The organism is Arthrobacter sp. P1_B4, assembly GCF_056406555.1.
Window position 1 is genome coordinate 1 of record NZ_JBFTZW010000011.1, and the last position, 88,190, is coordinate 88,190.

82 protein-coding genes, 1 tRNA gene, 1 other RNA gene and 1 riboswitch are annotated in these 88,190 nt (G+C 67.4%); of the genes, 39 read left to right on the forward strand and 45 right to left on the reverse strand.

Features of this window, described 5'->3' with window-relative positions; genetic code table 11:
* Positions 1-120: 120 nt before the first annotated feature.
* The 3 genes from AC1D1W_RS07020 to AC1D1W_RS07030 all read right to left on the reverse strand — a co-directional run bounded on the left by AC1D1W_RS07020 (position 121) and on the right by AC1D1W_RS07030 (position 2,214).
* Positions 121-483 (reverse strand): hypothetical protein, encoded by a 363-nt coding sequence (locus tag AC1D1W_RS07020; protein ID WP_243181258.1) that lies wholly within the window; start codon positions 481-483, stop codon positions 121-123.
* The gene (locus tag AC1D1W_RS07025; RefSeq protein ID WP_243181257.1) at positions 476-961 is read right to left on the reverse strand and encodes a Cg1360 family ATP-synthase-associated protein; all 486 of its coding nucleotides are present in this window, start codon (positions 959-961) and stop codon (positions 476-478) included. The genes AC1D1W_RS07020 and AC1D1W_RS07025 overlap by 8 nt, the downstream gene beginning before the upstream one ends.
* Before the next feature lie 128 nt (positions 962-1,089).
* A complete protein-coding gene (locus AC1D1W_RS07030; protein ID WP_243181323.1) occupies positions 1,090-2,214 on the reverse strand; it encodes an MraY family glycosyltransferase in 1,125 nt (374 codons plus the stop codon).
* Positions 2,215-2,519: 305 nt separating this feature from the next.
* Between AC1D1W_RS07030 and AC1D1W_RS07035 the strand changes: the two genes are divergently transcribed.
* Complete coding sequence (locus AC1D1W_RS07035) at positions 2,520-3,416, forward strand: glycosyltransferase (RefSeq protein WP_243181256.1); 897 nt, start codon at positions 2,520-2,522, stop codon at positions 3,414-3,416.
* A gap of 32 nt (positions 3,417-3,448) precedes the next feature.
* Here AC1D1W_RS07035 and AC1D1W_RS07040 read toward each other — a convergent pair whose 3' ends face one another.
* The 10 genes from AC1D1W_RS07040 to argS form a co-directional block, all read right to left on the reverse strand.
* A complete protein-coding gene (locus tag AC1D1W_RS07040) occupies positions 3,449-4,216 on the reverse strand; it encodes a WecB/TagA/CpsF family glycosyltransferase (protein WP_243181255.1) in 768 nt (255 codons plus the stop codon).
* Entirely contained in the window at positions 4,213-4,959 is a 747-nt protein-coding gene (locus tag AC1D1W_RS07045) for an L-threonylcarbamoyladenylate synthase (protein ID WP_476943317.1), read from the reverse strand. The genes AC1D1W_RS07040 and AC1D1W_RS07045 overlap by 4 nt, the downstream gene beginning before the upstream one ends.
* Positions 4,956-5,885: a peptide chain release factor N(5)-glutamine methyltransferase gene (gene prmC / locus AC1D1W_RS07050; protein WP_243181253.1), complete on the reverse strand. Its 930-nt coding sequence runs from the start codon at positions 5,883-5,885 to the stop codon at positions 4,956-4,958. Before prmC ends, AC1D1W_RS07045 begins: the two co-directional genes overlap by 4 nt.
* Before the next feature lie 16 nt (positions 5,886-5,901).
* On the reverse strand, positions 5,902-6,975 hold the full coding sequence (prfA, locus tag AC1D1W_RS07055; RefSeq protein ID WP_079554478.1) for a peptide chain release factor 1: 1,074 nt from the start codon (positions 6,973-6,975) through the stop codon (positions 5,902-5,904).
* A gap of 234 nt (positions 6,976-7,209) precedes the next feature.
* The gene (gene rho, locus AC1D1W_RS07060) at positions 7,210-9,366 is read right to left on the reverse strand and encodes a transcription termination factor Rho (RefSeq protein WP_476943318.1); all 2,157 of its coding nucleotides are present in this window, start codon (positions 9,364-9,366) and stop codon (positions 7,210-7,212) included.
* Positions 9,367-9,685: 319 nt separating this feature from the next.
* Entirely contained in the window at positions 9,686-10,672 is a 987-nt protein-coding gene (gene thrB, locus AC1D1W_RS07065; RefSeq protein WP_243181251.1) for a homoserine kinase, read from the reverse strand.
* 2 nt (positions 10,673-10,674) lie between these two features.
* Entirely contained in the window at positions 10,675-11,781 is a 1,107-nt protein-coding gene (gene thrC, locus AC1D1W_RS07070) for a threonine synthase (RefSeq protein ID WP_243181250.1), read from the reverse strand.
* Positions 11,782-13,098, reverse strand: coding sequence for a homoserine dehydrogenase (locus tag AC1D1W_RS07075; protein WP_243181249.1), 1,317 nt, complete (start codon positions 13,096-13,098; stop codon positions 11,782-11,784).
* Positions 13,099-14,577 (reverse strand): diaminopimelate decarboxylase, encoded by a 1,479-nt coding sequence (gene lysA / locus AC1D1W_RS07080; RefSeq protein ID WP_243181248.1) that lies wholly within the window; start codon positions 14,575-14,577, stop codon positions 13,099-13,101.
* A gap of 5 nt (positions 14,578-14,582) precedes the next feature.
* Positions 14,583-16,247 (reverse strand): arginine--tRNA ligase, encoded by a 1,665-nt coding sequence (gene argS, locus AC1D1W_RS07085; protein WP_476943319.1) that lies wholly within the window; start codon positions 16,245-16,247, stop codon positions 14,583-14,585.
* A gap of 196 nt (positions 16,248-16,443) precedes the next feature.
* On the opposite strand from argS, the gene AC1D1W_RS07090 reads away from it, so the two are divergent.
* The 6 genes from AC1D1W_RS07090 to AC1D1W_RS07115 all read left to right on the forward strand — a co-directional run bounded on the left by AC1D1W_RS07090 (position 16,444) and on the right by AC1D1W_RS07115 (position 21,257).
* Positions 16,444-16,881, forward strand: coding sequence for an FMN-binding protein (locus AC1D1W_RS07090; RefSeq protein WP_243181246.1), 438 nt, complete (start codon positions 16,444-16,446; stop codon positions 16,879-16,881).
* A gap of 22 nt (positions 16,882-16,903) precedes the next feature.
* Positions 16,904-17,776 carry an FAD:protein FMN transferase gene (locus tag AC1D1W_RS07095; RefSeq protein WP_243181245.1) on the forward strand — a complete coding sequence of 291 codons (873 nt, stop codon included), beginning with the start codon at positions 16,904-16,906 and terminating at the stop codon, positions 17,774-17,776.
* Positions 17,773-19,422, forward strand: coding sequence for an FAD-dependent oxidoreductase (locus AC1D1W_RS07100; RefSeq protein WP_243181244.1), 1,650 nt, complete (start codon positions 17,773-17,775; stop codon positions 19,420-19,422). Before AC1D1W_RS07095 ends, AC1D1W_RS07100 begins: the two co-directional genes overlap by 4 nt.
* Positions 19,423-19,601: 179 nt before the next feature.
* Positions 19,602-19,674: transfer RNA gene (locus AC1D1W_RS07105), tRNA-Arg, on the forward strand.
* A gap of 171 nt (positions 19,675-19,845) precedes the next feature.
* Positions 19,846-20,919, forward strand: a complete 1,074-nt coding sequence (locus tag AC1D1W_RS07110; RefSeq protein ID WP_243181243.1) for a M4 family metallopeptidase — start codon at positions 19,846-19,848, stop codon at positions 20,917-20,919.
* Positions 20,920-20,960: 41 nt separating this feature from the next.
* Positions 20,961-21,257 (forward strand): protealysin inhibitor emfourin, encoded by a 297-nt coding sequence (locus AC1D1W_RS07115; protein ID WP_476943320.1) that lies wholly within the window; start codon positions 20,961-20,963, stop codon positions 21,255-21,257.
* Positions 21,258-21,281: 24 nt separating this feature from the next.
* Here AC1D1W_RS07115 and AC1D1W_RS07120 read toward each other — a convergent pair whose 3' ends face one another.
* Positions 21,282-22,247 (reverse strand): GlxA family transcriptional regulator, encoded by a 966-nt coding sequence (locus tag AC1D1W_RS07120; protein WP_028276082.1) that lies wholly within the window; start codon positions 22,245-22,247, stop codon positions 21,282-21,284.
* Between the two features lie 92 nt (positions 22,248-22,339).
* Here AC1D1W_RS07120 and AC1D1W_RS07125 point away from each other — a divergent pair, with 92 nt between their 5' ends.
* Both AC1D1W_RS07125 and hrpA read left to right on the forward strand, forming a co-directional pair.
* Positions 22,340-22,507 (forward strand): hypothetical protein, encoded by a 168-nt coding sequence (locus AC1D1W_RS07125; protein WP_164468553.1) that lies wholly within the window; start codon positions 22,340-22,342, stop codon positions 22,505-22,507.
* Between the two features lie 177 nt (positions 22,508-22,684).
* Positions 22,685-26,725, forward strand: coding sequence for an ATP-dependent RNA helicase HrpA (hrpA, locus tag AC1D1W_RS07130; RefSeq protein ID WP_476943321.1), 4,041 nt, complete (start codon positions 22,685-22,687; stop codon positions 26,723-26,725).
* A gap of 58 nt (positions 26,726-26,783) precedes the next feature.
* Here hrpA and AC1D1W_RS07135 read toward each other — a convergent pair whose 3' ends face one another.
* Together AC1D1W_RS07135 and AC1D1W_RS07140 are read right to left on the reverse strand one after the other, a co-directional pair.
* Positions 26,784-27,212 carry an HIT family protein gene (locus AC1D1W_RS07135; RefSeq protein WP_028276083.1) on the reverse strand — a complete coding sequence of 143 codons (429 nt, stop codon included), beginning with the start codon at positions 27,210-27,212 and terminating at the stop codon, positions 26,784-26,786.
* Complete coding sequence (locus AC1D1W_RS07140; RefSeq protein WP_476943322.1) at positions 27,209-28,393, reverse strand: NAD(P)-dependent alcohol dehydrogenase; 1,185 nt, start codon at positions 28,391-28,393, stop codon at positions 27,209-27,211. The genes AC1D1W_RS07135 and AC1D1W_RS07140 overlap by 4 nt, the downstream gene beginning before the upstream one ends.
* A 294-nt stretch (positions 28,394-28,687) precedes the next feature.
* Between AC1D1W_RS07140 and AC1D1W_RS07145 the strand changes: the two genes are divergently transcribed.
* On the forward strand, positions 28,688-30,274 hold the full coding sequence (locus AC1D1W_RS07145) for an HNH endonuclease (RefSeq protein WP_476943323.1): 1,587 nt from the start codon (positions 28,688-28,690) through the stop codon (positions 30,272-30,274).
* 77 nt (positions 30,275-30,351) lie between these two features.
* Here AC1D1W_RS07145 and AC1D1W_RS07150 read toward each other — a convergent pair whose 3' ends face one another.
* Positions 30,352-31,224 carry a sulfurtransferase gene (locus AC1D1W_RS07150; protein WP_243181237.1) on the reverse strand — a complete coding sequence of 291 codons (873 nt, stop codon included), beginning with the start codon at positions 31,222-31,224 and terminating at the stop codon, positions 30,352-30,354.
* Positions 31,225-31,272: 48 nt separating this feature from the next.
* Here AC1D1W_RS07150 and cds1 point away from each other — a divergent pair, with 48 nt between their 5' ends.
* On the forward strand, positions 31,273-32,373 hold the full coding sequence (gene cds1 / locus AC1D1W_RS07155; protein WP_243181236.1) for an L-cysteine desulfhydrase Cds1: 1,101 nt from the start codon (positions 31,273-31,275) through the stop codon (positions 32,371-32,373).
* A 61-nt stretch (positions 32,374-32,434) separates the two neighbouring features.
* Here the strand turns inward: cds1 and AC1D1W_RS07160 are convergent, their stop codons facing one another.
* A complete protein-coding gene (locus AC1D1W_RS07160; RefSeq protein WP_243181235.1) occupies positions 32,435-33,091 on the reverse strand; it encodes an MBL fold metallo-hydrolase in 657 nt (218 codons plus the stop codon).
* 132 nt (positions 33,092-33,223) lie between these two features.
* On the opposite strand from AC1D1W_RS07160, the gene AC1D1W_RS07165 reads away from it, so the two are divergent.
* Positions 33,224-33,685: a Fur family transcriptional regulator gene (locus AC1D1W_RS07165; protein ID WP_223916071.1), complete on the forward strand. Its 462-nt coding sequence runs from the start codon at positions 33,224-33,226 to the stop codon at positions 33,683-33,685.
* Between the two features lie 123 nt (positions 33,686-33,808).
* Here AC1D1W_RS07165 and AC1D1W_RS07170 read toward each other — a convergent pair whose 3' ends face one another.
* The 6 genes from AC1D1W_RS07170 to AC1D1W_RS07195 all read right to left on the reverse strand — a co-directional run bounded on the left by AC1D1W_RS07170 (position 33,809) and on the right by AC1D1W_RS07195 (position 40,909).
* Entirely contained in the window at positions 33,809-34,696 is an 888-nt protein-coding gene (locus tag AC1D1W_RS07170) for a metal ABC transporter permease (protein ID WP_243181234.1), read from the reverse strand.
* Complete coding sequence (locus tag AC1D1W_RS07175; protein WP_243181233.1) at positions 34,697-35,512, reverse strand: metal ABC transporter ATP-binding protein; 816 nt, start codon at positions 35,510-35,512, stop codon at positions 34,697-34,699.
* A gap of 49 nt (positions 35,513-35,561) precedes the next feature.
* Positions 35,562-36,536 carry a metal ABC transporter solute-binding protein, Zn/Mn family gene (locus AC1D1W_RS07180; protein ID WP_243181232.1) on the reverse strand — a complete coding sequence of 325 codons (975 nt, stop codon included), beginning with the start codon at positions 36,534-36,536 and terminating at the stop codon, positions 35,562-35,564.
* 177 nt (positions 36,537-36,713) lie between these two features.
* Complete coding sequence (locus AC1D1W_RS07185; RefSeq protein ID WP_028277499.1) at positions 36,714-37,778, reverse strand: hemolysin family protein; 1,065 nt, start codon at positions 37,776-37,778, stop codon at positions 36,714-36,716.
* Positions 37,775-39,112 (reverse strand): hemolysin family protein, encoded by a 1,338-nt coding sequence (locus AC1D1W_RS07190; protein WP_028277498.1) that lies wholly within the window; start codon positions 39,110-39,112, stop codon positions 37,775-37,777. The genes AC1D1W_RS07185 and AC1D1W_RS07190 overlap by 4 nt, the downstream gene beginning before the upstream one ends.
* Positions 39,113-39,430: 318 nt before the next feature.
* Complete coding sequence (locus tag AC1D1W_RS07195; RefSeq protein WP_243181231.1) at positions 39,431-40,909, reverse strand: GuaB1 family IMP dehydrogenase-related protein; 1,479 nt, start codon at positions 40,907-40,909, stop codon at positions 39,431-39,433.
* A gap of 365 nt (positions 40,910-41,274) precedes the next feature.
* Here AC1D1W_RS07195 and AC1D1W_RS07200 point away from each other — a divergent pair, with 365 nt between their 5' ends.
* The 5 genes from AC1D1W_RS07200 to AC1D1W_RS07220 all read left to right on the forward strand — a co-directional run bounded on the left by AC1D1W_RS07200 (position 41,275) and on the right by AC1D1W_RS07220 (position 47,598).
* On the forward strand, positions 41,275-45,081 hold the full coding sequence (locus tag AC1D1W_RS07200) for a multifunctional oxoglutarate decarboxylase/oxoglutarate dehydrogenase thiamine pyrophosphate-binding subunit/dihydrolipoyllysine-residue succinyltransferase subunit (RefSeq protein WP_243181230.1): 3,807 nt from the start codon (positions 41,275-41,277) through the stop codon (positions 45,079-45,081).
* 112 nt (positions 45,082-45,193) lie between these two features.
* Positions 45,194-45,793 (forward strand): GDSL-type esterase/lipase family protein, encoded by a 600-nt coding sequence (locus tag AC1D1W_RS07205; protein WP_028277496.1) that lies wholly within the window; start codon positions 45,194-45,196, stop codon positions 45,791-45,793.
* A gap of 150 nt (positions 45,794-45,943) precedes the next feature.
* Positions 45,944-46,771, forward strand: a complete 828-nt coding sequence (locus tag AC1D1W_RS07210) for a DUF4097 family beta strand repeat-containing protein (protein ID WP_243181229.1) — start codon at positions 45,944-45,946, stop codon at positions 46,769-46,771.
* Positions 46,771-47,409 (forward strand): PadR family transcriptional regulator, encoded by a 639-nt coding sequence (locus AC1D1W_RS07215; RefSeq protein ID WP_028277494.1) that lies wholly within the window; start codon positions 46,771-46,773, stop codon positions 47,407-47,409. The genes AC1D1W_RS07210 and AC1D1W_RS07215 overlap by 1 nt, the downstream gene beginning before the upstream one ends.
* A 114-nt stretch (positions 47,410-47,523) precedes the next feature.
* Positions 47,524-47,598: a 50S ribosomal protein bL37 gene (locus AC1D1W_RS07220; RefSeq protein ID WP_104061284.1), complete on the forward strand. Its 75-nt coding sequence runs from the start codon at positions 47,524-47,526 to the stop codon at positions 47,596-47,598.
* Positions 47,599-47,695: 97 nt separating this feature from the next.
* On the opposite strand, the gene rsrA is transcribed toward AC1D1W_RS07220, so the two are convergent.
* The gene (gene rsrA / locus AC1D1W_RS07225; protein WP_018775287.1) at positions 47,696-47,956 is read right to left on the reverse strand and encodes a mycothiol system anti-sigma-R factor; all 261 of its coding nucleotides are present in this window, start codon (positions 47,954-47,956) and stop codon (positions 47,696-47,698) included.
* A complete protein-coding gene (locus AC1D1W_RS07230; RefSeq protein ID WP_156945176.1) occupies positions 47,953-48,705 on the reverse strand; it encodes a sigma-70 family RNA polymerase sigma factor in 753 nt (250 codons plus the stop codon). Before AC1D1W_RS07230 ends, rsrA begins: the two co-directional genes overlap by 4 nt.
* Before the next feature lie 248 nt (positions 48,706-48,953).
* Here AC1D1W_RS07230 and AC1D1W_RS07235 point away from each other — a divergent pair, with 248 nt between their 5' ends.
* The 14 genes from AC1D1W_RS07235 (at position 48,954) to AC1D1W_RS07300 (ending at position 60,268) form a co-directional block, all read left to right on the forward strand.
* Positions 48,954-49,502, forward strand: coding sequence for a DoxX family protein (locus AC1D1W_RS07235; RefSeq protein ID WP_476943324.1), 549 nt, complete (start codon positions 48,954-48,956; stop codon positions 49,500-49,502).
* A gap of 7 nt (positions 49,503-49,509) precedes the next feature.
* Complete coding sequence (gene aroA / locus AC1D1W_RS07240) at positions 49,510-50,928, forward strand: 3-phosphoshikimate 1-carboxyvinyltransferase (protein ID WP_243181228.1); 1,419 nt, start codon at positions 49,510-49,512, stop codon at positions 50,926-50,928.
* Positions 50,912-52,027: a ribosome small subunit-dependent GTPase A gene (gene rsgA, locus AC1D1W_RS07245; protein ID WP_079553032.1), complete on the forward strand. Its 1,116-nt coding sequence runs from the start codon at positions 50,912-50,914 to the stop codon at positions 52,025-52,027. The genes aroA and rsgA overlap by 17 nt, the downstream gene beginning before the upstream one ends.
* 76 nt (positions 52,028-52,103) lie before the next feature.
* Positions 52,104-52,934, forward strand: a complete 831-nt coding sequence (gene hisN / locus AC1D1W_RS07250) for a histidinol-phosphatase (RefSeq protein WP_028277489.1) — start codon at positions 52,104-52,106, stop codon at positions 52,932-52,934.
* Between the two features lie 77 nt (positions 52,935-53,011).
* A riboswitch (SAM riboswitch) is annotated at positions 53,012-53,125 on the forward strand.
* A gap of 34 nt (positions 53,126-53,159) precedes the next feature.
* Positions 53,160-54,599: an aminotransferase class V-fold PLP-dependent enzyme gene (locus AC1D1W_RS07255; protein ID WP_243181227.1), complete on the forward strand. Its 1,440-nt coding sequence runs from the start codon at positions 53,160-53,162 to the stop codon at positions 54,597-54,599.
* A gap of 81 nt (positions 54,600-54,680) precedes the next feature.
* Positions 54,681-55,457 carry a class I SAM-dependent methyltransferase gene (locus AC1D1W_RS07260; RefSeq protein ID WP_243181226.1) on the forward strand — a complete coding sequence of 259 codons (777 nt, stop codon included), beginning with the start codon at positions 54,681-54,683 and terminating at the stop codon, positions 55,455-55,457.
* Between the two features lie 167 nt (positions 55,458-55,624).
* On the forward strand, positions 55,625-56,911 hold the full coding sequence (locus AC1D1W_RS07265; RefSeq protein WP_476943325.1) for an Nramp family divalent metal transporter: 1,287 nt from the start codon (positions 55,625-55,627) through the stop codon (positions 56,909-56,911).
* A 16-nt stretch (positions 56,912-56,927) separates the two neighbouring features.
* A complete protein-coding gene (locus AC1D1W_RS07270) occupies positions 56,928-57,641 on the forward strand; it encodes a metal-dependent transcriptional regulator (RefSeq protein WP_243181225.1) in 714 nt (237 codons plus the stop codon).
* A complete protein-coding gene (locus AC1D1W_RS07275; protein WP_243181224.1) occupies positions 57,642-58,091 on the forward strand; it encodes a fluoride efflux transporter FluC in 450 nt (149 codons plus the stop codon).
* Positions 58,091-58,459, forward strand: coding sequence for a fluoride efflux transporter FluC (locus tag AC1D1W_RS07280; protein ID WP_476943336.1), 369 nt, complete (start codon positions 58,091-58,093; stop codon positions 58,457-58,459). The genes AC1D1W_RS07275 and AC1D1W_RS07280 overlap by 1 nt, the downstream gene beginning before the upstream one ends.
* Positions 58,460-58,546: 87 nt before the next feature.
* Positions 58,547-58,918, forward strand: a complete 372-nt coding sequence (locus AC1D1W_RS07285) for a hypothetical protein (protein WP_476943326.1) — start codon at positions 58,547-58,549, stop codon at positions 58,916-58,918.
* 47 nt (positions 58,919-58,965) lie between these two features.
* Complete coding sequence (locus AC1D1W_RS07290; protein WP_018775274.1) at positions 58,966-59,100, forward strand: hypothetical protein; 135 nt, start codon at positions 58,966-58,968, stop codon at positions 59,098-59,100.
* A gap of 301 nt (positions 59,101-59,401) precedes the next feature.
* Complete coding sequence (locus AC1D1W_RS07295) at positions 59,402-59,890, forward strand: DUF6325 family protein (protein WP_476943327.1); 489 nt, start codon at positions 59,402-59,404, stop codon at positions 59,888-59,890.
* Between the two features lie 33 nt (positions 59,891-59,923).
* The gene (locus AC1D1W_RS07300) at positions 59,924-60,268 is read left to right on the forward strand and encodes an SHOCT domain-containing protein (RefSeq protein WP_243181221.1); all 345 of its coding nucleotides are present in this window, start codon (positions 59,924-59,926) and stop codon (positions 60,266-60,268) included.
* A gap of 143 nt (positions 60,269-60,411) precedes the next feature.
* Here AC1D1W_RS07300 and ssrA read toward each other — a convergent pair.
* The 13 genes from ssrA to AC1D1W_RS07365 all read right to left on the reverse strand — a co-directional run bounded on the left by ssrA (position 60,412) and on the right by AC1D1W_RS07365 (position 70,926).
* Positions 60,412-60,780, reverse strand: a transfer-messenger RNA (tmRNA) gene (ssrA, locus tag AC1D1W_RS07305).
* A 111-nt stretch (positions 60,781-60,891) separates the two neighbouring features.
* A complete protein-coding gene (smpB, locus tag AC1D1W_RS07310; protein ID WP_026266743.1) occupies positions 60,892-61,362 on the reverse strand; it encodes an SsrA-binding protein SmpB in 471 nt (156 codons plus the stop codon).
* Positions 61,363-61,488: 126 nt separating this feature from the next.
* The gene (locus AC1D1W_RS07315) at positions 61,489-62,892 is read right to left on the reverse strand and encodes a peptidoglycan DD-metalloendopeptidase family protein (protein ID WP_476943337.1); all 1,404 of its coding nucleotides are present in this window, start codon (positions 62,890-62,892) and stop codon (positions 61,489-61,491) included.
* Positions 62,893-62,918: 26 nt separating this feature from the next.
* Positions 62,919-63,833, reverse strand: coding sequence for a permease-like cell division protein FtsX (gene ftsX / locus AC1D1W_RS07320; RefSeq protein WP_028276034.1), 915 nt, complete (start codon positions 63,831-63,833; stop codon positions 62,919-62,921).
* Entirely contained in the window at positions 63,830-64,651 is an 822-nt protein-coding gene (gene ftsE, locus AC1D1W_RS07325) for a cell division ATP-binding protein FtsE (protein ID WP_043435207.1), read from the reverse strand. Before ftsE ends, ftsX begins: the two co-directional genes overlap by 4 nt.
* 193 nt (positions 64,652-64,844) lie before the next feature.
* Positions 64,845-65,960 (reverse strand): peptide chain release factor 2, encoded by a 1,116-nt coding sequence (gene prfB, locus AC1D1W_RS07330; protein WP_028276033.1) that lies wholly within the window; start codon positions 65,958-65,960, stop codon positions 64,845-64,847.
* A gap of 141 nt (positions 65,961-66,101) precedes the next feature.
* Positions 66,102-66,515 (reverse strand): pilus assembly protein TadG-related protein, encoded by a 414-nt coding sequence (locus AC1D1W_RS07335; RefSeq protein ID WP_243181219.1) that lies wholly within the window; start codon positions 66,513-66,515, stop codon positions 66,102-66,104.
* A gap of 35 nt (positions 66,516-66,550) precedes the next feature.
* On the reverse strand, positions 66,551-67,003 hold the full coding sequence (locus AC1D1W_RS07340; protein ID WP_243181218.1) for a hypothetical protein: 453 nt from the start codon (positions 67,001-67,003) through the stop codon (positions 66,551-66,553).
* Positions 66,984-67,409 (reverse strand): TadE family protein, encoded by a 426-nt coding sequence (locus tag AC1D1W_RS07345; RefSeq protein WP_084475966.1) that lies wholly within the window; start codon positions 67,407-67,409, stop codon positions 66,984-66,986. The genes AC1D1W_RS07340 and AC1D1W_RS07345 overlap by 20 nt, the downstream gene beginning before the upstream one ends.
* Before the next feature lie 3 nt (positions 67,410-67,412).
* Complete coding sequence (locus tag AC1D1W_RS07350; protein WP_476849007.1) at positions 67,413-67,616, reverse strand: hypothetical protein; 204 nt, start codon at positions 67,614-67,616, stop codon at positions 67,413-67,415.
* A gap of 294 nt (positions 67,617-67,910) precedes the next feature.
* Positions 67,911-68,852, reverse strand: coding sequence for a type II secretion system F family protein (locus AC1D1W_RS07355; protein WP_476943328.1), 942 nt, complete (start codon positions 68,850-68,852; stop codon positions 67,911-67,913).
* The gene (locus tag AC1D1W_RS07360; protein ID WP_243181215.1) at positions 68,849-69,703 is read right to left on the reverse strand and encodes a type II secretion system F family protein; all 855 of its coding nucleotides are present in this window, start codon (positions 69,701-69,703) and stop codon (positions 68,849-68,851) included. The genes AC1D1W_RS07355 and AC1D1W_RS07360 overlap by 4 nt, the downstream gene beginning before the upstream one ends.
* Complete coding sequence (locus tag AC1D1W_RS07365; protein WP_243181214.1) at positions 69,703-70,926, reverse strand: TadA family conjugal transfer-associated ATPase; 1,224 nt, start codon at positions 70,924-70,926, stop codon at positions 69,703-69,705. Before AC1D1W_RS07365 ends, AC1D1W_RS07360 begins: the two co-directional genes overlap by 1 nt.
* Positions 70,927-71,217: 291 nt before the next feature.
* On the opposite strand from AC1D1W_RS07365, the gene AC1D1W_RS07370 reads away from it, so the two are divergent.
* Positions 71,218-73,731, forward strand: coding sequence for a lysozyme (locus tag AC1D1W_RS07370; protein WP_476943329.1), 2,514 nt, complete (start codon positions 71,218-71,220; stop codon positions 73,729-73,731).
* A gap of 105 nt (positions 73,732-73,836) precedes the next feature.
* Here AC1D1W_RS07370 and AC1D1W_RS07375 read toward each other — a convergent pair whose 3' ends face one another.
* The 3 genes from AC1D1W_RS07375 to AC1D1W_RS07385 are packed head-to-tail and all read right to left on the reverse strand — an operon-like array spanning position 73,837 to position 77,035.
* Entirely contained in the window at positions 73,837-75,246 is a 1,410-nt protein-coding gene (locus AC1D1W_RS07375) for a sugar nucleotide-binding protein (protein WP_476943330.1), read from the reverse strand.
* A gap of 3 nt (positions 75,247-75,249) precedes the next feature.
* A complete protein-coding gene (rfbB, locus tag AC1D1W_RS07380) occupies positions 75,250-76,248 on the reverse strand; it encodes a dTDP-glucose 4,6-dehydratase (RefSeq protein WP_243181211.1) in 999 nt (332 codons plus the stop codon).
* Between the two features lie 31 nt (positions 76,249-76,279).
* Positions 76,280-77,035, reverse strand: a complete 756-nt coding sequence (locus AC1D1W_RS07385) for a glycosyltransferase family 2 protein (RefSeq protein WP_243181210.1) — start codon at positions 77,033-77,035, stop codon at positions 76,280-76,282.
* 95 nt (positions 77,036-77,130) lie between these two features.
* Between AC1D1W_RS07385 and AC1D1W_RS07390 the strand changes: the two genes are divergently transcribed.
* The 7 genes from AC1D1W_RS07390 to AC1D1W_RS07420 all read left to right on the forward strand — a co-directional run bounded on the left by AC1D1W_RS07390 (position 77,131) and on the right by AC1D1W_RS07420 (position 84,400).
* Entirely contained in the window at positions 77,131-78,381 is a 1,251-nt protein-coding gene (locus AC1D1W_RS07390) for a polysaccharide biosynthesis protein (protein ID WP_243181209.1), read from the forward strand.
* Positions 78,382-78,504: 123 nt separating this feature from the next.
* Positions 78,505-79,257, forward strand: coding sequence for a glycosyltransferase family 2 protein (locus tag AC1D1W_RS07395; protein ID WP_476943331.1), 753 nt, complete (start codon positions 78,505-78,507; stop codon positions 79,255-79,257).
* Complete coding sequence (locus tag AC1D1W_RS07400; protein WP_043435190.1) at positions 79,257-79,631, forward strand: DUF2304 domain-containing protein; 375 nt, start codon at positions 79,257-79,259, stop codon at positions 79,629-79,631. The genes AC1D1W_RS07395 and AC1D1W_RS07400 overlap by 1 nt, the downstream gene beginning before the upstream one ends.
* 9 nt (positions 79,632-79,640) lie before the next feature.
* Positions 79,641-80,528 carry a glycosyltransferase gene (locus tag AC1D1W_RS07405; RefSeq protein ID WP_223916130.1) on the forward strand — a complete coding sequence of 296 codons (888 nt, stop codon included), beginning with the start codon at positions 79,641-79,643 and terminating at the stop codon, positions 80,526-80,528.
* A complete protein-coding gene (locus AC1D1W_RS07410; protein ID WP_476943332.1) occupies positions 80,525-81,460 on the forward strand; it encodes a glycosyltransferase in 936 nt (311 codons plus the stop codon). Before AC1D1W_RS07405 ends, AC1D1W_RS07410 begins: the two co-directional genes overlap by 4 nt.
* A gap of 75 nt (positions 81,461-81,535) precedes the next feature.
* Entirely contained in the window at positions 81,536-82,399 is an 864-nt protein-coding gene (gene rfbA, locus AC1D1W_RS07415) for a glucose-1-phosphate thymidylyltransferase RfbA (protein ID WP_243181206.1), read from the forward strand.
* Positions 82,400-82,411: 12 nt separating this feature from the next.
* Positions 82,412-84,400: a DUF6541 family protein gene (locus AC1D1W_RS07420; RefSeq protein ID WP_476943333.1), complete on the forward strand. Its 1,989-nt coding sequence runs from the start codon at positions 82,412-82,414 to the stop codon at positions 84,398-84,400.
* 124 nt (positions 84,401-84,524) lie between these two features.
* Here AC1D1W_RS07420 and AC1D1W_RS07425 read toward each other — a convergent pair whose 3' ends face one another.
* The 3 genes from AC1D1W_RS07425 to AC1D1W_RS07435 all read right to left on the reverse strand — a co-directional run.
* Positions 84,525-86,687, reverse strand: a complete 2,163-nt coding sequence (locus AC1D1W_RS07425; protein ID WP_476943334.1) for an acyltransferase family protein — start codon at positions 86,685-86,687, stop codon at positions 84,525-84,527.
* 130 nt (positions 86,688-86,817) lie between these two features.
* Positions 86,818-87,543, reverse strand: a complete 726-nt coding sequence (locus AC1D1W_RS07430; RefSeq protein WP_243181203.1) for an ABC transporter ATP-binding protein — start codon at positions 87,541-87,543, stop codon at positions 86,818-86,820.
* A partial coding sequence (locus tag AC1D1W_RS07435; protein ID WP_476943335.1) for an ABC transporter permease occupies positions 87,544-88,190 on the reverse strand: 647 nt, incomplete at its 5' end.

The window sequence follows — 88,190 nt, forward strand, 5'->3', positions numbered from 1 at the left end:
TCTTGGGCCGGGAGCGCAAGCGCGATCAACGCGTTTCCTCTCTGCAGTGTCCATCATTGGGCGTTGGGCGGGGACCGGCGACATTGGTGCCCGCCTCTCCCCCTGTAAAATTATTTGGCATTACTGTTCCTCGTCCTGGGACGGGCCACGTGCAGCATTGCCGTCACCAGCAGAAATTCTGTTACTGGTGAGGCCGTGCATATGAGAAAGATAGAACCCTCCCGCAGCTCCAAGCAGAGCGCCTGCGAGCACAATCCAGCGGGTTCCCCACAGATTATCCAGTCCCCACCCTATCAAACTCCAGACGATGATTCCGCCAACAATGTAGCTGAAGACGGCGATTCCGGCGTTGTATCCGCCGTCGCTTCCGTCGGTCGATACACCGGGGGCACCGGGCGTAGTTTTGGGTGATTTGGCTGGCTGGTTTTCTGGTCCGGTACGTGGTCCGCCAACTGGCCTGCGGCCGGATTTGCGGCTAAACATCGGTGCCGCCTTTTCGCGTTTCGGGATCGTTGTAAATCTGAAGCCTGGCCTTGCTGAAACCGTAAATTTCGGCTGCCTGCCACAACACGACGGTGACGACGGCGCCGATCAGGAACCAGCGGTCGTGCAGCCAGGCCGGGGCGCCGATGACGAAGAGGACCACGGCGAAGCCGACAACCTTGACGAAGTACGTCGCGACGAACACTCCGATCGCTCCGGAGGGGTTGTTGCGGCCGACGAAGTGGCCCACCGCGAGGCTGATGGCAAAGAAGGCCATCACCAGCGCGCCCCCGAACAGTGCGGACCAGAACCCCACGGCGCCGTTAAAGATGTAGGCGGCTGTGCCGGTCAACACCAGTGCTGCGGCGGAGGCCGCGGAACTGATTGCCAGCAGCCTGAGCCACAGGGATTTTGTGGGGCCGGAGACGCCAACGGGTCCGTTGCCGGAAGCGGGTTCCGGTTCGGCGTTGGAGGTCATCAGATCCCAATCGTCGCTGGCGTATTGCTGGTCAAGGCAGGCGGCGAAGTACCGCCCCTGAATTCTACATTAGATAGAAATTATTCGGAAAAGCGCGTCGGAGCCGGTTCCCGGGCATGCCGGTCAGGCTATTCGGGAGTGCGGGCCATCTGCCGCGGCCCGCGCTGGCGCAGGTACGGCCAGGCAGTCGCCACGGCCATGATTGCCGCGGCGGCCAGATCGATGGCGAGGACTATGTGCCAGGGGAAGATCGCGAAAGCGAGGCCGCCGAAGGCAAGGATGCAGGTCCACAAGTACATCAGCACGACGGCGCCGCGGTGCGAGTATCCGATGTCCAGGAGTTTGTGGTGCAGGTGTCCGCGGTCCGCCGACCACGGCGACCGGCCCAGCGCTGTCCGCCGCACCACGGCCAGGCACAGGTCCAGCAGCGGCAGGAACAGCACCGCGAACGGCAACAGGATCGGGATGATCGTGGGGATGCCGTTGGCCCGGTCGTAGAGGCCCGAGCTGATCTGGCCGGTCGAGACGACGCCGGCCGAGGCCATCAGCAGGCCAATCAGCATGGCCCCGGAATCGCCCATAAAGATTTTGGAGGGGAACCAGTTATGCGGCAGGAAGCCGACGCAACTGCCGACCACGACGGCGGTCAGCAGGGTGGCGAGGTCCGAACGGTCCAGCAGGACGGCCGTGCGGTGGACCCAGTAGGCCGTGAGGAAGAACGCCGCCCCGCCGATGATCGCCACGCCCGCGGCGAGCCCGTCCAGTCCGTCGATGAAATTGAACGCATTCATGGTGGTGACGATCAGCCCGGCCGTCAGCACAATGCTCACGGCCTCGTTCTGGATCACGATCGGCTCGGGAATGAACGGGATGATCGTCATCCGGACCCCCCAGGTGGCCACGACCAGTGCCGCGGCGCTTTGGCCGATCAGCTTGACCCACCACCGCAGATCCAGCAGGTCGTCCGCCACGCCGACAACGACGATCACGGCGGCCCCGGCCAGGATTCCCCATGGCGCCGTGTTGTTCCGGAAGATGTCCTTGACGAAAAACGAATTGCTCGCCGTGACCAGGGCAACCAGCACGCCCGCGAAGATGCCGAGGCCGCCGAGCCGGGAGATCGGGGTGGAATGCATGTCGCGGCTGCGGATCGGGGAATACAGCTCCAGCTTGTTGCCCGCGAGCCGGGCACCCCATGTCGCCGCGTAGGTCACAATCGCTGCCGTCAGCATCATGAGCAGGTACATGATCACGGGACGACCACCAGCCAAACGCCGTCAGTACCGTCAGCACAGGCACCGCACGCCGGCACGTCCGGCAGCACCGGACGCGCCGGTGAGCTGCGGAAATGGGGTGGATTCGATTGCGGTGGAACTGTCTTTCGAAAAATGAAACTTCTCCGTCGCCGTGCGCAGGGCAGGCAGTGCGTAGTGCCTGACAGGGCTGTATTACAGTGGACTCTAGTCAAGATACTAATGCCAACGGCCACCTGTCTTCGCGTCACACGGCCCTCTGCCGGCGGGAAAACCACTGACGGTCGTGCTGAAAGGACCCCGCGATGACCCCCTCGGTTGCAGTCGCTGCCGTGACGTTTGACCGTCCCAGGGAGCTGGCGGTCCTGATGGACGCCATCAACAACCAGACCGCTCCAGTGCAGTCCATTTGCCTCGTCGACAGTGGCACCGTGCCGTCGACGGACGTTGCCGGCCAGCACGCCAACGTGGACTATGTCCGGTCCGAGGCAAACCTTGGCGGCGCCGGCGGATTCTCGTTGGCCATCCTCAAGGCCGTGGCCAGCGGGGCTGACTGGATCTGGATGATGGACGACGACGCCGAACCGGCAGATCCCGACTGCCTTGCCACGTTGCTTCGTGAGGCCCAGGAACGTGATCTGGACGCCGTCGTGCCCCTCGTGGTGGCCCCCGGCCACCCGGACCAGCTGTCCTTTTTCTTCCGGCTGGGCGGCAAGGTCACGCATGAGCGCGCGGAGGTGGAAAAGGTCGGATTCCTGCCCGACGACGGGCACTTCTTCAACGGCGCCCTGATCCGTTCCGATGTCTTCTTCAAAGTCGGCCTGCCGGACATGCGCCTTTTCATCCGTGGCGACGAGGTGGACTTCACGCTCAGGCTCAGGAAGGCCGGGATCCGCTTCGGCACGGTGACCACCGCCGCCATCACGCACCCGCACGCCTTCGCTGAAACCAAGCACGTCTTCGGTGCGCGGTGGCACGTGATCGTTCCGGATTCCGCCTTCAAGCGCTACTTCTACTACCGGAACCGCGGGTACATGATCCGCCGCCACTTCCGGGTCAAGTCCTTCATCGCGGATGTGGGCGGCTACCTCGGCTACTTCCTGCGCAGCGGCGATTTCCGCGGGCTCGCTGACTGGTTCCGCGCCTTTTCCGCCGGGCTCCGCGGCAAGGGCTTCGGCCCGCTGGAGGACCAGAAGTTCTGACGTGCTCCCCCGCTGGCAGCCCCGCCGGCAGCCTAGGGCTGCCGGCGCAGGCGCCGTCGGAGCAGCAGGCCCAGCAGCACCCAGGGTTCGCCGAACACCCGGTAGGCCACCCGCTGCGGGTGGAGCATGAGCCGCCAGGCCCATTCGAGTCCGAGCCGGCCGATCCAGCGCGGCGCCAGTTTCTGCACACCGGCAATCTGTTCGATGGCGCCGCCGACGGTGCAGTAGACCGCAGGCGGAAGCGCGGCAAGCCGGCGGGCCATGACCTGCTCCTGCAGCGGCATCCCGAGGCCCAGCAGCACAAGTTGGGGGCGCAGCCGGTTCAGCCATTCGACCGCGGCTTCCTCAACTTCCTTGTTCCAGCCTTCGCCAGGCATGCCGTCGACCCGCCCCCCGGGGACGATCTCCCGCAGCTTGGCCACGGCGCCGGCGTTGGCCACGGCACCTGCACCGATGACCGCAATGCGCTCCAGTCCCGCGACATTGCCGAGCGCGGGAATCCAGTCGGTCGACCCCAGCCGGTAGTCCATCACCGGTTCCCTGCCGTCGTCTTCTTCGCCGGTCTTCGCCCAGAGCCAGAGCACCGGTGCGCCGTCGATCAGGACCACGTCGCTGCGCTCGTAGAACGAACGGAAGGCAGGATCGGAGTGCAGCAGCGTCACGCTGTGCAGGTTGTGCCCCACCACGATCCTGGTCACGCCCTCGGCCATGAAGGTGCTGAGGACCGCGGTCAGCTCGGACACCGTCACGGGGGTCGCTTCGACGTCGAGGAAAGGGACGCGCTGACGCTCCAGCGTCATGCGGAACCGGGCTCCGGCGCAGCGGCGGACTCCGCAGCGGGCTCCGCAGCGGGCTCCGGAGCATCCGGAGCATCGGCGGCGTTGCCGTCGATGTCCAGGACGCCGGGCACCACGCCGCGCAGGCGGTCGAGGCTGATGGCTCCCTGCCGGACGACGCGCAAGGGCAGCGCCGTCGCGTCGACGATGGTCGAGGCGAGGGCGTCGGCGCCGTCCGCGGGCCGGGGTCCGCCCTCCAGGTAGACCTCCACGGATTCCGCCAGCTGGGCTTCGGCGTCCGCGGCGGTCTGCGCTGCGGCCTGCCCGGTGCGGTTCGCGGAGGACACCGCGAGGGGTCCGGTAAGCGTCAGCAGGTCCTGGGCGATCTCGTCGGCCGGGATCCGCAGGGCGACCGTGCCTTTGGTCTCGCCGAGATCCCAGTCCAACGACGGCTGGGCATGCAGGATCAGGGTCAGGCCGCCGGGCCAGAACGCCTCGGCCAGCCGCCGCGCCTCGGCCGGAACGTCCGTGGCCAGGCCATCGAGGGCGTTCAGCCTCGGGATCAGCACGGGCGGCGGCATCTTCCGGCTCCGGCCCTTGGAGGCGAGCAGCAGGGTCACGGCAAGGGGTGAAAAGGCGTCGGCGGCAATCCCGTAGACCGTGTCCGTGGGAAAGACCACGCACTTGTTCTCCCGGATGGCCCGCTGGGCGTGCTCAAGTCCAGCAGCGCGCTGCTCGGCCGCCGTGCAATCGTAGCTAGTCGTCACTGGCCTATTCTTTCATCACTTGTCACACGATTATTCGCAGGCGTCGGCCCTGACGGTGCCAGGACGGCGCTGGTGGCGCGGTCCTTGCCGTTGAGGTCACGGTGCGTTGTCACCTCGGCGAACACGCCGGTGCGGTTGAGCATCGCGGCGATCCATTCCGACTGGACCTCGGCGTGCTCCATCACGAAGTAGCCGCCGGGGACCAGCAGGCGGGCGGCCGAGGCGGCCGCCGCCGTCGGAAGTTCCATCCCGTCCGCTCCCCCGCCGTAGAGCGCCTCAGGCGGGTCGTGCAGCGCCACTTCGGGTTCGTTCGGGATCGCTTCGGCGGGGATGTAGGGCGGGTTGGAGACGACGACGTCGAACGTGCCGTTGTGTTCGGCCAGCGCATCGCGCAGGTCGCCACGGATGAGGTGGACGCCCAGGGGAGCCAAGTTTTTCTCCGCCCACGCGTGCGCGAATTCGCTGAACTCGACCGCGTGGACTTCCGCGCCGGGAACCTCATGGGCGATCGAGCCTGCAATGGCACCGGACCCGGTGCCCAGGTCCACGACCTTGGGGTGTGCCAGGCCGTGCAGCCGTTTCCTGTCGCTAAGCCAGTCCAGGACCAGCTGCACCACGGATTCGGTCTCCGGCCGCGGGATGAACACACCGGGACCGACGGCGAGTTCGAGGTAGCGGAAGTGCGCCACGCCCGTTATGTGCTGCAGCGGGATCCGCTGCGCCCGTTCGGCGACGAGGTCAGCGTAGCCTTCCGGCGCCGGCGAGTCCCCGAGCATCAGCGCGCGCAGCCGGCCCAGTCCGACGCCGAGCAGGTGCTCGGCCAGGAGCTCGGCGTCCACGCGCGGGCTGGGCACGCCGGCCTCCGCGAGGACCGCCGTCGCCTCGCTGACGGCCTCCGCGAGGCTCGGACCATCACCTGCAGTCATCACCAGTGACCCGCGCCTATTCGCCGATGGCGTCGAGCCGGGACTGCTCGTCCAATTCAATGGCCGACTGGATCACCGGTTCCAGGTCGCCGTTCATGACCTGGTCCAGGTTGTAGGCCTTGTAACCGGTGCGGTGGTCCGCAATCCGGTTTTCCGGGTAGTTATAGGTACGGATGCGCTCGGAGCGGTCCATGGTGCGGATCTGCGACTTGCGCTGCGCCGAGTTTTCGGCGTCGATCAGCTCCTGCTGGTGCGCCAGGATGCGGGCACGCAGCACGCGCATGCCGGCCTCACGGTTCTGCAGCTGCGACTTCTCGTTCTGCATGGCGACGACGATTCCGGTGGGAAGGTGCGTGATGCGCACCGCGGAGTCGGTGGTGTTGACCGACTGCCCGCCGGGACCGGAGGAKCGGTAGACGTCGATCTTGAGATCGTTCTGGTTGATCTCGAGCTCCTCGGGCTCGTCCACTTCGGGCAGCACCAGCACGCCGGCGGCCGAGGTGTGGATGCGGCCCTGCGATTCGGTGACGGGGACACGCTGGACCCGGTGCACGCCGCCTTCGAACTTGAGCCGGGCGTACACGCCTTCGGCCGGATCGTTCGAGCTGCCCTTGACGGCCATCTGGACGTCCTTGTACCCGCCGAGGTCCGATTCGGTGGCAGAGATGATCTCGGTCTTCCAGCCGCGGGATTCCGCGTAACGGCTGTACATCCGCAGCAGGTCCGCGGCGAACAGGGCTGCCTCGTCGCCGCCTTCGCCGCCCTTGACCTCGAGGATCACGTTGCGGGAGTCGTCCGGGTCGCGCGGGATCAGCAGCCGGCGCAGCTTGGCCGCCGCCAGCTCCAGCGCGGCCTCCAGCTCGGGCACCTCGGCCGCAAACTCGGGGTCCTCGTCCGCCATTTCCTTGGCAGCGGCCAGGTCATCGCGGATGCCTTCCCAGCGGTGGTAGGCCTCCACAATGCCGTTCAACTGGGCAGAACGCCGCCCCAGCTTCCGGGCCAGGCGCTGGTCAGCGTAGACAGCAGGATCCCCCAGCTGAGCCTGGATAGAGTCATGCTCATCCAACAGGCCCTGTACGGACTCAAACATTTTCAAACCTCTTTCGACTTGAAACCAAGTCTAGTTACGACAACAAAAACTGGACCGCGGCTGGCGACTTAACGACGAAGCCGCACGGATTTTTCCGCCCCGGGAGTGGCTTCGGGCCTGCCRACGCCGGGTGGCTTGCGATCGTAGATCGTAAGCCACCCGGCGGAGGGGCGGGGGCGGAAAATCCGTGCGGCGTTAGCGCGCGGGACCGCCAGAATCTAGCGGTTGGAGCAGCTATTTGTCGTTATCGGACTTCGCACCAAGCGTCGTCTTCTGCACCTGCATGAGGAACTCGACGTTGCTCTGGGTCTCCCGGATCTTGTTGGTCAGCAGCTCAAGGCTCTGCTGCGTTTCGAGTCCGGACAGGACGCGGCGCAGCTTCCACATGATCTTGACTTCCTCGGGGGAAAGCAGGTTTTCCTCGCGGCGGGTACCGGACGCGTTGACGTCCACGGCCGGGAAGATGCGCTTGTCCGCGAGCTGGCGGGACAGGCGCAGTTCCATGTTGCCGGTGCCCTTGAACTCTTCGAAGATGACCTCGTCCATCTTGGAGCCGGTCTCGACGAGCGCGGTGGCCAGGATGGTCAGCGAGCCGCCGTTTTCGATGTTGCGGGCTGCACCGAAGAAGCGCTTCGGCGGGTACAGCGCTGCGGAGTCCACACCACCGGACAGGATGCGGCCGGAGGCCGGTGCTGCCAGGTTGTAGGCGCGGCCCAGGCGGGTCATGGAGTCCAGGAGCACCACAACGTCCATGCCCATTTCCACGAGGCGCTTGGCACGCTCGATGGAAAGCTCGGCCACGGTGGTGTGGTCGTCGGCGGGACGGTCGAAGGTGGAGGCAATGACCTCACCCTTGACGGTGCGCTGCATGTCCGTGACTTCTTCGGGACGTTCGTCAACGAGCACCATCATGAGGTGGACCTCAGGATTGTTGGTGGTGATGGCGTTGGCGATGGACTGCAGGATGAGCGTCTTGCCGGCCTTCGGCGGCGAAACGATCAGACCGCGCTGGCCCTTGCCGATCGGGGCCACGAGGTCGATGACGCGCGGGCCGATCTTCTTCGGGTCCGTCTCGAGGCGCAGGCGCTCGGAGGGGTACAGCGGGACGAGCTTCGCGAATTCGACGCGGTCCTTGAGCTCTTCCGGCGTCTTGCCGTTCACCGAGGTGACGCGGACCAGGGCGTTGAACTTCTGGCGGGCGGACTGCTGCTGGCTCCCCTGCTGGGCTTCGCCTTCGCGCGGTGCACGGATGGCGCCGACGACGGCGTCGCCCTTGCGCAGGTTGTACTTCTTGACCTGGGCGAGCGAGACGTAGACGTCGTTCGGGCCCGGCAGGTAACCGGACGTGCGGATGAACGCATAGTTCTCGAGCACGTCGAGGATACCGGCGACCGGCAGCAGGACATCGTCCTCGGTGACCTCGACGTCGTCGACGTCGGGTCCCTGCTGACGTCCGCGGCGGCGGTCGTTGCGGTCGCGGAAGCGATCGTTGCGCGAGGAGTTGTCGCGGCTGTCCTGCTGGCCCTGGCGGTCACCGCGGTCGTTGCGGTCACGACGGTTGCGGCGGTTCCGGCGGCTTCCGCCGTCAGAATCATCGCTGTCGCGGGTGTTCTCGCGGGGGCCGGCCGAGTCGTCGCGGCCGCCACGGGTGCGGGTGTCACGGCGCTGGCCGTCTTCGCTGCCGGGCTCGCGCTGTTCGGTGCGCTGTTCACGCTGTTCGGTGCGCTGATCGCGCTGCTCGGTGCGCTGTTCAGCGACGGGCTGCTCGGCCGGGGCCTCGACGGCGTTCTGGCCGGCATCCGTGGCCTGGGCTGCGGCTTCGCCGCGGCGGCGGTTGCGGGTGCGCGGCTGCCTCGCGCGGTCGCCGGATTCCGTTCCGGAAACGGCGGCGGCGGATTCTGCAGTGGCGGATTCCCGGGCGCCGGACTCGGTGGAACCCGCGGGGGCTTCAGCCGGGGCGGCGGCGGGTGCCTCAACGGCGGGAGCCGTGACGACTCCGTCGCTGCCTGCACGGCGGCTGCGGCCACGGCGGGCGCGGGGGCTTTCCTGGGCGGTGTTTTCCCTTGCCAGGGACTCGTCCTCGGCGGCGGGCACCGTTGCGGGCGCAGCTGCCGGGGCCGCTGCGTGGGACACAGTGCCGTTGTCGCTCGCCTTTTCGGCAGCGCGGGCCGGAGCCTTGCTTACCGGAGTGCCTGCGCGGTGGGCGGAAATGGCCGTGACCAGATCACCCTTGCGCATGCGGGAACCGCCGGAAATGCCCAGCTGGCTGGCGAGGGCCTGGAGCTGGGCGAGCTTAAGGCCTGCAAGGCCGCTGCTCTTGGCGGGTGCTGCCGTTGATTCGGCAGCAGAAGATGTATCCACAGCCGGAGACAGCTCAGTGGTTTCGGTCACGAAGGATCCTTCCCCCTCGACGGCGTCCAGGCTAAGAGCTGGACGCGGTGATTTGATCTGGGCTGCAGTTCAGATCTGCAGCCGGGATTTCGGCCTTGCCGGATGGATATCGGCCAGCAGGGCCGGATATTGCTTCACCATGCACGATCCGAGAAATGAGGAACGGCGGGCTGAGTTTCAGGGGGCAGATCAATTCTGCTGATTCCTGCGTCAGACCGAAAGCAGGTGGCACCGGAAAATATTGCGCAGTGAAAGATGAGAGAGGCTACGTGGCCAACATCGCGGTCTTACAACGGTTACAAATTTACCGCCTGCGTATTTACCGCCGGTGCACTTCCACTTTAGCACCTTCAACGTCCACGGCCAGCTTCATCACGCGCCAGCCCACTTCCGGCGTGTTGCCCGCGGTGTGGGCGCCGATGAAGTCCACAACCTCACGGGCTTCCGCTTCGCCGTTGGCCAGGACCAGCACGGTGGGTCCGGCGCCGGATACGACGGCGGCGTGCCCTGCCCGGCGCAGCGCGCCGATCAGTTCCGCGCTGGGCCGCATGGCCTCGGCTCGGTAGCTCTGGTGCAGGTAGTCCTCGGTGCCGGGCAGCAGGAATTCCGGGTTCGTGGTCAGGGCATGGATCAGCAGGGCGGCGCGGCCGGAGTTCATGGCCGCGGCATGGTGGCCCACCGAAGCGGGCAAAAGGGCCCGGGCGGCCTCAGTGGAGAGCTCGTAGTCGGGCACGGCGACCACAGGGATCACCGAGGCGGCCACGGACGCGCACGTGCTGCTGTACTGGTCACTGTCCTGCCATGACAGCGCCAGTCCGCCGAAAATGGCGGGTGCAACGTTGTCCGGGTGGCCTTCCATTTCGCTGGTGAGCTGCAGGATCCAGTCGCTGCCACGCCGGGAGGCCTCCGGAACCAGGGCATTGGCGGCGCTGACGGCCGCCACCACGGCCGAGGCCGAGGAGCCCAGGCCCCGTCCGTGCGGGTTGACGTTGTCCGCCGTGATCCGCAGGCCTTCGTGCCGGAACCCCAGGCGGTGCAGGGCCTCGGTCAAGGCCTTGACCACGAGGTGCGTCGCATCGCGGGGCAGGGACTCGGCACCCTCGCCGCTGAGCTCGAATTCGAGTTCACCGCTGGCCAGGGTTTCCACGGTCAGCGTGTCATGCAGCGAGAGGGCCAGGCCGAGGCTGTCGTACCCGGGGCCCAGGTTGGCGCTCGTGGCCGGGACACGCACGGTGACCAGCTGGCCCGCCGGAACGGCCGGGGAGCCGGCAGCTGATTCGGCCGGGACGGTGAGGGTTGTTTCCAACGTTATTTTTCTTCCAGTCCCAATGCTGCGGCGACGGTGACGACGTCGTTGGAGACCTTGACCGGCTGCACGTCGCTGCCGTCCTCGGTGCGCAGGGCCCACTGCGGGTCCTTGAGGCCGTGACCGGTCACCGTGATCACGATCGTCTTGCCTGCCGGCACTTCCCCGGCCGCGTGCTTCTTGATCAGCCCGGCGACGCCGGCAGCGGAGCCGGGCTCCACGAAAACGCCTTCCCGGGCGGAGAGCCACCGGTGCGCGGACAGGATTTCCTCGTCCGTGACGGCCTCGATCACGCCGCCGGATTCATCCCGGGCCGCCACGGCGGTGTCCCAGGAGGCCGGGTTGCCGATCCGGATGGCGGTGGCAATGGTGTCGGGCTCGGTGATGGGGTGGCCGGCCACGAAGGGTGCCGCCCCTGCGGCCTGGAAGCCCCACATGACGGGTGTCCTGGTGGACACGGCGGGCAGCGACCCGGCGGTGGGCGACTCAAACGCCGCAGCGTATTCCTTGTAGCCCTTCCAGTACGCGCTGATGTTGCCGGCGTTGCCCACCGGGAGCACATGGAAGTCGGGGGCGTCGCCGAGCGAATCCACCACTTCGAAGGCACCGGTCTTCTGGCCTTCGATCCGGGCCGGGTTGACGGAGTTGACCAGGAACACCGGGTAGGACTCGCCGAGCTTGCGGGCGATGTCAAGGCAGTCGTCGAAGTTGCCGTCCACCTGCAGCAGCGTGGCTCCGTGCGCGACTGCCTGGCTGAGCTTGCCCATGGAGATCTTGCCCTCCGGGACCAGCACCGCGCACTGCAGCCCGGCAGCCGTCGCATAGGCCGCGGCGGAGGCGGAGGTGTTGCCGGTGGAGGCGCAGACCACGGCCTTGGCGCCGGCGGCCACCGCTGCCGTCATGGCCATGGTCATGCCGCGGTCCTTGAAAGAACCGGTCGGGTTCATGCCTTCGACCTTGAGGTAGACGGTGCTGCCGGTCAGCTCGGAGAGGTGGCGGGCATGCACGAGCGGGGTGCCGCCCTCGCCCAGGCTGATGACCTTGGTCGCTTCCGTGACAGGAAGACGGTCGGCGTATTCGCGGATGACACCGCGCCATTGGTGAGCCACTTAGACTCCTTCTACCCGGAGTACGGATGTGACGGAATTGATGACGTCCAGGCGCCTGACGGCCTCGACGGTTGCTGCAAGTGCGGCTTCGCGTGCACGGTGTGTCACGATCCGCAGCTCGGCCGATTCCACGTTGGAGTCGGCGTCGCGGTGAATGGTCTGCCGCATGATTTCGATGGACACGCCGTGCTCGGCGAAGAGCTGCGCGATCCTGGCCAGGACGCCGGGCTGGTCCGCGACGTCGAGTCCGATGTAGTAGCTGGTGACGGCCGCGTCGATGGGCAGCGATGGCACGTGCCCCGTGGTGGTTTCGGTGCGGCCGGGGCCGCCCAGGACAATGCGGCGGGCCGCGGAGACGAGGTCGCCCAGCACGGCGGACGCCGTCGGGGTGCCGCCGGCACCCTGGCCGTAGAACATGAGCTCGCCGGCGTTCTCGGCTTCGATGAAGACGGCGTTGAATGCACCGCGGACAGCAGCGAGGGGGTGCTCGCGGGGCAGGAGCGTGGGGTGGACACGGACTGAGACGCCGGTTTTGCCGTCCTCGTCAACAAGTTTCTCGGCAATGGCCAGCAGCTTGATGACAAAGCCGGCTTCCTTGGCGGCGGCGATGTCCGCCGCGGTGACCGACGTGATGCCCTCGCAGGAGACATCTTCCAGGGCAAACCGCGTGTGGAAGGACAGCGAAGCGAGGATTGCGGCCTTGGCGGCGGCGTCGTAGCCTTCGATGTCGGCCGTGGGGTCGGCTTCCGCGTAGCCCAGGCGCTGGGCCTCGGCCAGCGCGTCGGCGAACTGCGCGCCGGTCGAGTCCATCTGGTCGAGGATGAAGTTGGTGGTGCCGTTGACAATCCCGAGCACCCGGGTGATCCGGTCGCCGGACAAGCTGTCGCGGATGGGTCGCAGGATGGGGATGGCGCCGGCCACGGCGGCCTCGTAGGACAGCTGCACCCCGGCCTTGTCCGCTTCCTCATACAGGGTGGGGCCGTCCTGGGCCAGGAGCGCCTTGTTGCCGCTGACAACACAGGCACCGTGCCGCATGGCGGTAAGGATCAGGGTCCGGGCCGGCTCAATGCCGCCCATGAGTTCAATGACGACGTCGGCGTCCTTGACGAGGACTTCGGCGTCAGTGGTGAACAGCTCCCGCGGCAGCTCGACGTCGCGCTTGGCATCGAGGTTGCGCACCGCGATGCCCTGCAGTTCCAGCCGGGCGCCGGTGCGCGCGGCGAGGGCGTCGGCGTCGTTAATGAGAATCCGCGCAACCTGGGCCCCAACGTTGCCACAGCCCAGCAGGGCCACTTTCAGGGTTCGCAATTCAGACATTCAGACTCCCATGTCGCGGTTGAGCAAATCTTCTTCGGTTTCCCCGCGGACAATGAGCCGGGCAGATCCGTCGCTGACAGCGATAACGCCCGGCCGGGCCAGATAGTTGTAGTTGCTTGACAGGGCCCAGCAGTAGGCGCCGGTCCCCGGTACAGCAAGCAGATCACCGGCTGCCACGTCCTCGGGCAGATATACATCTCTAACAACTATGTCGCCGCTCTCGCAATGTTTGCCCACCACTCGGGACAGCTGCGGCGCCGCGTCGGAGCTCCGCGAGGCGAGAATCGCCGAATAATCCGCGTCGTACAGCACCGGCCGGGGGTTGTCGCTCATCCCGCCGTCCACCGACACATAGCGGCGGGGGTGCGTAACGTCCCCGGCTCCGTCGTGGCCGGCCGCGGCACCAGCAGAGGCCGGGGAATCCACCCGGACGGTCTTGAGCGTGCCGACCTCATACAGCGTAAAGGTGGTGCTTCCGACGATCGCGCGGCCCGGTTCGATCGAAATCCGGGGGGCGGTTATGCCGAGGGCAGCGCATTTGGAACGGACGACGGCGGCCATCGCCTGCGCGATTTCGGCGGCCGGGCGCGGGGTGTCCACGGGGGTGTAGGCGATGCCGTAGCCGCCGCCGAGGTCAAGCTCGGGCAGCACGATGGAGTACTTCGACTGCATCGCTGCCAGGAAGTCCAGCAGCCTCTCGGCGGCGAGGGCGAAGCCGTCCGGTTCGAAGATCTGCGAGCCGATGTGGCAGTGCAGGCCCAGCAGTTCGATGCTGGCGTGCCCGGTGGCCGCGGCCACGGCTTCCTCTGCGGCGGACAGGCCGGCCTGGTCCGTGGAGTCCCCGGCCATGGACAGGCCGAATTTCTGGTCCTCGTGGGCCGTGGCGATGAATTCGTGGGTGTGGGCGTGTACTCCGGGGGTCAGCCGCAGCATCACCCTGGCGGTGTCGCCCCGGTTGGCGGCGATCGCCGCGACGCGTTCGAGCTCGTCGAGGCTGTCCACCACGATCCGTCCCAGCTGCATGTCCAGCGCCCGGTGGATTTCGCCGTCGGACTTGTTGTTCCCATGCAGGGCGACGTCGGCGCCGGGGATGCCGGCGCGGAAGGCCACGGCGAGTTCGCCGCCGGACGCCGTGTCCAGGCGCAGCCCCTCTTCCTCGACCCAGCGGACCACGGAGGTGCACAGGAAGGACTTGCCGGCGTAGTAGACGTCCACTCCCCCGCAAATATCGGCGAAGGCGTCGTTGAAGGCGTCGCTGAACGCCCGGGCCCGGGCCCGGAAGTCTGTCTCGCTCAGCACGAACAGCGGCGTGCCGTACTGGCGCTGCAGCTCACTGACCGTCAGCCCCTCGATGGTGAGCTCGCCGTCGTCGTTGCGCGCAACACCGCCCGCCCACAGCGGTTCGTGGAGGGCATTGAGGTCGGCGGGGACCTCGAGCCAGTCCGGGGCGAGCGGGGACTGTCCTGAATTCGCGGTCATGGCGGTTACATCCGTTCCGGCGCCGAGACGCCCAGCAGTTCCAGTCCGTTGGCCAGCACCTGGCTGGTGGCGTCGTTGAGCCACAGCCTGGTGCGGTTGGTGTCGGTGATGGGTTCCTCGCCCTGCGGCGCCACGCGGCAGGCGTCATACCAGCGGTGGTAGGCGCCGGCGATCACTTCGAGGTGGCGGGCCACGCGGTGCGGCTCGCGCAGCTCGGCGGCCTTGGCCACGATCGAGGGATAGCTGCCCAGGTGCGAGAGCAGCTCGTTTTCGGTGGGGTGCTCCAGCAGGGCAGCGTTGAAGCTGTCTAGGCCGTCCACACGGCGCTCCACGCCGGCGGCCACGGCATTGCGGGCGGCGCCGCGGGAGCGGGCGTGGGCGTACTGGACGTAGAACACCGGGTTTTCGTTGCTGTGTTTCTTCAGCAGCTCCGGGTCCAGCGTCAGCGGCGAATCGGCGGGGAACCGGGCCAGCGAGTACCGGACGGCATCCTTGCCGAGCCAGGAGATGAGGTCCTTGAGCTCGATGATGYTGCCGGCTCGCTTGGACAGTTTGGCGCCGTTGACGGAGACCAGCTGGCCGATCAGGACCTCGATGTTGACCTCGGGGTCGTCCCCGGCGGCTGCCGCGATGGCCTTGAGCCGGTTGATGTAGCCGTGGTGGTCGGCGCCGAGGAGGTAGATCTTCTCGGTGTAGCCGCGGTCCTTCTTGGACAGGTAGTAGGCGGCGTCGGCGGCGAAGTACGTGGGCTCACCGTTTGCGCGGACCATCACGCGGTCCTTGTCATCGCCGAAGTCGGTGGTGCGCAGCCAGACCGCGCCGCCGTCGTCGAACACGTGGCCCTGTTCGCGCAGGCGGGCGACGGCGTCCTCGATCGCGCCGGCGTCGTGGAGCTCCTGCTCGGAGAAGTAGACATCGAAGTCGACGCCAAACTCGGCCAGCGTCTGCTTGATGTCATGCATCTGCGCCTTGTAGGCGGCGCCCCGGATCACCGGCAGGGCCGCCACTTCGGTGAGTTCGCGGATGTCCGGGTGTTCGGTGAGCACTTCGTGGCCGAGGTCCGCGATGTACTGGCCCGGGTAGCCGCCCTGGGGCACGTCCCGGCCGTGCAGCCTGGCGAACACGGAGTTCGCGAACACGTTCATCTGGGAACCGGCGTCGTTGATGTAGTACTCGGCAGTGACGTCGGCACCGGAGGCCCGGAGGACGCGGGCGATCGCGTCGCCGAGGGCGGCCCAGCGGGTGTGGCCGATGTGCAGCGGGCCGGTGGGGTTGGCCGAGACGAATTCCATGTTGACCGTGTGCCCGGCGAGCGCGGTGTTGGTGCCGTAGGCCGCACCGGCCTCGACGATCGCCTTAGCGAGGGCACCGGCGGCAGCGGCGTCCACGGTGATGTTCAGGAAGCCGGGGCCGGCGATGTCCACCGCGGACACGCCGTCGATCGTCTTGAGCCGGGCGCTCAGGACGGACGCGAACTCCCGCGGGTTGGTGCCCGCCGTTTTGGCCAGCTGGAGGGCGACGTTGGTGGCCCAGTCCCCGTGGTCCCTGTTCTTGGGGCGCTCCACGCGCACCTCATCCGGGATGTCGGCCGCGGAGAGGGCTATGTCACCGGCGGCGACGGCGTCCTTCAGGCAGGCGGATATGGCGAGGGAGAGTTCTTCTGGGGTCACACTTCTAGCCTACCGGTGGGCCCGGAGTGCGGCGGAATCTGCCGTCCCGGCATGACGTCGGGGCCGGTTACGGGAAGGCCCGGGGTCATCAAGGCCTCGCGCCCAGGGTGAACCGTTACCCTGAATTCAACGTCTGCAACCCTGTCATGCCTCCACCTTGTTCGCTGTCCGATCCCCGCAAAGAATCGAGTCCCGCATGAATACCGCCTTCCGCAAAAGCGTCCTCGTCGGCATTGCTGGCCTCTCCGTGGCCGGAACAGCGGCTGGCTGCGCCCCGTCGGCCCAGGCCCCGGCCGCACAGGGCGCGCCCCCGGCATCCGAGTCCGCTGCAGGTACCGGTTCTTACAAGGACGGCACGTACAGCGCCGACGGGAACTACACCTCCCCCAACGGCACTGAGACCGTGGGCGTGGAACTGACGCTGGCCGGCGGTGCCGTGTCCGCCGTGAAGATCACGCAGCACCCCTCGAATCCGAACACCCGAAAGTTCCAGGGCGAGTTCGCSGGCGGCATCCAGTCCCAGGTTGTTGGCAAGAAGCTTGACGAGATCAAGGTTTCCAAAGTGGCCGGATCCTCGCTGACCAGCGGCGGCTTCAACCAGGCCGTGGCGAAGATCAAGTCACAGGCCCAATAGCGCAGCGAGGGACAGAGGAATCGTGGCCCATCCGGGCTGGACGCACTTCAGCTTTGACGGGATCGGGACCCGCTGGGAGATTTCCACCCCGTCCCGGCTCTCCGGCGAGCTCCGCCGTGGCCTGCTCGCCACGGTGGAGGAGTACGACGCCGCGTGGTCCCGGTTCCGCCCCGATTCGCTCATTGCCGACGCAGCCCGGACGCCTGGCCGCATTGAGCTGCCCGCCGAAGGGGCCGCCCTGGGCGAGCTGTACGGCACCCTGTACCGGCTCACCGAGGGTGCGATGACCCCGCTCATCGGCGGGAGCCTGGAGCGACTGGGCTACGACGCCACCTACACCCTGCGCCCGGGCGGCGCGCCGCTTCCCGCGCCCCGGTGGGAGGATGCGCTGGACTGGCAGGGCACCGCGCTGACCACCACGGTTCCGGCGGTGATCGACGTCGGCGCGGCCGGAAAGGGCCAGCTGGCGGATCTGCTCTCCGCCCGGCTCCGGGACGGCGGCTGCGCCGGGCATTTCATCGATGCCAGCGGGGACCTGCTGAATCCGGGGCCGGATCCGGTGGTGGTTGCCCTCGAGCACCCCTACGATCCCACCCGGGCAATCGGCACCGTCCAGCTGGGGGCCGGCGCCCTGTGCGCTTCCGCCGCCAACCGGCGCGCCTGGGGCGACGGGTTCCATCATGTCCTGGACGGCACCACGGGAGCTCCGGTGCGTACCGTTGTCGCCTGCTGGGCCATGGCCGGGACCGCGATGGTGGCCGATGCGCTGGCCACTGCGTTGTTCTTTGTCGACGGTCCGCGGCTGGAGCAGGAGTTTGATTGCGCCTGGCTCACGGTGTATGCGGACGGGCACGCGGAATATTCAGCCGACTTCGAAGGGGCCCTGTTCTCATGACTGCCATCACCACCACCGCCCTTGGCTCGAGGCTGGACACCGCCTTGGGCCGGCTCACGATGTACCGGCTGGTGCTGTGGGTCCTGGCCGTCCTGGCCGGCTACAGCCTGCTGCTCAATGTGCTGGGCTGGTTGACGTTCGGGCTGCCGGAAATGCTGACCCACCTTGCCCTGTGCCTTGGCCTGACGTACGCCTCCAGCCAGGGGCTGGCCGCCCTGTTCCGTGTGCGGCCGCACACGGAATCCTCCCTCATCACCGGCCTGCTGCTGTACTTCCTTTTCTGGCCCAGCGAGCTTTTCTGGCCCAGCCAGCCGACCCAGGGCCTCCAGCTGGCAGAGATCGCCGGCGTCGCCCTGGCCTGCGTCCTGGCCTCGGCCTCGAAGTATGCGCTGGCCTGGCGCGGCCGGCACATCTTCAATCCGGCCGCGGCCGGCGCGTTCCTGGCCGGGCTGACCGGGCTCAACATTGCCACCTGGTGGGCCGCGACGCCGGCCATGCTCTGGCTGGTGCTGCCAGGGGTGCTGCTGGTGCTCTACCGGACCCGGAAGTCCGCCATGGCCGCCGTCTTCACCGTGGTTGCCGTGTCCATCGTGGCCGCGGATCTGCTCCAGGCCGGGATGGATCTCCCCGAGGCCCTGTGGCAGACGCTCGCGCAGCGGCCGGTGCTGTTCTTCGTCGGGTTCATGCTCACCGAGCCGCTCACCCTGCCCCCGCGGCGCTGGCAGCAACTGGCGCTGGCCGCCGTCGTCGGGGCCCTGTTTGCCGTCCCCTACAACCTGGGGTTTGTGGCCAACTCCCCCGAGCTGGCGCTGCTCGCGGGCAACGCGCTTGCCTTCGCCGTCGGACAGCGGGGCGGGGTCCGGCTGGCGTTCGTCGCGAGCCGTCCGCTGACGCCGACGACGACGGAATTCAGCTTCCGCCCGGAACGTCCGGTGCGCTTCGCTCCCGGACAGGCCCTGGAGCTGCACCTGCCCCCGGACACGACCGGCGGGAAGGATGACGGCAGGGGCGATGGGAAGGGTGACGGCAAGGCCCCCGGCAAACGTGACGGGAAGTCGGCCGGCAAGGGTGACGGGAAGGGAATCCGGCGCGTGTTCAGCCTGACCAGCGCGCCCGACGCCTCCCTGCTGACGATCGGGGTGGGGACGGCGGAGCCGGTGTCGTCAGCCAAGCGCTCGCTGCTGGCCCTTGAAGCGGGCGACGGGCTCACCGCAACCACGGTGAACGGCGACTTCCTCCTGCCGCGGAACCCGGCCACCCCCGTGCTGCTCATCGCGGCCGGAATCGGCATCACCCCCTACATGGCCCAACTGGCCGCGGTGTCCGCCGGAACCCCGTCCGGGAACCGCGACGTTGTCCTCCTGTACCTGGCCAAGAATGCCGCCGAGCTGGGCTACGCCGAGGAGCTGCAGCGCTCCGGGGCGCGCGTCCTGGCGCGGCTTGCGGACGGTTCGGCGCCGCCGGCGTTCATGCAGGACGCAGGTTCAAGAAGGATCGATGCGGCGGCCCTCAAGGAGCTGGTCCCCGACATCAGCGGCCGGGTGGTCTTCGTCTCCGGCTCGCCCGCCAGTGTGCGATCGCTGCGGGCCGCGGCACGTGGCGCGGGCGCCCGGCGGGTCCATGTGGATACGTTCACTGGCTACTGAGCCGGCTACGGAACCGCCGGCCAATTCGCTGGACTTGCCACGCACCCAGGACACGTTTGACTGCCGCTTGACTCCACTTGACGCTATAAATGAGCGACCGTTTTCCATGGTTTTCCGTTGGAGGCCAACTTCCTGCTAAGCTCTAGGACGTCCCGCCCGCAACGGCAGGATCCCTGGATGCCCTCGTAGCTCAGGGGATAGAGCGTCTGCCTCCGGAGCAGAAGGTCGTTGGTTCGATTCCAATCGAGGGCACGAACAAAACCCCGCCGTTTGAAACGGCGGGGTTTTTTGTGCCCTGAATCCCGCCAAAAGACCGCGGAAAACCAGCGGCATTGCCCCTGCCGATTGTCGGTGCTCCCTCGTAGGCTGTTTTCATCGGTGGCGGGCTACCCTGCCCGCTCCGAAGCGTGAAGGGGGTCTCACATGTTCTATCCAACTCCGTCCTGTTCTATCGTTCCGCCCTATTTGCTCCGCAGGCTGGCCGCACAGCAAAAGCCGGAGCTCTCCAGGGCCGCCCACGGGGCAAAGCAGGCCCTGCAACACGTCCCGAGCTTCCAGGCCTCCCGCACAGTGCCAGGGCCCGGCAGCCGTCCGGGCCTGCGGGAACTCAAGCCGTCCCCGCCGGAACGGACGGTCTATGACGCTAAGTCCACCGAGAAGCTGCCCGGCAGCGTGGTCCGCAAAGAAGGCGAACCGCCCACCGGCGACCCCGCCGCCGATGAGGCCTATGACGGGCTGGGGCACACCCACCGCCTCTACGCCGAAGCCTTCGGACGCAATTCGATCGACGGCAAAGGCCTGCACCTTGATGCCACGGTCCACTATGGCCGCCTGTACGACAACGCTTTCTGGGACGGCCAGCAAATGGTCTTCGGCGACGGTGACGGCCAGGTCTTCGAGCGGTTCACGAAATCCTTGAGCGTCATCGGGCACGAGCTCACCCACGGCGTGACCCAGTACTCCGCTGGGCTGGTCTACCGCAACCAGGCCGGCGCCCTGAACGAATCGATGTCCGACGTCTTCGGGGCCCTCGTTGAGCAGTATGTCCGGAAGCAGTCGACGGCGGAGGCCAGTTGGCTGATCGGCGAAGGCCTCTTCACCGACCAGGTGCAGGGGGCCGCCTTGCGTTCCATGAAGGCTCCGGGAACGGCATACGACGACGACGTGCTCGGCAAGGACCCGCAGCCGGACTCGATGGACGGCTACGTGCGCACCAGCGCGGACAACGGTGGCGTGCACATCAACTCCGGTATCCCCAACCGTGCGTTCTGTCTGGTGGCCACTGCCCTGGGTGGCAATGCCTGGGACGCGCCGGCACAGATCTGGTACGAGACGCTGACGGGCGGCACGCTGTCCCCCACCGCCACGTTCGGCGCCTTCGCCAAGGCCACTGCAGCCTCTGCCAAGGAGCTGTTCGGGGACGATTCCAAGGAACATGACGCCGTGCGCTCCGCGTGGGAAACTGTGAAAGTAAAGTTCCCGGGGGCCCGGCGATAAGCCAAGCCCCGCAAATCGAGTCCAATTGAGATCCGAGTCCGATGAAGATAACTGTCCAGCGCAGTGGCGGCGTGGCCGGAATGAAGAGGACGTGGACCGTCCGGCCCGAGCCGCCGGAAGACACCGAACGGTGGCAGCCGCTGATCGAGGCCTGCCCGTGGGACGACGTCGCCGGAATCAACGGGACAACCGGCCAGCCGGACCGGTTCATGTACAGCATCCGGGCCGATCAGCGCCGGGCGGTCCTGCCGGAGCGTGCGCTGACGGGTCCGTGGCGCGACCTCGTCGAATGCGCCCGGGCCGCCGCTGAGGGGCCGGCGTCGCCGGGCTTTGGCTAGCCGCTGCTGCCGGGCCGAGGTCCGCTATGCCGTGGCCAGGTGCCCGCGGAACGTGCGCCGGTAGGACTGCGGGCTGGTGTCCAGCGCCTTGGCAAAGTGGTGCCGCAACAGGACCGAATGCCCGAACCCGGACTCCCTTGCGATTTCGTCGATATTGAGCTCCGTGCTCTCCAGCAGCTCCTGGGCGCGCAGCACCCGCTGGGAATTAAGCCAGGCCGCGGGAGTGGCTCCCGTTTCCGCGCGGAAGCGCCGCGCAAACGTCCGCGGCGACATATGGACCCGGGCCGCCAGTTCGTTGACCGCGTGTTCCTCGTCCAGGTGCCGGACCATCCACTGCAGCAGCTGCTCCATGGGCTCCGAGCCGCACGTCGGAATGGGCCGGTCGATGTATTGGGCCTGGCCGCCGTCCCGGTGCGGAGGGACCACCATGTCCCGGGCGATGGCGGCGGCCACCTTGGCGCCGAACTCAACGCGGACGAGGTGCAGGCAGGCATCGATCCCTGCGGCCGTGCCGGCACTGGTAATGATCCGGCCGTCTTCGACGTAGAGGACGTTTTCATCCACCAGGACAGCGGGGTACCGGGTGGCCAGTTCCTGGGAGTAATGCCAGTGCGTGGTGCAGCGGCGGCCATCGAGCAGGCCCGCCCGAGCCAGGGCGAAGGCCCCGGAACAAATGGACATCACCCACGCACCGCGCGCGTGGGCGGCCCGCAGCGCCTCCAGGACGGAGTCGGGAACGTCCTCGTCCCGGCCGTACGGCGCCATCACCACCAGGTCGGCGTCCGCAGTTGCTTCCAGCCCGAGACCCACGTGCATGGATAGGCCGGACTTGAGCGGGACGTCGCCCGGCTCGGGCGCGCAGACGCGGAAATCGAACGCGGGCACGCCGTTTCCGCGGTCCGAGCGGTCGATGCCGAAGACCTCGAAAGCCGTCGCGAACTCGAAGATCGAGAAGTTGGGAACCACGATCATTGCCACTGATTTGATCATGATTCCATCCTGACAGAACAGTGGCAGAAATTATAGCTTTTTGGGCATTTCTGCCACTTTTTTAAGGGCCCGGACCGGAGAACCATAGAGGTATGGAACTCCTCGGAATCGCCCTCATCATCCTGGTTCTTGCCGGCGTCACCGCCACGATCTCCGCCCTCCGCAAGGATGGCCTCGGCCACACTCCGCCCGTCCGCTCGGAAGAATACTGGATGGCCCGGGACCTGCCGAGCATCAACTACACGATGCGGAACATCTAAGTCCGCGCACGCTTAGTCCACACGCCCATCGGGCCCGGTCATCCAGCCGGGCCCTCAACATGCGCCGAGGCTGAACAGCGGAACAACGCGAATTGAACAACGCGGCCGGACAGCCGGACCCGATATCCGCCTCCGCCACCCCAGCGGACAGTCCACCCCAGTAGACTGTCTCCAGCCATGACATTGCATATTTCCTACCCCGCCGAGCTGCCGGTCTCCGAGCGCCGCGAAGATCTTATGGCCGCCATCGCGGCCAACCAGGTGACCATCATCGCCGGCGAGACCGGCTCGGGTAAGACCACCCAGATCCCCAAGATGTGCCTTGAGCTCGGCCTGGGCGAGAACGGGCTGATCGGCCACACCCAGCCCCGCCGGCTCGCGGCCCGCACCGTGGCCGAGCGCATCGCGGAGGAACTCGGCGTCGAAATCGGCCAGGAAGTCGGTTTCCAGGTCCGCTTCACCGGTGAGGTCAGCCGGTCCACCAAGGTCAAGCTCATGACCGACGGCATCCTGCTGGCGGAAATCCAGCGCGACAGGCTGCTGCGCAAGTACAACGCCATCATCATTGACGAGGCGCACGAGCGCAGCCTCAACATCGACTTCATCCTCGGCTACCTCAAGCGCATCCTGCCGCAGCGCCCGGACCTGAAGATCATCATCACCTCGGCCACCATCGATCCGGAGCGCTTCGCCAAGCACTTCGGCAGMGACGAGGAGCCCTCCCCCATCATCGAGGTGTCGGGCCGGACCTTCCCGGTGGAAATCCGCTACCGGCCGCTTTCCCAGCCGGCCGGCGGCACCGGCGCCGAAGATGGTGACGGAGAAGGTGCCGCCGCGGACGACGAACTCGAGGAGGACCGCGACCCGCTCGACGCGGTGTGCGACGCCGTCGACGAGCTCGCCTTGGAAGCCCACGGCGACATCCTGATTTTCTTCTCCGGCGAGCGCGAAATCCGCGACGCGGCGGAGGCCCTCAACGCCCGCATCCAGTCCAACCGGCGCCTCGCGGGCACCGAGGTCCTTCCCCTCTTCGCCCGGTTGAGCCTGCAGGAGCAGCACAAAGTTTTCCACCCCGGCAGCAAGCGCCGGATCGTACTTGCCACCAACGTCGCCGAAACCTCGCTGACGGTCCCCGGCATCAAGTACGTGATCGACACCGGCACGGCCCGGATCTCGCGCTACTCACACCGGACCAAAGTCCAGCGCCTGCCGATTGAGCGCGTCTCCCAGGCTTCGGCCAACCAGCGCTCGGGCCGCTGCGGCCGCGTTTCCGACGGTATYGCGATCCGGCTGTACTCCGAAGAGGACTTCGAGTCGCGGCCGCTGTTCACGGATCCGGAGATCCTGCGCACCAACCTCGCGGCCGTCATCCTGCAGATGACCGCCATGGGCGTGGCCCGCGGACCGAAGGACGTGGAGAACTTCCCCTTCGTCGAGCCGCCGGATTCGCGCGCCATCAACGACGGCGTCAGCCTCCTGCGCGAGCTCGGCGCCCTGACCGCCGCGCGGCAGGAGCCAACGGACGACGGCGGGCAGCGCGACGGCGGGCAGCGCCGCGGTTCCGGCCGTCCCGGCAGCGGGCTCACCGCCGTCGGACAGCAGCTGGCCCAGCTGCCGGTGGACCCCAGGCTCGGCCGGATGATCGTGGAGTCCGGAAAGCGGGGCTGCGTCCGGGAGGTCATGATCCTCGCGGCAGCGCTCACCATCCAGGACCCGCGCGAGCGTCCAACAGACAAGCAGCAGCTCGCCACGGAGAAGCACGCCCGCTTCCGGGACGAAAACTCGGATTTCACCGGTTACCTGAACCTGTGGAACTACCTGCAGGAGAAGCAGCAGGAACTGTCCTCCACGGCGTTCCGCCGGCTCTGCCGCAACGAATTCATCAACTACCTGCGGGTCAGGGAGTGGCAGGACCTGTTCGCCCAGCTCCGCCAGCTGGCCCGGCCGCTGGGCATCAGCCTGGACAACAAGCGCCTTGCCGATCCGGTGGGCAACCACGAAGGCATCCACATCAGCTTGCTCTCGGGGCTCCTGAGCCACGTCGGCATCCTCGACGAGCGCAAGCGCGAGTACGCCGGCGCCCGCGGCAGCCGCTTCGCGATCTTCCCGGGTTCGGCACTGTTCAAGAAATCACCCACGTTCGTGATGGCCGCCGAACTCGTGGAGACGAGCCGGCTCTGGGCCCGCGTCGCGGCGAAGTTCGATCCGCTCTGGGCCGAACAGGTGGCCCCCGACCTGGTCAAGCGCAGCTACAGCGAGCCGCACTGGTCCAAGAAGATGGGCGCGGTGATGGCCCACGAAAAGGTCACGCTTTACGGCGTGCCCATCATCCCGAGCCGGCGGATCAACTACGGCAAGGTGGATCCGGAGCTCTGCCGCGAGCTCTTCATCCGCCATGCCCTGGTAGAAGGCGACTGGCAGACCCACCACAAGTTCTTCCACCGCAACCGCGCGCTGCTGCACGAAATCGAGGAGCTCGAGGCCCGGATGCGGCGCCGCGACATCCTGGTGGACGACGAGACACTGTTCGAGTTCTACGACGCCAGGATCGGCGCGGAGGTCGTCTCGGAGCGGCACTTCGACAAGTGGTGGAAGGACGCACGGCAGCAGGATCCCACGCTGCTCGACTTCGACCAGTCCCTGCTGATCAGCGAGGACGCCGCGGCCCTGGACGATTCGGCCTATCCCAAGACCTTGTTGCACAAGGGCTTCGAGCTGCCGCTGAGCTACGAGTTCCATCCAGTCGCGCCCGGTTCGCCGCCAAATCCATCCGACGGCGTCACCGCCGAGGTGCCGGTGCTGTTCCTGAACCAGCTCGATGACGCCGCGTTCCGCTGGCTGATCCCCGGGCAGCGCGTGGAACTCGTCACGGCGCTCATCAAGTCGCTGCCCAAGCAGATCCGCAAGAACTTCGTTCCTGCCCCGGACGTGGCCCGCCAGGCCGTCGCGGCGCTGGAAGCGGACTTCGATCCCGCCACGGACGAGCTCGAACCCTCGCTGGAACTGGTGCTGCGCCGGATCCGCGGACAGGTCATTCCGCCGGGCTCCTGGAACTGGGACGCCGTGCCATCGCATTTGCGGGTCAGCTTCCGCGTGGTGGATTCCCGCGGCAAGCTGCTGGATGAGGGCAAGGACCTGAACGCGCTGCAGGAGCGGCTGGCCCCGGCCACCCGGCGGGCCATCGCGGAATCCCTCGGTGCCACCCCGGGCACCACGGCACCCCAATCCAAGGGAAATGCCGCGGCAAAGGCGAAAGCCGGCGCGAACGGCAGGGATGGCGCGCGTTCATCACAGGCCGGCGCGTCCCCGTCGGCCGCCCTGGCCGCTGCCGCGGCGCCGGGCGGGTTCACCGAAATGTCCGAGCTCAAGGACTGGACCTTTGGAACCGTCCAACGCCAGGTCCAGGGAACCGTTGGCGGGCACACCGTCACCGGCTATCCGGCTCTGGTGGACGAGGGAACGTCCGTGGCGCTGCGGCTGTTCCAGACGCCGTCGGAACAGCAGGAAGCCATGCGCGGCGGGGTCATCCGGCTCCTGGCCCTGAAAGTGCCACCGCCGGACCGCTATGTCCTGGAGCACCTGAACAACACCGAGAAACTGACCTTCAGCCAGAACCCGCACGGTTCCGTGGCCGCCCTGATCGCCGACTGCGCCCTGGCCGCCATCGACAAACTCACGCCGGCCCCGCTGCCGTGGGACGAGGCCTCGTTCAAGGCGCTCTACGAGAGCGTCCGGGCGGAGCTGATCGACACCGTCTTCACCGTCACTGCCGTCGTCGAAGGCATCCTGGCCAGCACCCGCCGGATCGAAAAGCAGCTCAAGGGCACCACGAGCCTGGCCCTGATCAGCGCGCTCAACGACGTCAAGAGCCAGCTCGAGCAGCTGGTGTATCCGGGCTTCGTGGCACGCACGGGCTACGCCCAGCTCAGCCAGCTGCCCCGCTACCTCGCGGCGATCGAAAAGCGCCTCGAGAAGCTGCCGGGCAACGTCCAGCGGGACGCCCAACACATGGCCGCTGTCCAGGCCCTGGAGGACGACTACGACGACGCCGTGTCCGCGCTGCTGCCCGGGCGGCGGGCGGGCGCGGAGTTAACCCACGTGCGCTGGATGATCGAGGAACTGCGAGTGAGCCTCTTCGCCGTCGAACTCGGGACCGCCTATTCGGTGTCCGAAAAGCGTATCCGGGCCGCGCTTAACAAAGTGCTGGCGCCGGCGTAGACCCCTGAGAGTGCTGCGCCGGCGCCAGCATTGGCGGCCGGGAATGTCCGGGCGGGACCTAGGCGGCCGGGACGTGCTCCGCGTGGCCGGCCGTGCGCAGGCCCTCGCGGAGCTTCTCCGCGTTTGCGTCCAGCGTGGCCGGATCCGGGTGCTGGTCCACGGAGCCGAAATCAAAGTCCGCCATTGAGTTCGATGGCCACACATGGACGTGCATGTGGTTGATTTCGTAGCCGGCCACGATCAGCCCGGCCCTGGCGGCGTCGAACACCTCCACCTGGACGGCGCCGATCTTGCGGGCAACCTCCATGACCCGGCCGAGGACCTCGGGCGAGGCATCCGTCCAGCGGTCCACTTCCTCGGTGGGCACCACGAGCGTGTGCCCGTCGGCCAGCGGGCCCATGGTCAGGAACGCCACGACGTCGTCCTCGCGCCAGACGAAGCGGCCCGGGATCTCGCCGTTGATGATTTTGGTGAAGAGAGTGCTCATGCGTCCGCCTTTTCTGCCGGGGACCCCAGGGTACTGACGTCCAGGACAAAACGGTACTTGACGTCGCCTGCCACCATGCGGTCGTAGGCTTCGTTGAGCTGGTCCGCGCCGACCACCTCAACGTCGGACACCACGCCGTGCTCGGCGCAGAAGTCCAGCATCTCCTGCGTCTCGGCGATGCCGCCGATGAGCGAACCCGCATAGGCGATCCTGCGCCGGATCAGCACCCCGGGGTTGACTGGCGGCATCGCTTCGGCGGGCAGGCCCAGCTGGAACAGCACGCCGTCCAGGCCCAGGGTGCGGAAGTAGGGGTTGAGGTCGTGCGGTGCGGCGACGGTGTCGATGATGACGTCGATACTGCGGTTCGCGGCTTCCATCGCGGCCGGGTCGGTGGAGAGGATGACGTCGTCGGCGCCGAGCTCGCGCGCTGCGTCGAACTTGTTCTCCGACGTCGTGAAGACCTTGACCTCGGCGCCCATGGCCTTGGCGATCTTGACGGCCATATGGCCGAGGCCGCCCAGTCCGACGACGCCGACGACGTCGCCTTCCTCGACCTCGAAGTGGTTCAGGGGCGAATATGTGGTGATGCCGGCGCACAGCAGGGGCGCCGCGGCGGCGGGGTCCAGGGCTTCCGGCACCCGCAGGACATAGTGCCGGTCCACCACGATCGACGTGGCATACCCGCCCTGGGTGATGGCGCCGTCGTTGCGGGCATCCTTCGCCCCGTAGGTTCCCACGGCGGCGTTTTCGCAGTACTGCTCGAGGCCGTCCAGGCAGCTCTCGCACTCTCGGCAGGAGTCCACGATGCAGCCCACGCCCACGCGCTCACCCACCGTGAAGTCGTCGACGGCGGAACCGAGCCGGGTGACCCGGCCGACGATCTCGTGGCCCGGGATCAACGGGTAGGTGTCGCCGCCCCATTCGCCCCGGGTGGCGTGCACGTCCGAGTGGCACAGTCCGCAGAATTCGACGGCGATCTCGACGTCGTCCGCCTTCGGCGCCCGTCGGGACACGGTCAAGGGAACAAGCCCGCTGTCCGGTGAGGTGGCACCGTACGCAGCAGCGAGAGTGGGGCCGGCCTTCTGAGCGGCGCTGTCCGCGGTGGCGGATTTGGTGTCTGTGGTGTCCAAATCCGGCAGCGGCTTGGCAAGGGGCGGGGGTACGGGACGTCCAGGTGTCATACGTTGACGCTACCCCCGGTCCCGGGATGTATTCCACTTTGGGGTGGCTCGCTGGCGACGGCTCGTCGTTCAGGTCGGGCACGTTGCCCAACTGGTCGTGCGTCAACGAACCGGGGGGCACTCTAGGGACGCCGTCCGAGCAACTGGCCGGAAGGCCGGATACTCAATGCGTCCAAGACTTCCGCACCGACAGCCGCCATCATTCGCTAACGAATTGGCCGCCGCCGGGCAGTTGGCACCCGGGGGCGGACCCCTGCGGCCATTATTGTCGGGGGTCCCTGAAACACTGGATTCATGGACGGCAATCAGGGGCCCGAAGTGGTTCAAGCAGGATACGGCGACGGCGGCCTAAGTCGCGCCAGATCCTTCGCCGCCGCAGCGGGACCAGGTTCTGCCGTCCGCTCAGCGACCGGCAGTGCCGGAATCATTGACCGGATCCGGGAACTGGAGGACTGGAAGTCCGCCGCGTCCGCGGAACAGGCCCGGCACGCCGTGGCGTTCGACCTGCTCCAACGCCGCGAACAAGCCGCCGCCGGGGTTCCGGCCAAGGAACTCGGGACCGGTGTCGGCGCGCAGATCGCCCTCGCCCGCCGCGAATCACCCGCCAAGGGCGGCCGGCTCCTGGGCCTGGCCAAAGCCCTCGTGACCGAAATGCCCCACACCCTCACCGCCCTGGAAACCGGGCAGCTGAACGAATGGCGCGCCACCCTGCTCGTGCGCGAAACCGCCTCCCTGACCGCCGCCGACCGGGCCGCCGTCGACGAGGAACTCGCGCCCGACACCGGGACGTTCGCCGGTGCCGGTGACCGGTCCCTGGTCGCCGCGGCCCGGGCCGCCGCCTACCGGCTGGACCCCCGCTCCGTGACCGAACGAGCCGCGCACGCCGCCACCGAGCGGCACGTCAGCCTCCGCCCGGCCCCCGACACCATGTGCCACCTCACCGCCCTGCTCCCCGTCGCCCAGGGCGTCGCCGCCTACAAGGCCCTCACCGGGCACGCCGACACCCTCCGCGCCGCCGGGGACCCGAGGGGCCGCGGGCAGCTGATGGCCGATGCCCTGGTCGAACGCACCACCGGCATTCCCGGCGGGATCAGCGGCGTCGAAATCCAGCTCGTCATCACCGACCGCGCCCTCTTCCAGGCCGGCGCCGAACCGGCCCGGCTTCCCGGCTACGGCACCGTCCCCGCCGGCTGGGCCCGCAGCCTCATCAACGGCACGGCCGGCGCCCACAGCGGTGACGGCGGCGGTTCCCCGGGACACAGTGGTCCCCCTGGACCCGGCGCCGCGGCCCCAAACACGGACAGAAACGGTGACGGCCAGTCCGGCGGTCCCCCTCAACCGGGCGGCACCGCCGGGAGGGCCGATGACCCCGCGTTCACCCTCTGGCTCCGCCGCCTCTACACCCACCCCGGCACCGGCGAGCTCATCGCCATGGACTCCCGCGCCCGGCTCTTCCCCGCCGGGCACCGCCGATTCATCCTGGCCCGCGACGACACCTGCCGCACCCCCTACTGCGACGCGCCCATCCGCCACCTGGACCACATCGTCCCCTGGCACACCGGCGGCCCGACCACCACGGACAACGCCGCCGGCCGCTGCGAAGCCTGCAACCACACCAAAGAAACCCCCGGCTGGAAAGCACGCCCCGGCCCTGAAGCCGCACCCGGATCCGCCTCGAGCATCGGCGCGAGGCACACCATCGAACTCACCACCCCCACCGGCCACACGTACCGTTCCACCGCGCCGCCCCTGCCGGGGACACCGCTTCGGCCATCGGCCAGAGACCAGCCGGGGTCCCAGCCGGGCTCCCGCCACCGGCGCCAGCTCCGGCACCAAGCCAAAACGCTCAGGCGCGAAAGGCCCAAAGGGGCAGCCGCCTAGGAATCATTGACTGCCCCAGGAGGAACTGGAGGCGCTCTGGGCAACCTGCGCGGGCCGTCCGGTGCTCGTGCTGGCCCTCAGTGTGAAGCCGCATCCTCACCGTACGGTTCCGGCCCGGTGACAACATCGTTCGCGGCACCGTGGCACCACTCCGAAAAGGACCCCGGATAGAGGGCAGCGGAAAAGCCGGCAATCTCGAGGGCGGCGATTTCATGGGCCGCCGTCACTCCGGATCCGCAGTACACGGCAGTGGGGACGCCGTCCCGGTAACCGAGCCGTTCGAAACGCTCCCGCAGCTCCGCCGGGGCCAGGAAGCGCCCGTCAGCGCGCAGGTTCCCGGTAGTGGGGGCACTGACGGCCCCCGGAATATGGCCGGCGCGGGGATCCACGGGCTCGATTTCACCGCGGTACCGCTCCCCCGCCCGGGCGTCCAACAGCAGCCCCTGCCGGCCCCAAGTGGCGGCTTGTCCGGCGTCGATCGCGGGCATGGCGCCGTCGGACAGGGTGACGTTTCCGGGTGCGGGCTGTTCGGGTCCGGCAACCAGCTCGAACCCGGCAGCCCGCCACGCGGCCAGGCCGCCGTCGAGCAGGTACACAGAACTAAAGCCGGCGTTGCGCAGCATCCACCACAGCCGGGCCGCAGCCATGTTGCCGCTGTCGTCGTACGCTACGACCGCATCGCCGTCGTTGATGCCCCAGCGGCGCGCAGACTCCTGGAACTGCTCCGACGGCGGCAACGGATGCCTGCCGCGTGCCGGTTCCGCCGGTCCGGCAAGTTCAGTGGCGAGATCCACGAAGACGGCCCCGGGGATGTGTCCGCGCAGGTAGTGATCGTGACCGTGGGGATCTCCCAGCGCCCAGCGAACGTCGAGGAGTACTGTGCGCTGGCCGGCTGCGCCGGCGTCGTCCATCCGGTCCTTGAGGGCGGCAGCATCGAGAATTGTGTCCATTTCCCCACTCTATCTTTGGCGTCCCACCGCCCCCGGTAGGCTGTAGCGGTGAACACCGCGCACCTGCAGGACCGGGCCTGGGCCGACGAGGCCGTCCGCCGGATCAACGCCGAAAACAACCGCTCTGCCGACACCCACCTGTATTCGGTGCCGCTCCCGGAGCACTGGGGCGTGCAGCTTTACCTGAAAGACGAGTCCACCCACCGCACCGGCAGCCTCAAGCACCGTCTGGCGCGGTCCCTGTTCCTCTTCGGCCTCGTCAACGGCTGGATCCGGGAAGGCACCACAATCGTGGAGGCATCCAGCGGCAGCACCGCCGTCTCCGAAGCCTATTTTGCGCAGCTGCTGGGACTGCCCTTCATCGCCGTGATGACCCGGACCACCAGCCGCGAGAAAATCGCCCTGATCGAACAGTTCGGCGGCTCCTGCCATCTGGTGGACCACGCCTCCGAGGTCTACGAGGCCGCCGCGGATCTGGCCAGCAGCACAGGCGGACACTACATGGACCAATTCACGTATGCCGAACGGGCCACGGACTGGCGCGGGAACAACAACATCGCCGAATCGATCTTCGGCCAGCTGGCGCTGGAGGAGCACCCGGTCCCCCGCTGGGTGGTGGTCGGGGCCGGCACCGGCGGGACCAGCGCCACGATTGGCCGGTACCTGCGCTACCACCGCTACGAGACGGGCCTCGCCGTCGTCGACCCGGAAAATTCCGCGTTCTATCCGGGCTGGCGGAACAGCCGGCCCGACGGCGGGACAGCTGCCGTACCCGCGGCGGGATTGCCCTCCCGCATCGAGGGCATCGGCCGGCCGCGGATGGAGCCGAGTTTTGTGCCCGCCGTGATCGACCACATGATCCAGGTTCCCGACGCCGCCTCGGTGGCGGCCATGCGGCATCTGAGGGACCACGCCGGTCTGCACGCGGGTCCGTCCACCGGGACCAACCTCTGGGGCGCGTGGCAGCTTATCGCCGGGATGATCGCGGAGGGCCGCCGGGGCAGTGTTGTGACCCTGATGTGCGACGCCGGGGACCGCTATGCCGGGAATTACTACAACCCGGAGTGGCTGGAGGCCCACGGCCTGGATCCCGAACCCCATGAGGCCGTGCTGCGCGAGTTCTTCCGGACCGGCGCCTGGCCGGCCTAAGCCAGCCGGCCAGCACGCCCGCCAGTACGCCGGCCTAAGCCCGCCAAGGCGCCCGCGGCGGCTAAACCTCCGCTGTATCGCCGCTTGAGAGGTGCCGGTACTCGGTGCCGTACTTGGCGCCGATCCGGGTCACGTGCCCCTCCACCAGGCCGCGGCCCAGCTCGTTCAGCAGCGCGTCGTGGATCGGGAAGGCCTGCGGTGCGCGGACACCGATGACAAAATCCACCACTTCGCCCACCTTGTTCCACGGAGCGTGGATGGGTACCAGCAGCGTCTTGACGTCGACGCCGTCGGGGATCGCGAAGGAGTCCCCCGGATGGTAGACATTGCCGTCGACGAGGTAGCCGACGTTGGCCACCACGGGGATCTGCGGATGGATGAGGGCGTGCTGGCCGCCAAAGGTCCTGATGGCGAAGCCCGACGTTTCAAATTCCTCGCCCGCGCCCGCCGCATGGATGCGGCTCGCGGCGTCGGGCGCCTTGCCGCGGAGCGTCGCGGCCACGGTCTCCGGGGCGAAAAGCTCAAGGGTGGTGTTCGACTGCAACGCCGCGGCGACGGCGTCGACGTCCACATGGTCCGCGTGCTCGTGGGTAATGAGCACAGCATGTGCTCCGGCCAAGGCCTGGTCCGTCTCCGAAAAGGTGCCCGGGTCAAACACCAGCACTCGGCCGTCCTGTTCGAGGCGGACACAGGCGTGAGTAAATTTCGTCAGCTTCATCCGGCCAGCCTAGGCACCAGCCGTCACAGTGTCCACGGAGCGGTGCTGGCAATCTTGGGCGCTGGTAATCTTGGACATTGCCACCCTTAGCGAGTCCCACCCGCAAATTCTTATGACGAAGCGAGTTCCACGATGTCCCAAGGCGCTACCACCGGCAGCAGCCGGACTCCGGCCTCGGCACCCGTGCAGGGCAAGGAACAGCGCGTCACCAAGCAACGCCTCGCCGTCAGTGCCGCCTTGGACGACCTGGCGGACTTCGTCAGCACCCAGGAACTGCACCGCATCCTCCAGGAGCGCGGCACCGCGGTGTCCCTCGCGACCTCCTACCGGATCCTGCAGTCCCTCGCCGACGACGGGCTGGTGGATGTCCTGCGCAACGCCGACGGCGAGGCGGTGTACCGGCGGTGCGCCGTCACCGGGCACCACCATCACCTGCTGTGCCGGAACTGCGGCAAGGCCGTGGAAGTGGAAGCACCGGCGGTCGAGGCCTGGGCCGCGCGGATCGCGAATGAGCACGGCTTCACCGCAGTGGAGCACACCGTGGAAATCTTCGGACTGTGCCCCGAATGCACAGCCAGTCAGCCCGGCCAGTAGCCGGAGCTGCTGAAATTCCCCACCTTTGACCTCGTGACCCCGGAAATCACCGGCGGGGCGCAGGGACCCGCCGGCTGCCGGCGGCTAACCTGGGGAAATTCCGCCGCAAAGGCGTGAGAGCGTTTAAGCCACAGCTCCCGCGCTCCGCACCACCCGCCCGTTGAGCCCCCGCCTGGCCCGGGCACTGCCGATCATCCGGCAGGCCACGTAGATCAGGAACGACAGCGTGGTCACATAGGGGCTGATCGGCAGCCGGCCGCCGAGGGCCAGCAGGATGCCTCCGACGGTCGCCGTCATCGCGAAAACGATGCTCAGCGTGACCACCAGCCGGGGCGAGGACGTGACGCGCATCGCCGCCGCCGCGGGCGTGATCAGGAGGGCCAGCACCAGCAGGGCGCCGACAATCTGGATGGACAGCGCCACGCTGATGCCCAGCAGCACCATGAACCCAAGGGCCAGGGCCCGCACCGGGACGCCGCGGGCGGTGGCGACGTCGGGGTCGACACTGGCAAAGGTCAACGGCCGCCAGATGGCGGCCAACGCCAGCATCACCACGACGGCGGCGACCGCCAGGACCTGCAGCTGGACGGTCCCGACCGACACGATCTGCCCGGTGAGCAGGCCGAACTTGTTGGCCGCCCGGCCCTCGTACAGGGACAGGAAGAGGATGCCCAGGCCAAGCCCGAAGGGCATGATGACGCCGATGATCGAGTTCTTGTCCCGTGCGCGGACCCCCATCACGCCGAGCACCAGGGCTGCCAGCACGGATCCCGCCAGCGAGCCGAGGATGATGTCGGCGCCGATCAGCAGTGCGAACGCCGCGCCGGCAAAGGAGAGTTCCGAGATTCCGTGGACGGCGAAGGCGAGGTCGCGTTTCATCACGAAGGTGCCCATGATTCCGCCGAGCAGCCCGAGGACGGCGCCGGCCCAGATGGAGTTCTGCACCAGGACCAGCAGCTCGCCGTAGTTTTCGAAGTTGAAGATTGAGTGCAGCAGGTCGCCCAGATCCATTTAGCCCACCTCGCCCGCGACTGAGTGCGCGTCCAGATGGTGGTGCGTCGCGGCATCCGGCAGCCCGACGACGATCAGCCGGCCGTTGGCCTGGATGACTTCAACACGGCTGTCATACAAATCGGAGAGCACCTCGGTGGTCATGACCTCCGCGGGTGTGCCCACCCGGAACTTTCCGCCGGCCAGGTACAGGACCCGGTCCACGTAGTCCATGATCGGGTTGATCTCGTGGGTCACGAACACCACGGCGCTGTCCGCGTCGCGGCATTGCCTGTTGATCAGCGCGCTGACGCCCTGCTGGTGCTGAAGGTCAAGGGAGAGCAGCGGCTCGTCGCACAGCAGCACCTTGGGATCGGTCGCGAGGGCTTGCGCCACGCGGAGGCGCTGCTGCTCACCGCCGGAAAGCTGCCCCACCGGCACCTTGGCGTAATCGGTGGCGCCCACAAGCTCCAGGAGTTCATCGACTTTACGGTTCACCTTGGCGCTGCCGAGGCGGATGCCCCAGCGGTGGCCGTCTACGCCGAGGGCCACGAGGTCGCGGGCGCGCAGGGGCGTATCGGGGTCGAATGATTTCTGCTGGGGCACGTAGCCGATCCGGCGGCTTCCCCGCTCAACGGGGTGGCCGTCGAGCACGGCCGTTCCCGTGCTCAGTTCCTGCAGTCCCAGCAGGACCTTCAGGAAGGTGGTCTTGCCGCTGCCGTTGGGCCCGAGCACGGCAAAGAATTCACCCGGGTTGATGTCCAGGTCCAGGCCCTCCCAGAGAGTCCGTTGGCCGAACGCCAGGGAGGCGCCGCGCAGGCTCACTACCGGTGTCAAAAGGGGTTTCCTCGATTTTCCGCGGAGATGGCTGCTCCCGCTGTTGCGATCATCCTAGGGCCTTGCCGATGCTCTCCACGTTTCCGGTCATCCATTGCAGATAGGACTGGCCGTCCGGGAGGGTCTCGCTGAAGTTCACGACCGGGACGCCGGCGTTCTCGGCGGCCTTTTTCACCGCCGCCGTCTGCGGTCCCTCGGTCTGAGTATTGTAGGCCAGCAGCCTTACGCCCCGGGATGCCACGAGATCGACGGTGGTCTTGAGCACTGCGGGTGGGACGTCGGCGTCCTCCTCGATCGCCGCCGTGTACTCGGCCGGGGTCTCGTTCTCCAGTCCGGCGTCCTCGAGCAGGTAAAGCGGTACGGGCTCGGTGACGGCCACGGGCGCGTGGCCCGCCGAGGACTTGATGGCGGCGAGCTTCGCTTCCAGGCCTCCGAGCGAGTCCTTGAAGGCCGCCGCGTTGCTCCGGAACGTCTGCGCCGAGGCCGGTTCCAGCGAGCCCAGCTTCTCGGCGACGGCGTCCGCGAGGCGGGACATGGCAGGCAGGCTGTACCAGACGTGTTCGTTCAGCCCCGTGGACCCGTGGGTGTGGCCGGCGGAGTCGGGGCTCGCCGCTGCCGGGCTTTCGCTGGCAGCGCTTTCGGAGACAAGGCCTGAAACGTCCACGGCGCTGATGACGCTGCCGCGGTCCAGTCCGGTGTCGGTCGCCAGCGTGTCCATGAAGGCGTCGTATCCCCCGCCGTTCTCCACCACCAGCTCGGCCTTGGAGACGGCCAGCTTGTCCTGCGTGGTCGCCTCGTACGAGTGCGGGTCCTGGCTGGTGCGGTTGATGATCGAGCTGACCCGGACCTTGTCGCCGCCGATGCTGGAGACGATGTCGCCGTACACGCTGGTGGATGCGACGACGTTGACCATGCCGTCCCCCGCGGTCCCCCGCAGGCTGCCGGACGTCGGACTGCACGCGGTGAGCAGGAGGCCCAGGCCGGCAAGACCAGCCAGCAGGACTCGGGCAGCGGGACGACGCACGGAAAACCTCGGATCTGTTATTGAGAATCAGGAGCAATAGCAACAGCCCGAGTGTATCCCTAAATAGGAATCATTCCTATTTAGGGATACACGGCGTGCCCCGCCAATGCCCGGCCGCAGCTGCCCCATCCGCTGCTGGGCTGCCACTTACTGGGCTGCCCGTTATTGGGCTGTCCCTTACTGGTCCTGGCCCAGCCTGCGGTAGCCGGTGGCCTGCGTCGCGTCCCGGATTTCGCCGACGAGCTGCTCGATCACGTCTTCGAGGAACAACACGCCCTGGGTCAGCCCGTCGGGTCCGATCACGCGGGCCAGGTGCGAACCCGTGCGCTGCATGACGGACATGGCCTGCTCGATTTCGTCGTCCATGGCGAGGTTCGCCAGCGACCGGATGCGGCTTTCCGCAATGGGCTGGTGGTACCCGGCGTCCGGGATGGACAGCACGTCCTTGATGTGGAGGTAGCCGGCCAGCATGCCGTCGTCGTCGAGCATCGGGAAGCGCGAGAACCCGGTCCGGCTCACTGCCTTTTCGAATTCGACCGGAGTGGTGGCCGCCTTGAGCATGACGAGCTTGCCCAGCGGAACCATCACACGGGACGCGGTGTGTTCGGAGAACTCGAGCGCTCCGGTGATGAGTCCGGCGTCGTCGTCCACGAGTCCGTGGCGGGTGGATTCCTGCACGATCGACTGCACTTCTTCAAGGGTGAAGGTGGAGGTCACCTCGTCCTTCGGCTCAATCCGCATCAGCTTCAGGATGTGGTTCGCGGACCAGTTAAGCGCCGCAATGACGGGCTTGACGAGCCGCCCGATGAACATCAGCGGCGGCGCCAGCAGCAGCGCCGCCTTGTCCGCGACGGACACGGAGATGTTCTTGGGCACCATTTCCCCGAACGTGACGTGCAGGAACGTCACCAACAGCAGGGCGACGGCGAAGGCCACAATGTTCGCGACCTCCTCGGGGACGCCCACCGCTTCCAGCGGCACGGCCAGGAGGTGGTGGATCGCGGGCTCGGCCACCTGCAGGATCAGCAGCGAGCAGACGGTGATGCCGAGCTGGGCGCAGGCGAGCATGAGGGAAACGTTTTCCATCGCCCGCAGTGTGGTCTGGGCGCGCTTGGAACCTGCCTCGGCCAGCGGCTCGATCTGGCTGCGGCGGGCCGACATGACGGCGAATTCGGCGGCCACGAAGAAGGCGTTGCCCACCAGGAGGAACGCAAGCCAGAGGATTCCTGCCCAGTCGCTCATGCGGCACCTGCCTGGCTGGCGGGCTGGCCGTCGCCGGACACGCGGATGGGCCGGAAACAGATCCGGTCGATCCGGCGGCCGTCCATGCGTGTCACGCTGAGTGTCCCGCCGACGACGTCGACCGTGTCGCCGACTGCCGCGATGCGGCCGAGCTGGCTCATGACGTAGCCTCCCACCGTTTCGTAGGCAGCCTCGTCGGGCACGGTCAGGCCCGGGATCTGTTCGGAGAGTTCATCGGGCCGGAGCAGGCCCGGGAAGTACCAGTCCCCGGAGGCGCTTTGGAGCAGGCCGGGCCGGACCTTGTCATGCTCATCGGCCACTTCCCCGACGATTTCCTCCACGAGGTCCTCCAGCGTGGTGATGCCAGCGGTTCCACCGTATTCATCCAGGACTACGGCCAGTTGCAGGTTGCCCTCGCGCAGTTCGGCGAGGAGGGCGTCAAGGTGGATGGTTTCGGGGACCCGGAGCACGTCGGTCATGATGGCCCCCGCCTGCAGCTTGGCGCGGCGGTCCGCGGGCACGGCAATGGCCTTCTTGATGTGGACCACGCCGCGGATGTCATCGGAGGACTCGCCGATCACGGGGAACCGGGAATATCCGGTGCGCTTGGCGGCCTCGACGATATCCGAGACGGGCTGGTCGGCGTCGATGGTCTCCACGCGGATGCGGGGGGTCATGACGTCCGCGGCGGTCCGCCCGGAGAACTTCAGGGTTCGGGCGATGAAGTTGGCCGTTCCGGCGTCGAGGGTGCCCATGGCCGCGGAGCGGCGCACCAGCGAGGCCAGCTCGGCCGGGGTGCGGGCGCCGGAGATTTCCTCCTTGGCCTCCAGGCCGAAGACGTTGAGGACCTTGTTGGAGAAGCCGTTGAGCACCACGATGGCGGGCTTGAAGATAGCGGTGAACACCAGCTGGGGCCGGGCGACGGCCTTGCCGATCGGGAAGGACAGCGCGATGGCCATGTTCTTGGGCACCAGTTCGCCGATCACCATGGAGAGCAGGGTGGCCACCGCCATTGCCAGGACCAGGGACAGCGAGGCAGCCGCCGCCGGCGGGACACCGAGCGCGGTGAGGGGGCCTTCGAGCAGCTTGCCCACGGACGGTTCCATGACATAGCCGGTCAGCAGCGTGGTCATGGTGATGCCCAGCTGGCAGCTGGAAAGCTGGGTGGAGAGTGACTTGAGACATCTGAGCAACGGCTCGGCGGCGGTGTCGCCGGTGTCAACGGCGCGCTGCACAGTGGCCTGGTCCAGGGCGACCAGGGAAAATTCCACGGCGACAAAGAAGCCGGTGCCGAGGATGAGCAGGAGGCCTGCTGCGAGGAGTAGCCATTCCATGTCAGCGGCCTGCTTCCGCAGCAGCGCATGGCACGTGACGCGTCAGGGGACGCAAATGCGGGAAGGCCCGGTCTGGCGGAGGATGGTCGGCGGCGGCCGACCCTGTTTCCTGGAAAGCTCCGGAATGGCGTGCGGCCGGAGAATGATGGGCACGTGAACGGGGTTTGCCGGCTCTGCGGGTGGACTGGGCGGGCACGGTTTCCGTACTCCGCTGACAGCCCCCAGGCCGGCACCTAGATTTACTGTCCATAAGAAGTTCAGTCTACAGGAGCAACCGCCGCCAGCCCCCGACCGCCCGCGTCCCCGGCCGCGCCGGATTCACCAGCTCTGCGGGACGGGCCGGCCCTCCTCGTACCCGGCCGCGGACTGGATGCCTGCCACGGCGCGTTCCCGGAAAGCGGCGAGATCGGCAGCGCCGGCGTAGCTCATGGAACTGCGCAAGCCCGCGGTGATCATGTCCAGCAGGTCCTCGACGCCGGGCCGGGCCGCGTCGACGTACATGCGGGAGGTGGAGATGCCTTCCTCGAAGAGGGCCTTGCGGTCCTTTTCGAAGGCGCCCTCGCGTTGGTTGCGGTTCTGCACCGCCCGGGCGGACGCCATGCCGAAGCTCTCCTTGTACTGCCGGCCCGAGGCGTCGAGCTGCAGGTCCCCGGGGCTCTCGTGCGTACCGGCGAACCAGGAGCCGATCATGACCTGGCTGGCCCCGGCGGCCAGGGCCAGCGCGACGTCGCGCGGGTAGCGGACCCCGCCGTCGGCCCACACCCGGCCGCCCGCTTCCCGGGCCGCGGCGGAACATTCCAGGACGGCGCTGAACTGCGGGCGGCCCACGGCCGTCATCATGCGCGTGGTGCACATGGCGCCCGGACCCACGCCGACCTTGACGATGTCCGCCCCGGCCTCGATGAGCTCACGCGTTGCCTCGCCGGTGACGACGTTGCCGGCGACTACCGGCACGCCGGGGTTGAGACCCTTCACGGCGGCGAGGGCGTCGAACATTTTCTGCTGGTGCCCGTGCGCGGTGTCGAGGACCAGCACGTTGACGCCGGCCGCCAGCAATTCGGCGGCCCGCCCGGCCACGTCCCCGTTGATTCCGACGGCGGCGGCGACCTTCAGCCTGCCCTCGTCGTCCAGGGACGGCCGGTAGAGCGTGGCGCGCAGGGCGCCCTTACGGGTGAGCACGCCGGCCAGGACCCCGTCCTGCTGCACCGGTGCGTAGTCGGTTCCGGCGGCGTCCATCGCCTCAAAGGCGCCGCGGAGGGCCTGCGCAGCATCGGCCGCCGACCCGCCCCCAAACAATCCGCCGGCGAGCGGTCCGGCGTCGAGCACCAGCGGCTGGTGGCGGATGACGGAGGCCAGGGACGCGAAACGGTCCTGGCCCTCGCAGTCGGTGGCCCGGACAACACCGGTGACCGCGCCGGAGTCGTCCACCACCACAACGGCCCCGTGCGGCCGCTTGCCCATCAGGTGGAGGGCATCAATGACGGTGTCCGTGGGCGCGAGCGTGACGGGGGTTTCCAGGACCGGGTGGCGTCCCTTGATCCAGGCCGTGACGTCACGGATGACGTCGAGCGGGACGTCCTGCGGCAGGACGCCAAGGCCGCCGCGGCGGGCCATGGTCTCGGCCATCCGCTTCCCCGTGACCGCCGTCATGTTCGCCGCCACCAGCGGGATCGCGGAGCCGGTCCTGTCGTCGGCCGCGAGGTCGACGTCCAGGCGGGAGGTGACATCGGACCGGGACGGGACCAGGAAGAGGTCCGAGTAGGTCAGATCGGCGGTGGGCTCATTCAGGAAACGCACTGCTGCTCCTTTGCTGGCACCCGCAGCTGGCACCGTCGGCGACAAACGGGTTCTCACTGCATTCTAGGTGGGTTTCCGGCGGGGCCGGCACCGCCTCCGGCGCCGGGGCCAGCACCGCGTCCGGCCTCGCGCAGGGCACCGCATGAGGGCCGCATCCGGGGCCGATTCTGCAACTCTTCTTCACCGCAATTCGGCGGCTGCCGGGGCGGATCATGATTTGGGTCACGCTTATTGGCGGTTTGGCAAGAATCCTCACTAGACTGGCATGGGTCTGGGTTCACTGGACGCAGAGACTGGCTCAATCGTTGTGCCGAGGCACCGTGGAAGCCAGAGGGAATCAAACTCACGGAAGAGGCGTATTTCAAGTGCCAGAGCAGCCTAGCCACCGTCTACCAGAGGAATTTGGCGGAAACGAGTGGCTCGTTGACGAACTGTATGAGCGTTACCAGCAGGACAAGAACACGGTCGACTCCAAGTGGTGGCCCCTGTTCGAATCCTTTGAAGCTAGTGACGCCTCTCCCGCCAACGGAACGTCCGGCACCGCGACAGCTGTGCATCCTGCCACCCGTGAACTTCCCGTTGTAGCGCCCGCCGCCGCTCCGGCTGCACCTGCGCCCGCCGCCCCCGCCGCCACGGCTGCGCCCGCAGCCCCCGCCGCCCCGGCTGCGCCCGCCGCCAAGAAAGCCCCGGCCACCGTCGCCCGGGACGGCTCCAAGACTTCCGACGCCGGCCCCGGCACCGCGCCGATCCCGGCGCAGCTGCCCAAGAACCTCAAGGCCCCGACGGCTCCCGAAGAAGACGTCGTCTCGGTCCTGCGCGGCCCGGCCAAGGCGATCGCCTCGAACATGGTCACCAGCCTGGAAGTGCCGACCGCCACGAGCGTGCGCGCCATCCCGGCGAAGCTCCTGATCGACAACCGCGTGGTCATTAACTCCAACCTGGCCCGCGCCCGCGGCGGCAAGGTCTCCTTCACGCACCTGATCGGCTACGCCGTCATCCGCGCCCTGTCCCAGTTCCCGTCGATGAACGTCTACTACGACGAGATCGACGGCAAGCCGGTGGCTGTCCAGCCGGCGCACGTGAACTTCGGCATCGCGATCGACATGCCCAAGCCCGACGGCACCCGCCTGCTCATGGTCCCGAACATCAAGAAGGCGGAGACCCTCAACTTCTCCGAGTTCTGGCACACCTACGAGGACCTGATCAAGCGTGCCCGCAACGGCAAGCTGACCGCGGACGACCACTCCGGCACCACCGTGTCCCTGACCAACCCCGGCGGCATCGGCACCGTCCACTCGGTCCCGCGCCTGTCCAAGGGCCAGGCCGCCATCATCGGCGTCGGCGCACTGGACTACCCGGCCGAGTTCCAGGGTGCCAGCGAGAAGATCATCGCGCAGAACGCGATCAGCAAGGTCCTCACGCTGACGTCCACCTATGACCACCGCGTCATCCAGGGTGCCGGCAGCGGCGAGTTCCTCAAGCTCGTGCACCAGCTGCTGCTGGGCGCACAGAACTTCTACGACGAGATCTTCGAGTCCCTGCGCATCCCCTACGAGCCCGTGCGCTGGAGCCCCGACCTGCAGGTGGACCCGGCCGACGAGATCAACAAGGTCGCCCGGATCCAGCAGCTGATCCACGCCTACCGCGTGCGCGGCCACCTCATGGCGGACACCGATCCGCTCGAGTACGTCCAGCGCAAGCACCCGGACCTCGATGTCCTGACCTACGGCCTGACCCTGTGGGACCTGGACCGCGAGTGGCCCACCGGCGGCTTCGGCGGCAGGCCGATGCTCAAGTTCCGCGACATCCTCGGCGTCCTCCGTGATGCCTACTGCCGCACCGCCGGCATCGAATACATGCACATCCAGGACCCGGCCGAGCGCAAGTGGTTCCAGGACCAGCTGGAGCACCCGTACTCGAAGCCGAGCCGCGACGAGCAGCTGCGCATCGTCTCCAAGCTCAACGCCGCCGAGGCCTTCGAGACCTTCCTGCAGACGAAGTTCGTCGGCCAGAAGCGCTTCTCACTCGAGGGCGGCGAGTCCCTGATCCCGCTGCTGGACGCGATCATCTCCGACGCCGCCGACGACGAACTCGACGAAGTGGCGATCGGCATGGCCCACCGCGGCCGGCTCAACGTGCTGACCAACATCGCGGGCAAGACCTACGCGCAGGTCTTCCGCGAATTCGAAGGCACCCAGGACCCGCGCTCCGTGCAGGGCTCCGGTGACGTCAAGTACCACCTGGGCACCGAGGGCACCTTCACCTCGGACAACGGCAAGGAGACCAAGGTCTACCTCGCCGCGAACCCGTCCCACCTTGAGGCCGTCGATTCCGTCCTCGAAGGAATCGTCCGTGCCAAGCAGGACCGCCTGGACCAGGGCGAGGCGTTCCCCGTGCTGCCGATCATGGTGCACGGCGACGCCGCCTTCGCGGGCCAGGGCGTGGTCGCGGAAACGCTCAACCTCTCCCAGCTGCGCGGGTACCGCACCGGCGGCACCATCCACATCGTGGTCAACAACCAGGTCGGCTTCACCACTGCACCGTCGTCCTCGCGTTCCTCCACGTACTCCACTGACGTCGCCAAGATGATCCAGGCACCGGTGTTCCACGTGAACGGCGACGACCCGGAGGCCGTGGTCCGCATCGGGCAGCTTGCCTACGAGTTCCGTCAGCGGTTCCACAAGGACGTTGTCATCGACATGGTCTGCTACCGCCGCCGCGGCCACAACGAGGGCGATGACCCCTCGATGACCCAGCCGCTGATGTACAACCTGATCGAGGCCAAGCGCTCGGTCCGCAAGCTGTACACCGAATCACTGATCGGCCGCGGTGACATCACCGAGGAAGAAGCCGAGCAGCTGCTGCGGGACTACCAGGAACGCCTGGAACGCGTCTTCGCGGAAACCCACGCGGCCCAGACGTCCCCGATCCCGATCATCACGGCCGATTCGGCCGCGGTGTCGGACCTGGAACGCCCGATGGCCCAGCAGTCCGATTCCGGCGTCAGCGCGCCGGTATCCACCGCGATCTCCGCGGAGACCCTGGCCCGCATCGGCAAGGCCCACACCGATATCCCGGACGGCTTCACCGTCCACGCCAAGCTCAAGCAGCTGCTGGAGAAGCGTGAGGCGATGTCCCGCGAAGGCGGCATCGACTGGGGCTTCGGTGAACTGGCCGCGTTCGGTTCGCTCATCATGGAAGGCGTCCCCGTCCGGCTCGCAGGCCAAGACTCGCGCCGCGGCACCTTCGTGCAGCGCCACGCCGTCTTCCACGACCGCGCCAACGGCGACGAGTGGCTTCCGCTGTCCCACCTCTCGGATGACCAGGCGAAGCTGTGGATCTACGATTCGCTGCTCTCCGAATACGCCGCCATGGGCTTCGAATACGGATACTCGGTGGAACGCCCGGATGCGTTGGTGCTCTGGGAAGCGCAGTTCGGTGACTTCGTCAACGGCGCGCAGACCATCATCGATGAGTTCATCTCCTCGGCCGAGCAGAAATGGGGCCAGCGGTCCTCGCTGGTTCTCATGCTGCCGCACGGCTACGAGGGCCAGGGCCCGGACCACTCCTCCGCCCGCATCGAGCGCTTCCTGCAGATGTGCGCCGAAGAGAACATGATCGTGGCCAACCCCACGACGTCGGCCTCGCACTTCCACCTGCTGCGCCGCCAGGCGTACAGCAGGCCGCGCAAGCCGCTCATCATCTTCACGCCCAAGCAGCTGCTCCGCCTCAAGGCCGCCGCGTCCTCCGTGGAGGACTTCACCACCGGCTCGTTCCGCCCGGTCATTCCGGAACACGCGCAGCTGCAGGCCGACGCCGTCGAACGCGTGCTGCTGGTCTCCGGACGCCTGTACTACGATCTGCTGTCCACCCGGCAGAAGACCGAGAACAAGACCACGGCGATCGTCCGCGTCGAGCAGCTGTACCCGCTGCCGGCCGACGAGATCGCCGCGGAGCTGGCCAAGTACCCGAACGCCGAAGTGGTCTGGGCGCAGGATGAACCGGCCAACCAGGGTCCGTGGCCGTTCATCGGCCTGAACCTGCCGGACGCCCTGGACCGCCGGGTCCGCCTCATCTCCCGCCCCGCCTCGGCCTCCACCGCGGCAGGGTCGATGAAGCGCCACGCGGCAGAACAGGACTCCCTGCTCAAGCAGGCATTCGCTCGTAAATAGCGGCATTACTGCCCGGCCGGAGACTGAAACAACAACACTCCGGCCGGGCGGTTCTGTTTAATGGACTATTAGTGGTCAGCTTGATGGACAGCGTTGAAGTGAAGAGGTAGTCGTGGAAGATCGGAAGCTGCGGATCGCAGCCGTTGGGGACGAGCTGTTGGCCGGGCTTGGTGATCCGCGCGCCTTGGGCTGGCTGGGCCGGGTCCTGGCCCGCACGCCGCAGGACAGCGTGGCCCTGGAGTGCTACTCCCTGCCATGCCCCGAAGAGGGCACCGAGGGCCTTGCAGCCCGCTGGCTCGAGGAGTCGGGCCGACGATTCGGCAACCACCACGAAAACCGCCTGGTGATCGGCCTGTCAGGACGCGACATTGAGTTCGGCCTGTCCACTGCCCGAAGCCGCCTGAACCTGGCCAACATCCTGGACTCCGCCTCCCAGAACAAGATCGAGGTCTTCGTCGTGGGCCCGCCGCCCACGCTCGACCCCGCACAGAACCGCAGGCTCGGCGAGCTCAACACCGCCTTCGCCGACGTCACGACGCGCCGGAAGCACCTCTATGTCGACACGTTCTCGCCGCTGCTGAACCACGAGCAGTGGCGCCAGGACCTCGCGGCCAACGGCGGCACGCCCGGCCAGGCCGGCTATGGCCTCATGGCCTGGCTCGTGCTGCACCGCGGCTGGTTCCAGTGGCTGGGCCTGGACACTCCGGAATAGGCGGGTAAGCAGGCAACCGGTCGCGCCGGGTCCCACCCTCCAGGGGATTTCGCGATATATCTTGACCTGCCGGCAAGCGCGATATATCGTGACTTCATAGTCGCGATATATCGTTAGTTGCCCAGCCCCTTTCGCCTTTCCGGAGGAACCATGTCAGAGAACACGTGGACCGTGACCGGCCCGCAGACCATCGACGTCGACGGCGTCCACTCCCTCAAACTCGGGATTGTCCGCGGCCGCTTCGACGTCGTCACCCATGACGAGGACGTTGCCAGGATCGAGGTCTCCGAAATCGAAGGCGATCCCCTGTCGGTTTCGATCGTCAACGGCCGCCTGGAAGTCCGCCACCAGCTGCACGGCCCGCAGGGCTGGTTCAAGAACCTGATGAGCACCGTCAACAACGGCAGCAGCAACTCGGTGGTCATCAGCATCGCCCTGCCGGCCGGCGTCGAGGTCGAGGCCGGGACGGTGAGTGGCGACGGCATGGTTTCCGGGCTCAGCGGCCACACCCGGCTCAACACCGTCTCGGGATCCGTGCTGGCCGACGGCACCGCCGGCAACCTGTCCGTCAACACTGTCAGCGGCGAGGTGATTGCCCGCAACCACCGCGGCGTCCTGACCGCCAAGAGCGTCTCCGGTGAAGTGACGGCCTCGGGCGAATTCAGCAACATCCGGGCGAACACCGTCAGCGGCGACCTGAACTTCGACCTGCACGGCTTCACCCATGACTTTGGCGCCAATTCGGTCTCCGGCGACGTCACCATCCGGCTGCCGCACGACGTCGGGGTGGACATCGTGGCCAAGTCCGCCAGCGGCGCGGTGGTCATCGATGACACGAGGTACGTCCAGCCCGGCGGCACGGTGCAGACCATTGCGGGACCGGACGCCAAGCTGATGCTGGTCCGGACCAACTCGGTCTCCGGAAAAACGTCGCTCTTCCACGGCCAGCCCAGCCCGGACACCGAAACGGCCCTCTGATGCCTCCCGTCTTCGCCCACGGGGCGCTGCGGCTGTACCTGCTCGCCCTGCTCGAATCGGGCCCCAAGCACGGCTACGAGCTGATCAAGGCGCTCAGCGAGCGTTTCGGCGGCACGTACTCCCCCAGTGCCGGAACCATCTACCCGCGCCTGGGCAAGCTCGAAGAGGAAGGGCTCGTCGCCACCCGCACGGAAGGCCGCCGCACCAACTACAGCATCACTCCGGCCGGCCTCACGGAACTGAACCGCCGGCGGGACGAACTCGCCGGCGTCGAGAACGACATCTCGGCGTCGGTCCGCCGGCTTGCCGACAACCTGCGCCAGGACATCCGCGTCAACATGCGCGGCCTCCGGGCCGACCTTGCGGCCACGGCGGAGGCGGCCCGGACCTCGGCCCGCGCCGCCGGTTCTGCCGGCGGGACGGGCACTGCCGGCGGCGCGGGAAGCCCGCGGTACTCCCCGGAGGGCGAACGGCGGCTGAAGGAGGCGGAAATGCTGGTGCAGGCGTTCCGGGACGACATGCGGGTGGAACTGCGCCGTCATGCCGGGAGCCGTCCGGTTACCGCCGTCACGCTCGAAACGGTCAGGACCGTGCTGGACCAGGCCCGGATCTCGATCCGAAATTCGTTGGAGGGCTGAGGCCGGGCCGGACCGGCCGCGGCCCGTAGCACGGGCCTCCGGTTCGCGGCGGGTGCCGCGATGTGGGAGACTTGAGGGCAGCTCTTTTGAGTACCAAGATTAAGGAGGCCAGCTATGAGCAAACGTGCACGTAAACGTCGTGACCGTAAGCGTGGCGGCGCGAACCACGGTAAGCGCCCCAACGCCTAAGCAAAGCTTGGAATGACAGCTTTAAACGAATGACCCCGGAATCCTCACGGATTCCGGGGTCATTCGTTTATGTCGGCTCAGGCTTCCCTGGTCCGGCTCACGCTTCCACTGTCCGGATCGAGTGAATCCGGTCCAGGATGGAGTTCTTGAGGTTTTCCGGAGCTGCTTCCGTGCACGAACGCTTGACCATCACGCGGATGACACATTCGAGGTCGTACTGCTCCAGGCACTCCGGGCAACTGTCCAGGTGGTCCTTGATCTCTGCGATGTCTGCACGCGTGAGCGCACCATCCAGATATTCATAGATACGTTGCATCCGGGCGTCATCGCAATCGCCCAGTCCCTGGCAGTCGCTCATTTCCTGTTCTCCTGTTTGTTGCTGTCGGCCGCGGCGCTTGACTCGGTGGCGGCCCTGAATCCTCGTTCGGCGGCATAGTCCGCCAGCATGTCCCGCAGCATCTTCCGGCCGCGGTGCAGCCGCGACATGACGGTCCCGATGGGGGTGTTCATGATGTCCGAAATTTCCTTGTACGCGAAACCCTCGACGTCGGCGAAGTACACGGCCAGCCGGAATTCCTCCGGAATCGACTGGAGGGCGCGCTTCACATCCGAGTCGGGCAGGTGGTCCAGGGCCTCAGCCTCCGCCGAACGCAGTCCCGAGGACGTATGCGACTCGGCGCGGGCCAGCTGCCAGTCCTCGATGGTGTCCGAATTCGACTGCAGCGGCTCGCGCTGACGCTTCCGGTACAGGTTGATGTACGTGTTGGTGAGGATGCGGTACAGCCAGGCCTTCAGATTGGTTCCGGGCTTGTACTGGTGGAACGCGGAAAACGCCTTCGTATACGCCTCCTGGACCAGGTCCTCGGCGTCGGAGGGGTTCCGGGCCATCCTCATGGCCGCCGAATACAGCTGGTCCACGTACTGCATGGCGTCACGCTCAAAGCGCACCCGGCGCTCTTCCGCGGACTCGGTGGAGACATCAAGGGGCTTCCCGTCCACCTCGGTCTCCAAAGCGGCGGGCGTGCCGGCATCAGGTGTCTTGGTGGGCGTGGCGTCGTTTCCGGCAACCTCGTGCATGGCCGCAACGGCCGGGTCCATGGTGCTCATTGCGTTCAAGTCTACTGTCACCTTCCGCCGGGCACCCGGAACCGAYGGAAGCGCGAGGGTCCATGATTGCCCGGAACCGGCTTCCGGTTCCGCCCTGTCTTTGACCAGAGTCAAATCTCCGCCTTCGTTAGCCTGCTGGGATCTGCCTTTCACAACCACGTCCTGCGGGCAAATATTCCGCAAAAGTGCAAGACTAGAACCGGTTCTCCCGCAGTGAAGCCGCTGTTCGTCCATCCAGGAGGAAATTCATGTCGTTTGTCCGCTTTCTCGCCCGGCCCATGCTCGCCTCCAGTTTCGTCCTCGCCGGCATGGACAAGCTCAAGAACGCGGATGACACTGCGGCCCAGCTGTCCCCCCTGTTGCGGCGTGCGGCCGACGCCTTGCCGTTCCAGCCAAATGAGAAAGTCGTGGCACGCGTGATCGGCGGCATCCAGATCGGTGCCGGCGTCTGCTTCGCCCTCGGCAAGTCCGCCCGGCTGGCGGCCACCCTGCTCGCCGTCATTTCGCTCCTGAACGGCTACGTCGAATGGCGCAGCGCGGACATCTCCTCGAAGGAAGCCCGCGACGCCCGCCGCAAACAGCTCCTGAAAAACGTCTCCCTCACCGGCGGCGTGCTCCTCGCCGCGGTCGATACCGCCGGCAAGCCCAGCCTGGCCTGGCGCGCCGGGCACCTGGCCGCCGATGCCAAGAAGAGCGCCGGACACCTCGCCGCCGATGCCCGCAAGACCACCAACAAGCAGCTGAAGAAGGCCGACAAAGTCGTCCGCAAGGCCGTAGACCACTCTGCCGGGGCCTAAGACGGTAATGACTGGCACCACCCCCTCTGCAGCTGCCCCGTCCCACCCTGCCGGCGCCCATGCAGCCGGTCCCCATGCAGCCGACGCCGGTACGCACTGGCCCGCCCCCTTCGCCGCACGGCCGGTCGATGCCACTGTCACCGTTCCCGGATCCAAGTCCCTGACCAACCGGTACCTCGTGCTCGCCGCCCTCGCGGACGGACCTTCCCGGCTGCGGGCTCCCCTGCACTCCCGGGATTCCGCGCTGATGATTGAGGCCCTGCGGCAGTTGGGGGCCACCGTCACGGAAGTGCCCGGCGACGGCGCCTTCGGCCCCGACCTGGAAATCGTCCCGATCAGCATGGATGCCGCGGCGGCGGACACGGCGATCGACTGCGGCCTGGCCGGCACGGTCATGCGCTTTGTGCCGCCGGTGGCCGCGCTGCGCCGCGGTGAGTCCCGTTTCGACGGCGACCCCCACGCCCGCAAACGCCCCATGGGCACCATTATCGAGGCTCTCGCCGGCCTGGGTGTGGCGGTGACCGCGCCCGACGGCGGTCCGGCGTCGTCGTTGCCGTTCACGGTGCACGGCTCGGGCGAGGTGCGCGGCGGCCACCTGGTCATTGATGCCAGCGCTTCGTCCCAGTTCGTCTCCGCCCTGCTGCTGGCCGGGGCGCGCTTCACCGAGGGACTCCACCTCGAACACGTCGGCAAGCCCGTGCCGAGCCTGGACCACATCAACATGACCGTGGCCGTGCTGCGCGGCGTGGGCGTGGCGGTCGACGACTCGGTGCCGAACCACTGGGTTGTCTCCCCCGGCCCGATCCGCGCCTTCGACGTCCGGATCGAGCAGGACCTCTCGAACGCCGGACCCTTCCTCGCGGCGGCCCTGGCCACCGGCGGCACCGTGCGGATCCCGAACTGGCCCGCGGAAACCACCCAGGTGGGTGATCTCTGGCGCGGAATCCTGACCGCTATGGGCGCCACGGTGACGGTTGACGGCGGCACCCTGACCGTCAGCGGAGGGCCGGAGATCAAGGGCGGCGACTTCGACGAGACCAGCGAACTCGCCCCCACCGTAGCCGCGCTGTGCGCCCTCGCCACCGGCCCCTCACGGCTGGGCGGCATCGCCCACCTCCGCGGCCATGAAACGGACCGGCTCGCCGCCCTCGTCGCCGAAATCAACCGCCTCGGCGGCGACGCCGAAGAAACCCCCGACGGCCTCATCATCCGCCCGGCCGCGCTGCACGGCGGTGTGGTGCACAGCTACGCCGACCACCGCATGGCAACCGCCGGCGCCATCCTCGGCCTTGCCGTAGCCGGCGTGGAAGTCGAGGACATCGCAACCACGGCCAAGACCATGCCCGATTTCCCGCAACTCTGGGAAGCGATGCTGGCCCAGGGACCCGCCGCAGATGAGGACACCGCCGGTGGCACGCAGCACTGATTCCTGGGACGAGTCCGACGTCCGGATCCGGCCGAACAAGAAGGGCACCCGGCCCCGCACCAAGGACCGGCCCAGCTACGACGACGCCGTCACCGGACGCATCATCACCGTTGACCGCGGCCGCTACACCGCCGTCGTCGGCGAAGGGACCGCGGACGAACGCAAGATCATCGCGGCCCGTGCCCGGGAGCTGCGCCGCAACCCGGTGGTTGCCGGCGATTTCGTCTCCCTCGTCGGGGACGTCACCGGCGAGCCCGACACCCTGGCGCGGCTGGTCAAGATCCAGGACCGCAAGACGCTGCTGCGCCGCAGCGCCGACGACACGGACCCGATCGAACGTGCCGTCGTGGCCAACGCCGACCAGCTGGTGGTGGTGGTCGCCGCCGCCAACCCCGAGCCGCGGACCGGTTTCATCGACCGCGCACTGGTCGCCGCGTACGACGCCGGCATCGAACCGCTGCTGCTCGTCACCAAGGCCGACGTCAAGGATCCCGCCGAGCTGCTGTCCAACTACCAGCACCTCGACTTCCCCGTCATCATCTCCAAGACCGCCGACTCCGCCGCTTCCGGCATCGACGCCCGCTCCGACGACGGGCTCTCCGCCCGGCTCGACAAGGACGCGGTATCCCAGCTGCGCGACTACCTCGACGGCAAGGTCACCGTGATGCTGGGCCACTCCGGCGTCGGCAAGTCAACCATGGTCAACGCCCTGACCGGGGCCGAGCGGGCCACGGGAGGCGTGAACGCGGTCACCGGCCGCGGCCGCCACACGTCCTCGTCGGCACTGGCGCTCAAAGTCAACGATGCCCCGGCCGGGAGCTGGATCATCGACACCCCCGGCATCCGGTCCTTCGGCCTGGCCCACGTGGACCCGGACCGGATCCTGCGTTCCTTCCCGGACCTGGAACCGGGCACCGATGATTGCGAACGCGGCTGCAAGCATGACTCCACCGCCGTCAACTGCGGGGTCGACAAGTGGGTTGCGGCCGGGCACGCGGGGCCCTCGGGACCGGCCAGGCTCGCGTCCCTGCGCCGGCTGCTGGGCACTGACCCGCGGATGGAAGCGCAGGAAACCAAGGAACTGGGCACCGTCTCCTAGCCGGACCGGCAACGGGGCGGCGGCGCCGAGCCGCGGCCTCCCGCCCGGCAGCCCGGTTTGACGGTAGTTTGGAACCATGAGCCAACCCGCTTCGAGCTACAACGATGACCTGCGCCTTGCCCATGTACTGGCAGATTCGGTCGATTCCCAGACCATGAGCCGCTTCAAGGCGCTCGACCTTCGGATCGAGACGAAGCCCGACCTCACACCCGTCACCGATGCCGACAAGTCCGCGGAAGAGGCCATCCGCGGCCAGCTCTCCCGGTCACGTCCGCGTGACGCGGTCCTGGGCGAAGAGTTCGGCAGCTCGGGCCACGGTTCCCGCCGGTGGATCATCGACCCGATCGACGGCACGAAGAACTTTGTCCGCGGCGTCCCGGTCTGGGCCACCCTGATCGCCCTCGTCGATGAGGGCGAGCCGGTGGTCGGCGTCGTCAGCGCGCCGGCACTGGGCAAGCGCTGGTGGGCCGCCAAGGGTGCAGGCGCCTACACCGGCCGCTCGCTCGCCGCCGCCACACGGTTGAAGGTATCCAACGTCTCCAATCTCGAGGACGCGTCGCTGTCCTACTCCAGCCTTGGCGGCTGGAAGGAACGCGGGAACCTGGATGAGTTCCTGGGCCTGACCGAGGAAGTGTGGCGGACCCGCGCCTACGGTGACTTCTGGTCGTACTGCCTCGTGGCCGAGGGCGCCGTGGACATCGCCTGCGAACCCGAGCTGAATCTCTACGACATGGCCGCCCTGGTGCCGATCGTGACCGAGGCCGGCGGCCGCTTCACCTCGCTCGAAGGCGAGGACGGCCCCTTCGGGGGCAACGCCCTGGCCACCAATTCGATCCTGCACTCGGAAGTGCTCAAGCGGCTCAACCCCGGACTCGACGACCTCTTCCAGGCCCACCCGAACAACTGATCCGCGCCCGTAATAATCCGCTTCACAATCGGCGGCCGCCTTTTCCCCGGCTGCGCCAATGTCCTACGCTCGATGCAGGTCACGAGTGCCAGCGCTAAACCCCGGTTTGCTGGCCGGCAACCCTCCAGTCGCGGTGGGGTGCCCCGGGTGACGACCTGGCCGGTCCGGAACGGACCCGGCAAGCGCGGATTCCCACGGTGTGGGGTCCTGTTCGAGTGAGGTCCCATGACAACTGCCATTTTCCCCGTTGCCCCTGAATTCCATGCACGGCTTGCCCTCGCGGCCCGCCCGCTGGCAGCCGTCACCGGGGCCGAAATCCAGGCCCCGCTGATCACCGGCGGCCACGCGCGCTACGCCAACCTCGACTACGGCGCCTCCGCCCCGGCCCTGTCCGTGGTCTCGGCATACCTGAACGAAATCCTGCCGTACTACGCAAGCGTGCACCGCGGGGCCGGCTACGCATCGCAGATCAGCACCTCCGTCTACGAGAACGCCCGGGACATCGTGCGGGACTTCGTGGGCGGCCGGCCCGGCGATTCCGTGATCTTCACGCGCAACACCACCGATTCCCTGAACCTGCTGGCCGGCTGCCTGCCGCTGCGCGACGGGCGGCCCGCGGGCGAGGTCCTCTACCTCGACATCGAACACCACGCCAACCTCCTGCCCTGGCAGAATGTCCCGCACCGCAGCGTCGTGGCCGCCGCCACCCTCGCGGCCACCGTGGACCGCCTGCGCGACGAACTCGCCCGCGGCGGCGTCAGCCTGCTGGCCGTCACCGGCGCCTCCAACGTCACCGGGGAGATCCTCCCCATCCGGACCCTGGCCGCACTGGCGCACGAATACGGCGCCAGGATCGTTGTCGACGCCGCGCAGCTCGCCCCGCACCGGCGGATCAATATCGCCGCGGACGACGTCGATTACCTCGCCTTCTCGGGGCACAAGCTGTACGCCCCGTTCGGCGCCGGCGTGCTGGTGGGACGGACGGACTGGCTCGACGCCGGCACCCCGCACCTGGCCGGCGGCGGCGCGGTCCGCGATGCCCGGCTCGACTCCGTCAGCTGGACCACAGGACCCGCCCGGCACGAGGGCGGCTCGCCGAACGTCCTCGGTGCGGCGGCCCTCGCCCGCGCCACCCAGGTCATTGCAGCCCTGGACCCGGAGCAGTGGCAGGCCCACGAGGACGCCATCCGGTCCTTCCTCGTCGAGGGCCTCCAGGGCATCGAAGGGGTAACCGTGCACCGGATCTTTGCCGATTCTGCTTCCGATTCTTCCTCCGCTTCTTCCACTGGAGGCGATCAGCCGGACACCGGCACGATCGGCGTCGTGAACTTTTCCGTGGCAGGCTACGACGCCGGACTGGTGGCCGCCTACCTGTCGGCCGAACACGGCATTGGCCTGCGCGACGGCCGCTTCTGCGCCCACCCGCTGCTCAAGCGGCTCGGCCTGCCCGCCGGCTCCCTGCGGGCCAGCTTCGGCCTCGGCTCACGACTGGAGGACGCCGAACGCCTGCTGGCCGGCCTGCAGCAGCTGCGGCAAAACGGACTCGGCTGGGATTACGTGGTGGACGCCGGGCGCTGGGTGCCGGCCAACGATACCCGCAGCTACCCCCACTGGGCGCCGAACACCCCGGGCACGGCCGGCGCTGCGCCCTGCACCCTCGACTAGCGCAGGACCGGGGCCCGGCGCGGGTGCGGTAAATTCGAAAGGTATCTGTAACAAGCAGGACCTTCCCGAAGGAGATCGCACGTGGCAAGCGCCGGACCCAGGCTCCACAGCGGACCGAAGCTGCACAGCGAGCGGCGCCAGGAACTCGGACAAAGCTTCCAGGACGGCGGCGAGCACTATGAACGCGTCCGCCCCGGCTATCCGCAGGAGTCGGCCGACTGGCTGGTCCGGGCGGGAGCCAGGGACGCCGCGGACATTGGCGCGGGCACCGGGAAGTTCACTTCCCTTTTGGCAGAACGCGGACTGGCCACGGTGGCCGTGGACCCCTCTGCCGACATGCTTGAGCAGTTGCGCCGGACCCTGCCGGACGTCACCGCCATCGAGGGCAGCGCCGAGGACACCGGTCTCGAGCCGGAGTCCTTTGACCTGGTCACGGTTGCCCAGGCGTGGCACTGGTGCGACCCAGGCCTGGCCTGCGCCGAGATTGCCCGGATCCTGCGGCCGCACGGCGTGCTGGGCCTGATCTGGAACCAGCTGGACACCAGCGTGCCCTGGGTGCACCGGCTCTCCCGGATCATGCACGCCGGGGACGTCCACAAGCCACACTTCCGTCCGGCCGTGGGCCCCGAGTTCACCGGACTGGAGAGCCACCTGACGCGCTGGGAGGATTCCGTCACGGCGGAGGACATCCAGGAGCTGGCCAAGTCCCGCAGCTACTATCTCGCGGCATCGGACTCCACCCGGGCCAAGGTCACAGCCAACCTCGCCTGGTACCTGCACGAGCACCTGGGGCACACCCCAGGCGAGGTGCTCCGGCTGCCCTACCTGACCCAGACGTGGCGGGCCTTCCGGGCCTGATGCACGCTCACCCCGGATTCCCCCGGATTGCACGCAGCGCCCGCCAGGCCTATTGTTTCGGTATGCCTAATAATTTCTTATAGGCACACGAAACTTTGACACCGGCTGTTTTCCGGCCGGCGCCGATCATCGCGTCAACGCCGACGCGCCAATCACAGGAGCTGGCAGTGCTGGAGCTAACGGGACACGGGCAACCGGCGCAGGACGCCCCCACCTACAAACACCCGGGTGCCCGGAGGGCGCTGATCGGCCTGTTGGGACCGGCCTTCGTGGCGTCGATCGCCTACGTGGACCCCGGAAACGTGGCCGCCAACCTGACCGCCGGAGCGCAGTACGGCTACCTGCTCGTGTGGGTCCTCGTGGCCGCCAACGTCATGGCCGTCCTCGTCCAGTACCAGTCCGCCAAGCTCGGGATCGTCACGGGCAAGAGCCTTCCGGAGATCCTTGGTGAACGGCTCAAGCCGTTCTGGCGCCGCGCCTTCTGGGTGCAGGCCGAAGTTGTCGCCGCCGCCACCGATCTCGCGGAGGTGGTGGGCGGCGCAATCGCCCTGTACCTGCTTTTCGGCCTGCCCCTCCCCCTTGGCGCCCTGATTGTCGGCGCCGTGTCGATGCTCCTGCTCGCGGTCCAGGCCCGGCAGAAACAGCGGCCGTTCGAATTCATCATCATGTTCCTGCTCGGCATCATCACAGTCGGCTTCCTGGCCGGGCTTTTCATCAGCCCGCCCGATCCGGGAGCCGCCCTGGCCGGGCTCATGCCCGGCTTCCAGGGACCGGACACCGTCCTGTTGGCCGCCAGCATGCTCGGGGCCACCGTCATGCCGCACGCCATCTACGTCCACTCGGCCCTGTCCCGGGACCGGCACCGGCCGGACGAACACCTGCATGTTCCCCCGGCGGCCATCGCGCGCCTGGTCCGGGCCACCCGGTTCGACGTCGTGGCCGCCCTCGCGATCGCCGGACTGGTCAACATCGGCATGCTGCTCCTGGCCGCCTCCACCCTCGGCGGCGAAGAAGGCACGGACACGATCGAGGGCGCGCACGCCGCCATCACCGCCAATCTCGGTCCGATCGTCGGCGTGATCTTCGCGGTCGGGCTGCTCGCCTCCGGCCTGGCATCGACCTCAGTGGGCTGCTATGCCGGCGGCACCATCATGCAGGGCCTGCTCAAGATCCGGATCCCCGTCATGGCCCGGCGCGTCGTGACCCTCATCCCCGCCGTCGTGCTGCTGGCGGTGGGCTTCGACCCCACCTGGGCGCTCGTCCTGAGCCAGGTGGTCCTCAGCTTCGGGATTCCCTTTGTCCTGGTCCCGCTGGTGGTGCTGACCAGCAACAAAGCCCTGATGGGCCGGTTCGCCGACGGCCCGGCCCTCCGAGTCGCCGCCATCATCAGCGTGGTGCTCGTCGTGGCCCTTAACCTGGTCCTGCTGTCGCTCACTTTCTCCGGAGGCAGCTGACGGTAGGCTTAGGTCTGTGAAGACCAGTACGCCCTCCTCCTCGATCGAGGACTACGTCAAGGTCATCTATTCGTTCACCGAGTGGCAGCGCAAGCCCATCACCTCCACGCAGCTGGCGCAGCGCCTGGGCGTCGCCAACTCCTCGGTGTCGGAAATGGTCCGCAAACTCAAAGACCAGGGCCTCGTAGACCACAAGCCCTACAGCGCCGTCACGCTCACCAGCGATGGAGTCCGGCTCGCCCTGTCCATGGTCCGGCGGCACCGGCTGATCGAGACTTTCCTCGTCCGCGAGCTGGGATACCGCTGGGACGAGGTCCACGACGAAGCCGAACTCCTGGAGCACGCCGTCTCGGACACTTTTATTGAACGCATGGCGGCCAAGCTGGGGAACCCCACCCGGGACCCGCACGGCGATCCCATCCCGGCAGCCGACGGCTCGGTGCTGATGCCCGCCGCCCACCGCCTGAGCGAACTCGACGACGGCCACACCGGCCGGATCACCCGGATCAGCGACGACAACCCGGAGCTCCTGCGCTATCTCGCCGCAGAGGACATCGACCTCGACGCCGAAGTGGAGGTGGTGGGCCGGCGTCCCTTCGGTGGCCCCATGGTAGTGCGGATCGGTTCCGCCCCGGCACCGCGCGAATTCGATTTCGCCGACGAGGTCGCCTCGGCCCTCTGGGTCCACAGCGATGCCGGGCACGCCGGCTGCAGCGTCACGGAGAGCTGAGTGAAAGGTGCGCTGGACGAGCGCCGGGCCGTGCCGCGCCCCGGCGTGCCGGGCTGGAAGGCCTGGTCCGCCGTCGCCGTCGGCGGGCTGATCGGAACCGAGCTGCGTTTCGGCGCCGGCCTGATTTTTCCCGAAAGCGCCGGCGCGGTGCCGTGGACCACGTTGGCGATCAATGTCTCCGGGAGTTTCGTTCTGGCCACCCTGACCACCCTCTGGATCGCGCGGCCACAGACGGCTTTCTGGCTGCGGGCCGGCATCGGCCCCGGCCTCCTGGGTTCCTTCACCACCTTTTCGGCGCTGGTGATCGCCATTGACCAGCAGATCCGCGGCGGCTACCACGCCACGTGGCTGGCCTACCTCGGGCTCTCGCTCGTCCTGGGCCTCGGGGCCGCGGCGGCCGGCTGGAAAACCGGCAAGGCGATCGCCGACCTCCGCGGCGGTGCCCAATGATGACCGCGCTGGTGGTCGGGGCCTGCGGGGTGGCGGGAGCACTCCTGCGGTTCGCCGTCGACTCCTGGTTCGCGCACCATCAGGGCTCCCGACCGCACTGGCCCTGGGCGACGCTCACGGTCAACGTCGCCGGATCTTTCATCATCGGTTGGTCCATCGGCCTGACCGGCCACCTGGAGCTGGGCGCCGACTGGCACGCCGCGATCGCAACCGGTCTCGCCGGCGGCCTGACCACCTTCAGCTCATGGACCACCGCGACGGTCCGCCTGGTCAGCGAAGAGCGGTACCGGGCGGCGGCGCTCAACATCGGCGCGAACCTTCTCGCGGGGCTCACGGCCGCGGCGCTTGGGCTTGCCCTCGCCGGCTGAAAACCTCAGGCCGCCGCCGGTGTGGCGAGGGTAACACCGGGGCGCCCTGGTGGCTTCGGGCCGCCGTCGTTCCCGTATCGTTGAAGGATGGTTACCCGACGTGAAGCAGCCCAGATCCTCGACATTCCCCTGGAAATGGCGCACCGTCACGGCATTCCGCCCCGGCTGTCCGAGGCCGAGCTGGGCGAGCTGCTGGACAACCCGCCGGCGTGGCTGGTCCAGTCCAAGGAAAACCGCACCGGCAAGCGGCCCGTCTGGGTCCAGCTCACCTGTGCCGTCTGCGGATTCTCCGAAGCGGCCCGGCCCAAAAAATGGTGGCCGGAATTCACGTACGTCTGCTGCGTGCACCACGAGGCACGCGAGATCCCCGTGCTCGGGCCCGGGCTCGTGCGCAGTGTGTACGACGGCGTCGGCAGCCGTTTCGCAGGGATCGTGGACGCCGCCGTTCCCGAGGCGTAGCTTAAAAGACGGGGCTACCCCTGGCCCCTGCCGTGAGGGAGAGCACCATGCCTGACAAGACGCCGCACCAGAGCGTGTCGAAGAAGTCGGTTAAAACCATCAAGGAAAAACGGGCAGAGAAGAAGGCGAAACACATCGTCGATGCCCACACCGACCCCGTGGCACACATCAAGAAGCGCTGAAATATCGAGAGGCCGGAAGCCGTTGCTTCCGGCCTCTTGTCGTATTGGCCTGACACGTCGCGGCGGGCTGGGGGCTCACCCGAAATGGATGATGTGACAATCTCCCGTTGGCGGTTTAGTGGTCTTGGAATCCGACCGAGAGGTCCCATTCCGGGGCCATGTCCGCGGGGCAGTTCCAACCGTTGAGCGGCGCGGCCCCCATCGGAATCATTCGACGCGGGTGGTGACGGCCCGGCGGGGACCGCCCACACTAAGACCAGTGCGCCAGACAGCGTGCTCGACACAGACCGGAGGAATACCAGTGACAATCACACCGGAGACTGAGGCCCACGGGCCGGTCGACTTCGTACTCCTGGAGTTCCCCGTATCGGGACTGACGGGACAGGCGAGTGAGGAACTCGTTAAGCTCGTCGAGCAGGGCGTGATCCGCCTCTTCGATCTCCTCGTCGTCATGAAGAATGACGGCGGATCTGTCGAGGTGCTCGAACTCACCGACCCAGGCGGTCCGGCGGCGGGGTTCTCCTACTTCGAGGGAGCCCGGACCGGGCTCTTGGGCGATGACGACATCGCCGAGGCCTCGGCCGCGCTGCTCCCCGGGACTGTGGCCGCGCTGATCGTCTACGAGAACATCTGGGCGGCACCGTTCGTGGCGGCCGTTCGGGACAGCGGGGGCGAACTCATCGCGAGCACGCGGATCCCTGCTCCGGACGTGATGGAAGCACTCGATGCCCTCGAGGCCCTCGACGCCGAGACGACGGCACCCGCCGTGTCGCAGGCACCCGACGCGTAAGACACACAGGAAGCAATCCGACAGGAGAAAATTATGGGACTTCTCAGAGGTATAGGGCGGACGGCGGTGGTTGCCGGGACAGCCAGTGCAGTCAGCGGCCGGGTCCAGCGCCGCCAGGCCAACAAGTTTGCCGAGAAGGACGCCGCGACCGCGGCCAAGCAGCAGGAGGCCTACGATTCGCAGATGGCCCAGCAGGAGCCACCGCCGCAGGCCTACCAGCAGCCGGTCTACCAGCAGCCACCACCCCCTCCCCCGGCTGCCGGCGGCATCTCAAACGAAGCCCTCGAACAGCTCAAGCAGCTCGGGGCGCTGAAGGATCAAGGGATTCTCACGGAACAAGAGTTTGGCGTCCAGAAGGCGAAGATCCTCGGCATGTAGTGCCAAGCAACTGCAAAGAGGAGGGAAGTGTCGGAAGACGCTTCCCTCCTCTTTGGCTTTTAAGCACAAAACTCCCCGCCGGCAAAAGCCGGCGGGGAGTCTTGTGAACCCAATACGGGGTGGAGCGCCGTTGCCGGGCCCCTACGTGGAGATGGGGGGAATTGAACCCCCGTCCGATGTCGTGTTGTCAGGGCTTCTCCGGGCGCAGTTTGCGTTGGAATTTCTCGGCCCCAGCCATGCTGCAAACAGCTGGCTGATCCGGGCCCAGTCATCTAAGAGTCCCGTTTACCCCGATGACGGAGGTAAACAGCAGTGGCTATCTAAATGACGCCAGGATCCGGGGCAATAGCAACCTCGGGCTGACGGACTGTCTTACTGCTTAGGCAGCGAGAGCGAAGTCAGTGCGTTTTGATTCGGCACTTATTGGTTTGCAGACAGCGTTTACGAGATAATTCTGCATCCTCGGCCCGCTTCACCTGTCGCGACTAACATCGTCGAAACCGATCATCCCCGTATTTTTTTATCAAACCCGGACCGGACACTTTCGGATCCTTCCCGGACTACCAATCATAACGCACCGCCTCCGGGAAACATTCCCTGGCACCGTGACAGCCTGCGGCGCGCTAGCGGCGGTTGCGTTCGCGCATGACGCGCTGGGCCTCGCGCTTGTCCTGCTGTTCGCGCAGTGTCTGGCGCTTGTCATATTCCTTCTTGCCGCGGGCGACGCCGATTTCGACCTTCGCACGGCCGTCCACGAAGTACAGCTGCAGCGGCACGATCGTGAAGCCCGACTCGCGGATCTTGTGCGAGATCTTCGTGAGCTCTTCGCGGTGCAGCAGCAGCTTGCGACGGCGGCGTGCGGCGTGGTTCGTCCAGCTCCCCTGGTGATACTCGGGGATGTGGATGCCCTCCATCCACAGCTCGTCGTTGTAGAACGTGCAGAAGCCGTCCACCATCGAGGCATGGCCCTCGCGCAGGGACTTCACTTCCGTGCCCATCAGCGCGATGCCGGCCTCATAGGTGTCAAGGACGTGATAGTCGTGCCGGGCCTTGCGGTTGGTGGCCACTACCTTACGGCCACTTTCTTTGGGCACGGTAGGACTCCTCGGTTTGTTGGTGGTTCACTCCGGCCAGGTGGTGCGGAGTCTTTCCAGTTTACGGCAGGGCGCCCGCCTCAGCGGATGGCCCGCCGGATGGCCTGCCGGACTGCCCGGGCCGGACTACAGCAGGTTCATGGGGTCCACGGCCCGGCCGTTGAGCCAGGTCTCAAAGTGCGAGTGGCAGCCGGTGGAGTTGCCGGTGGTGCCTGAATAGGCGATCAGCTGCCCCTGGTTGACGTGCTGGCCGACCGAGACCGCCACGGAAGTGTTGTGGTAGTAAATCGTGGTCAGCGAGTTGCCCTGGACCACCCCGTGGGAAATCTTCACGTTGTTGCCGCCGCCGTCGTTGGCCCAGCCGGCCGAGAAGACGGTGCCGGCAGCCGCGGCGTAGACGGGCGTGCCGCAGGCGGCACCGAAGTCGATGCCGGTGTGCATGTAGCCGCCCTGGCCGTAGAAGTCGATGGTGCCCGGCGGCGTCGCCCGCCAGCCAAACCCGGAGGTGATCGGAATATTGCCTGGGAACGGGTGCTGCAGCCCGAAGGCCGACGGCGAGCCCTGGGCCGGCGGGACATACGGCTGGACCGCCTGTCCCTGCGCCCGGGCAGCTGCCGCCGCGGCCTCGGCAATGCGTCGCTGCTCGGCCAGCCAGGCCTCACGCAGCTTCCGGTCGCGTTCGGCGATCTCGGCGGCGACGGCGTCCTGCTGGGCCTTGACCTGCGCGAGCTGGTTCTGGATGCCGGGCTTGGCGGCCTGGAGTTGGGCGTCGAGCCGGGTGGTGTCGGCAATCAGCTTGTCGACGGCGGCCTTCTTGGCTGCAGCCTCGTCCCGGGCGGCCTTTTCCCGGGCCAGTGCGGCGTCGGCTTTGGCTTTGAGGTCGGTGATTTCAGCCTCGACGGCGGCCAGCCGGGCCTGCGCGTTGACGTTGGTGGCGCTCTGCTGGGTGAGCTTGTCCATCGCGGAGTTCTGGCTGCGCAGGGCCTGGTCCGCGAGGTCGATGGTGTCCGTCAGGCTGCTGCCCTGGTTCGACCCGAAGAACAGGGACAGGTTGGATGGGACGCCGCCGGACTTGTAGGCCTGCGTGGCGATCTGCCCGATCAGCTTCCGGGTGTCCGCGATCTTCTGTTTGTCCGCTTCCAGCTGCTGCGTGATTTTTGCCTTGTTCTGCTGCGCCAGGTCCACACGGGCCGCGAGGGCCTGCACTTCCTGGACCGCTCCGGCCACCCGGCCCTGGGCGTCCGTGAGCGCCTGCTGGGCGCCGGGGAGCTGGCCCTGGTACAGGACCAGGTCTGCCGCGGCCTGGGCGATCTTGCCGTCCACGAATTCGAGGGAGTGCTGGACCCGGGCCGCCTCCTCGCGCAGCGCGGCCTGCTGGTCCTCAAGGTCGTCGGCGAATGCCGCCGGACCCGAGGCCCCCATGGTCCCGGCCAGGACCAGCGCCAGGGTGGCGCTGATCATCCGGCTGCGGCGCCCCACCAGGCGGAGCCGGAGGGATTGCCGGAGGGGGCGGCGGGCCATCGGTGTCATAAGCATTCCCTTTTCGTTGCGCAAAGCTAGACCCGCAAGTACCGGCGGAGGGTCAGCAGGGAGGAAATTCCGGCCAGGACAACGCCCAGGCCAATCAGGGCAGGTACCAGGATCAGGGTCTGCCCGGGTGAGATAAACGCGGTGTCCGGATACTGCTTGGACAGGACGCCTTCGAGGAAGAAGCGGGCCACGGCCCACAGGGTGCCGGAGGCCAGGGCGGCACCGATGACCGCGGCGATGACGCCTTCGAGGATGAACGGGAGCTGGATGACCATCTTGGACGCGCCCACCAGGCGCATGATGCCTGTTTCCCGGCGGCGGCTGAACGCGGAGAGCCGGATGGTGGTTGCGATCAGCAAAATGGCGCAGATGATCATGACTCCGGCAATGCTCACGGCCACCAGGGACGCGGCGTTCATGGCCGAGAACAGCCGCTCCAGCAGCTGCCGCTGGTCGATCACGGTCTCTACCCCTGCCTGGGAGGAGAAGGTCTCGCTGATGATCTCGTACTTCTCCGGGTCCTTCATGTTGATCCGGAAGGACGCCGGCAACTGGTCCGGGGTCACGGAGTCAACGATCGGGGAATTGGAGAACTGTTCCTTGAAGTGCTTGTAGGCGTCGTCCTTGGACTCGTATTGGAAGTCGTTGACGTACTGCGCCACCGCGGGCGACTTCAGCAGCGTGCGCAGGTTGTCCTCCTGCTCCGGCGTCGCCGGACCGGTGGCGCAGCCGGGTGCCGTCGAACCGTCACTGCAGAGGAAGATGGCCACCTGGACTTTGTCGTACCAGTAGCCCTTCATCTGGTTGATCTGCAGCTGCAGCATGCCGGCGGCGCCGACGAAGGTCAGCGACACGAAGGTCACCAGGATCACGGAGATCACCATGGACAGGTTGCGGCGCAGGCCGCTGCCGATCTCGCCCAGGACGAATGCAAGCCTCACGCCTGGCCCTCCCCTGCGGTGCGGAACTCGGCGCGGGCTTCGGCGCGCGAGCCGGCCCGGGGCGGGATAACTTGCGGCTGTTCGTCCCGTCCGCTGGCGTCGCGCAGGCGGCGCGACTGGCCCACGACGGGAATCATGGAGGTGTAGAGGGCCTTGGCCTCGTCGCGGATCACGACCCCGTTCTTCAGTTCCACCACCCGTTTGCGCATTTCGTTGACGATGTCGTCGTCGTGAGTGGCCATCACCACGGTGGTGCCGTTCTGGTTGATCTTGTCCAGCACGCCCATGATGCCCATCGAGGTGGTGGGGTCCAGGTTTCCGGTCGGCTCGTCGGCCAGCAGGATGCCGGGGCGGTTCACGACGGCGCGGGCGATCGCCACGCGCTGCTGCTCGCCGCCTGAGAGTTCGTGCGGGAGACGGTTTTCTTTGCCTTCCAGGCCGACGGTCTTCAGGACCTCGGGGACGGTGTCGCGGATGACGCTGCGGCTCTTGCCGATGACCTGCATGGCGAAGGCGACGTTGGCGAAGACGGTTTTCTGCGGCAGCAGGCGGAAGTCCTGGAAGACGACGCCGATTCCGCGGCGCAGGCGCGGCACGCGCCAGCTGGAGATGTTTGCGACGTTCTGGCCGGCCACGTAGACGGCGCCGGAGGAGGCACGGTCCTCTTTGAGGACCAGGCGCAGGAAGGTCGATTTGCCGGAGCCGGAGGCGCCGACGAGGAAGGCGAATTCGCCACGGTCGATCTCAAGGTTGATCGAATCCAGCGCCGGCCGCGCCTTCTGGTCATAGACCTTGGTGACATTTTCGAAACGGATCATGGCCCTTAGTACCCTGCAGGACATGGCCGCGAGGGCCCGGTTCTGCTGCCGGCGCAAGGGCTTTCGTTTGGGGGAAGTAGAGCTCCGGCCCCTCGACTATACGCACGGGTAACGGCGGAACCGCCGGAACGGCGGGGCGTGTCGCGCGATTGTCAGGGACCTCCCAGTGGAGGCGCCCGGCCGGGCGCCGGGCCTACTTCTCGGCGTTGCGGTTGTCCGTCCGCCAGCGGATGCCGGCGTCGATGAAGTCGTCGATTTCGCCGTCGAACACGGCCGAGGTGTTGCCGACCTCATGCTCGGTGCGGAGGTCCTTGACCATCTGGTACGGGTTCAGGACGTAGGAGCGCATCTGGTCGCCCCACGAGGCTTTGACGTCGCCGGCGAACGCCTTCTTCTCGGCGTCCTCCTGTTCCTTCTTCAGCAGCAGGAGGCGGGACTGCAGCACGCGCAGGGCGGCGGCGCGGTTCTGCAGCTGCGATTTCTCGTTCTGCATCGACACCACGGTGCCGGTGGGGATGTGGGTGAGGCGCACCGCGGAGTCCGTGGTGTTGACCGACTGCCCGCCGGGGCCGGAGGAGCGGAAGACGTCCACGCGGATCTCGTTGTCCGGGATGTCGATGGAGTCCGTCTGCTCGATCAGCGGGATCACTTCCACGGCCGCGAACGAGGTCTGGCGGCGGCCCTGGTTGTCGAACGGGCTGATCCGGACCAGGCGGTGGGTGCCGGCCTCGACGCTGAGCGTGCCGAAGGCGTAGGGCGCTTTGACCTCGAAGGTGGCGGACTTCAGCCCGGCTTCTTCGGCATAGGAGGTATCCATGATGGTGGTCGGGTAGCCGTGGCGTTCGGCCCAGCGCAGGTACATGCGCAGCAGCATTTCGGCGAAGTCCGCCGCGTCCACGCCACCGGCGCCGGCGCGGATGGTCACCACGGCTTCGCGCTCGTCGAACTCGCCGGAGAGCAGGGTGACGACTTCAAGGTCGGCCAGCGCCTTGCGGACCGATTCGAGTTCCGCGGCGGCCTCACCCATGGAGTCGGCGTCGTCCTCGTCCTGGCCGAGTTCCACGAGGACCTCGAGGTCGTCGATCCTGGCCACGAGCTTGTTGAGCCGCTCGAGTTCGGTCTGCTTGTGCGAGAGCTTCGAGGTGATGACCTGCGCCGCGGCGGGGTCGTCCCACAGATTGGGTTCACCGGCCCGCTCGCTGAGCTCGGCGATGTCTTCCTTGAGCGCCTCGACGTTCGAGACGTTCTCGATGGACGTGTAGGTGGCCCGCAGCGCGCGGATTTCAGCGGGAAAATCAATGTTTGCCATGGTTTTTTAAGCCTACGCTATGTGTCCTAGCCCCCTGACCCTGCCGGTTGCCCTGTATCCGGGTGACCTGTCACTTGGGTTGCCTGACGGCCTGGTTGGCAGCATCTACAGATAGGGCAACCGGAGTGGCGGGCCAGCAGCTCACCGGCTGAGGCGGGAGCGCGCCGTGGACGTCGCCTCGATCCGGATGCCGTCCGGCACCAGGAAGTTCACCACCGGCGGGTGGACGGCTGCACTCAGGACGACGACGGCGGTGGCGCCGTCCGGGCTGCCGGTCCCCGGCGCCACGCTTAGGGCGCTGAAGCGCTCGAACGCGCCGTTGCGGCCCAGATAGTCGACGGCGGCGCTGCGAACCCTCGCCCCGCTGAGGACGGCGGACGGTGTGCCGCCGGAGTTGCCCAGCTGGCCGAGCGTGAAGCTGTCCGCGGCGGCCACCGAGGCGCCGTCAGCGAGGGAGAGCAGTTTCTTGTGTTCGAGGTAGACGCTGGAGGCCGCCATTACGACGGTGGCGACCAGCAGGGCAATCAGCATGAAGCCGATGCTCAGCACCAGCACCTGTCCCTCCTGCCGGCGGGGCCCGGGCCGGCCCCTCACCGGAACCTGCCCACCAGTTGGGTTGCCGACGCGCTGAGCTGGCTCGCGTTCAGATGCAGTGCGCCGCTGAACGGCACAAACGGCAGGGGAACGGTGAGGCGGACGGTGACTGTCACCGCCGAGCCGGGAGCCAGGCAATCGGCAGGCTCGCAGCGGGTGTCGACGGTGGCGTTTCCCGCCGGCTGGCCGTAATCGGCGAGCGCCAGCAGCACGGCTTGCTCTGCCGCTGCCCGGCCGCTTGCCGCGTCCGGCTGGGCCACGTAGACCTTGGCGGCCTGGTCGGCGGCGCCCACGACTGCGAACGACCCGCCCTGGATCTGGCCCACGGTGATGATGAAGTACACCAGCGGCACCATCAGCAGCGCGGACAAGAAGACGAACTCGACCACGGCACTCCCCTGTTCCGGTGAGGCGGCGTGCTCCGGCCATTCAACGCTGGATTGCCGCATGGCCCTTCACCTCCAAGAGCGCCCGGGGACCGATGAAGCCGATGACCGGCAGGGGTGCCCGGACGGTCACCTCGAGTGTGCGGATGCCCTGGAACGTCGATTCGCTTGTCCCCACATCCCGCGCGAAATCCGCGTTGAGCGCTGCCGTGATCAGCTGGACAGTCCGTTCCTTGGCGTCCCCGTCGTTGCGGTCGGCCAACGTGCCGTATCTGGCGCCCGAGGCGGCGGCGTCGATCAGCGTATTCCGGACGTGAAGTACCAGGGTGAGCTGCACGATCGCGAGGAAGAGCAAGGTGAGCAACGCACCGATCAGCACGAAGTCCACCACTGCAGCGCCCCGCTCTACGCCTTTGCGGTTTTCCCCGCTATCGATCTGGCGCCCGGTCCCCCCGCCCTGGGCTGCCATTGCCTACTGTCCGACCTTGTCCATGGCCTGGTTGAAGAGTCCCTCAAGCGCAGGACCGGCGAGGGCGAGAAGGGCGGCCACGAGGACTGCCGACATGAGGGTGATCATGACCCAGCCGGGGACGTCCCCGCGCTGGGGATGGGCGGTACCCACGTCAGAGTGGTCCCCCGCCCGCGCTTGCGACGGAGCAGACCACCAAGTCAACATGCTGAGCGCGCAGGCCGCCACTGCAGCCCGGGTTCCGAAGTTCTTCATCGTGTCCTCTTTCCTGGTTCTCTGGTTCTCTGTTTGCTGGTTTTCTGTTGTTCCGGAGTCCTGTTTTTGGATCTGATGGTTGGTGACGTGTCGCCGGCAGATCGTGCACCGTGTGCCCCTGGCTGGCCGGCCGGCTGCAGGGCGTCCTTCGTATCCTGTTCCCTCCTCGTACGACTTTTCTTGAGTCCTGCCCGTGCCGGCCGGTGGGCAGCCGCCGGCTGTCCGTCGTCGTCGTTCGCCAGGTACCTAGAGTCCGAGACTGATGGCGGCCAGACCGGGGAAGACGGCGAAGATGACCGTGAGCGGAAGGACGCCAAAGACCAGCGGCACCATCATGCCGATTTCCTTCTTGCCGGCGGACTCCATGAGCTCCCTCTTGGCTGTGTCCCGGACATCCTGTGCCTGCGCCCGGAGGACGTCGGCGAGGGGTGTTCCACGTTCGACGGCCACGATCATCCCGTCCACGAAACGGAGCAACGGTCCTTGATCAGTCCTGGACGAGAACTCGTGGAGGGCCTCCACGAGGGGCTTGCCGGACCTGGTCTCGGCGAGGACACGGCCGAATTCCTGCGAGAGCTCACCCCGCGCGCTGCGGCAGACCCTGTCCAGGGCACCGGTGGCACTTTCGCCGGCGCTGACGGCCAGGGCCATGAGTTCGGCGATGCTCGGAAACTCCGCCATCATCCGCGCCTCCCGTTTCTTGATGTGCGCGCCCAACAGGTAGTCCCGGAGCAGGAACCCGCCGACGGCGCTGCCCACGACGGCCACGACGGCGACGAACGGGCTGAAGCGGCCGATCGAGCCGGCGAGCGCCACAACGCCGACGGCGAGGACGAAGCCGCCGGCCGCCCAGAGGAGTTGCTCAGCCCGGAAGTCCAAGGCTGTTTTGGCGCTGCCGGCGCGGGCGAGCCTGCGGTTTAACGCCGTCGCGCCAAGGTTGATCCGGCCCAGGGACCTGGCACCGTCTCGGAACGCCGGGCGGAGGATCCGTTCGAGCGGCCCAAACGGTGTGACATTCCGCGGGACGGTGCGCAAAAGCCGGGATTCGAGGTTGTGGGTTCTCAGCTGCGGTTCGATACGTTCGACGAACGTCGTTGGGCGCATAAAGGGGAGCCGGACGAGGAACAGCCACAGGCCCGCCCCGAGCACGGCCCCGCACACCGTGGCGCCGGCCATCAGGCCGGTCATCGGAGGACCCGCTGTTCTTCCGGCAGCGCCCCGATACGCAGCATGATGGCGTAGGACAGCAGGGAGACGGCAAGGCCGCCCAAAAGGACGGCAGCGCCGAGCGGGGTGTTATACGCCATCACAGCCTCAGGACGGCTGGCCAGCAACACCAGGACAATCCAGGGCGCAGCGACGGCGAGGCGTGCGGCGTTGACGGTCCAGGATTGCCTTGCCTCCAGCTCACTCCGGGTCCTGGCGCTTTCCCGCAGGAACTCCGCGAGGGTGCCCAGCAGCCTCCCGAGGTCCGAACCGCCCACCTCCCGGGTGAGCCGGAGGGCCTCGACGATCCGGTCCGCCACGGGATCGGCCAGACGGTCCTTGAGCCGGGTGAGTGAGGGATCGAACTGGCCTCCCGACCGGTAGTCGGAGCCAAAGTCCACAAACACGTGGCGAAGCTCCACGGGGCCCTTGTCGCCCAGCTGGATAAGAGCCTCTGGCAGCGACAGGCCGGCCCTGATGGCTGAGCGCAAATGATCAACGACGTCGGGCCAGAGCTGGCGGAGGACAGCCGTGCGCTTTCTGGCACGCCACCGGACCATCGCCATCGGCAGCCAGCCGCCAAAGAGGCCAAAGCATCCCGAGATCGGCCATGACCCGGTAACTGCGAAGAACGCGAGCGTTGTGAAGGCCCCGAGTCCAAGGCACGAGGCGAGCAGCCCTGCCGCGCTGACCTTTTCGATGCCCGCCGACCGCAGGAGGTCCTCAAGCCGGCTGGTCCGGGGCCTGCGCCGCCCGCTCTCAGGCGTCTCCCACGCGGACCACCAGATCAGCAGGAGGCCGGCGCCGCCCAGCATCCCGACCAGCGGCGCCATCACCGCTGCTCCAGCAGCGCAGCGACGTCGTACCCGGATCGGGCAAACTTTTCCGCGGCGGGCATGGAGTTGGCCTTGGGCAGAAGCTGCCCGTCCGACATCGTGAACACCATGGATGACTCGATGATCCCGTTTTCCACCCGGCGGCCCAGGGACAGGATCTCGGTGACCTGTCGCCGCCCGCTGGTGTGCCTGCTGCAATGGACCACCAGATCGATGCAGGACGCGACGGTGGGCACTACGAACGCGCTGGAGATGTTGTCGCCGGCGAGCAGCGGCAGCGTGCAGATTTTCGTCACGGCATCATGGGCGGAGTTCGCATGCACGGTGCACATTCCGGGAAGGCCGGAATTCAAAGCGATGAGCATGTCCAGGCTCTCGGCCTCCCGGACTTCCCCGACCACCATCCGGTCCGGCCGCATGCGCAGGGCCTCCTTGACCAGGCGGCGCAGCGGAATCTCCCCCTGCCCCTCCAGGTTCGGCTGACGGCACTGAAGACCGACGACGTCGCGGAGCGGCAACTGCAGTTCAAAGATTTCCTCCACCGTGATGACCCGTTCGCGGGTGCCGATGCTGGCGGCGAGGCAGTTGAGCATGGTGGTTTTGCCCGCCTGGGTGGCGCCCGAGACCAGGATGTTGAGGCCGCTGGCGACGGCCGCGCCGAGGAACCTGGCCGCCTGCGGGGTGAGCGTTCCCAGCTCCACCAGGTGCTCGAGCCGGCTGGCTTTGACGACGAACTTGCGGATGTTGATTGCCCAGTGACGCCGGGTGACGTCCGGGATCACGACGTGCAGCCTGGAGCCGTCCGGGAGCGCCGCGTCCACGAACGGCGAGGACATGTCCAGGCGCCGGCCTGAGCTCTTCAACATCCGTTCCACAAGGTCCCGGACTTGCTGGTCCGTCAGCGAAACGGAGGTCAGTTCCGATTCGCCGTTGCGCGCCACATAGATTTCATTCGGCGCATTGAGCCAGATTTCCTCGATGCCCGGATCGTCGAGGAGAGGCTGGAGCGCACCAAAGCCCGCCACAGCGTCGAAGACGAATCTCCGGGCCGACTCCAACGGGCCCAGCGGGGGCAGCGGCGCCAGGAGGGCCCGTTCGTCGTAGTCGCTGACAGCCGCCTCGACCAGGCGCCGGACTTCGCCGGACTCCCGCAGGGGGTCAAGGCCCCGCCGGCGGATCAGCTCACGGACCTCGTCCTCAACAATGCGTACAGCCTCCACCTGGACCCCCATATGACTGCCGCCCCGGTGCCGGCGCGATGGGGTTAAAACTAGGGGCGGGCAACCGGTCCGGCAAGGGGTGCCGTGGGTGCATGTGGATAACCGCTTGGTTTCAACATGACAACTTTCACTTTGGTAACTCTTGAATCACTGGTCTCAGATGTCGGCCGATGTTAGGGTGAGCGCGTTAAGTCAGACATTCTCTCAGCCCGGCCAGCTCTCTTCGTAGCCCCTCGGGCGCGAGACCGTGTGGCGCGGCTCCCACAGCGTGCCATTGCCCCGGAGCGGAACATGAAGCGCACCCTTTACCCCCCCACCAGCCACCGATGCCGCCGGGCAGGGGCCATTCTCCTCGCCGCCACCCTGCTGGCCATCACCGGCGTTCCGTCGCCGGCAACCGCCGTCGAGCAGCCGGCCACGCCCCCGGCGTCTGCCACCCCTTCTGCCAGCCCGTCGCCGACGGCCACGAGCACCGTGCCGGCGGCATCCGCAACGGCCCGCCCGGCCGCCACGGCACCTGCACCGGCCGCCCCGGCGCCGGCACCGACCGCAACGCAGGCAGCGACCGCAACCCAGGCGGCGGCACAGTCCGCGGCGCTGGCAGGCGGCGTCAAGGACCGGGCGGCCATGGCCGCGGCGGTCGGCCCCGGTGGCGCCGAGATGGGCCAGCGCTCCGCCCGGGTCAGCGTTCCGTCGCCACTTCTGAAGGCGACCACCGAGTCCGCCGCCATTGAATCGCTCACCACGCAGGGCACGTGGTCGCCGTCGTACGGGGTCAAAGGCCTGGACGTCAGCGGCCACCAGACCAGCGTCAACTGGCAAAGCCAGTGGAACATGGGGGCCCGCTTCGCCTACGTCAAGGCCAGCGAAGGAAACTACTTCACCAATGATTCCTTCGGCGCCCAGTACGACGGCGCCCGCAGCGTCGGGATGATCCGGGGCGCCTACCACTTCGCGATCCCGAACTGGTCATCGGGAGCCGACCAGGCACGCTTCTTCGTCCAGAACGGCGGCGGCTGGAGTGCCGACGGCCGGACCATGCCCCCGGTCCTCGACTTCGAATTCAACCCTTACGCCGGCCGAACCATCAACGGCTTCTACTTCGGCAACACCTGCTACGGCATGTCCCCTTCGCAGCTGACGTCCTGGGTGCGCGACTTCGGGAACACCATGCGGGCCCTCACGGGCCGCCTTCCCGTCATCTACACCAACACGTCGTGGTGGAACCAGTGCACGGCCAACGCGGCGGGCTTCGGCGACTACCCGCTGTGGGTCGCGTCCTACCCGCTCTCCGCCACGGACAACGCCGGGCCCGTCCCCTCCAGCTGGAGCGTTTTCAGCATGTGGCAATACAGCAGCACCGGGCCGTTCGTGGGTGACTCCAATATCTGGAACGGCGACTATGCCTCACTCCAGCGCTTCGCCGGGACGCCGCTGCCCACCGGGTCCTTCGACGACCTCTCCGTAACCCGCGACGGCGCCGCGGTCTTCCTGCGCGCCCGGGGCTGGTCGGCAGACCTGGCGAGGACGTCGTCCTCGATCCAGACCCACATTTACGTGACTGATCCGTCCGGGACCACGAAAGGCTACGCCTGGCAGGCCAACCAGCCCCGGCCCGATGTTGACCAGGCCCTCGGCTACGGTCCGTTGCACGGCTTCGACGGCACGGTCCGGATCACGGCTTCGGGCACGTACAAGGTCTGTGCCTACGCCATCGGGTCCTTCGGCAACACACTCCTGGACTGCAAGTCCATCCGGGCCACCGGGGTGGAGGCACCGACGGGGTCCTTCGACAGCTTCGGCCAGGTCCGCACGGCAGACAAGGTCACCCTGCAGCTCAAGGGCTGGGCAGCCGACCTCGCCAACCCCTCGGCCTCCAGCTATGCCGACGCCTACGTCACCGACCCGGCCGGGAAAACCACCGGGTACCGGATGACGGCCAACGTCGCACGGAAGGATGTCGCGGACGCGACGGGCCTGGGGCTGGCCCACGGCTTCGACTACCAGGTCAAAGCCACCGTTCCGGGATCGTACCGTGCGTGCGTCTACGGGATCGGGCGAAACGCCAACGTGCTGCTGTCCTGCAAGACCACAAACGTCGAGGCCAACCCCGCACCCTTCGGCTCCTACGATTCGGTGTCCCTCACCCAGGCGCCCAACGCCGCGAACTTCCAGGTGAGCGGGTGGGCACTGGATCCGGTGCAGCCAGGCAAGAGCGTGCCCGTGCACGTCTACGTCCAGTCGCCGAACGGAACCAACCCCGGCTACGCCTTCACCGCGAACCGCCCGCGTCCGGACGTCAACGCCGCGCTGCAGACGGTCGGTGACCACGGATTCCAGGTCTCGGTCCCGCTGACCCGGGCCGGGAAGTACACCGTGTGCGCCTATGCCATCGGCATCGCCCCGGTCACGGCCGGCAACACCCTGCTGGGCTGCAAGTCCATCAGCGCGGCCCCGACCCCCGCCACCATGGGTTACCTGGATGGGGCCTCGATCCAGGTCGCCAGCGGCAAAGCCTCCATCAAGGCCTCCGGCTGGACCCTGGATCCGTCCTTCCCCGCCTCATCGATCCCGGACCACGTCTACGTGACCTCGCCTGACGGGATCCGGAAGGGGTACGCCTTCATGGCCGACCAGAAGCGCCCGGACGTCAACCGGGCCCTCGACACGGTCGGAAACCACGGCTTCACGTCATCGGTCCCCATCACCCAGCGCGGCCAGTACCGGGTGTGCGCCTACGGCGTCGCGGTCTCGATGCTGAGCCTGAACAATTCCCTGCTGGGGTGCCAAACGCTCACCTATTAGCGGCCCTGGCTGACGCCGGACCACGCACAACGCAGACCGGCCCCCGCACATGCGGGGGCCGGTCTGCGTTGTGGTGCCTGGGGCTGACCGTTAAGGACCGTTAAATCAGGAACCGAGGTAGTCGCTCAGCCGCTCCGCCGCGGAAGGAACGGTGAACCCGGTCGCCTTGATCTTGTCCAGGTTAAGGGCGCTGTTCAGCGGCCGCGGCGAGACGGCCTTGCCCTTGAAGTACTCCTCGGTGCTCACACCGGTCACGGCCTCCCGCGGCTTGCCGGAGAGTTCGTAGACGTCCGCGGCGATGTCCGCCCAGGACTGCTGCTCGCCGTCGTTGCTGAGGTTGTAGACGCCGTACTCGGCGCCCGATTCCAGCAGGTGCCGGATGCCGGCGGCGATGTCTTCGGTGAAGCTCAGCCGCCCGATCTGGTCATCAACCACCGACGGTTCGATGCCGCGCTCGGCCAGCGAGGCCATGGTGCGGACAAAGTTGTTGCCCTCGCCGATCACCCAGCTCGTGCGCACAATGTAGTGCCGGGGCACCACACTGACGACGGCGTCGCCCGCGGCTTTGGTCTGGCCGTAGACGCCCAGCGGCGCCACCGGCTCCGATTCGTCGTGCGTGGCGCGCGTGCCGTCGAAGACATAGTCCGAGGACACGTGCACCAGGGTGAGGTCGTGTTCGACGGCGGTGCGGGCCAGCCGCGTCACGGCCGTGACGTTGACCGCCCAGGCGGCCGCGCGGCCCTCGGCCGACTCGGCAGCATCCACGGCGGTGTAGGCCGCGGTGTTGATGATCGTGGAGTAGTTCGTCCAGTTCCGTCCGGCGAAGGCCTCCTCGCTGCCGAGGTCAAACTCGTCCCGGCCGGCAAACTCAACGGACGGGTCGCCGTCGTACTGCCGGCGCAGCGCCTTGCCGAGCTGGCCGTTGGCGCCGACCACGAGGACCTTCTTCGGCGGCATCGGCGTGACGTCCGCCAGGCGCGGGTGCGCCTTGTCCTTGTCCGAGAGCTCGGCCTGGCCCAGCGGCACCGGCCAGCTGATGGCCGCGGTCTCGTCGGCGAGGTTCAGGAACGTGTACTGGCCCTGGGCGTCGGCGGACCAGTGGTCGTTGACGAGGTACGTGTAGGCGGTGTTGTCCTCCAGCGTCTGGAAGGCGTTCCCCACCCCGCGGGGAATGAAGATGGCCTGGCTGGGGTCCATCTCGGCGGTGAACACGGCGCCGAAGGTCGGGCCTTCGCGCAGGTCCACCCAGGCGCCGAAAATCCTGCCGGTGGCCACGGAGATGAACTTGTCCCACGGCTCGGCATGGATGCCGCGGGTGGTGCCGGCGGATTCGTTGAACGAGATGTTGTTCTGCACCGGACGGAAGTCGGGCAGGCCAAGCGCCACCATCTTTTCCCGCTGCCAGTTCTCCTTGAACCAGCCCCGGTTGTCACCGTGGACCGGAAGGTCGTAGAGGACGACGCCGGGGATCGGGGTTTCGTGCGCTGTGAGCTTCTTCGAGAACTCGATCGACATAATCTACTGGCCTTGTTCCTTGTACTTCGCTTCCGTGGCGGCCTTCTGGGGCCGCCACCAGTCCTCGTTGTTCCGGTACCAGGCGATGGTGTCTTCGATGCCGGCCTCGAAGTTGGAGAACTGCGGCTTCCAGCCGAGTTCCTCGCGCAGCTTGGAGGAGTCGATGGCGTACCGCATGTCGTGGCCGGGCCGGTCCACCACGTGCTCGTACGCGTCCGGCGCCTGGCCCATGTGCTTGAGGATCAGTTCGACGACGTCCTTGTTGTTCTTCTCGCCGTCGGCGCCGATCAGGTAGGTCTCCCCGATCCGGCCCCCGGCGATGATCGCCAGGACAGCGGACGAGTGGTCGTTGGCGTGGATCCAGTCACGGACGTTCTCGCCCTTGCCGTACAGCTTGGGACGGATGCCGTCGATCACGTTGGTGATCTGGCGCGGGATGAACTTCTCCACATGCTGGTACGGACCGTAGTTGTTGGAGCAGTTGCTGATGGTTGCCTGCAGGCCGAAGGACCGCACCCAGGCGCGGACCAGCAGATCCGAGCCCGCTTTGGTGGAGGAATACGGGCTGGAGGGGTTGTAGGGCGTGCTCTCGGTGAACCGCTCCGGGTCATCGAGTTCGAGATCGCCGTAGACCTCGTCGGTGGAGATGTGGTGGAAGCGCTTGTTGTGCTTCCGCGCGGCCTCGATCAGGGTGTAGGTCCCGATGATGTTGGTGTCCAGGAACGGGCGCGGATCGTGCAGCGAGTTGTCGTTGTGGGATTCCGCGGCGTAGTGCACCACGACGTCGGACCCGGCAACCAGGCGCTCCACCACGGCGGCGTCGCAGATGTCGCCCTGCACCAGCGTGAACCGGTCTGCAGGCAGGCCCGCCAGCGACTCCACATTGCCCGCGTAGGTGAGCTTGTCGAGGACCGTGACGTGGTGGTCGGTGTTCTCCAGTACGTAGTGGACGAAATTGGAGCCGATGAAGCCGGCGCCGCCGGTGACGAGGAGTTTCTGCATGAGGCCAGCTTACCGAAAGGCCGTTGCCTGCTCAGACCCGCCGGCGGGTCCTCCGGAGGGCTTCGACCATGAGCCGGACCAGCATCACGCGGGCCGCGACGATCTTCGGCAGCGACCGCAGGCCGGCCGGCGTCTGGTTCGATTCGTGGATCCGGCGGTAAATGGTCGACTCGTCAAGGTGGGTTATCGATCCGGCGACATTGCCGCAGATGGCCAGCCAGAGATCGTGTGATTCCCGGACGTAAGCAGGAATCGGGGTGAAGCAGCGGGCAGCCTCCCGGCGGAAGGCCATGCCGCAGCCGTAGTACGCCCGGTACCCGATCAGGATGGCGAACAAGTTTGCCACGTGCCGCCGCGAGTCCGCGGACTTCAGCCGCGGAATCCAGGGCCGGTTTCCGCCGCCCAGCATGTCGAAATTGCTGGCGACCACCATAGAACCGGACAAGGCAGCGAGCATCAGCTCCAGCCGGCCCGGAATCCAGACATCGTCCTGGTCGGACAGGAACACGTACTCCCCCCGGCTCAGCCGGATCGCTTCCTCGAAGCTGCGCACGTACCCCCGGTTGACAGGCGAGCGGACGAGCCGGATCCGCGGATCCTCGATCCCCTCCACGATCGCGGCAGTCTCGTCGGGGGACGCATCATCGACCACGACGAGCTCGTCGTCGGGACCCAACTCGGCGAGGATGGACGCTATCTGCTCCCGGACAAAGGCCGCACCCTTGTAGGTGGCCATGCACACGCTGGCCCTGATCTTCGGCACGCCGGGGCCATTCTCGTCGTTCATGCGAACCACTCTAGGCGACTCCCGGGCCAGGGGCCGGTGCGGGGCAATCGCGTATCATCGTTAGGTCAAGCCCCCCAGCACGAGGACCGTACCGCATGAGACCCGTTCTGTTCAGGCTTGCAGGCTTCACCCTGTTGCCGCTGCTGGCGCTGGTCCTGCCGTTCCTGCTCCTCCCGGTCGTTTCGCGGGTGGTGGGGGCCGCCGGCTGGTCCAGCATCACCTCCGGCCAAGCCATTGGCATCTTTGCGTCGACCATCATTCTCTGGAGCTGGAACATCTCGGGCCCGGTCGAGATTGCCCGTGCCGGCGCCTTCCCGCTGCGGGCGGCACTTTATTCCAGGAGCGTCCGTTCCCGGATCCTGCTCGCGGTCCTCGTCCTGCCCGTCATGAGCGTGATCGTCGCGCTCGTGGCCCGGGAGGGTTTCCGCCTCGATGCCATCACCATGGCCTGGGCCACGGCGCTGACCGGTTTCTCGCCCGCGTGGTACGGCATCGGCACCGGCCAGCCCCGGATCCTCGCCGTCTACGACACCCTCCCCCGCTTCTTTGCGGCCATCATCAGCGCCCCGGTCATCCTGCTCACCGGACAAGTCTGGACGTACGGGCTGGTCTCGGTCCTTACGACGCTCGTGGCATTGATCGCATTCCACCGCCGGTTCGGCGAACCCCGGACCTGGCTGCCCCGGAGCCCGCGGACCGTCGTGCGGGAGATCGTGCCCACCGCGGGCACGGCCGGCATCAACTTCACGGGAAGCGCCTACGGCTCGTCCCCGGTTCCGATCGCCACCGCGACGGTGCCATCGGCCGCTGCCACGGCCGGTTTCGCCTCGGCGGACGCCATCTACCGCCTGGGGCTCTTCACGATTGTGGCGCTCGGCAACACGTTCCAGGGCTGGACCCTGGAACACGATGCCGCCAACCCGCGCCGCCGCCACTTCGCGGCCATGGCTGCCCACGCGGCCCTGGGGCTCGCGGGCGGGATCTTCCTCACACTGTTCGGCCCGTGGGTCTCCGGCGTGATGTTCGGCGAAGCTGTCCGCGCGGACACCCTGACCTGCCTGTTCTACGGGGTGTCCTTCTTCTTCATCTCTTCATCAACGCCCCTGATCCGGAATGTGCTGATCCCCGCCCAGCGCCAGAAGTCGGTGCTGATGTGGACCGCGGTTTCCGCCGTCGTCGGCGTGCTGCTCATGGTGGCGGCCGGGCTGGCGGCCAACGTTCCCGGCATCGCCCTGGGCATGGCCGTGAGCGAGGCCCTCCTGTTCCTGGGCCTGCTGCGCCCTTCCCTCCGGATCCTGCCCGCGGGCGCCCGCGGCCGGGGCCGGAAGGTAGGATCAGCAGCGTGATCGCCAGATGCCCACGGCCGGACGCCGCCGTCATCACCGCATTCCCCCGGATGATCACGAATCCCGAACTGGACGCCGCCCACTCCGTCAGCCGCCTCCGCGCCGTTGATATATTGGAGAACTATGAAAATTCTTGACTCGACCCGTGTGCTGGTCATAATGCCGGCGTGGAACGAAGCCGAGTCCGTGGGGAATACCGTCCGGGAAGTGCTGAGCGTCGGCCGGCCCTACGATGTCCTGGTGGTCAATGATGGCTCTGCGGATGCCACCGCCGCGGTCGCGAAAGACGCTGGCGCCACCGTCCTGACACTGCCGTTCAACCTGGGGGTCGGCGGTGCCATGAGGGCAGGCTTCAAGTACGCCCAGCGCCTCGGTTACCAGCGCGTGATCCAGGTGGACGCCGACGGACAGCACGATCCCCGCAATATCCACGAGGTCCTGGCAGGCCTGGAGCACGCGGACATCTCCATCGGTGCCCGCTTTGCCGACCGCGGCGATTATTCGGTCAGCGGCCCGCGCAAGTGGGCCATGCAGCTCCTCGCCAAGGTCATCTCAGGACTGGCCAAGACCCGGCTCACGGACGTGACCAGCGGCTTCCGGGCCGCGAACGGGCGCGCCATCAACCAGTATCTGGACCACTACCCTGCGGAGTATCTGGGTGACACCATCGACTCCCTGGTGGTGGCGATCCRCTCCGGCTGCCGGGTGACCCAGGTCCCGGTCGAAATGCGCCCGCGCCAAGGCGGGACTCCCAGCCACAACCCCGTCAAGTCCGCCGTCTACCTGGGCCGGTCCGTCTTCGCCCTCATGTTCGCGCTGACCCGTAAGCGGTCCACCATTTCCGACCCCGCGCTGGCCCCCAAAGGAGCCGTCTAATGGGCAACTGGCCCGCCTTTTTCCTTGCCCTGGCGATCGTCGGCGTCGTCTTCGAGATGCTCCGCCGAAAGAAGCTTCGCGAGAAATACGCAGCACTCTGGCTCTTCGTGGGCATCGGCACGCTGGTTCTGGCCGCGTTTCCGAGCCTGCTGACGATCGTGGCCGAACGCGTCGGCGTCCAGCTGCCGTCCAATCTGCTGTTCATCATCAGCATCCTGCTGCTGCTCGGTGTCTGCCTGCACTTGTCCTGGGAGCTGTCCGTGGTCGAGGACGAGACCCGCACCCTCGCGGAGGAAGTGGCCATCCTCCGGACCATGGTCGAGGACATGTCCTCCCGGGACGGCGACGCTCCGGCGACGCCGACGACGAAGTAGGAGGCCCCGGTGGCACTGGACATCTTTATCCCCTATTGGGGCGACGTTAACTACATGAAACTGGCCGTCGACAGCGTCCTGGCCCAGACCAGCCCGGACTGGCGCCTGACGGTGGTTGACGACGCCTACCCGGGCGACGACGTCAGACGCTACGTCGAGGCCGCGGACGATCCCCGGATCACGTATATCCGCAAGGATAAGAACGAGGGCATCACCGAGAACTTCAGGACCTGCGTCTCGCTGGCCAGCCAGGACGTCCTGGTGGTCATGGGATGCGACGACCTTCTGCTGCCGAACTTCGTGGACGTCGTGCTGCGCGCCCACGCCGAATTCCCCGACGCCTGGATTATCCAGCCCGGCGTCCAGATCATCGACGAGGACGGCAAACCCTCCGTTCCCCTGGTGGACATCGTCAAGCAGCGGCTGGTCAAACCGCGCGGCACCGGGTCCCGGCTCGTGGGCGGCGAGCGGCTGGCGGTCAGCCTCCTGCACGGCGACTGGCTCTACTGGCCCTCCCTGGCCTTCCGCCGCGACCGGATCCGGGACTACGACTTCCGTGACGGTTTCCCCGTCATCCAGGATCTCGCCCTCGTCATGGACATGGTGCTTGGCGGGGCCGAGCTGCTGATCGTCCCGGATATCTGCTTCGAATACCGCCGGCACACTCACAGCGCGTCGTCCGCGAAACTCGTCGACGGGTCCCGGTTCGTCGGTGAACGCGACTTCTTCGACCTGGCCGCGGCGCTGTGCACGGCGAAGGGCTGGCGCAAGGCGGCCCGGGCCGCCCGGCTGCGGCTCACGTCCCGGGCGCACGCACTCCTGATCCTCGCCGGCACGCTCCGGCAAAGTGCCTCCGGAACGCTCGGCATCCTCCTGCGGCATTCCTTCGGAAAGTGAGCGAACCCCACGTGACCGGCGAATCCCCCGTCCCTGCCACGGGCGCCACCGGCGTCACCGGCGTCGTCACCGCGTTCCGGCCGACGGCTGCGCTGATCGGCAACGTCGAATCGCTGCGGGAGCAGGTGGACGCCGTCGTGGTGGTTGACGACGGCGGCGGCCCCGGCTTCGAGCCGATCTTCGCCGCGCTGGCCGCGGCCGGCGCAGAAGTGGTGCGCCTCCCGGAGAACGCCGGTATCGGCGCCGCCCTGAACGCCGGCATCCGCACGGCACGCCGGCACGGCAACCCGGAATACGTCCTGACCGTGGACCAGGACTCCCTGCTGCCCGCCGGTTATGTGCAGGCGCTGCGCCGGGCCGCCGCGGACGCGCGGGCCGCCGGCGTCGAACCCGGCCTCATCTCCCCGTCCAGGATCCACGGAAACCCGGTGCTGCGCGCCGGGACCCGGAACGGCGTCGCCCTGGGCCGGGAGCCGATCCAGTCGGGCCTCCTGATCCCGGCCGGCACGCTGGACGTCCTTGGCGGGTTCTGGGAAGAGCTCTTCATCGACCTGGTCGACACCGAGTACTATTACCGCGCACTCGCCGCGGGCCTGCCCACCGTCCTCGCGGCGGCGGAGTTCGACCACTCCCTGGGAACGATGGTGGAGGCCAAGGTGTTTGGCCGGCCAGTCCCGGCGGGCGGCCGCCCGCTGCAGGTTCGCACCGCCGCGACCTGGCGCTACTACTACATCTTCAGGAACCGCCTCGTCACGGGCCGCCGGTACGCTGTCCGGTATCCCGCCTGGGTGGCTGGCGGGGTATGGGGCGATCTGCGGCACCTGCTGATCGTGACCCTGCTGGCGCCCGGCCGCACCGCCCGGCTCGGCTCGGCGCTCCGCGGCACCGCCGACGGCCTCCGCGGCCGGACCGGGCGCCGGCACTCGGCCTGACACCACCGGGCACKCGGGCCAGCAGGCCGTCCACGGGTTTGGCCGAGTGCAGACCGGTAGGAGAGGATGTATACCATGCGCGGAATAATTCTTGCCGGTGGGACCGGCTCTCGTCTCCATCCCATCACCCACGGCATCAGCAAGCAGCTCGTCCCGGTATACGACAAGCCGATGATCTACTACCCGCTGTCGACGCTGATCCTGGCCGGCATCCGGGACATCCTGATCATCACCACCCCGCATGACGCCGAGCAGTTCAAGCGCCTCCTCGGCGACGGTTCGCAGTTCGGCGTCAACCTCAGCTACGTCCAGCAGGCCTCCCCCGACGGCCTGGCGCAGGCCTTCATCCTCGGCGAGGAGCACATCGGCAACGAGACCGTTGCCCTGGTGCTGGGTGACAACATCTTCTACGGCCAGGGGATGGGCACCCAGCTGCGCAAGCATGAAAACATCGACGGCGGTGCCGTCTTCGGCTACTGGGTCAAGAACCCCAAAGCCTACGGTGTCGTGGAGTTCGACGACGCCGGCCAGGCCGTCTCGCTGGAGGAAAAGCCGGAGCGGCCCAAGTCCCACTACGCCGTGCCCGGCCTGTACTTCTACGACAACGACGTCGTCGGGATCGCCAAGGACCTGAAGCCCTCGCCCCGCGGCGAGCTGGAAATCACCGACGTCAACCGGACCTACCTCGAGAGGGGCAAGCTCCGCGTCGAAATCCTGCCCCGCGGCACGGCCTGGCTGGACACCGGAACCTTCGATGACCTCAACGACGCGTCGAACTTCATCCGGACGGTCGAGAACCGGCAGGGCCTGAAGATCGGCGCCCCGGAGGAGATCGCCTGGCGCCAGGGCTTCCTGAGCGACGATGAACTCCGCCAGCGCGCCGAGCCGCTGGTCAAGAGCGGGTACGGCGCGTACCTCCTCGAACTCCTGGAGCCGTAACCCTTCATGTGGATGTCCGTCTTACCGCAGGTCCTGATCGCCTGCGCTGTCCTGGTCCTGCCCGGGCTGATCATCTCCGTTGCACTGCGATTCAGGGGCTTCAGCGCCCTGGCGCTTGCCCCCGCTTTGAGCGTGGGTGTTGTGGTCATCACCTCCACGTTGGCCCCGTTCCTGAAGGTGAGGTTCGGGCTGCTCCCCGTGGCCGTGGTGGCGGTGGCTCTGTCCCTGCTCGGTTTGTGGGCGGCGCGGTTCCGTCCCTCCGGCCCGGCCGCAACCGGTCTGAATCCGTTGCGGGTGCCGGACGTCCGCGGCGACCTCGCGGCGCTGGCCGGAGCCGTCATCGCCGGCGGGCTCCTCGCCGTCCACACCGTCCATCTGATCGGCAGCCCGCAGGCAATTTCCCAGACTTATGACGCCGTCTTCCACCTGAATTCGGTCAGGTTTGCCCTGGATACCGGCCAGGCGTCGTCATTGACCCTGGGTGCGATGACCGGCGGCGGGGCCTACCCGGCCGGCTGGAACGCTGTAGCCACCCTCGTCGCCATGGCAACGGGCGCGAGCGTCCCGCTCGCCGTCAATATCACCAGCATCGTCCTTGCGGCCGTGTTCTGGCCGTTGGGATGCCTCCTGTTGGCGCGGTCAGTGGTGGGAGGACGCCCGGCCGCGCTGGTCGCCGCAGGCATTGCGGCGGCGTCGCTGGGTGCCTTCCCGCTGCTCATGATGGACTTTGGGGTCCTGTATCCCAACCTGCTGGCCATTAGCGTGTTGCCCTCCAGCGTCGCCCTGGCAGCGGCGTGTGCCGGGTTGGCGCCCGGACTTGTCCGCCGCGATCTCGCCTCGATACTTGCCCTGCTGCTGGCGCTCACCGGCCTGATTGTCGCCCATCCCACGACGTTCATGGCCTGGCTGACGTGGACGCTGCCCATGGTGGTGACGCTGGTGTGGCGCTCTGCCGCTGCACTTCGGCGGAAGCAGGCCCGCGCCCGCTCGTACGTCTTGAGGCTGGCGTTGCCGGTCGCCGGGTACGCCATCGCATTCGACCTGCTGTGGACCAATCTGCGCCCACCCCCCGAGGCTTCGTTCTGGGGCCCGTACCAGAGCATTCCTAAGGCCATTGGCGAAGCCGTCACCATCTCCCCCGATGGCCTGGCACTGGCCTGGCTCGTCGCCCCCCTGGTATTCCTCGGCCTCTGGGCGTGCTTCCAGGACCGCTGGCAGCGCGTGTGGATCGCTGCCGTCTTCGCCTTGTTCACCTATCTGTTCGTTGTGGTCTCCGGCTTTACCAAGTCAGAAACCCGGGACGTCCTCACCGGCGTCTGGTACAACGACAGCTACCGGATTGCCGCCCTGCTGCCGCTGGTTGCGGTCCTGCTGGTCGCCGTCGGCATTGACTGGGCAGGGCGCCGCGTCCTGGCGATGCGCGGCCGGTCCAAGGCCCTCGCGGTGGCCCTTGACGGCTCTCCGCGCTGGGGGCGCGCCGGAACCGCGGCCTACCGGACCGTAGGCATCGCCGCCGTCGTGCTGGCCGCTATCGCCCTGGGACAGCAGGGCGGCCTGGAGTTGGAGGTTGAGCAGGGCTCGAGGAACTACAGGCTCGCCGCCGATTCGCCGCTGGTCTCCACCGACGAGCTCCAGCTCATGAAGCGCCTGCCCCAGACTGTCCCCGATAATGCCCTGCTGATCGACAATCCCTATACCGGTGCGGCGCTGTCCTACGCGCTGGGTGAGCGGAAGTCGGCCCAGCTGCATGTCATGAGCTACGTCTCCCCGGATGTGAAGCGGATCTACGATTCGATGGGCAACGTGACGACGGACGCCAGCGTCTGCCAGGCAGTCCGCGCGGCGAATGCCTTCTACATCCTGGACTTCGGTCCGGTCGAAGTCCACGGCGGAGACCACACTCCCCCCGGGCTGCGCAACCTCGCAGCGAACCCCGGCGTGCAGCTCATTGACAGCCAGGGCGAGGCGAAGCTCTACAAGGTCACCGCCTGCGGGAACTGAACCCCCGGCGTGCCGCAGGCTGCGGGGCAAGGTGCCGCAGCCTGCAGCGGCACCTTGCCCGAAGGCTGCTCCGGTCCCTGGGCCGTGGGCCCGCGGCCCGCGGGACAGGTTCCGCAGCCGCTGCCTAAAAGCTGAGCTGCCGGGCCAGCGCCGGTGCCAGCGTCTTGGCGAAGGTGTTGGTCATATGGTTGTCCCGGTATACGAGCACGTTGCCGATCACGGCCGGGCAGATCCCCTGCCGGCAAAAATAGGCGGACATATCCAGAATCTCGACGCCGGGCACCCGCGCTCCGGCCAGCTGCAGGGGGTCTGCGGCGGTGCCGGCGTCGGATACGGTGAACTGGCACGCGGGCGAGCCCGGTCCTTTGGCCTGGACGCAGTCCGGTACCGAAAATTCCGGATACGGCGTGTCGGGCACGACGGCCACGCGGATCCCGGCTTCCCGGAGCGGCTTCAGGAGCTGGACATAGCCGTTGACGAGTTCTTCCGGGCTGGCCCACGTCCATTTGAGGGCTTCGCGGTAGCCGGCCGGCGCCATTCCCGATACCACCACCAACTGTGGACGCAGCGTCAGGATGCGCTGCAACGTGGCTTTGTTCTGTTCGGAGCAACCGCGGTACACAGTGGTGCCATTGGCGGCCGGCGCTGCCGTGAAGGGGCATCCGTTCCGGACCATGGCCTGTACTTTCCAGCCCCCGCCTGCGCCGGCAATCACGAGCGGATCCACATACTGCGCGGCGTGTGAGTCCCCGACGACGACCACCGTCTGGGTGGCGTCCGGCGCGCCGAAAACGCATTGGTCAACCCCGGTGACGGCCGGGTTGAACTTTCCGCACGTCTCCGTCCAGGTCAGTGGCACATCCTTCACGGCGACGGCGGGATCGGGCCGGACGGGCAGGCCGTCGGGGACGGCGGCGGGCCGGACGGGATCAAACGCCGTCGCGCCGGGATAGTCGCGCAGGTTCATGGCCGCGTTCAGCTGCTGCGACTTGGCTTCCACGACGCCCCACGGCACCGCCGCTGCCAGCGTCGACGCCACGATCAGTCCTGCTGCCAGGACGAAGGCATTCCGGCGCAGCAATCCCCACCGTCCAGGCGGCGATCCTTGGGCGGATGGGGTTCCGTGCCGGAACTTCTGCTCGACGAGGTGGTAGGAGGCGACCGCCAGGGCCAGGCTGATGGCCACCATGGCGGTTCCCTGGATGACGCCCGGAACCCGCCCGAGGTGGAAGACGTAGATCACGACGACGGGCCAATGCCACAGGTACAGGGAATATGAGAGATCGCCGATGTAGGTCACTGGCCGCAGGCTGAGGACACGGCTTGCCGAGTAACCGGCAGGGCTGCCCGGAGTGGCCGGTTCGGCCGCCGGCGAACCGGCGGCGAGCAGCAGCAATGTCCCCGCGACGGGCAGGAGGGCGATGCTGCCCGGGAAGTCCATCGCAACGGAGAGTGCCATCGCGGAAAAGACGATCACACCAAGGCCGATCCAACCCGAAAGCCACGCCCGCACCGGGCCCAGGCACAATTTGGGAATCAGCAAGGCGCCGATGCCCCCGGCGCCCAGCTCCCAGATCCGCGTGGTGGTCGCAAAGTACGCCATGTCGTGCTGGGAGGACGAGAAGGCGACGCTGTGGACGAAGGACGCCAGCGACACCACCGCCAGGATCCACAAGGAGACGGTTTCGATCCGGAAGCGCCGTTTCACAGTGACGGCCACTCCCGCCAGCAGGATGACGGGAATGATCAGGTAGAACTGCTCTTCCACGGCCAGGGACCAGAAGTGCTGCACCGGAGACACCAGGGCGGTCGCCGCGGCGTAACTGTCCACGCTGAAGGCCTGGTTCCAGTTCTGCACTTGCAGGGCGGACATGATGACGTCCAGGGAAATGGACTGCCAACGGTTCTGCGGCAGCAGGACCACGGCGCCCAGCATGGTCGCCAGCAGAACCGTGGTGGCAGCCGGCAACAGGCGCCTGATCCGTTTCGCGTAGAAGTTAGAGAGCCGGATGTGTCCGGTACGCGCCAGTTCCTGGACGAGCGATCCCACGATCAGGAAGCCGGAGATGACGAAAAAGACGTCGACCCCGACAAAACCGCCGGGGAGAATACCGGGCCAGACGTGATAGACGATCACCATGCCCACCGCCAGGGTGCGCAGCCCCTGGATGTCCAGTCGCCGGCCGTTCCTTCCCGCGCTGGTAACACCCTTGTTGCTGGCGGGTCTGGGCCGCTCGGGGGAGCCCTGGGGCTGGGGCAGGACAGCCGCCGACGGCTCAGAGGTCACGGTTCTCTTTCGGTTTTCAAACAACGTCATCGTTAATTTGCACTGGGTGCGCTTGCCCGGAACCTGTTGGGACCATGTCCAGTGGACATGGTCCCAACAGATGCGCTGCCGTTACCGGCTGCGGTACCGCCTACGCCCGGAGGCGGGCAACGGCCTCATGAATAGGTCCGTCGAATAATACGTTGCCATGCTCGAGATAGACACCCCGGGAACAGATGCGCGACACCAGGTCAAGGTCGTGGCTGACAACCACCAGCGTCTTGCCCTGCTGGGCCAGTTCCTGAATCTTGGCTATGCACTTGCGCTGGAACGGCTCATCACCGACGGCGAGGATTTCGTCGATCAGGAAGACCTCGGGATCAGTGTGGACTGCCACGGAAAACGCCAGGCGCAGGTACATGCCGGACGAATAGAACTTGACTTCCGTGTCGATGAATTCGCCGATCTCGGAGAATTCGATGATCGCGTCGAAGCGTTCGTTGATCTGCTTCTCCGTCATCCCCAGGATCGCTCCATTGAGGTACACATTGTCGCGGCCGGACAGGTCAGGATGGAAACCCGCCCCGACCTCGATCAGCCCGGCCACGCGGCCGCGTGTATAGACGCTGCCGGAATCCGGGAGCATCACGCCGGAGATGTGCTTGAGCAGGGTGGACTTGCCGGAGCCGTTGAGGCCGAGCAGCGCCACGGTCTCCCCCGTCTCCACCATCAGGGAGACGTCCTTCAGGGCGTGGAACTTCTTGGAAAGATCACCCTTGCGGCCCTTCACGAGCCAGACAACCGCCTCCTTGATGGAACGGGTGTGGCGGAGCACGAACTCCTTGCTGACATTGGACACTTCAATCGCGTTGGCCATTTAGAGCTCCTGGGCAAAGCGGCCTTCAAGCCGCCGAAAAGTTAGCTGTCCCAGTGCCAGGACCACCAGCGAGATGATCATGCCGACCGGCAGCCACAGGCTGAACAGGTTCGGCGGCATCGCGGCGGAACCGTCAGTTGTGGGGTACCAGAAGGCATAGTGGAACAACTCGACGCCGACCGTGATGGGGTTTGCCTGGTAGAGGGCGAAGAGCCCGGGTCCCAGCTTTGCTTCCACCATGGTCCAGGAGTACATGACGGGCGATGCCCAGGTCGCCACCATCAGGAGCATGTCAACGAGGTTTTCCGAATCACGGAAGTACACGTTGGCGGCCCCGAACAACAGCCCGAGCCCGGTGGCCAGGAAGCCAACAATGGCGAATCCGCCTACCGCCGCCAGGAGCTGGAAGGCGTCCGGGTGCCACCCGGCGACGACGCATCCGATCACCAGGACAACGAGCTGGGGGAAGAAATGCACGGCCGAGACCCAGACCGACGCCACCGGAAACAGCTCCCGGGGAAGATAGATCTTCTTAATCAGGTTGCCGTTGTTCACGATCGATCGCGCGGAGTTCCCGAGGGCTTCAGAGAAGAAGTTGATCAGCACGATTCCGGAGAAGAGATACACGGCATAGTTCGAGAGGCCGT

Coding starts and splice junctions, on each gene's coding strand:
- AC1D1W_RS07350 (WP_476849007.1), bottom strand. CDS start 67,616: ATGTTGACTTGGTGGTCTGCTCCGTCGCAAGCGCGGGCGGGGGACCAC.
- AC1D1W_RS07230 (WP_156945176.1), bottom strand. CDS start 48,705: ATGAGCACCATGGACCCGGCCGTTGCGGCCATGCACGAGGTTGCCGGA.
- AC1D1W_RS07390 (WP_243181209.1), top strand. CDS start 77,131: ATGAGACCCGTTCTGTTCAGGCTTGCAGGCTTCACCCTGTTGCCGCTG.
- AC1D1W_RS07100 (WP_243181244.1), top strand. CDS start 17,773: ATGACTGCCATCACCACCACCGCCCTTGGCTCGAGGCTGGACACCGCC.
- AC1D1W_RS07290 (WP_018775274.1), top strand. CDS start 58,966: ATGCCTGACAAGACGCCGCACCAGAGCGTGTCGAAGAAGTCGGTTAAA.
- prfB (WP_028276033.1), bottom strand. CDS start 65,960: ATGGCAAACATTGATTTTCCCGCTGAAATCCGCGCGCTGCGGGCCACC.
- AC1D1W_RS07430 (WP_243181203.1), bottom strand. CDS start 87,543: ATGGCCAACGCGATTGAAGTGTCCAATGTCAGCAAGGAGTTCGTGCTC.
- AC1D1W_RS07235 (WP_476943324.1), top strand. CDS start 48,954: ATGTCGTTTGTCCGCTTTCTCGCCCGGCCCATGCTCGCCTCCAGTTTC.
- AC1D1W_RS07385 (WP_243181210.1), bottom strand. CDS start 77,035: ATGAACGACGAGAATGGCCCCGGCGTGCCGAAGATCAGGGCCAGCGTG.
- AC1D1W_RS07370 (WP_476943329.1), top strand. CDS start 71,218: ATGAAGCGCACCCTTTACCCCCCCACCAGCCACCGATGCCGCCGGGCA.
- AC1D1W_RS07170 (WP_243181234.1), bottom strand. CDS start 34,696: ATGGATCTGGGCGACCTGCTGCACTCAATCTTCAACTTCGAAAACTAC.
- AC1D1W_RS07165 (WP_223916071.1), top strand. CDS start 33,224: ATGTCCCAAGGCGCTACCACCGGCAGCAGCCGGACTCCGGCCTCGGCA.
- AC1D1W_RS07140 (WP_476943322.1), bottom strand. CDS start 28,393: ATGACACCTGGACGTCCCGTACCCCCGCCCCTTGCCAAGCCGCTGCCG.
- AC1D1W_RS07145 (WP_476943323.1), top strand. CDS start 28,688: ATGGACGGCAATCAGGGGCCCGAAGTGGTTCAAGCAGGATACGGCGAC.
- AC1D1W_RS07400 (WP_043435190.1), top strand. CDS start 79,257: ATGGGCAACTGGCCCGCCTTTTTCCTTGCCCTGGCGATCGTCGGCGTC.
- AC1D1W_RS07345 (WP_084475966.1), bottom strand. CDS start 67,409: ATGGCAGCCCAGGGCGGGGGGACCGGGCGCCAGATCGATAGCGGGGAA.
- ftsE (WP_043435207.1), bottom strand. CDS start 64,651: ATGATCCGTTTCGAAAATGTCACCAAGGTCTATGACCAGAAGGCGCGG.
- AC1D1W_RS07035 (WP_243181256.1), top strand. CDS start 2,520: ATGACCCCCTCGGTTGCAGTCGCTGCCGTGACGTTTGACCGTCCCAGG.
- prmC (WP_243181253.1), bottom strand. CDS start 5,885: ATGACTGCAGGTGATGGTCCGAGCCTCGCGGAGGCCGTCAGCGAGGCG.
- AC1D1W_RS07150 (WP_243181237.1), bottom strand. CDS start 31,224: ATGGACACAATTCTCGATGCTGCCGCCCTCAAGGACCGGATGGACGAC.
- AC1D1W_RS07075 (WP_243181249.1), bottom strand. CDS start 13,098: ATGTCTGAATTGCGAACCCTGAAAGTGGCCCTGCTGGGCTGTGGCAAC.
- AC1D1W_RS07300 (WP_243181221.1), top strand. CDS start 59,924: ATGGGACTTCTCAGAGGTATAGGGCGGACGGCGGTGGTTGCCGGGACA.
- AC1D1W_RS07360 (WP_243181215.1), bottom strand. CDS start 69,703: ATGGCGCCGCTGGTCGGGATGCTGGGCGGCGCCGGCCTCCTGCTGATC.
- AC1D1W_RS07315 (WP_476943337.1), bottom strand. CDS start 62,892: ATGACACCGATGGCCCGCCGCCCCCTCCGGCAATCCCTCCGGCTCCGC.
- hisN (WP_028277489.1), top strand. CDS start 52,104: ATGAGCCAACCCGCTTCGAGCTACAACGATGACCTGCGCCTTGCCCAT.
- AC1D1W_RS07340 (WP_243181218.1), bottom strand. CDS start 67,003: ATGCGGCAATCCAGCGTTGAATGGCCGGAGCACGCCGCCTCACCGGAA.
- AC1D1W_RS07255 (WP_243181227.1), top strand. CDS start 53,160: ATGACAACTGCCATTTTCCCCGTTGCCCCTGAATTCCATGCACGGCTT.
- AC1D1W_RS07280 (WP_476943336.1), top strand. CDS start 58,091: ATGACCGCGCTGGTGGTCGGGGCCTGCGGGGTGGCGGGAGCACTCCTG.
- AC1D1W_RS07125 (WP_164468553.1), top strand. CDS start 22,340: ATGGAACTCCTCGGAATCGCCCTCATCATCCTGGTTCTTGCCGGCGTC.
- AC1D1W_RS07420 (WP_476943333.1), top strand. CDS start 82,412: ATGTCCGTCTTACCGCAGGTCCTGATCGCCTGCGCTGTCCTGGTCCTG.
- AC1D1W_RS07160 (WP_243181235.1), bottom strand. CDS start 33,091: ATGAAGCTGACGAAATTTACTCACGCCTGTGTCCGCCTCGAACAGGAC.
- AC1D1W_RS07040 (WP_243181255.1), bottom strand. CDS start 4,216: ATGACGCTGGAGCGTCAGCGCGTCCCTTTCCTCGACGTCGAAGCGACC.
- AC1D1W_RS07115 (WP_476943320.1), top strand. CDS start 20,961: ATGAAGATAACTGTCCAGCGCAGTGGCGGCGTGGCCGGAATGAAGAGG.
- AC1D1W_RS07375 (WP_476943330.1), bottom strand. CDS start 75,246: ATGTCGATCGAGTTCTCGAAGAAGCTCACAGCGCACGAAACCCCGATC.
- AC1D1W_RS07020 (WP_243181258.1), bottom strand. CDS start 483: ATGTTTAGCCGCAAATCCGGCCGCAGGCCAGTTGGCGGACCACGTACC.
- AC1D1W_RS07025 (WP_243181257.1), bottom strand. CDS start 961: ATGACCTCCAACGCCGAACCGGAACCCGCTTCCGGCAACGGACCCGTT.
- AC1D1W_RS07210 (WP_243181229.1), top strand. CDS start 45,944: ATGTCAGAGAACACGTGGACCGTGACCGGCCCGCAGACCATCGACGTC.
- AC1D1W_RS07135 (WP_028276083.1), bottom strand. CDS start 27,212: ATGAGCACTCTCTTCACCAAAATCATCAACGGCGAGATCCCGGGCCGC.
- lysA (WP_243181248.1), bottom strand. CDS start 14,577: ATGACCGCGAATTCAGGACAGTCCCCGCTCGCCCCGGACTGGCTCGAG.
- AC1D1W_RS07110 (WP_243181243.1), top strand. CDS start 19,846: ATGTTCTATCCAACTCCGTCCTGTTCTATCGTTCCGCCCTATTTGCTC.
- AC1D1W_RS07285 (WP_476943326.1), top strand. CDS start 58,547: ATGGTTACCCGACGTGAAGCAGCCCAGATCCTCGACATTCCCCTGGAA.
- aroA (WP_243181228.1), top strand. CDS start 49,510: ATGACTGGCACCACCCCCTCTGCAGCTGCCCCGTCCCACCCTGCCGGC.
- AC1D1W_RS07355 (WP_476943328.1), bottom strand. CDS start 68,852: ATGACCGGCCTGATGGCCGGCGCCACGGTGTGCGGGGCCGTGCTCGGG.
- AC1D1W_RS07190 (WP_028277498.1), bottom strand. CDS start 39,112: ATGGAATGGCTACTCCTCGCAGCAGGCCTCCTGCTCATCCTCGGCACC.
- rfbA (WP_243181206.1), top strand. CDS start 81,536: ATGCGCGGAATAATTCTTGCCGGTGGGACCGGCTCTCGTCTCCATCCC.
- rsrA (WP_018775287.1), bottom strand. CDS start 47,956: ATGAGCGACTGCCAGGGACTGGGCGATTGCGATGACGCCCGGATGCAA.
- AC1D1W_RS07215 (WP_028277494.1), top strand. CDS start 46,771: ATGCCTCCCGTCTTCGCCCACGGGGCGCTGCGGCTGTACCTGCTCGCC.
- AC1D1W_RS07185 (WP_028277499.1), bottom strand. CDS start 37,778: ATGAGCGACTGGGCAGGAATCCTCTGGCTTGCGTTCCTCCTGGTGGGC.
- rfbB (WP_243181211.1), bottom strand. CDS start 76,248: ATGCAGAAACTCCTCGTCACCGGCGGCGCCGGCTTCATCGGCTCCAAT.
- AC1D1W_RS07120 (WP_028276082.1), bottom strand. CDS start 22,247: ATGATCAAATCAGTGGCAATGATCGTGGTTCCCAACTTCTCGATCTTC.